This is a genomic window from Actinoallomurus rhizosphaericola (assembly GCF_024055675.1).
Taxonomy (GTDB): Bacteria; Actinomycetota; Actinomycetes; order Streptosporangiales; family Streptosporangiaceae; genus Actinoallomurus; species Actinoallomurus soli.
This window is the reverse complement of sequence record NZ_JAMXMW010000009.1, coordinates 227405-338230: the sequence shown is the minus strand read 5'-3', so window position 1 is coordinate 338230 and position 110826 is coordinate 227405. Positions and strand designations below refer to the sequence as shown.

At 71.9% G+C, this 110826-nt stretch carries 113 protein-coding genes and 2 pseudogenes (1 of these 115 running past the window's edge); 55 read left to right on the top strand and 60 right to left on the bottom strand.

Annotation, left to right across the window (positions count from 1 at the left end; all coding sequences use genetic code 11):
* The 4 genes from NE234_RS22105 to NE234_RS22090 all read left to right on the top strand — a co-directional run.
* Positions 1 to 295 carry the 3' end of an SPFH domain-containing protein gene (locus tag NE234_RS22105; RefSeq protein ID WP_252782407.1) on the top strand. The gene continues 575 nt to the left of window position 1, outside the view, so 295 of the gene's 870 nt are visible here — the last part of the coding sequence; its start codon lies beyond the left edge, outside the window; the stop codon is at positions 293 to 295.
* Positions 292 to 498 carry a hypothetical protein gene (locus NE234_RS22100; protein ID WP_252782381.1) on the top strand — a complete coding sequence of 69 codons (207 nt, stop codon included), beginning with the start codon at positions 292 to 294 and terminating at the stop codon, positions 496 to 498. The genes NE234_RS22105 and NE234_RS22100 overlap by 4 nt, the downstream gene beginning before the upstream one ends.
* The gene (locus NE234_RS22095; protein ID WP_252782380.1) at positions 498 to 1115 is read left to right on the top strand and encodes a GOLPH3/VPS74 family protein; all 618 of its coding nucleotides are present in this window, start codon (positions 498 to 500) and stop codon (positions 1113 to 1115) included. The genes NE234_RS22100 and NE234_RS22095 overlap by 1 nt, the downstream gene beginning before the upstream one ends.
* Positions 1116 to 1415: 300 nt before the next feature.
* Positions 1416 to 2330, top strand: a complete 915-nt coding sequence (locus NE234_RS22090; RefSeq protein ID WP_252782379.1) for a C40 family peptidase — start codon at positions 1416 to 1418, stop codon at positions 2328 to 2330.
* A gap of 29 nt (positions 2331 to 2359) precedes the next feature.
* On the opposite strand, the gene NE234_RS22085 is transcribed toward NE234_RS22090, so the two are convergent.
* On the bottom strand, positions 2360 to 2848 hold the full coding sequence (locus NE234_RS22085) for a GbsR/MarR family transcriptional regulator (RefSeq protein ID WP_252782378.1): 489 nt from the start codon (positions 2846 to 2848) through the stop codon (positions 2360 to 2362).
* Positions 2849 to 2934: 86 nt separating this feature from the next.
* Here NE234_RS22085 and NE234_RS22080 point away from each other — a divergent pair, with 86 nt between their 5' ends.
* Positions 2935 to 3840: an ABC transporter ATP-binding protein gene (locus NE234_RS22080; RefSeq protein ID WP_252782377.1), complete on the top strand. Its 906-nt coding sequence runs from the start codon at positions 2935 to 2937 to the stop codon at positions 3838 to 3840.
* Complete coding sequence (locus tag NE234_RS22075) at positions 3837 to 5429, top strand: ABC transporter permease (protein ID WP_252782376.1); 1593 nt, start codon at positions 3837 to 3839, stop codon at positions 5427 to 5429. The genes NE234_RS22080 and NE234_RS22075 overlap by 4 nt, the downstream gene beginning before the upstream one ends.
* 31 nt (positions 5430 to 5460) lie before the next feature.
* On the opposite strand, the gene NE234_RS22070 is transcribed toward NE234_RS22075, so the two are convergent.
* Both NE234_RS22070 and NE234_RS22065 read right to left on the bottom strand, forming a co-directional pair.
* Positions 5461 to 6171, bottom strand: a complete 711-nt coding sequence (locus NE234_RS22070; protein ID WP_252782375.1) for a Mut7-C ubiquitin/RNAse domain-containing protein — start codon at positions 6169 to 6171, stop codon at positions 5461 to 5463.
* Positions 6172 to 6179: 8 nt separating this feature from the next.
* Entirely contained in the window at positions 6180 to 7310 is a 1131-nt protein-coding gene (locus NE234_RS22065) for an NAD(P)/FAD-dependent oxidoreductase (RefSeq protein WP_252782374.1), read from the bottom strand.
* 155 nt (positions 7311 to 7465) lie between these two features.
* Between NE234_RS22065 and NE234_RS22060 the strand changes: the two genes are divergently transcribed.
* Positions 7466 to 8236, top strand: a complete 771-nt coding sequence (locus NE234_RS22060; RefSeq protein ID WP_252782373.1) for a dioxygenase family protein — start codon at positions 7466 to 7468, stop codon at positions 8234 to 8236.
* Here the strand turns inward: NE234_RS22060 and NE234_RS22055 are convergent.
* The gene (locus NE234_RS22055) at positions 8233 to 9585 is read right to left on the bottom strand and encodes an FAD-binding oxidoreductase (RefSeq protein ID WP_252782372.1); all 1353 of its coding nucleotides are present in this window, start codon (positions 9583 to 9585) and stop codon (positions 8233 to 8235) included. The two genes, NE234_RS22060 and NE234_RS22055, sit on opposite strands and share 4 nt — an antisense overlap.
* A gap of 63 nt (positions 9586 to 9648) precedes the next feature.
* Between NE234_RS22055 and NE234_RS22050 the strand changes: the two genes are divergently transcribed.
* Positions 9649 to 10641 carry a helix-turn-helix transcriptional regulator gene (locus NE234_RS22050; protein ID WP_252782371.1) on the top strand — a complete coding sequence of 331 codons (993 nt, stop codon included), beginning with the start codon at positions 9649 to 9651 and terminating at the stop codon, positions 10639 to 10641.
* Between the two features lie 322 nt (positions 10642 to 10963).
* A complete protein-coding gene (locus NE234_RS22045; protein WP_252782370.1) occupies positions 10964 to 11506 on the top strand; it encodes a hypothetical protein in 543 nt (180 codons plus the stop codon).
* Positions 11507 to 11755: 249 nt separating this feature from the next.
* Here the strand turns inward: NE234_RS22045 and NE234_RS22040 are convergent, their stop codons facing one another.
* Complete coding sequence (locus NE234_RS22040) at positions 11756 to 11926, bottom strand: hypothetical protein (protein WP_252782369.1); 171 nt, start codon at positions 11924 to 11926, stop codon at positions 11756 to 11758.
* A 373-nt stretch (positions 11927 to 12299) separates the two neighbouring features.
* Positions 12300 to 13514: a S53 family peptidase gene (locus NE234_RS22035; RefSeq protein WP_252782368.1), complete on the bottom strand. Its 1215-nt coding sequence runs from the start codon at positions 13512 to 13514 to the stop codon at positions 12300 to 12302.
* A gap of 171 nt (positions 13515 to 13685) precedes the next feature.
* Between NE234_RS22035 and NE234_RS22030 the strand changes: the two genes are divergently transcribed.
* Positions 13686 to 14051, top strand: a complete 366-nt coding sequence (locus NE234_RS22030; protein WP_252782367.1) for a YrdB family protein — start codon at positions 13686 to 13688, stop codon at positions 14049 to 14051.
* A 207-nt stretch (positions 14052 to 14258) separates the two neighbouring features.
* Positions 14259 to 14903 carry an ATP-binding protein gene (locus NE234_RS46030; protein WP_406567045.1) on the top strand — a complete coding sequence of 215 codons (645 nt, stop codon included), beginning with the start codon at positions 14259 to 14261 and terminating at the stop codon, positions 14901 to 14903.
* Between the two features lie 172 nt (positions 14904 to 15075).
* On the opposite strand, the gene NE234_RS22020 is transcribed toward NE234_RS46030, so the two are convergent.
* Together NE234_RS22020 and fabG are read right to left on the bottom strand one after the other, a co-directional pair.
* Complete coding sequence (locus NE234_RS22020) at positions 15076 to 17415, bottom strand: ATP-binding protein (RefSeq protein ID WP_252782365.1); 2340 nt, start codon at positions 17413 to 17415, stop codon at positions 15076 to 15078.
* Between the two features lie 155 nt (positions 17416 to 17570).
* A complete protein-coding gene (fabG, locus tag NE234_RS22015; RefSeq protein WP_252782364.1) occupies positions 17571 to 18299 on the bottom strand; it encodes a 3-oxoacyl-ACP reductase FabG in 729 nt (242 codons plus the stop codon).
* A gap of 76 nt (positions 18300 to 18375) precedes the next feature.
* Here fabG and NE234_RS22010 point away from each other — a divergent pair, with 76 nt between their 5' ends.
* Together NE234_RS22010 and NE234_RS22005 are read left to right on the top strand one after the other, a co-directional pair.
* Positions 18376 to 19530 carry an acyl-CoA dehydrogenase family protein gene (locus tag NE234_RS22010; RefSeq protein ID WP_252782363.1) on the top strand — a complete coding sequence of 385 codons (1155 nt, stop codon included), beginning with the start codon at positions 18376 to 18378 and terminating at the stop codon, positions 19528 to 19530.
* Between the two features lie 191 nt (positions 19531 to 19721).
* On the top strand, positions 19722 to 19928 hold the full coding sequence (locus NE234_RS22005) for a hypothetical protein (protein WP_252782362.1): 207 nt from the start codon (positions 19722 to 19724) through the stop codon (positions 19926 to 19928).
* Positions 19929 to 19937: 9 nt separating this feature from the next.
* Here NE234_RS22005 and NE234_RS45415 read toward each other — a convergent pair.
* Both NE234_RS45415 and NE234_RS22000 read right to left on the bottom strand, forming a co-directional pair.
* A pseudogene (locus NE234_RS45415) lies at positions 19938 to 20081 on the bottom strand (replication initiator); the annotation flags it as partial.
* A gap of 86 nt (positions 20082 to 20167) precedes the next feature.
* The gene (locus tag NE234_RS22000) at positions 20168 to 20353 is read right to left on the bottom strand and encodes a hypothetical protein (protein ID WP_252782361.1); all 186 of its coding nucleotides are present in this window, start codon (positions 20351 to 20353) and stop codon (positions 20168 to 20170) included.
* Between the two features lie 879 nt (positions 20354 to 21232).
* Here NE234_RS22000 and NE234_RS21995 point away from each other — a divergent pair.
* Positions 21233 to 22045, top strand: coding sequence for a hypothetical protein (locus tag NE234_RS21995; RefSeq protein ID WP_252782360.1), 813 nt, complete (start codon positions 21233 to 21235; stop codon positions 22043 to 22045).
* Here the strand turns inward: NE234_RS21995 and NE234_RS21990 are convergent.
* Complete coding sequence (locus NE234_RS21990) at positions 22042 to 22902, bottom strand: helix-turn-helix domain-containing protein (RefSeq protein ID WP_252782359.1); 861 nt, start codon at positions 22900 to 22902, stop codon at positions 22042 to 22044. The genes NE234_RS21995 and NE234_RS21990 overlap by 4 nt on opposite strands.
* 25 nt (positions 22903 to 22927) lie before the next feature.
* The gene (locus NE234_RS21985) at positions 22928 to 23398 is read right to left on the bottom strand and encodes a DNA-protecting protein DprA (RefSeq protein WP_252782358.1); all 471 of its coding nucleotides are present in this window, start codon (positions 23396 to 23398) and stop codon (positions 22928 to 22930) included.
* Between the two features lie 67 nt (positions 23399 to 23465).
* Between NE234_RS21985 and NE234_RS21980 the strand changes: the two genes are divergently transcribed.
* The 3 genes from NE234_RS21980 to NE234_RS21975 all read left to right on the top strand — a co-directional run bounded on the left by NE234_RS21980 (position 23466) and on the right by NE234_RS21975 (position 25350).
* Entirely contained in the window at positions 23466 to 23774 is a 309-nt protein-coding gene (locus NE234_RS21980) for a hypothetical protein (protein WP_252782357.1), read from the top strand.
* 271 nt (positions 23775 to 24045) lie between these two features.
* The gene (locus NE234_RS44460) at positions 24046 to 24174 is read left to right on the top strand and encodes a hypothetical protein (protein ID WP_256511089.1); all 129 of its coding nucleotides are present in this window, start codon (positions 24046 to 24048) and stop codon (positions 24172 to 24174) included.
* A 3-nt stretch (positions 24175 to 24177) separates the two neighbouring features.
* Positions 24178 to 25350: a methyltransferase domain-containing protein gene (locus NE234_RS21975; RefSeq protein ID WP_252782356.1), complete on the top strand. Its 1173-nt coding sequence runs from the start codon at positions 24178 to 24180 to the stop codon at positions 25348 to 25350.
* Between the two features lie 67 nt (positions 25351 to 25417).
* On the opposite strand, the gene NE234_RS21970 is transcribed toward NE234_RS21975, so the two are convergent.
* The 9 genes from NE234_RS21970 to NE234_RS21930 all read right to left on the bottom strand — a co-directional run bounded on the left by NE234_RS21970 (position 25418) and on the right by NE234_RS21930 (position 32159).
* Positions 25418 to 26623 carry an acetyl-CoA C-acetyltransferase gene (locus NE234_RS21970; RefSeq protein WP_252782355.1) on the bottom strand — a complete coding sequence of 402 codons (1206 nt, stop codon included), beginning with the start codon at positions 26621 to 26623 and terminating at the stop codon, positions 25418 to 25420.
* Positions 26624 to 26708: 85 nt separating this feature from the next.
* Entirely contained in the window at positions 26709 to 27101 is a 393-nt protein-coding gene (locus tag NE234_RS21965) for a hydrogenase maturation nickel metallochaperone HypA/HybF (protein ID WP_252782354.1), read from the bottom strand.
* 57 nt (positions 27102 to 27158) lie between these two features.
* On the bottom strand, positions 27159 to 27842 hold the full coding sequence (locus NE234_RS21960; RefSeq protein ID WP_252782353.1) for a D-sedoheptulose-7-phosphate isomerase: 684 nt from the start codon (positions 27840 to 27842) through the stop codon (positions 27159 to 27161).
* On the bottom strand, positions 27829 to 28089 hold the full coding sequence (locus NE234_RS21955) for a HypC/HybG/HupF family hydrogenase formation chaperone (RefSeq protein ID WP_252782352.1): 261 nt from the start codon (positions 28087 to 28089) through the stop codon (positions 27829 to 27831). Before NE234_RS21955 ends, NE234_RS21960 begins: the two co-directional genes overlap by 14 nt.
* A complete protein-coding gene (locus NE234_RS21950; protein ID WP_252782351.1) occupies positions 28086 to 28703 on the bottom strand; it encodes a D-sedoheptulose-7-phosphate isomerase in 618 nt (205 codons plus the stop codon). The genes NE234_RS21955 and NE234_RS21950 overlap by 4 nt, the downstream gene beginning before the upstream one ends.
* 244 nt (positions 28704 to 28947) lie before the next feature.
* A complete protein-coding gene (locus NE234_RS21945; RefSeq protein ID WP_252782350.1) occupies positions 28948 to 29295 on the bottom strand; it encodes a type II toxin-antitoxin system PemK/MazF family toxin in 348 nt (115 codons plus the stop codon).
* Complete coding sequence (locus tag NE234_RS21940) at positions 29282 to 29536, bottom strand: ribbon-helix-helix domain-containing protein (RefSeq protein WP_252782349.1); 255 nt, start codon at positions 29534 to 29536, stop codon at positions 29282 to 29284. The genes NE234_RS21945 and NE234_RS21940 overlap by 14 nt, the downstream gene beginning before the upstream one ends.
* A 23-nt stretch (positions 29537 to 29559) precedes the next feature.
* Positions 29560 to 30534, bottom strand: a complete 975-nt coding sequence (locus NE234_RS21935) for an ATP-binding protein (protein ID WP_252782348.1) — start codon at positions 30532 to 30534, stop codon at positions 29560 to 29562.
* Between the two features lie 152 nt (positions 30535 to 30686).
* Positions 30687 to 32159 (bottom strand): alpha/beta hydrolase, encoded by a 1473-nt coding sequence (locus NE234_RS21930; protein WP_252782347.1) that lies wholly within the window; start codon positions 32157 to 32159, stop codon positions 30687 to 30689.
* Positions 32160 to 32513: 354 nt separating this feature from the next.
* Between NE234_RS21930 and NE234_RS21925 the strand changes: the two genes are divergently transcribed.
* Complete coding sequence (locus tag NE234_RS21925) at positions 32514 to 32900, top strand: STAS domain-containing protein (protein ID WP_252782346.1); 387 nt, start codon at positions 32514 to 32516, stop codon at positions 32898 to 32900.
* A gap of 16 nt (positions 32901 to 32916) precedes the next feature.
* Here NE234_RS21925 and NE234_RS21920 read toward each other — a convergent pair whose 3' ends face one another.
* A complete protein-coding gene (locus tag NE234_RS21920; protein ID WP_252782345.1) occupies positions 32917 to 33165 on the bottom strand; it encodes a hypothetical protein in 249 nt (82 codons plus the stop codon).
* Between the two features lie 175 nt (positions 33166 to 33340).
* On the opposite strand from NE234_RS21920, the gene NE234_RS21915 reads away from it, so the two are divergent.
* Positions 33341 to 33529 carry a hypothetical protein gene (locus NE234_RS21915; protein WP_252782344.1) on the top strand — a complete coding sequence of 63 codons (189 nt, stop codon included), beginning with the start codon at positions 33341 to 33343 and terminating at the stop codon, positions 33527 to 33529.
* Positions 33530 to 33630: 101 nt separating this feature from the next.
* Here NE234_RS21915 and NE234_RS21910 read toward each other — a convergent pair whose 3' ends face one another.
* The 5 genes from NE234_RS21910 to NE234_RS21885 form a co-directional block, all read right to left on the bottom strand.
* On the bottom strand, positions 33631 to 34128 hold the full coding sequence (locus tag NE234_RS21910; protein ID WP_252782343.1) for a phage holin family protein: 498 nt from the start codon (positions 34126 to 34128) through the stop codon (positions 33631 to 33633).
* Between the two features lie 122 nt (positions 34129 to 34250).
* Positions 34251 to 35723 (bottom strand): aminotransferase class I/II-fold pyridoxal phosphate-dependent enzyme, encoded by a 1473-nt coding sequence (locus NE234_RS45090; protein ID WP_305886712.1) that lies wholly within the window; start codon positions 35721 to 35723, stop codon positions 34251 to 34253.
* 77 nt (positions 35724 to 35800) lie between these two features.
* Positions 35801 to 37066 carry a GDSL-type esterase/lipase family protein gene (locus NE234_RS21895; RefSeq protein WP_252782342.1) on the bottom strand — a complete coding sequence of 422 codons (1266 nt, stop codon included), beginning with the start codon at positions 37064 to 37066 and terminating at the stop codon, positions 35801 to 35803.
* Between the two features lie 253 nt (positions 37067 to 37319).
* The gene (locus tag NE234_RS21890) at positions 37320 to 38549 is read right to left on the bottom strand and encodes a CU044_5270 family protein (RefSeq protein ID WP_252782341.1); all 1230 of its coding nucleotides are present in this window, start codon (positions 38547 to 38549) and stop codon (positions 37320 to 37322) included.
* Positions 38542 to 39126: an RNA polymerase sigma factor gene (locus NE234_RS21885; protein ID WP_252782340.1), complete on the bottom strand. Its 585-nt coding sequence runs from the start codon at positions 39124 to 39126 to the stop codon at positions 38542 to 38544. The genes NE234_RS21890 and NE234_RS21885 overlap by 8 nt, the downstream gene beginning before the upstream one ends.
* A gap of 178 nt (positions 39127 to 39304) precedes the next feature.
* Between NE234_RS21885 and NE234_RS21880 the strand changes: the two genes are divergently transcribed.
* Positions 39305 to 40000: a hypothetical protein gene (locus tag NE234_RS21880; RefSeq protein ID WP_252782339.1), complete on the top strand. Its 696-nt coding sequence runs from the start codon at positions 39305 to 39307 to the stop codon at positions 39998 to 40000.
* 176 nt (positions 40001 to 40176) lie between these two features.
* Here NE234_RS21880 and NE234_RS21875 read toward each other — a convergent pair whose 3' ends face one another.
* Positions 40177 to 41865, bottom strand: coding sequence for an MFS transporter (locus NE234_RS21875; protein ID WP_252782338.1), 1689 nt, complete (start codon positions 41863 to 41865; stop codon positions 40177 to 40179).
* 89 nt (positions 41866 to 41954) lie between these two features.
* Here NE234_RS21875 and NE234_RS21870 point away from each other — a divergent pair, with 89 nt between their 5' ends.
* On the top strand, positions 41955 to 42917 hold the full coding sequence (locus NE234_RS21870) for a helix-turn-helix transcriptional regulator (RefSeq protein WP_252782337.1): 963 nt from the start codon (positions 41955 to 41957) through the stop codon (positions 42915 to 42917).
* A 47-nt stretch (positions 42918 to 42964) separates the two neighbouring features.
* On the opposite strand, the gene NE234_RS21865 is transcribed toward NE234_RS21870, so the two are convergent.
* The gene (locus tag NE234_RS21865; protein ID WP_252782336.1) at positions 42965 to 43594 is read right to left on the bottom strand and encodes a TetR/AcrR family transcriptional regulator; all 630 of its coding nucleotides are present in this window, start codon (positions 43592 to 43594) and stop codon (positions 42965 to 42967) included.
* A 74-nt stretch (positions 43595 to 43668) separates the two neighbouring features.
* Here NE234_RS21865 and NE234_RS21860 point away from each other — a divergent pair, with 74 nt between their 5' ends.
* Positions 43669 to 44562: an NAD(P)H-binding protein gene (locus NE234_RS21860; protein ID WP_252782335.1), complete on the top strand. Its 894-nt coding sequence runs from the start codon at positions 43669 to 43671 to the stop codon at positions 44560 to 44562.
* Between the two features lie 56 nt (positions 44563 to 44618).
* The gene (locus NE234_RS21855) at positions 44619 to 45587 is read left to right on the top strand and encodes an alpha/beta hydrolase family protein (protein WP_252782334.1); all 969 of its coding nucleotides are present in this window, start codon (positions 44619 to 44621) and stop codon (positions 45585 to 45587) included.
* A gap of 63 nt (positions 45588 to 45650) precedes the next feature.
* Here the strand turns inward: NE234_RS21855 and NE234_RS21850 are convergent, their stop codons facing one another.
* From NE234_RS21850 to NE234_RS21840, 3 genes are all read right to left on the bottom strand, one after another.
* Positions 45651 to 46769, bottom strand: a complete 1119-nt coding sequence (locus NE234_RS21850) for a hypothetical protein (protein ID WP_252782333.1) — start codon at positions 46767 to 46769, stop codon at positions 45651 to 45653.
* A gap of 10 nt (positions 46770 to 46779) precedes the next feature.
* Complete coding sequence (locus NE234_RS21845) at positions 46780 to 47376, bottom strand: RNA polymerase sigma factor (protein ID WP_252782332.1); 597 nt, start codon at positions 47374 to 47376, stop codon at positions 46780 to 46782.
* 259 nt (positions 47377 to 47635) lie between these two features.
* Entirely contained in the window at positions 47636 to 48043 is a 408-nt protein-coding gene (locus NE234_RS21840) for an ester cyclase (RefSeq protein WP_252782331.1), read from the bottom strand.
* Between the two features lie 65 nt (positions 48044 to 48108).
* Here NE234_RS21840 and NE234_RS21835 point away from each other — a divergent pair, with 65 nt between their 5' ends.
* Positions 48109 to 48981 (top strand): sigma-70 family RNA polymerase sigma factor, encoded by an 873-nt coding sequence (locus tag NE234_RS21835; protein WP_252782330.1) that lies wholly within the window; start codon positions 48109 to 48111, stop codon positions 48979 to 48981.
* A 44-nt stretch (positions 48982 to 49025) separates the two neighbouring features.
* Positions 49026 to 49733 carry a hypothetical protein gene (locus tag NE234_RS21830; RefSeq protein ID WP_252782329.1) on the top strand — a complete coding sequence of 236 codons (708 nt, stop codon included), beginning with the start codon at positions 49026 to 49028 and terminating at the stop codon, positions 49731 to 49733.
* Here NE234_RS21830 and NE234_RS46025 read toward each other — a convergent pair.
* The 3 genes from NE234_RS46025 to NE234_RS21820 all read right to left on the bottom strand — a co-directional run bounded on the left by NE234_RS46025 (position 49717) and on the right by NE234_RS21820 (position 50783).
* Entirely contained in the window at positions 49717 to 49812 is a 96-nt protein-coding gene (locus NE234_RS46025) for a DUF397 domain-containing protein (RefSeq protein ID WP_406567044.1), read from the bottom strand. The genes NE234_RS21830 and NE234_RS46025 overlap by 17 nt on opposite strands.
* Positions 49813 to 49887: 75 nt before the next feature.
* Entirely contained in the window at positions 49888 to 49983 is a 96-nt protein-coding gene (locus tag NE234_RS21825; protein WP_252782328.1) for a DUF397 domain-containing protein, read from the bottom strand.
* A complete protein-coding gene (locus NE234_RS21820) occupies positions 49980 to 50783 on the bottom strand; it encodes a helix-turn-helix domain-containing protein (protein WP_252782327.1) in 804 nt (267 codons plus the stop codon). The genes NE234_RS21825 and NE234_RS21820 overlap by 4 nt, the downstream gene beginning before the upstream one ends.
* 238 nt (positions 50784 to 51021) lie before the next feature.
* Here NE234_RS21820 and NE234_RS21815 point away from each other — a divergent pair, with 238 nt between their 5' ends.
* Positions 51022 to 51411 (top strand): ATP-binding protein, encoded by a 390-nt coding sequence (locus tag NE234_RS21815; RefSeq protein ID WP_252782326.1) that lies wholly within the window; start codon positions 51022 to 51024, stop codon positions 51409 to 51411.
* 232 nt (positions 51412 to 51643) lie between these two features.
* Here the strand turns inward: NE234_RS21815 and NE234_RS21810 are convergent, their stop codons facing one another.
* Together NE234_RS21810 and NE234_RS21805 are read right to left on the bottom strand one after the other, a co-directional pair.
* On the bottom strand, positions 51644 to 52528 hold the full coding sequence (locus tag NE234_RS21810) for a phosphotransferase family protein (protein ID WP_252782325.1): 885 nt from the start codon (positions 52526 to 52528) through the stop codon (positions 51644 to 51646).
* Between the two features lie 22 nt (positions 52529 to 52550).
* Positions 52551 to 52874, bottom strand: a complete 324-nt coding sequence (locus NE234_RS21805; protein ID WP_252782324.1) for a putative quinol monooxygenase — start codon at positions 52872 to 52874, stop codon at positions 52551 to 52553.
* Positions 52875 to 53010: 136 nt separating this feature from the next.
* On the opposite strand from NE234_RS21805, the gene NE234_RS21800 reads away from it, so the two are divergent.
* From NE234_RS21800 to NE234_RS21790, 3 genes and pseudogenes are all read left to right on the top strand, one after another.
* Positions 53011 to 53844 carry a helix-turn-helix transcriptional regulator gene (locus tag NE234_RS21800; RefSeq protein WP_252782323.1) on the top strand — a complete coding sequence of 278 codons (834 nt, stop codon included), beginning with the start codon at positions 53011 to 53013 and terminating at the stop codon, positions 53842 to 53844.
* 151 nt (positions 53845 to 53995) lie between these two features.
* Positions 53996 to 54688, top strand: a complete 693-nt coding sequence (locus NE234_RS21795) for an SDR family NAD(P)-dependent oxidoreductase (RefSeq protein WP_252782322.1) — start codon at positions 53996 to 53998, stop codon at positions 54686 to 54688.
* A gap of 43 nt (positions 54689 to 54731) precedes the next feature.
* Positions 54732 to 55219, top strand: a pseudogene (locus NE234_RS21790) (transposase); the annotation flags it as partial.
* Positions 55220 to 55584: 365 nt separating this feature from the next.
* On the opposite strand, the gene NE234_RS21780 reads toward NE234_RS21790, so the two are convergent.
* On the bottom strand, positions 55585 to 56163 hold the full coding sequence (locus NE234_RS21780) for a TetR/AcrR family transcriptional regulator (protein WP_252782321.1): 579 nt from the start codon (positions 56161 to 56163) through the stop codon (positions 55585 to 55587).
* 188 nt (positions 56164 to 56351) lie between these two features.
* On the opposite strand from NE234_RS21780, the gene NE234_RS21775 reads away from it, so the two are divergent.
* A complete protein-coding gene (locus NE234_RS21775; protein ID WP_252782320.1) occupies positions 56352 to 57848 on the top strand; it encodes an MFS transporter in 1497 nt (498 codons plus the stop codon).
* A 52-nt stretch (positions 57849 to 57900) separates the two neighbouring features.
* Positions 57901 to 59355 (top strand): carboxylesterase/lipase family protein, encoded by a 1455-nt coding sequence (locus NE234_RS21770; protein ID WP_252782319.1) that lies wholly within the window; start codon positions 57901 to 57903, stop codon positions 59353 to 59355.
* A 109-nt stretch (positions 59356 to 59464) separates the two neighbouring features.
* Here NE234_RS21770 and NE234_RS21765 read toward each other — a convergent pair whose 3' ends face one another.
* From NE234_RS21765 to NE234_RS21755, 3 genes are all read right to left on the bottom strand, one after another.
* Complete coding sequence (locus tag NE234_RS21765; protein ID WP_252782318.1) at positions 59465 to 59947, bottom strand: cupin domain-containing protein; 483 nt, start codon at positions 59945 to 59947, stop codon at positions 59465 to 59467.
* A 166-nt stretch (positions 59948 to 60113) separates the two neighbouring features.
* Positions 60114 to 60920, bottom strand: coding sequence for a hypothetical protein (locus NE234_RS21760; protein WP_252782317.1), 807 nt, complete (start codon positions 60918 to 60920; stop codon positions 60114 to 60116).
* 200 nt (positions 60921 to 61120) lie between these two features.
* Complete coding sequence (locus NE234_RS21755) at positions 61121 to 62185, bottom strand: LacI family DNA-binding transcriptional regulator (RefSeq protein ID WP_252782316.1); 1065 nt, start codon at positions 62183 to 62185, stop codon at positions 61121 to 61123.
* Positions 62186 to 62346: 161 nt separating this feature from the next.
* On the opposite strand from NE234_RS21755, the gene NE234_RS21750 reads away from it, so the two are divergent.
* The 8 genes from NE234_RS21750 (at position 62347) to NE234_RS21715 (ending at position 71865) form a co-directional block, all read left to right on the top strand.
* On the top strand, positions 62347 to 63207 hold the full coding sequence (locus NE234_RS21750; RefSeq protein ID WP_252782315.1) for an ABC transporter permease: 861 nt from the start codon (positions 62347 to 62349) through the stop codon (positions 63205 to 63207).
* 83 nt (positions 63208 to 63290) lie between these two features.
* Positions 63291 to 64307: an ABC transporter substrate-binding protein gene (locus NE234_RS21745; RefSeq protein ID WP_252782314.1), complete on the top strand. Its 1017-nt coding sequence runs from the start codon at positions 63291 to 63293 to the stop codon at positions 64305 to 64307.
* 52 nt (positions 64308 to 64359) lie between these two features.
* Positions 64360 to 65154 (top strand): ABC transporter ATP-binding protein, encoded by a 795-nt coding sequence (locus NE234_RS21740; protein ID WP_252782313.1) that lies wholly within the window; start codon positions 64360 to 64362, stop codon positions 65152 to 65154.
* 113 nt (positions 65155 to 65267) lie between these two features.
* Entirely contained in the window at positions 65268 to 66419 is a 1152-nt protein-coding gene (locus tag NE234_RS21735; protein WP_252782312.1) for a Gfo/Idh/MocA family protein, read from the top strand.
* Entirely contained in the window at positions 66416 to 67597 is a 1182-nt protein-coding gene (locus tag NE234_RS21730; RefSeq protein WP_252782311.1) for a dihydrodipicolinate synthase family protein, read from the top strand. Before NE234_RS21735 ends, NE234_RS21730 begins: the two co-directional genes overlap by 4 nt.
* Before the next feature lie 2 nt (positions 67598 to 67599).
* Positions 67600 to 68403: a sugar phosphate isomerase/epimerase family protein gene (locus tag NE234_RS21725; RefSeq protein ID WP_252782310.1), complete on the top strand. Its 804-nt coding sequence runs from the start codon at positions 67600 to 67602 to the stop codon at positions 68401 to 68403.
* A gap of 252 nt (positions 68404 to 68655) precedes the next feature.
* On the top strand, positions 68656 to 70728 hold the full coding sequence (locus NE234_RS21720) for a PQQ-dependent sugar dehydrogenase (RefSeq protein ID WP_252782309.1): 2073 nt from the start codon (positions 68656 to 68658) through the stop codon (positions 70726 to 70728).
* A 117-nt stretch (positions 70729 to 70845) separates the two neighbouring features.
* Positions 70846 to 71865, top strand: a complete 1020-nt coding sequence (locus NE234_RS21715) for a LamG domain-containing protein (RefSeq protein ID WP_252782308.1) — start codon at positions 70846 to 70848, stop codon at positions 71863 to 71865.
* A 75-nt stretch (positions 71866 to 71940) separates the two neighbouring features.
* Here NE234_RS21715 and NE234_RS21710 read toward each other — a convergent pair whose 3' ends face one another.
* The 8 genes from NE234_RS21710 to NE234_RS21675 all read right to left on the bottom strand — a co-directional run bounded on the left by NE234_RS21710 (position 71941) and on the right by NE234_RS21675 (position 80014).
* Complete coding sequence (locus NE234_RS21710; RefSeq protein ID WP_252782307.1) at positions 71941 to 72963, bottom strand: C40 family peptidase; 1023 nt, start codon at positions 72961 to 72963, stop codon at positions 71941 to 71943.
* Between the two features lie 347 nt (positions 72964 to 73310).
* The gene (locus NE234_RS21705; RefSeq protein WP_252782306.1) at positions 73311 to 73955 is read right to left on the bottom strand and encodes a dihydrofolate reductase family protein; all 645 of its coding nucleotides are present in this window, start codon (positions 73953 to 73955) and stop codon (positions 73311 to 73313) included.
* Positions 73956 to 74116: 161 nt separating this feature from the next.
* Complete coding sequence (locus tag NE234_RS21700) at positions 74117 to 75298, bottom strand: permease (protein ID WP_252782305.1); 1182 nt, start codon at positions 75296 to 75298, stop codon at positions 74117 to 74119.
* 93 nt (positions 75299 to 75391) lie between these two features.
* Positions 75392 to 75991 carry a DUF305 domain-containing protein gene (locus NE234_RS21695; RefSeq protein ID WP_252782304.1) on the bottom strand — a complete coding sequence of 200 codons (600 nt, stop codon included), beginning with the start codon at positions 75989 to 75991 and terminating at the stop codon, positions 75392 to 75394.
* 71 nt (positions 75992 to 76062) lie between these two features.
* On the bottom strand, positions 76063 to 76656 hold the full coding sequence (locus tag NE234_RS21690; RefSeq protein ID WP_252782303.1) for a hypothetical protein: 594 nt from the start codon (positions 76654 to 76656) through the stop codon (positions 76063 to 76065).
* Position 76657: 1 nt separating this feature from the next.
* Positions 76658 to 78904: a heavy metal translocating P-type ATPase gene (locus tag NE234_RS21685; protein ID WP_252782302.1), complete on the bottom strand. Its 2247-nt coding sequence runs from the start codon at positions 78902 to 78904 to the stop codon at positions 76658 to 76660.
* Positions 78901 to 79776 (bottom strand): hypothetical protein, encoded by an 876-nt coding sequence (locus NE234_RS21680; protein ID WP_252782301.1) that lies wholly within the window; start codon positions 79774 to 79776, stop codon positions 78901 to 78903. Before NE234_RS21680 ends, NE234_RS21685 begins: the two co-directional genes overlap by 4 nt.
* 28 nt (positions 79777 to 79804) lie before the next feature.
* Positions 79805 to 80014 carry a heavy-metal-associated domain-containing protein gene (locus NE234_RS21675; RefSeq protein ID WP_252782300.1) on the bottom strand — a complete coding sequence of 70 codons (210 nt, stop codon included), beginning with the start codon at positions 80012 to 80014 and terminating at the stop codon, positions 79805 to 79807.
* A 225-nt stretch (positions 80015 to 80239) separates the two neighbouring features.
* On the opposite strand from NE234_RS21675, the gene NE234_RS21670 reads away from it, so the two are divergent.
* Positions 80240 to 80851: a hypothetical protein gene (locus tag NE234_RS21670; protein WP_252782299.1), complete on the top strand. Its 612-nt coding sequence runs from the start codon at positions 80240 to 80242 to the stop codon at positions 80849 to 80851.
* A gap of 13 nt (positions 80852 to 80864) precedes the next feature.
* On the opposite strand, the gene pdxR is transcribed toward NE234_RS21670, so the two are convergent.
* On the bottom strand, positions 80865 to 82295 hold the full coding sequence (gene pdxR / locus NE234_RS21665; protein WP_252782298.1) for a MocR-like pyridoxine biosynthesis transcription factor PdxR: 1431 nt from the start codon (positions 82293 to 82295) through the stop codon (positions 80865 to 80867).
* A gap of 47 nt (positions 82296 to 82342) precedes the next feature.
* Between pdxR and NE234_RS21660 the strand changes: the two genes are divergently transcribed.
* Both NE234_RS21660 and NE234_RS21655 read left to right on the top strand, forming a co-directional pair.
* A complete protein-coding gene (locus NE234_RS21660; protein ID WP_252782297.1) occupies positions 82343 to 83050 on the top strand; it encodes an MFS transporter in 708 nt (235 codons plus the stop codon).
* Positions 83051 to 83073: 23 nt separating this feature from the next.
* A complete protein-coding gene (locus NE234_RS21655; RefSeq protein ID WP_252782296.1) occupies positions 83074 to 84378 on the top strand; it encodes an FAD-binding oxidoreductase in 1305 nt (434 codons plus the stop codon).
* 126 nt (positions 84379 to 84504) lie between these two features.
* Here the strand turns inward: NE234_RS21655 and NE234_RS21650 are convergent, their stop codons facing one another.
* Positions 84505 to 84876, bottom strand: coding sequence for an ArsR/SmtB family transcription factor (locus tag NE234_RS21650; protein ID WP_252782295.1), 372 nt, complete (start codon positions 84874 to 84876; stop codon positions 84505 to 84507).
* A 105-nt stretch (positions 84877 to 84981) separates the two neighbouring features.
* Here NE234_RS21650 and NE234_RS21645 point away from each other — a divergent pair, with 105 nt between their 5' ends.
* The 3 genes from NE234_RS21645 (at position 84982) to NE234_RS21635 (ending at position 87355) form a co-directional block, all read left to right on the top strand.
* Positions 84982 to 85878 (top strand): cation diffusion facilitator family transporter, encoded by an 897-nt coding sequence (locus NE234_RS21645; protein WP_252782294.1) that lies wholly within the window; start codon positions 84982 to 84984, stop codon positions 85876 to 85878.
* A gap of 87 nt (positions 85879 to 85965) precedes the next feature.
* Entirely contained in the window at positions 85966 to 86232 is a 267-nt protein-coding gene (locus NE234_RS21640) for a hypothetical protein (RefSeq protein ID WP_252782293.1), read from the top strand.
* 232 nt (positions 86233 to 86464) lie between these two features.
* Positions 86465 to 87355: an alpha/beta hydrolase gene (locus tag NE234_RS21635; protein WP_252782292.1), complete on the top strand. Its 891-nt coding sequence runs from the start codon at positions 86465 to 86467 to the stop codon at positions 87353 to 87355.
* An 11-nt stretch (positions 87356 to 87366) separates the two neighbouring features.
* Here the strand turns inward: NE234_RS21635 and NE234_RS21630 are convergent, their stop codons facing one another.
* Positions 87367 to 88458, bottom strand: coding sequence for a carboxylate-amine ligase (locus NE234_RS21630; protein WP_252782291.1), 1092 nt, complete (start codon positions 88456 to 88458; stop codon positions 87367 to 87369).
* Between the two features lie 266 nt (positions 88459 to 88724).
* On the opposite strand from NE234_RS21630, the gene NE234_RS21625 reads away from it, so the two are divergent.
* Positions 88725 to 91799: a BTAD domain-containing putative transcriptional regulator gene (locus tag NE234_RS21625; protein WP_252782290.1), complete on the top strand. Its 3075-nt coding sequence runs from the start codon at positions 88725 to 88727 to the stop codon at positions 91797 to 91799.
* 38 nt (positions 91800 to 91837) lie between these two features.
* Positions 91838 to 93028, top strand: a complete 1191-nt coding sequence (locus tag NE234_RS21620; protein WP_252782289.1) for an FAD-dependent monooxygenase — start codon at positions 91838 to 91840, stop codon at positions 93026 to 93028.
* Positions 93029 to 93128: 100 nt separating this feature from the next.
* Here the strand turns inward: NE234_RS21620 and NE234_RS21615 are convergent, their stop codons facing one another.
* Positions 93129 to 93584 (bottom strand): winged helix-turn-helix transcriptional regulator, encoded by a 456-nt coding sequence (locus tag NE234_RS21615; RefSeq protein WP_252782288.1) that lies wholly within the window; start codon positions 93582 to 93584, stop codon positions 93129 to 93131.
* 83 nt (positions 93585 to 93667) lie between these two features.
* On the opposite strand from NE234_RS21615, the gene NE234_RS21610 reads away from it, so the two are divergent.
* Positions 93668 to 94864 (top strand): MFS transporter, encoded by a 1197-nt coding sequence (locus NE234_RS21610; RefSeq protein ID WP_252782287.1) that lies wholly within the window; start codon positions 93668 to 93670, stop codon positions 94862 to 94864.
* On the opposite strand, the gene NE234_RS21605 is transcribed toward NE234_RS21610, so the two are convergent.
* Both NE234_RS21605 and NE234_RS21600 read right to left on the bottom strand, forming a co-directional pair.
* A complete protein-coding gene (locus NE234_RS21605) occupies positions 94822 to 95505 on the bottom strand; it encodes a response regulator transcription factor (protein ID WP_252782286.1) in 684 nt (227 codons plus the stop codon). The genes NE234_RS21610 and NE234_RS21605 overlap by 43 nt on opposite strands.
* Positions 95502 to 96665, bottom strand: coding sequence for a sensor histidine kinase (locus NE234_RS21600; RefSeq protein WP_252782285.1), 1164 nt, complete (start codon positions 96663 to 96665; stop codon positions 95502 to 95504). The genes NE234_RS21605 and NE234_RS21600 overlap by 4 nt, the downstream gene beginning before the upstream one ends.
* Before the next feature lie 208 nt (positions 96666 to 96873).
* Between NE234_RS21600 and NE234_RS21595 the strand changes: the two genes are divergently transcribed.
* From NE234_RS21595 to NE234_RS21585, 3 genes are read left to right on the top strand one after another with little or no spacing between them, the layout of a single operon-like run.
* Complete coding sequence (locus tag NE234_RS21595; protein WP_252782406.1) at positions 96874 to 97836, top strand: ATP-binding cassette domain-containing protein; 963 nt, start codon at positions 96874 to 96876, stop codon at positions 97834 to 97836.
* Entirely contained in the window at positions 97833 to 99374 is a 1542-nt protein-coding gene (locus NE234_RS21590; RefSeq protein WP_252782284.1) for an ABC transporter permease subunit, read from the top strand. Before NE234_RS21595 ends, NE234_RS21590 begins: the two co-directional genes overlap by 4 nt.
* Positions 99371 to 100144, top strand: a complete 774-nt coding sequence (locus tag NE234_RS21585) for an ABC transporter permease (protein ID WP_252782283.1) — start codon at positions 99371 to 99373, stop codon at positions 100142 to 100144. The genes NE234_RS21590 and NE234_RS21585 overlap by 4 nt, the downstream gene beginning before the upstream one ends.
* Positions 100145 to 100184: 40 nt before the next feature.
* Here the strand turns inward: NE234_RS21585 and NE234_RS21580 are convergent, their stop codons facing one another.
* Positions 100185 to 101093: a Rossmann-fold NAD(P)-binding domain-containing protein gene (locus NE234_RS21580; RefSeq protein WP_252782282.1), complete on the bottom strand. Its 909-nt coding sequence runs from the start codon at positions 101091 to 101093 to the stop codon at positions 100185 to 100187.
* A gap of 90 nt (positions 101094 to 101183) precedes the next feature.
* On the bottom strand, positions 101184 to 101915 hold the full coding sequence (locus NE234_RS21575) for a S1 family peptidase (RefSeq protein ID WP_252782281.1): 732 nt from the start codon (positions 101913 to 101915) through the stop codon (positions 101184 to 101186).
* A gap of 266 nt (positions 101916 to 102181) precedes the next feature.
* Between NE234_RS21575 and NE234_RS21570 the strand changes: the two genes are divergently transcribed.
* Together NE234_RS21570 and NE234_RS45410 are read left to right on the top strand one after the other, a co-directional pair.
* Positions 102182 to 103069: a fumarylacetoacetate hydrolase family protein gene (locus NE234_RS21570; RefSeq protein ID WP_252782280.1), complete on the top strand. Its 888-nt coding sequence runs from the start codon at positions 102182 to 102184 to the stop codon at positions 103067 to 103069.
* 45 nt (positions 103070 to 103114) lie between these two features.
* On the top strand, positions 103115 to 105328 hold the full coding sequence (locus NE234_RS45410; protein WP_252782279.1) for a sensor histidine kinase: 2214 nt from the start codon (positions 103115 to 103117) through the stop codon (positions 105326 to 105328).
* Positions 105329 to 105356: 28 nt separating this feature from the next.
* On the opposite strand, the gene NE234_RS21560 is transcribed toward NE234_RS45410, so the two are convergent.
* Together NE234_RS21560 and NE234_RS21555 are read right to left on the bottom strand one after the other, a co-directional pair.
* Entirely contained in the window at positions 105357 to 105962 is a 606-nt protein-coding gene (locus NE234_RS21560) for a response regulator transcription factor (protein ID WP_252782278.1), read from the bottom strand.
* A 106-nt stretch (positions 105963 to 106068) separates the two neighbouring features.
* Positions 106069 to 106452, bottom strand: coding sequence for a DoxX family protein (locus tag NE234_RS21555; RefSeq protein WP_252782277.1), 384 nt, complete (start codon positions 106450 to 106452; stop codon positions 106069 to 106071).
* Between the two features lie 175 nt (positions 106453 to 106627).
* Between NE234_RS21555 and NE234_RS21550 the strand changes: the two genes are divergently transcribed.
* Both NE234_RS21550 and NE234_RS21545 read left to right on the top strand, forming a co-directional pair.
* Entirely contained in the window at positions 106628 to 107362 is a 735-nt protein-coding gene (locus tag NE234_RS21550) for an ABC transporter ATP-binding protein (RefSeq protein WP_252782276.1), read from the top strand.
* Complete coding sequence (locus NE234_RS21545) at positions 107359 to 109848, top strand: ABC transporter permease (RefSeq protein WP_252782275.1); 2490 nt, start codon at positions 107359 to 107361, stop codon at positions 109846 to 109848. The genes NE234_RS21550 and NE234_RS21545 overlap by 4 nt, the downstream gene beginning before the upstream one ends.
* Positions 109849 to 110145: 297 nt before the next feature.
* Here NE234_RS21545 and NE234_RS21540 read toward each other — a convergent pair whose 3' ends face one another.
* Entirely contained in the window at positions 110146 to 110394 is a 249-nt protein-coding gene (locus NE234_RS21540) for a hypothetical protein (RefSeq protein WP_252782274.1), read from the bottom strand.
* Positions 110395 to 110826: the final 432 nt, after the last annotated feature.

Below are 110826 nucleotides of genomic sequence, written 5' to 3'. Positions count from 1 at the left end.
CGAGTCGGCGGGCGTACGGGTCGTCGAGTCGCGCATCACCCGCCTGTCGTATGCCCCGGAGATCGCCCAGGCGATGCTGCGCCGCCAGCAGGCCGGGGCCGTCGTCGCCGCCCGGCAGCGCATCGTCGACGGCGCGGTCGGCATGGTCGAGAGCGCGCTGAACCAGCTCGCCGAGCACGACGTCGTCGACCTGGACGAGGAGCGCAAGGCCACCATGGTCAGCAACCTGCTCGTCGTCCTCTGCGGCGACCGCGACGCCCAGCCCGTCGTCAACACGGGCTCCCTGTACCAGTGACGGAGCGCAAGAAGGTCCTGCTGCGGCTCGACCCGGCCGTCCACGACGCCCTGGCGCGGTGGGCGGCCGACGATCTGCGCAGCACCAACGCGCAGATCGAGTTCCTGCTGCGCCGCGCGCTCACCGACGCCGGCCGCATGCCCCGCGACGCCGGCCGCATGCGGAGACCAGGACGGCCTCCGAAGGAGGAGGAATCCGAGTGATGAACCTGCCCCGATCGCTGCCCGCACGGCTCTACCTGCTCGCCTACGACCCGGACAAGGAGCGGGTGACCGCGCGCAGCCGGCTCGGCCTGGTCCTGCGTGCCGCCGCGCTGGCCGACCTCTACCTCGACCAGCGGCTGGCCGACGACGACGGCAAGGCCAAGGTCACCGCCGCCCGGCCGACGGGCGACCCGGTTCTCGACGCCGTGCTGCGCCGGATCGCCGACGCGAGGCCACGGTCCTGGCGGCGCTGGGTCCGCGCCGACGAGCGCCGCATCGTCCGCGAGGTCCGCGACCAGCTGGAGAAGGAGCGCTGGATCAAGGTCGAGCGGCGCCGGATCCTGCCCGACCGGGTCCGTCTGCGCGAGCGCCGCCCGGTCAAGCGGTACGCGGCGGAGGTCAAGGCCGCCCTGTGGCCCGCCGCGCAGGCCGACGGCCGCACGACGGCCGCCCTCGTCCTGGCCGCCCGCGGCGAGCTGTCGACCGTGCTGAGCCGCCGCGAGCGGCGCGAGCACCGCGGCCGCATCGAGGAGCTCGCCGACCCGCTCTGGCCGATCGCCCGCGCCCTGGAGTACGACGTACGCCAGAAGCGCGCCGCCGTCGCGAGCGGCACCTGACCCCGAGACTCCGGTGCGCGGCAGCCGGGGTGTTCCCCGGTCCGGTTCTGCTCGGGTGGCGCCGGCTTTTTCTGGGGCGTCTACTGCGGGGAGACGAATTCTCCTGTGAGTAGACACCTGCTGTCGAGCACCCTGCCCTCGGCGGTCCGATTCTTCGCTTCATGTCTGGAATGGTGTTCGCGGCGACCGGGGATCCGGGATTCGCAGATCCAACCCGGGGGAATGAGCGCGAACGAAGGATCAGCGAGGAGAAGCGGGGGCGCTCCTATGTCCATTCGGAAATTCGTCGGCCTTGCCGGAATGGCGGGAATCGTTGTCGGGGCCGCGGCCGCGGGCGCAGGACCGGCGGCGGCCACCGGGCCCGCGGCGAGGTCGGCGGCCGGCGCGGTGGGCCGTCCGGCCGTACGGGCGCTGGCCGGGTGCGACGTGCTGCAGCCGGGGGCGTCCGCGGTGGCGCAGCAGGCGGTGCGGGCGGCGTGCTCGCAGCTCGGCGTCTGGTACAGCTGGGGTGGCGGGCACGGTCCCGTTCCCGGCGCGACGTACGGCCATTATGACGGCCAGGATCCGGCCAGCAAGAACGACGGGCAACGGCTCGGATTCGACTGCTCGGGATTGGTGCGATACGCCTATTACCGGGCGACCGGCCGCGACATCCTTAATGGCACAGCCGACAATCAATTCCATACCGGGCGGGCCGTCGCACGATTCTCTCCGGGACAGGGCACCGGTCCGCTTCTCCCCGGCGACCTGCTGTTCTGGGGCCGCGGATGGGTGCACCATGTCGCGATCTACCTCGGGGCCGGCCAGATGGTCGAGGCGTTCCAGTCGGGGACGCACGTCCGGATGACGCCGGTCCGCCTCGGCGGCGACTACGCCGGCGCCGTCCGGGTCGACGGCAGCGGAGGCGGTGGGGGACAGCCCGGCCAGGTGAAGTACTGGGTGAACACCTTCGCCGACGCCGTCGGCTACCGGGAGCCGAACACCGGCGACGCCCAGGGCGTGCTCAACAAGGGGAACAACTACGTCTACTGCAAGGTCTGGGGCGCGCAGGTCGGCAACGGCGGGCAGTTCAACCACTGGTGGCTGCGCACCGACCTGGACCGTACGTATCCCGGTAAGAACGGCCGGGGCGCGTACGTCTCGGCGTACTACCTGTCCCGCTGGGGCAACGACGAGGCCCGCGACGTGAACGGCGGCCCCATCCCCAACTGCTGAGCCCCGACCGCTGACCCCCGAACCGCCGATCAGCCTTCTCGGGCGGCCCGCATCTCGGCCTTGCGCTTCTGCCACTCGGCGAGGAACCTCGGGAGCTCCTCGTGGATGTAGTCGAAGAACGCCAGGGTCTCGGCCAGCCGGAGGCCCGCCGGGGTGTCGGGGCCCAGCGCCTCGACACCCTCGCGGATGCTCTTCTGCCAGCGGGGGATGATCCGGTCACGGTTGAGGATCGCCTCGAACCAGATGTCGGCGTCCGAGACGTAGACGTCCCGGCGGGATCCCGGCTCGCGCTCACGCCGGATCATGTGGACCTGGGACAGGTAGCGCACCGCGCCCGAGATCGCCGCCGGGCTGACCTGGAGTGTCTCGGAGAGCTGGGCGGCGGTGAGGCGACCGGAGTCGGAGCCGAGCAACGCCGCGAAGACGCGCGCGGGCATCCGTGGCACACCCGCCTCCACCAGGTCCGATGCGAACCGCTCGATGAACCGGCGCACGGTTTCGGGGTCCCGCTCGACCACGCGCTCCCACCCCTCTCAGTCCGTAATCAGCTTATCGGAGCTTCACTATGTTCACGATTTTGTGAAACTAGTGTACGTTCAGAACTATGACAGACGCGATCTCCGTGTCCGGCCTGGTGAAGACCTTCGGCCGGACACGTGCGCTGGACGGCCTGGACCTGACCGTCCGCTCCGGCGAGGTCCACGGCTTCCTGGGCCCGAACGGCTCGGGCAAGTCCACGACCATTCGCATCCTGCTCGGCCTGCTGCGGGCCGACGCGGGCACGGCGCGGCTGCTGGGCGGCGACCCGTGGCGCGACGTCACCACGCTGCACCGCCGGCTCGCGTACGTCCCCGGCGACGTCGTCCTCTGGCCGAACCTCACCGGCGGCGAGGTCATCGACCTGCTCGGCCGCCTGCGCGGCGGACACGACCCGGACCGCAAGGCCGAGCTGCTGGAGCGGTTCGAGCTGGACCCGAAGAAGAAGGGCCGGGCCTACTCCAAGGGCAACCGGCAGAAGGTCGCCCTCGTCGCGGCGTTCGCCTCGGACGTCGAGCTGCTGATCCTCGACGAGCCGACCTCCGGCCTCGACCCGCTCATGGAGGAGGTCTTCCAGCGCTGCGTCCAGGAGGAGCGCGAGCGCGGCCGTACGGTGCTGCTGTCCAGCCACATCCTGTCCGAGGTCGAGGCGCTCTGCGACCGGGTGAGCATCATCCGCCGGGGCCGCACCGTCGAGAGCGGCACGCTCGCCGAGCTCCGGCACCTGACCCGCACGTCGATCACGGCCGAGCTGGCGAGCCCGCCCGACGGGCTGACCGCCCTGCCCGGCGTCCACGACCCCGACGTCGAGGGCACCCGCGTCCGGCTCGAGGTCGACACCGACCGGCTCGACGAGGTGCTGCGGCACCTGACCCGGGCGGGTGTCCGCAGCCTCACGAGCACCCCGCCGACATTGGAGCAGCTCTTCCTCCGCCACTACGAGGACGAGGCCCCCGCGGGGATGACCCGATGAGGAATTTCACCGGCACCGGGCGGCTGCTGACGCTCGGGCTGAGGCGCAGCCGGATCATGCTCGTCGTCTGGGTCTACGCCCTCGTCGCGTACGCGGCGAGCACGGCGTACGGCTTCAAGACGTTGTACGACACGCCCGCGTCGCTGCGCGACTTCGTCGCCGGCATCAACGGCAACGGCGCGGCGGTCGCCATGTACGGCCGGATCCACGTCGCCGGGTCGATCGGCGGGATCACCGCCTGGCGGATGGCCGCGATCGGCGGTCTGCTCGTCGGGGTGATGAGCGTCCTGCTCGTCATCCGGCACACGCGGGGCGACGAGGAGGCGGGCCGCCTGGAACTGGTCGGCGCGGGCGTCGTCGGCCGCCGGGCGCCGCTGACCGCGGGCCTGCTCGTCGGGGTCGTCGCCAACGTCGCGCTCGCGGTCGTGACCGCCCTCGCGCTGATCATCATCGGCCTGCCGGCGGCGGGCGCGTTCGCGACCGGGCTGGCCTGGACGATCCCCGGCCTGTGCTTCACGGCCGTCGCGGGCGTCGCGGCGCAGGTCGCCGAGACGGCCCAGGGCGCGCGGGCCATCGCGCTCGCCGCCGTCGGCGTCGCCTACCTGCTGCGCGCGGTCGGGGAGGCCGGCCGCGTCGCGTGGCTGTCCTGGGTGACGCCGATCGGCTGGGCGGAACAGGTACGGGCGTTCGGCGCGGAACGCTGGTGGGTCGTCGCACTCGGGCCGGTCGCCGCGCTGATCCTGGCGGTCGTGGCGTACGCGCTGGTGGAGCGCAGGGACCTGGGGGCGGGCCTGCTCGCGGCGCGGACCGGGCCGGCCGGCGCCGCGCCGTACCTGGGCGGCCCGCTCGGCCTCGCCTGGCGGCTGCAGCGCGGCGCGCTCCTGGCGTGGCTGGCCGGGTTCGCCGTGTACGGGGCGGCGGTCGGCGGCATCCTCAAGGGCATCGGAGACCTGGTCAAGGACAGCTCCAGCATGCGGGACATCCTCGCCAGGATGGGCGGGCGGCAGAGCCTGGAGGACTCCTACGCCGCGGCGATGATGGGGATCATCGGCATGATCGCCGCCGCGTACGCCGTCCAGGTGGTGCTGCGGATGCGCGCCGAGGAGACCGCGCAGCGGCTCGAACCGCTCCTGGCCACGCCGGTCCGCCGGGTTCGGTGGTCGATCGGCCATCTGCTGTTCGCGGTGGCCGGGCCGGTGCTGCTGCTCGCGGTCGCCGGGCTGACGGCGGGGCTGGCCGACGGCCTGCGGGTCCACGACCTCGGCGGACAGGTGCCCCGGCTGCTCGGGGCGGCGCTGGTGCAGGCGCCCGCCGCGTGGGTGGCGGCCGCGATCGCGATGCTGCTGTTCGGCGCGGCGCCCCGGCTGGCGCCGGCTGCCTGGGGCGTGCTCGGCGTCTTCCTGCTCCTCGGCCAGCTCGGTCCGGTCCTGCGGCTGAGCCAGGTGGTCATGGACCTGTCGCCGTTCACGCACGTTCCCAAGCTGCCGGGCGGTGAGGCGTCGGCGACGCCGCTCCTCGCGCTCGCCGTCGTCGCGGCCGCGATCACCGCCGCGGGCCTCACCGGCCTCCGGCGCCGCGACATCGGCTGATCACGGGGTCACGGAGTCACGGGGCACGGAGTCACGAGGAGCTGAGAGCGGCGTCCACGATCGCCTGCAACCGGCGGTGATGGGCGCCCTTCCAGTAGAGCCGGCCGCACGCCTCGCACCGCGCGTACCCGTCGTAGTTGCGCCGGGTGCCGGGCTGGAGCAGGTGCTCGATCGTCTCCTTGGCGACCGGCGTCAGCACGCCGTTGCAGGCGGTGCAGCGGGTCCACGGTGCGAGCGGCGGCGCGAACCGGTCCAGCACGTCGAGGAACTGCTCCTCCGGCCGGGTGCCGCGCACGTACGCGCCGAACCACAGCCGCCGGCGGCGGAGCAGGCCGCGGTCCTGCGTCAGCACGACCCGCTCCTCGCGGTTGGCCAGCTCGACCAGGACGTCGTCGTCGATGTCGTTGTGATAGTCGGTGTCGACCCCGACGAGCCGCAGTCGCCGGGCGAGCTTGCCGAGGTGGACGTCGAGCGTGAAGCGCGGCGGCCCGGCCGGCAGGCGCTGCGGGCGGCGTACGGCGTCCACCCGGACGACGTCGCCGTCCTGCGGGCGGTAGGACGCGGCCACCGGCCGGCCGGCGACGAGCAGGGCACCGACCTCGGGCAGCGGGACGCCGACGGACTCGACCAGGTGCCCGAGGGAGGAGGTCCCGTCGAGCGGGGCGAGCAGCGCACCGCCGCGGGCGGCGGGCGCGAGGAAGAAGCGGAGTTCGGCGGCGAACTCCAGACGGGCGTGCCCCATAGGTGCAGCTATCCCCGGTCCTGCGCCGGGCATTCGGTCTCGGGCGCGGCGGCGGGCGCCGGCACCGCGAACCGCGCCGGGCGGAACGGCCGCAGCAGCGCCGACTCCTTGCCGTACACCTCCCCGGCCACCAGGTCGCCGAGGAGCGGCGCGAGCGTGATCCCGCTGTGCGTCACGACCGTGTAGACGCGCGCGGCGGAGTCGGTGAACCCCGCGACGGTACGGCGGTCGGTGGGCATGGCGCGCTGTCCGACGCGGGTGTGCTCGACCCGCACGCCCTCGGTCGCGGACAGGACCTCGGGCAGCCGGGCGATCATTTCGGCGCCGACGTCGTCCGGCGGCCGGGTCTCGGGGTCGGCGGCCCCGTCCAGGTCGAGCGCCTGGAGCAGCAGGCGGCCGCCGCCGTCGGGGCGGACGTTCAGGCGGTCGCTCGTGAGCACGCGCCCCAGCCGGGCGGGGACGGGCGTGGTCGTGACGAGGAAGCCGTTCGTGACCGCTCCGGACACGCGCGGGTCGAGCACGGGGACGTCGACGAGCCCGCCCGTCCACCGGCCGGCGCAGCAGACCAGGACGTCGGCGGCGCGGACCCCGCCGTCGGCGAGCGTGACGCTCACCCCGCCACGGCCCGACGTGATCTCCCGGACGGCCGCGCCGGTCTCGACGCGGGCGCCGCGGTCGCGCGCCTCGCCGAGGAGGCGGGCGAGGAGCACGGCCGGGATGACGTGGCCCTCCTCGGGGAAGAGGACGTAGTCCGTGGCGTCGGGCTGGGCGGCCAGGTCGGGTTCGAGTTCGGCGGCGCGGCGGGCGGTGATCCGTTCGACCGCGTACCCGCGGTCGCGTAGCCGCTCGACGCGGGCGCTGAGCTCCAGGCGGCGCGTCTCGCCGTTCGCCCACTCCAGATGCCCGGTGGGGACGAAGCCGTCGCCGCCGAGCGCGTGGTAGGCGTGCACGGCCGTGTGGTTAAGCGTGAAGTAGTCCTCGGGGTCCTTGGCGTTCGCGTTGACCCAGGCGAAGGACGTGCCGGTGGTGCCGGCGCCGGGGAAGCGCTGGTCGAGGACGGTCACCCACGCGCCACGGCGGGTCAGCCCGGCGGCGACGGCGGCGCCGATGACGCCGGCACCGATCACCAAGACTCGCACGCGGGATCCCTCCGTCGCTGGTGACGCGTTCGCTCACCGCGACGGTAGCGAAGTCGGCCTCTCAGGTCAGGGAGCGGCTCCGTCCCTGTCGGGTTCTTCACCATCACTTGGACAAGGTATTTGAGAGTTCAACTAAATCGCGTAGTCTCGTAGGCATGTCCGAACGGATGCCGGTGATCTACCTCAGCCACGGCGCACCCCCGCTGGCCGACGACGCGATCTGGCCCGGCCAGCTCGCCGCCTGGTCGGCCGCCCTGCCCCGCCCCAAGGCGGTCCTCGTCGTGTCGGCGCACTGGGAGTCCGCGCCGCTCGCCATCGGCGCCACCCGCCCGGTGCCGCTGACCTACGACTTCTGGGGCTTCCCCGAGCACTACTACCAGGTGACCTATCCCGCGCCGGGCGCGCCGGAACTCGCCGACAAGGTCCGCAAGCTCGTCGGCGGCCCGGTCCACGACGACCCCGAGCGCGGCCTGGACCACGGCGCGTACGTCCCGCTCGTGGAGATGTACCCCGACGCCGACGTCCCGGTCCTGCAGATCTCCATGCCGACCCTGGACCCGGAGCGCCTGCTCGACCTCGGCCGCCGCCTCGCGCCGCTCCGCGACGAGGGCGTCCTGATCGTCGGGAGCGGCTTCTTCACCCACAACTTGCGCGGCCTCACGAGGGACCCCGATCCCGCGAGCGCGCCCGGCTGGTCGAAGGAGTTCGACGCCTGGGGACGGGAGACGCTCGCCGCGGGCGACCTCGACGCGCTGCTCGACTTCGAGCACCGGGCCCCGGCCGGGCGGCTCGCCCATCCGCGTACGGAGCACTTCGCGCCGCTGTTCGTCGCGCTCGGCGCCGGCGAGGCCGAGCTGGACACCCAGCGCAGCGTCATCGACGGCTTCTGGCTCGGCATGGCCAAGCGCTCGATCCAGCTCGGCTAGACCTGGAAGATCCCGTCCGGGTCGCAGGCGGCCCTGAGGCCGGCCAGCCGCCGGTGGGTCTCCGGGCCGAACGCCGCACGTAGTTCGTCCTCCTCCGGCGGCCCGTAACCGAAGTTCAGGGAACGGCCCAGCGCGTCGGCGGCGAACGGCGCGAGGAGCTCCTCGTGCAGGGCGCGCACCTTGTCCTCCTCACCCGGTTCGACGGGGGACAGGACGTTCAGCAGGTAGGCGGCCTCCCGGTGCCCGACGGCGTTCGGGACCTCCGGCGGCCGCGCCAGCGCGCCGCCGAGGTGCCGGAGCCCGATGACGCACATCACCGGCGCCGCCGGACCGGCCGAGGCGATCAGCGAGGCGAGCGCGCCCGGGTCGAGTGCGCGCAGCAGGTGGTTCCGTGACCGGTACGCGTGCGGCCGGTCCGGCTCGGCGAAGATCGTGCCGCCCTCGGTGTAGGGCAGCGCGCGCAGCGAGTCGCGCAGGCGAGGGCCGAGGGCGCGCAGCGGCTCGACCAGCTCCCGCCCCTCCGCCTCGCTCCCCAGGTGGGCGACCTGGACGTGCGCGACGTGCCGGCCGCGCAGCTCCTCCGGCACCATCGGCAGGTCCGGGTAGGACAGCACCGTCATGCCGGACGTCAGCTCCTCCGGTACCGTCGCCGTCCACCGCCGCCATGTCTCCGGCGCGTCCGGCGTCTCCGCGACGTCGAAGTACAGGCCGCCGCCGAACATCCGGGTGATCGGCAGCAGCCCGATCTCCATCCCGGTGACCACCCCGAGGCCGCGGCCGCCGCCGCGCAGCGCCCAGAACAGGTCCGGCTCGGAGGCCGCCGTGACCGTACGGAGCCGCCCGTCCGCGGTGACCAGGTCGATCCGGCGCACGTGGTCGGCGGCGAAGCCGTGGCGGCGCGCCACCAGGCCGATGCCGCCGCCGAGCGTGTAGGAGACCGCCCCGACACCGGGAAAGCTTCCGGACAGCGGGGCCAGACCGTACGGGGCGGCCGCCTCGACCACGTCACGCCAGGCCGCCCCGGCCCCCACCCACGCCGTACGGGACTCCGGGTCCACCCGGACCTCGGACATGCGGCGGGTGGTGATCAGCACGCCGTCCCGCAGCGCCCGGCCCAGCCCGTGCCCGGTCGCCTGGACCGCGACGCGCAGCCCGTGCGCCGCGGCGTACTCGACCGCGGCCCGTACGTCCTCCGCGTCGGCCGCTCCCACGATCACCGCGGGCCGGTGCGGGTCCAGCCGCTGGAACCCGAGGCGTTCGCCGTCGTAGCCGTCGGTCCCCGGCAGGTGGACCGGCCCGCGCGTACGGGCCCGCAGCCGGTCGAGACCGTCCCTCGTCGTCTCACTCATGCCGGCCACCGTAGGGGCCGTTCCGGACACATCCTGTCCGGAAGGGGTGCGAATCTGGGATCCGTGACCGAGACACCCCGCAAGGACCTGCCCGGCCGGCTGCTGCGCCTGCTGTCACTGCTGCAGAGCAGGCGAGAATGGTCCGGAGCCGAACTGGCCGAACGCCTGGGCGTCACCGACCGCACGCTGCGCCGCGACGTCAGCCGGCTGCGCGCGCTCGACTACCCGGTGGAGGGCGTCACCGGTACGGCCGGCGGCTACCGGCTGGTCTCCGGCCGCAACCTCCCGCCGCTGCTGCTGGACGACGACGAGGCGATCGCCGTCGCGCTCGGCCTGGTGACGGCCGCGGACGGCAGCGTGGCCGGGATCGAGGACAGCTCCGCGCGGGCGCTCGCCAAGCTCGAACAGGTGCTGCCCGCCCGGCTGCGGCCCCGCCTGGCCGCGCTGAGCGATGCCGCGGTCGCCGTGCGGCACGGCGACGTGCCACGCGTCGCCCCGGACGTCCTCGCCGTGATCGCGGCGTGCCGCCGCGACCGCCGGCTGCTGTCCTTCGACTACCGGAACCGCGCGGACGAGGCCGGCGCCCGCCGGGTCGAGCCGCACCACCTGGTCACCCTGCGGGGACGGTGGTACCTGATCGCGTGGGACACCGGCCGGGCGGACTGGCGTACGTTCCGCGCCGACCGGATCGAACGCCCGACGCCCGCGCACGCCCGGTTCGAACCGCGCGAGCTGCCGGTGCCGGACCCCGCCGCGTACCTCACCCGCGTCCTCGCGGGCGCGTCCTACCGGTACACCGCGCGGATGACCGTCCGGCTGCCCGCCGGCGCCGTACGGGCGGGCCTGTTCGCCGCGATCCGCGGCGAGATCGAGGACCGCGGGACCGAGGGGTGCGCGATCCGTCTCAGCGCGGACTCCGCAGACCTGGTCGTGCAGTACATCGCCGCGATCGCGGCCCTCGGCGCCGCGTTCACCCTCGACGCTCCGCCGGAGATCGCCGACCGGGTGCGGGAACTCGGGCGCAGGCTGACCGGGCCGCCGACGTCCTTCTCCTGAAGCGAGAGGCCGGGCGTTGACACACCGTCACCGTGCTGCCCGGGACAGCCTGTCAGGGCGGGCCGTTTCGGCGCGTACGGCGGTTCGTCGCCCGAGCGATAGAAAAAACCTATAGGCACCGTGTTTGGGGACATATTACCTATTAGTGATGGTGCGCGCCGATTACCGAGGGATGATGGCAATTGCGGCGCGCCCGGCTTAGTGATTCCAGGGCCGTCGTGTTTCAGGCTCTATGCCATTCCGATTCAAAGGAGGCACGACTGTGGTGAGGAAAGCGTCCGTTAGCGGCCTGGCGGCCGCAGCAGTGGCGAGCGGTCTTCTCATGGCCGCGCCCGCATACGCCCAGACCCGTACCGCACCCTCGACCGGCAGCCAGGTCGTGGCGGCCACGACGGCGGAAGTCGTCTCGGCCCTGCCCGGCGACGACGGCCGGCGGCGCCGCGAGCGCGAGCGCATGCGCGAACGCGAACGCATGCGCGAGCACGGACGCATGCGCGAACGCGAGCGCATGCGCCCAGGGCGCGAGTTCCGCCGGGAGGAGCGCCCCAGAGGCAGGGAGTACGGCCGGTACGGCCGGGAGTACGGCACCGAGAGGACCCGGGGCGGCCTGACGCGCACCGAGCGCGGCAGGGAGGAGCTCCCCCGCGAGCGCGGCGGCATCAGCGAGAGAACGCGCACCGGCGTGTCCGAGCGCGGTCGAGTGCCTCATGAGCGCGGCATGACCGAGCGGACGCGATTCGGACCGCAGGAACGCGGCCGTACGGGCGTGGAGGAGCGCGGTCGAACCGGCATCTCCGAGCGTGGCCGTACGGGCCTGGAGGAGCGCGGGCGAACCGGCCTGGAAGAGGGCATTCCCACCGAGTGAGTGATCGAGTAACGGTCCGGAAACGGTATCCGGATCAATCGATTCGAGGGCACAGGCACCGCCTGTGCCCTCGACCTGTACGGCCCCGCCTCCGTCCGGCCGCTCAGGGCCGCAATAGGCGCGGTCTATCATGGCGGGGATTTGTGGAGCCCTTACTGGCTCATTGTGTTATCTCCAGGTTGCGCAGGAATAATGGTTGATGCGTAGGCCTCCCGCGGGCGCGACCGAGACGGTCATCACGTCAAAACGTCATGCGTTCTTGACGAGAAGGAGGCTGAACGTGTCGAGGAAAAAGTGGGTCGCTTCCGGCCTCGCCACCGCCGCGACCGCGAGCGCGTTGATGCTCGCGGCGCCCGCGATGGCCCAGAGCGGCGCGGTGACGTCCACCAACAGCCGAACGGCGGCCACGGCCCAGGGCAAGGTCGGCAACGTGTCCGCGTCCGACCACCATCGACGCCATCGCCATAGGCACCACCGGCATCACCGGCATCACCGCCACGGTCGTGGCGGCGGTGGCGGCGGGTACGGTCCCGGCCGCGGTGGCGGCGGGTACGGTCCCGGCGGCGGCGGCGGTGGCTTCGGTCCCGGCGGCGGCGGCGGTGGCTTTGGTCCCGGCGGCGGCGGTGGCGGGTTCGGTCCCGGCGGCGGTGGCGGTGGCTTTGGTCCCGGCGGCGGTGGCGGGTTCGGTCCCGGCGGCGGTGGCGGTGGGTTCGGTCCCGGCGGCGGTGGCGGTGGGTTCCGGCACTAGTGAGACGACGGAATGCGGGCCGCCGATTCGTTCGGCGGCCCTCGCTCACCCGGCCTGGAAGGCCGTGACGCCGTTCGGGGTGCCCAGACCCGTGGGACCGTCGTAGCCGGGCCCCGCGTTGCACAGGTACGCCGGAGCGCAGGAGCCGTTGCTCCCGGACGTCACGTCGTGCAGCGCGCCCGCGTGCGCGTACGGGAAGGAGGCCGGATCACTGCCCTCGGGCGGCGGGCCGGCCAGCGCGTACGCCGCGGCGATGATCGGGGCGGAGGCGCTCGTACCGCCGACGACCAGCCAGCCGCCGACGCCGTACGTGTCGTAGACCGCGACGCCCGTGGCCGGATCGGCGACGGCGGACACGTCGGTGATCGTCCGCCGCGCGCAGCCGGCGTCCCGCTGCCGGTCCGGCTTGGCCGTGAACGCGGAGCAGCCGGACCCCGCTCCGCTCCACGCGACCTCCGCCCAGCCGCGCGACCCGCCCGCCGAGCGCAGGGAGGTGCCGCCGACCGCGGTCACCCGTGGTGAGGTCGCCGGGTACATGGTCCCGTACCCGCTGTCCCCCGACGCGGCCGTGATCGCCACGCCCGGGTGGGCGAAGTACGCGGCGTCGTAGCGGGCGGCCGAGGAGTCCTCCCGCCCGCCGTAGCTGTTGGAGATGTAGCGCGCGCCCAGGCGCACGGCCGTGTTGACGCCGGCGCCGAGCGACTCCATGTCCGCCTCGTTCGCCTCGACGAGGAGGATCCGGCAGTTCGGGCAGGCCGCCGAGACCATGTCCAGGTCCAGGGCCGCCTCCTCGCCCCACCCGATGTCCGCCGCCGGCAGCCGGGTCCCGCCGTTCTGGTCGACCTTTCGCAGGCAGCCGTTGGCGCCGGTGCAGGGCGGCAGCCCGTACTGCGCCCGGTAGGTGGCCAGGTCCGCCTCCGCCCGCGGGTTGTCATAGGCGACGACGATCGCGACGGTCTGCCCGCTCCCGCCCGTCGCCGCGGGCAGGCCGTAGGCGCTCTGCAGGGCGGCCGGCCCGATGCCGGGCGGAACCGCCGACTTCAGCATCCCCTGCTGTGGGGCGACGTCGGCGCGCACGAGGGCCAGGCAGGCCATCCGGCCGTTGGCCGGGGCGCCGCAGGCGGGAACGACCGAGAGCCGTGGGTGCGCCCGAGCCGGGTCGGCCTTCGCGGGCGGCGCGGCCAGGACGGCCAGTGAGACGAGCAGGGTGCCGACGGCCGGCGAAAGCCGTCGACCTCGCGGCAGAGTGAGCGATGACACCCTGCTATTGACAGCACAGAGGGTGGTTCGTGATCGATCACCGACGAGCCCCCCTCGTCGATCAGTCGACCACCGTTTACCCACCCTTGCCCAGCCGCCCGCCCACGACCGCGCGTGCCACTTCCGGTGATCGTTAGCCGTAGGCTTCGGGCAGCTGAGAAGGAGAGTGCGATGATCCCCCGTCCGTTGCATGCGGTGAATGAGGGCCTGGCGTTCCTGCTGGAGCTCGCGGCGCTGGCCGTGCTCGCCTGGTGGGGCGCCGAAGCCGGCGACGGGGTGGTCCTGAGCGTCGTCCTGGCGGTGATCCTTCCCCTGGTCGCCGCCGTGGTGTGGGGGCTCTTCGCCGCGCCGAGGGCCAGGATCCGGCTGCCGCTCGCCGGCGTCCTGGTCGTCAAGGTGATCGTGTTCGGCGCGGCCGTCGCCGCTCTGTACGCGCTGCACCATGGGCGTTCGGCCCTCGTCTGCGCGGTGATCGTGATCCTCAATCTGCTGATCGCGACCATGGACCGGAACGCCCTCGTACGGAACCGCGCCTAGCCGCCCTGCCCGCCCTCGTGACGAGGCGACTACGTGGAATACGTAGCGAGAGGGGGATTTGTCCCGTCACGAAGGCGTGGTCTCAGGGGAGATGCTCGTGTCATACGCCGATTCAGGTCGACTCGGCGATGACCGAAAGTACGAGACGATGTGTCAGCAGCAGGCCACGTGCCCGCCCGCGGATGTCCCCCGTGGTGACGCGGGCAGGTGCGCGCCCCTCGCGGGACGAGAACGGCCGCTGCGCCAGGGAAGGCGGACGCCGTGAACCGGCTCAGCCTCGCCGGTACCCCTGTGAGGACCCCCACGAGCACGCAGTGGCGGCGCCCGCCCTCGGCGCCGCAGGGCGCGCTCGTCCCCGGAAGCGGCGGCGTTCATCAGCGGCGTGGGCCGACTGCCACCGTCCCTCGCGGTGAGTTCGCCCGCCCTTCCGTGGAATCGGGGAGCGACCGGGGTACCGCCTCGTGGCCGCTCCCCCCTTCGACCGCCGCGGTGCCGCCGGCCCGCCGCCTCACCGGCGAACAGCTGGAGCACTGGGGCCTCGGCCACCACCGTGACACCGCCGAGCTCCTCGTCAGCGAACTCGTCACCAACGCCGTACGCCACGGCAGGGGAGAGATCCAGCTGACCGTGTGCGCGGAGGAGGACACGCTGCGGTTCGAAGTGCACGACGAGGCCGCCGACTCGGTGCCACAGGTACGACCCGTCGGCGAGATCGACGAAGGCGGGCGCGGACTTCACCTGGTGGGCATGCTGTCCAGCCGCTGGGGAGCCGCGCGTACGGCGACCGGGAAGTTCGTCTGGTTCGAACTACGGACCCACCGGCCGTTTCCGGAGTTGGACGTCGAGCTGTGAGGAGGTACGACCGAGGACAAAACACAGCGATACCCGTTTGATGCCTCGCAAGGATCCGGGGGCCGGAAGGCGGGCCCCCTCGCCAGGACGCTGCCGCCCCCGGATCCGCCGCCCGCGGGACGCACCTCTCCGGTCGCCAGGACGCTGCCGCCCCCGGATCCGCCTCTTCCCCCTACCTAGGTCGTCTCTTTCCCACCCAGGCTCCGATCTGGGCGCGGGAGTTGAAGCCCAGCTTGTTCAGGATGTGCTCGACGTGGCCTTCGGCGGTTCGCTGGGCGATCACCAGCCTGGCCGCGATGTCCCTGTTGCTCATGCCTTCCGCGACGAGATCGGCGATCTCCGTCTCGCGGCGGGTGAGGGGTGAGCCGACGGGGTCGGCGGCCGTGAGCCGCCGCTCGCCCAGCGCGTAGGCGAGGGCGTTGTCGAAGGCCAGCGCCGCGCCCGCCTCGCAGGCCATCGTGAAGGCATGGCCGCCCATGGCCACCCGCGTACGGGACGCGCACTCCTCGTGGCAGCGGACCAGGTGGCCGTATCCGGACGGCGGCGCGCCGATCAGCCGCCAGGTCGTCCGCAGGATCCCCAGGAGCCGGGCGGCCCGCTCGTAGTCCTTCTCCGCGGTGGCGACCCAGGCGAGGATCTCGAAGTCGACCCCCATGCCCAGCGGATCGTCGAGTTCCCGGTGGGAGCGCAGGCTCCGCCTGACCAGCTCCGCCGCGCCTCTCAGGTCGCCCTCTCGCCAGGTCTCCACGCCCAGTGCCATGGTCGCGTACGCCTGGTACCAGCGCTCCCCGGCGGCGTCGCAGAGGGTCAGGCCCTCCTGCCCGTACTCGAGGGCGGGCTTCGAACTCCCCTGGAAGGAACAGGTGAGGCAGAGCCAGATCAGCCCCAGCGCCAGGCCCTCCCGGTCACCGAGCCGGCGGTGAGCCGCGGCGGCCTCTTTGTAGTACCGGATCGCCGAGTCGGCGTCCGCCGCGTACATCGCGACCATCCCGCGGAACAGCGCGACGTACGCGCCCACGGACCGCGATCCGAGGCGGTCCCCGATGCTCCCGGCCTCGTCCAGCATGCGCAGAGCGGCTCCGGAGTCCCCCTGCGTGATGGCCATCCAGGCGTCGGCGCACAGGGCCTTGGCCCGTACGGCGCCCGGTTCCGTTCCGGCGGCGAGCCCGCGGTCCAGCCAGTCGCGACCCTCCGTGAGGTAGTAGTTGACCATCCAGTGATGCAGCAGGCCGGCGGCCATCTCCAGGCCGACGGCGCTCTCGTCCGCCGCGCTGAAGGAGTACTCCAGGGCGGCGCGCAGGTTGGGGTGTTCGGTCCGCAGCAGGTCGAGCCAGGTGACCTGGTCGGGTCCGAACCAGTCGTGTTCGGCTCGGGTGATCAGGTTGCGGTAGTGGTCGCGGTGGCGTCGTTGGACTCGGGTGGTGGTGCCGGAGGCGTTGAGGCGTTCTTGGCCGTATTGGCGGATGGTCTCCAGGAGGCGGTAGCGGACGGTGCCGGAGTGTTCTTCGCGGAGGAGGATGGATTTGTCGACGAGTCCGATGACGAGTTCGAGGATGTCGTCGCGGTCGATGCCGTCGCCGGCGCAGACGGTTTCGGCGGCTTCGAGGTCAAGGCCGCCGGAGAAGACGGAGGTGCGTTCCCAGAGGAGGCGTTCGGGTTCGGTGCACAGGCCGTAGCTCCAGTCGATGAGGGCGCGCAGGGTCTGGTGGCGGGGCAGGACGGCCCGCGAACCGGAGGTCAGGAGGCGGAAGCGGTCGTCGAGGCGGGCGAGGAGCTGGTGGACCGACAGGGCGCGCAGGCGTACGGCGGCCAGTTCGATGGCCAGCGGCAGCGCGTCGAGGCGGTGGCAGATGCGTTCGACGGTGGGGAGGTTGTCCTCGGTGAGGGTGAAGCCGGGCACGACCGCTTCGGCGCGTTCGGCGAACAGCCGCACGGCGTCACCGGCCACCATCCCGCCGTCGGGGGCGGTGTCCGGTCCGGTGACGTTGCGGCCGGTCACCGGCAGGCTGGGAATCGAGAGGGTCTGCTCGCCGGCGACGCCGAGGGCCTGGCGGCTGGTGGCGAGGATCCGCAGGCGCGGGCAGGCGCGCAGCAACGTCTCGGCCAGCAGCGCGGCCTCCGCAAGGAGGTGCTCGCAGTTGTCCAGGATCAACAGCGCGTGGGCATCGCAGATGTGGTCGATCAGCACCTGCAGCGGCGGACCGGCCGAGGCGCCCTCGACCTGCAGGGTCTCGCACACCGCCGGGACCAGCAGGCCGGGATTGGCCAGCGAGGCGAGGTCGATCAGCCACACGCCGTCGGGGAAGGCACGGTGGACGAGGGTGCTCACCCGGGTGGCGAGCCGGGTCTTGCCGACGCCGCCGACCCCGGACAGGGTGACGAGCCGTGACACGGACAGGAGACGTTTGACCTCGGCCACCTCGTGCCGACGCCCCACGAAACTGGTCACCTCGGCCGGCAGGGGTGGCCCGTGCGGTCGAGGCTCGACCTGGTCGGACTGCACAGCCTTCATCGGAGCCCCGTAACGGCTGCCGGCCGACCGGACCGCGGCCAGGAACCGTGACCTCTGCAGACTTGAGTCTAGCCACCCGGGACGGCCGTTGACGCAGAGTAACCGTCAAAACGGCCCACGCTCCCGGTAAGCCGACGGCCCGTCGGTATCGGACGTCACATGAAGCGTCCCCCGGCGATCTCCAGGACGGTGCCGGTCATGTAGCTCGACAGGTCCGAGGCGAGGAACAGCACGACGTTCGCCACCTCCTCCGGCTCGCCCGCGCGCCCCATCGGGATCTCCCGCAGCTTGCCCTCCCAGACGTCCGCGCGCATCGCCTCGGTCATCGCCGTCCTGATCAGTCCGGGCTGCACGGCGTTGACGCGTACACCCAGGTAGGCGAGCTCCTTGGCGGCGGCCTTGGTCATGCCGACGATGCCCGCCTTGGCCGCGCTGTAGTTCGTCTGGCCGGCCATCCCGACCTTGCCGGAGATGGAGGAGACGTTGACGATCGCGCCGCGTCGCTGCTCCCGCATGACCAGCGACGCGGCGCGGGTGCCGTTCCAGGTGCCCTTGAGGTGAACGTCGATCACGGTGTCGAAGTCCTCCTCCGACATCTTGCGCAGGGTGGCGTCCCGGGTGACGCCCGCGTTGTTCACCATGACGTCCAGCCCGCCGTACTCCGCCGTACACCGGTCGACCAGCGCCGACACCTCCGCGGCCGAGGTGACGTCGCAGGCCACGGCGAGGCCGCCCACCTCCTTGGCCGCCTCCCGCGCGGCGTCGAGGTCGCGGTCGCCGATCACCACGCGGGCGCCGTTCTCGGCGAACACCCGCGCCGTGGCCAGCCCGATGCCCTGCGCCGCGCCGGTGATCACGGCGCTCCGTCCCTCCAGCAGCCCCACGGATCCTCCTCAGGTCAGGCGATCTCCGCCGTCATGCTCGCACGCCGATACGGTGGAGAACCGAGGAGGCCTGACCGTGCCCGAGCTGTCCGAGGAAGAACACGCCATCGTCGAGGTCGTCGCCGACTTCGTCGACCGGGAGGTACGCCCGGTCGCCCGCGACCTGGAGCACGCGAACACCTACCCCGAGCACCTCATCGACCGGATGAAGGAGCTGGGCGTCTTCGGGCTCGCCGTTCCCGAGCCGTACGGTGAGGTCGCCGTGTCCAAGCGGTGCTACGTCCTCGTCACCGAGGAGCTGGCCCGTGGCTGGATGAGCCTGGCCGGGGCCTTCGGCGGTCACACGGTCGTCTCGCACCTGATCGGCGTCTTCGGCACCGAGGAGCAGAAGCGCCGCTACCTGCCCCGCATGGCGACCGGCGAGCTGCGGGCGACGATGGCGCTCACCGAGCCGTCCGGTGGCTCCGACCTGCAGGCGATCACGACCACCGCACGGCGGGACGGCGATCACTACGTCGTCGACGGCGCGAAGATCTGGATCACCAACGCGCGTCGCGCCGGGCTCATCGCCCTGCTCTGCAAGACCGACCCCGAGGCGACCCCCCGGCACCGCGGCATCAGCATCCTGCTGGTCGAACCCGGGCCCGGGCTGACCGTCTCACGCGACCTGCCAAAGCTCGGGTACAAGGGCGTCGAGAGCTGCGAGCTGGCCTTCGACGGCCACCGGACGCCCCTCGACGCGCTGCTCGGCGGCGTCGAGGGCCAGGGGTTCGCGCAGATGATGCGGGGCCTGGAGGTCGGCCGCATCCAGGTGGCCGCGCGGGCGCTCGGCGTCGGCCGCGCCGCGCTGGAGGACTCCCTGCGGTACGCCCAGGAGCGCGAGGCGTTCGGGCGGCCGATCTGGCAGCACCAGTCGATCGGCAACTACCTGGCGGACATGGCGACCCGGCTGCAGGCCGCGCGGCTGCTCACGCTCGACGCCGCCGACCGCCTGGACGGCGGCGAACGCTGCGACCTCGAGGCGGGCATGGCCAAGCTGTACGCCTCCGAGGCCGCGATGCGCATCGCCCTCGACGCCGTCCGCATCCATGGCGCGGCCGGCTACTCGACCGAGTTCGACGTCGAGCGCTACTTCCGTGACGCCCCACTGATGATCGTCGGCGAGGGCACCAACGAGATCCAGCGCAACGTCATCGTCAGGCAGCTCATCGACCGCCACCGCCTCCGCTGACCGGCCTCCGCCGACCTGTTCCTCTGCGAGAGTGCCCAGCGGCTTGGGACAGTACGCCGAATCCGGCGGGATCGGTCCCGCAGGGCAGCGTCCGGGAGGTGCTCATGACCGCCGACATGGCGGCTCCCCCGTGGATGCACGAGCAGATCATGGCGGAGCGGTACGACTCCTGGTCCGAGGAGCAGTGAGCGGTGGACTACGTGCCCGGAGAGGCCGAGTTCCTCGTTCAGCAGCATGGGCCGCGCCGCCTGTGGGATGAAGTTTCCGAGGCGTATCTCCGGTGGCTGTCCCTCGGGCGTCCGGGCCGTGATCGGTTCGGGCTGACGGCCTCTTCGGAAGGCGAACGCGTGGTGATACGTGTCGTCGCGGTAGACCTCGGCGCACGCCGGACACCGTGACGCACGGCGGTTCCCGCATGCCGTGAGCAGGTAGCCGGTCGGCTCGTCAGCGGTGGCGTAGGACTCGATGACCTCGCCAGTCTCTGCGTCCAAGGTCACACGCTCGCCCTTAAGGCGGATCGGTTGAGCGCATCCACCGGTCGCGGTGACCATCTGTTGCCAGCGCGGGAAGTCCGGCATGGTCGCCCGCTGCAACGCGACCATGACATCGGGCGAAAGGTCTGGAAGCTGGGAGGTGTTCACGCCGCCTCCCGCCTGTGCTCGGTGGCTTCGTCGTCCTGCTTCAGTTCCGGATCAGCGGGATTGATCGCAACACCGAGAATCGTCGCGATGCGTTCCCATTTTTGATCAGTCCAGCGCGGCGACCGCGCGGCCTGTCGCTTGCCCCATTCCTGCGCTTCCGGACTCGGCTTCAACCTTGACAAACCCCTTCTCCCTCTCGCCGGAAAAGGAGCACGCGTGACAAGGACACGGACAACAACGATCCGGCGCAACGCTTGAAGCGTCGGCCGGACGTCAGGCGAGACTTTTCCGTTGAGAGTTTTTTCAGGGCATTCGCTATCAACATTTTGCGGGCATATACCCGTGGGGGTCGGCCCCGGATGCCGGGACCCTACCCCGGCTCAATGTGTATGTATACGTGTTTTTAGAGGCTGTCGTTTTTTGATGAGACCCCTCGCGGGCGCCTCGGGCGGTCGGGAGCCTACCCCGGCCTGCGTCTCGCCTGTCCGTGGAGTCATGATCGCGGCTCCGGATCAAGGATGCCCCAGTCCGAAGCCCGGTCAAACCTTCGCGAACCCTTGCGGGCACTGGTTCCTGTGGTGTCGGATTGTCCGTGGGCGACCGCTGGCGTCCGGTGACGTCTGCTGGCGTCTGATGGCGTACGACTGCTCATCGGTAGTGAGTGACGGATATCACACATACGGAGACATCCTGGTGGCGTACACGCAGAGATAGCGCTGACTGCAGTCGGCCTTGCGTCTTACAAGTAGTCGCAAGCTCTTACGCTCGGTCATGAAGTAGCTTGCGTGTTACTGGGGGCTTGTGACCCTCATTGCCCTCACTGTCGCCTGGTCGAGGGGAGACGCAACCCGCGGACGTTCACGCCTCCAATGGCTGATACATGAAATGCTATCGTCGCTGCAACTCTAGAACACTGAAAGATGCCAGTGGCTCAAGATAAGAAACGAAGCAAAAATGGCAACTCGAAGAGGAGGCCGAACAGTAGGCGGCCCAGTCGTGGGGGTCGCAAGTCGTGGTGGGAACGCCCTGCCATCAAGTGGGCTGGAGGCGTAACAAGTGCAGTGCTCATCGCCGTCCTCAGTGGAGTCGGGTCGCAAGCTACACAGAAGCTCTCGTCATATTTCTCTGGACAAAAGCATCAGAAACACCTTACAAGTTCCGGCCCGCCCGTCACGGTAGATGAGGCGAAAGATATCTCAGATGTCACTGGTGGTTCCTGGATCTCACAGAAGGAAGTCGAACTGTCGCCAAATCAGCTCGATTGGCTACATGGCATCTACCAGAGTGACCGGGATGCATATGTCAGCTGGTTCAAGGGTCAGGGAGCGATAAGTCGTGGTGGAAACTTGATCGAACTCGACCTGGTCGGCAATCGATCCGATCCAGTGCGGATTATGAACATACAGCCAGTCAGTCAATGCCGGGCTGCATCCACATCGGGAACTCTTTTCTACCTTGCGAGCCAGGGGCAAGAAAATACGATAAGCATCTATTTCGACCTCGGCCAAGTTGGGCAGGGTTACGAAACGTGGAGTGAAGGGGGCGCAGCGCGATCCGGCAACTACTTTGCTGCGCATAAGTACACTCTTGCGCATGGAGAGCATGTAACTTTTCGGCTGTCGATTGGCTCTCAGGAGCCTTTGGCTTGCAACTATCGTCTGAAAATTGATGTGATTGCGGACAAGGGTTCCACTGCGCAGCTAGTGGATGATCAGGGAAAGCCGTTTCAATTTGAGAGTGGGGCGCTCAACTTTCCGAAATATCAAAGGCTTTATGTAGGCACGCCGTATTGTGGCCAATCGGCCGGTGGTCAGTGGAAGCAAGTGAACCCGAAGTCATTCAACGAATCTAAGGCCGCCGGAGGGCGCTGCTAGTCGGTGTTCCCGAGGCGCCCCGCTGGCCGTACGGCCTCTGCAGCGATCGCCTGCGCTTGGTCGAGGTCTCCGGTCGAGTAGAGAACGACCATGGCCTGGCTCGTCCGCACCAGCGCGCGGTGCCACGGGTCCGGTAGACGGTCGGCGGCGGCCAGTGCCTCGGAGTAGAAGCCGGTCGATGAGGGGGCGTCGTAGGTCTCGAAGGCCAGGCGGGCGGCCAGAAGGCATGCGGTGCTCGAAATGTAGAGCAGCTGTTCCCGCAGCTCGCCGGGCACGGGTCCGGCGACAAGCGTGCGGCATGACTCGGTGACCGGCACGAGTCCGATCTGAAGTCGTACGAACGGCACCGCTCCGATACGGCCGTTCAGGCCGGCCACGGCAGCGCGCAATTGTGCGATCAACTCGTCGTCGGTACGGCTCGGATCGGCCAACGCCGGCACGAGGGATGCCGTGAGGGTCGGACTAAGGAAGGCAAGGAGGCCCTTCGCGCCGCTTGTCAAGGCGTCCGCCACCAGACCGCGAAGCTCCGAAATCCGGAGTGGCTCGATCCCGTACATGGCGAATACGGTCATGAGTTGATCGAAGTCCGAACCGGGGCCGAGCGCCGTGGTCCCGCGTTGATCTGCGTAGACGTGGGCCAGCAGGAGTTGGTAGCGCTCGCCAGGGCGTACCCCGTCGTTCTCCCAGCGGGCGATGGTCCGCTGAATGGTACTCAACCGGGCCTGGGCGACAGTGGGCATACGAAGGCGGCGGGCGACCTCCCGTAACGCACGGGCCTGGTCGAGCAGGGACCAGCCCCGGCTCATACGCAAGGTACGGATGCGCTGGGCGGCGCACATCCTCTCTGGTGACTTCACGTGACCAGTACAACACAATCGTTGATCAGATAGGCACGATGAGACGAGGCTTCCCTTGCCCGGCCGCGTAGTCCGCCGTGTACCAGGTGCCGCGGGTTCGATCGGCGCCGCGCGGAAAAGCGATCACGAACTCACTGCGGTCCACCATCCAACGATTTCGATAGTGGTACGCCTCGGCCGAGGGATGTCCCGAGTGTCGTAGCTCGATCAGCTCGCTCAGCCGGCCCTTGTCCTGCGCAGTCGCTATCGCCTGCCGCGCTTCGGAGGGCTGATCAACGGCCGTATCTGGTACTGCCACGGTGATTCTCGACCTTGTTCTGGTCGTGAGCCAGAGGAGGGTGAGCGAGTCGATGCCGATCGCGCCGCCGATGTAGAAGTGCGTCGCCTCATCGGCGAATGGCGCAAGGTACTCGGCGAATATCGCGTCGTACTCTCCGTGCGGTCGATCTTCCGTCGCGCGAGTACCAGTGATCGTGATCGCTGTCGGCATGTCCATGCCTCCCGCTCCATGCCATCGGATGTCATCTGCCGCCCACATCGCCTCAGACGGTTACATCAGCTCCATGACAGTGCAAGGAGCATCGCGAGACGGGATTCCCGCCGGCATCAGCCATGCCGAGAAGGTCGACCGGTTGGTCGATCTCTGCCGGGAACTGGTCAAGCGCGGAATCCGCGTCGAGATGAGCGATGCGCGGCCGGCAGTCTCGGCGCGTTCAAGTCCGACGACGCCCCGGACGGCGGTCGAAGTCGTCAACGGCGCGTTCGTGTGGCGGCGCGACGGCTACGACAGGCACACCGCCGAGGACGTGGCCGGAGCCGCCGACCAAATCGCCGACTACCTCCGGACACGCGATGGGGGCGGCTCGACATGACGGGGTTACGCGTCACCTCGGATCCTGCATGGGTGATCTCGCGGCGGTTCCCGGGCCTGGTGTTCTGGTTCGGGAGGTTCACCCGGTCCTGGTGGGCGCTGGTGCGCGTTCCGGCCGGATGGCGGCTGGTGGAGGCGGCGGATGCGGACGACCTCACGCGTGCGGTGCTTGAGGCGCAGACCGGACTCCGGGGGGCGGCAAAGCGGGGCGTAACAGCCATCGACCTGTACGAACGTCCGATAGGCAGCACGATAGGTGACGGGAGGTGAGCATGGGCAGGCACGGTGGAGGCAACAGCGACGGCAACACGCCGACGGACGGCAGAGACCCGCAGGGCGGCAAGCGCGGCACCGGCGGCAACACCAACGACAACCCGAGTGACGGCAAGAGAGGCAAGTGAGGGATGACGTTCCCTGACCCGCGTGCACGCGCAGAGACCCTCGCCGACCTGCTCGCGGGTCAAGGGGACCTCATCGATGAGCGGTGGCGGCAAGCGCTGGTGGAGGTGCCACGGCACCTGTTCGTGCCAGACGTCGCCTGGGCGAACCCGGACGGTCCTGCCCCTGGATACCCGGTCGACCGGGCCGGTGACGAAGCGGCCTGGTGGGAGGCCGTGTACTCCGATGCGTCATTGGTCACCCAACGCGACGACGGCGGCTCTGACGTACTGGGCGACGGGCTGGCCAGCTCGTCCTGTTCGGCTCCAGGGGCGGTTTTCGCATTCCTGGAATCGCTCATGGTCAAGGACCACGATCGGGTACTGGAGATCGGTACGGGAACCGGTTGGACGGCCGCGCTGTTGTCGCACCGCATCGGCGACCGGAACGTCACCACCATCGAAATCGACCCGGTGCTGGCGGAGCGTGCGGCGGCGAACCTCAAGGCGGCTGGATACGCGCCTCGCTTGGTCATCGGTGACGGTGCCGAGGGATGGCCGGACGGTGCGCCGTTCGATCGCGTCCATTCGACATGCGCGGTCGCGACGATCCCGTACGCCTGGGTGGAGCAGACCCGGCCGGGTGGGCTGATCCTCACTCCTTACAGCCCTGGGTACGGGTACGGCTGGCTGGCCCGCTTGGCCGTCGTCGGCGACGGAACGGCTGTCGGGCGGCTTCCGAGCCCGGCCGGGTACATGCTGATGCGCTCGCAGCGTCCGGCGCGCGGGAGCGCGTTCGATTGGGTGCACGATTCCGACGATCCGGTCGAGTCCACGACCCGTCTCGACCCGCGACACCTGAACGACGACACCGAGGCCGACGTGTTCATCGCCACGAACGTGCCCGGCGTGCACAAACGCCTCTACTACGACGAGGAGACGGATTCCGGAGAGGCGACGTTCTGGATACTCGACAGTGCCGGGCACGACGGGTCCTGGGCGTCGGTGGACTACGTGCCCGGAGAGGCCGAGTTCCTCGTCCAACAGCATGGGCCGCGCCGCCTGTGGGATGAGGTCTCCGAGGCGTATCTCCGGTGGGTGTCCCTCGGGCGTCCAGGCCGTGATCGGTTCGGGCTGACGGTCTCTTCGGAAGGCGAACGCGTGTGGCTCGACGACCCCGCCAATCCGATCGGACCCTAGCGGACTGCGGAACGTCCGGTCGTGGACCTGTCCTCGTGGGATGGTCCACGGCCGTGACGTGAACGCGTCAGGCGACGCGTTCGAAGATCGCGGCGAGGCCCTGGCCGCCGCCGATGCACATGGTCTCCAGGCCGTAGCGGGCGTCGCGGCGGCGCAGTTCGTACAGCAGCGTCGCGAGGATGCGCGCGCCGGTCGCCCCGACCGGGTGGCCCAGCGAGATCCCCGAGCCGTTGACGTTCAGCTTCTCCAGGCCGGTCTCGTCCAGCTCCCACTCGCGCAGCACACCGAGCACCTGCGCGGCGAACGCCTCGTTCAGCTCGATCAGGTCCATGTCGTCGAGGCTGAGCCGCGCCCGGCTGAGGGCCTTCTCGGTCGCGGGTACGGGGCCGAGCCCCATCAGGTGCGGAGGCACGCCCGCCACGGCCCAGGACACCAGCCGGGCCTGAGGGGTCAGGCCGAGCGCGGTCGCCCGCTCCCGCGTCGTCACCAGGCAGACGGCCGCGCCGTCGTTCTGGCCGCTGGAGTTGCCCGCCGTGACCGTCGCGCCGTCGACGCGCATCACCGGCTTGAGGGTGCCGAGCCGTTCCAGGGTCGTGTCCGCGCGCGGGTGCTCGTCCCGGTCGACGACCTGGACGCCCTTGCGGTCGCGGACCTCGACCGGCACGATCTCGTCGTCGAACAGGCCCTTGTCCTGGGCGCGGACCGCCCGCTCGTGGGAGCGCAGGGCCAGCTCGTCCTGCTCCGTACGGCCGATGCCGTAGCGCTCGCGGACGTTCTCGGCGGTCTCCAGCATGCCGCCCGGCACCGGGTGGCGCTCCCCGCCCGCCGTGACGCGGGCGCGGGCCAGGCGGTCCATCAGGTTGATCTGCGGGCCGGGGCGGCCCCAGCGCAGGCCGGTGGCGTAGTACTCGACGCCGCTCATGCTCTCCGTGCCACCGGCGATGACCATGTCGTTCACGCCGGTGGCGACCTGCATCACCGCGTTCACGACCGCCTGCAGCCCCGAGCCGCACCGCCGGTCCACCTGGACGCCGGCGACCTCCACCGGCAGGCCCGCGTCGAGGGCGGCGACCCGGCCGATGGCGGGCGCGTCGCCGTTCGGGTTGCAGTTGCCGAGGATGACGTCGCCGATCTCCTGGGGGTCGACTCCGGTGCGCTCCACCAGCGCGCGGATCACCGTCGCCGCCAGTTCCTGCGCGCTGACGTCCTTCAACGCGCCGCCGAACCGCCCCACCGGCGTACGAACCGGTGAACAGACCACAACCTCGCGCATATCACCACTCCTCTCGCGACAACCCTACGTTTCGGTTCGCGAGAGGGCTCGCCGGGTTTCCGGCAGGTGAGAGCCCGGCCCGTCGTCAGGACGATCCGGCAGGACCCCTAGGATCCCGCCGCGAGTCTCCCGGCACCTCTGCCGTCTCCACCACCTCGATCGACTCGAGGACGAGCTCGTCACCGCCCTCGATCGCCAGGTCGGTCCCGCCGCACACGGGGCACACCGCCATCAGGCCGTCGGACGTCGTGGTCCGGTCACACCGGCCGCAGGTCAGCCGCACGGGGTCCACGACCACCTCCAGGCGCGCGCCCTCCGCCACCGTCCCGTCGGCGGCCAGCTCGAACGCCCGGCCGAGGGCGGCCTCGCCGATCCGCAGCAGGACCCCCGCCCGTACGCGCGTCCGCCGCACGGGGCGGCCGTCCGCGCGCTGCTCCACGGCCGCCAGGATCGCCTCCGCCATCCCGGCTTCATGCATGCGCGGTCCCCGTCGCCCGGGACAGCCGTCCGGAACCTCGGCGATCCGCCGGGGCCGTCACGTCGTCGTCTCCTGCGACGAGAGCGCGCCGAGGGCGATCTGGGTCAGTTCGCACAGGACGTGGTAGACGGTCGTCTGCGCCTCCTGGATGCGGTGCACGGACGACGACGGGATCACGAACAGGTAGTCGAGGGCCGCCAGCTCGGCCAGCTCACCGCCCTGATAACCGGCCAGCGCGATCGTGAGCATGCCGCGCCGGGCGGCCTCCTCGATCGCCCGGACGACGTTGGGCGACCCGCCGCTCGTCGACAGGCCGAGCGCGATGTCGCCCGTACCGCCCAGTGCCGCCAGCTGCCGCGCGAACGTCACCTCGAAGCTCACGTCGTTGGACAACGCGGTCAGCACCGCGACGTCGTTGGTCAGGCACAGCGCGGGCAGGGACCGCCCACGCGGCGGATACGAGAACGCCTCGGCGACCTCCTGCGCATCGGTGCTGCTGCCCCCGTTGCCGAACGTGAACAGCCGGCCGCCCATCGCGAACCGCTTGGCCATCGCCTCGGCGCACTCGGCGAGCAGGACCCCCGACCGTTCCGCGACCTCCTGTCGCAGGGCGACGATCTCGTTCGCCTTCTCCGCGGTCGACCGGCCGACCTCCGCCAGCACCGCCTCTATCTCGGACTCGCCCGAGTACAGGAAGGGATAGAGCTCCCGCATCCCCTCCGGTGGCTCACTCCCGGTCATTGCCGTTCCCCCCTGCGACTCTGCCGGGGTCACCCCGCGTGACCACCGCGATGGCCTCTTTCGCGTGGACCAGGACCGTGTCGCCGACGGCCGCGTCGACCAGCGCGACGCTGACCTCCTCCCGCGCGCCGCCGCCGACGTCGGCGATCGCGAGGTCCCCGTCGAGCAACCGCAGCACCGTGACGGGTACGGCCTCGTCGGAGCAGGTGACGCACACCTCCTCCGAACACCGGCCGCGCTCGGTCACCTGATCACCTCCGGGCCGAGCAGGCCGGGCTGCTCCAGGAACACGTGAACCAGCTCCCACAGGATGTGGTACATCGTCACGTGGACCTCCTTGACGACCGCCGGGTCGTCGCTCTGCGCGGTGAGCAGGTGGTCGATCGCCGGGCTGTCGCCCAGCATGCCGCCGTCCCCACCGGTCAGCGCCACCGTGAGCAGCCCCAGCTCATGGCCTGCCTGCAGGCCGCGGAGCACGTCCACGCACTCACCGTCCGCGGAGATCCCCAGGGCGATGTCCGCCGGCGTGCCCCAGTGGCGCACCTGGTGGGCGAAGACCTGGCACAGGCCCTGCCGACGGGCCACCGCCGTGATGGCCGCCGCGTCGTTGCTGACCGCGATGGCGGGCAGCGCCCGCTTGCCCACGATCACGGGGTGCATGAACTCGACGGCGACGTGCGCCGCGTCCGTACCCGCCCCGCCGTTGCCGAAGGCGATGAGCTTCCCGCCGCGATGGAACCGGATCGCCATGTCCCGGCAGGCGAGCGCCACTCGCCCGGAGTCCTCGGCGAGCATCCGGCCGGCCGTCTCCCGCCTCGCGAACGCCTGACCGACCCGTTCGACGGGTGGTGTCACCGTCATGTGCACGCTCCCTCCCGGATCTGTCCCGTCACGCTATGTCCATGACGTTCTGGGGCAACACCCTCTGCCGGACAACCACCGGTAAAGCCTGCGCGCCCCGGGTAAGGTCCCGGCGACGACAGCGTCAGAGCCCCCTCACGACCCCCGGACGAGGAAAAAGAATGATCCCCTCTCCCGGATCAGCCGGGGGTGAGGGGACCGAGCGTCAGCGGCGGGTGCGGTGCCGCCGCCGCATCCGCGAACATCAGAGATTCAGGTGGCGACGGAGTGCCGCGTCGACCAGGTGCAGCGTCGGCCCGGGGACAGTGCCTATGCGTTGCCGCAATCTGCGGGGGGTTATCGAACGCACCTGTTCGGCCTGGGCCTTCGAGTCGGTCTTCAACCCGCAGTCTGCGGCGTCGAGCAGAACCTGGAAGGGGTAAACGTGATCGGCATTTGAAGTCACCGGTACCACGGTGATGGCCCCACGGCCGGTGCGCTCTGCGGCCCGATTGGCGGCGTCGTTGCTAACGATCACCGCCGGCCGCAGCTTGTTCGCCTCGGATCCTTGTGACGGTTCGAGATCGACGAGGTAGACGTCACCTCGTCGCATCGGCCATACCGTCCGAGGAGGTCGCGTCCCAGAGCTCGGCTTCGCTGCTGTAGTCCGGCTCCTGCCAGGCCGCCGCATAAGCGTCTTCGAGAGCTGTCGACCTCAGTAGCCCGATGGCCTGATGGAGCACGGCCGACCTTGACTTCGCCCCGGTCCGTGCGGCGTACTCATCGATGAACGCCACGTCCTCGTCCGGGATGCTTACACCTACCTTCATGCTCGACATCATACCCCTGGTCATACTTTGAGTGTGAACCACTTCTCCTATCGGGACGTTGCAGTGGTGAGGAGGGCATCGGGGCCGAGGGTGAAGTCGGGGTCGATCTGGGTGGCGAGGTCCTGGCCGGTAGCGGCATTGGCCCAGGCGCGGGCGTTCTTGAGGTGGAACTCGATCGCCTGGCGGGTGAACTTCGGCCAGTCCTTCGGGCGCGCGTCGACCGCGGCCTGGAGCGTCGAAAGCGCGGCGCGGTCGTCGTCGGCCAGGTCGTCCAGGTCGAAGGGGCGGCCCTGCTCCATGGCGCGGACGGCGCCGGACTGGCCGACGCAGCACAGCAGCGCGTCGCCGACGTGCTCGCGCAGGAAGTCGACGTCGCCGGCGGTCTGGACCTTGTTGCCGACGACCTTGAGCGCGACGTCGTAGTCGGCGGCGTACTCGGTCCACTGGCGGTAGACCGCGACTCCCTTCCTCGTCGGCTCGGCGACGAGGAAGGTCAGGTCGAACCGGGTGAACATCCCCGAGGCGAACGACTCGGCCCCGGCCGTGCAGTCGACGACGACGTACTCGCCGGGGCCGTCGACGAGGTGGTTGAGGTACAGCTCCACCGCCCCGGTCTTGGAGTGGTAGCAGGCGACGCCCAGGTCCTCCTCGGTGAAGGGGCCCGTCACCATCAGTCGCGCGCCGGCGGCGGGGACGGCGAGCCGGGAGTGGATCGGGTCGTCGCCGCCTGGCCGGAGCAGCCGGGACCCGGTGCCGGGCGGCGTGGTCTTGACCATCGCCGCCGCCGACGGGATGCGGGGGTTGGCGCCCCGCAGGTAGTCCTTGATCTCGGGGAGGTGCGCGCCCATGGCGGGGATCGCGGCGGCGGCCTGCTCGGGCAGGCCGAGCGCGACGCCGAGGTGCTGGTTGATGTCGGCGTCGACCGCCGTGACCGGTGCCCCTCCTGCCGCCAGATGGCGGATGAACAGGGACGACAGGGTCGTCTTGCCACTGCCGCCCTTACCGACGAACGCGACCTTCATGTCTTCCTCCCGTGATGGCCGACCCATCGCCGGCGACTGCGCAGCGCACCCGGATGGGGACGCTGCGCGACCGGCGTCGTGCAGTCGACTATAGGGGAAACGAAAACGGTTTTCACAACCGTTCCGGAAAGACGACCGAAGCCCGCGGGCGGTCAGGGCCGGCAGACCGTGCCCGCCGCGGGCGCCTGCCCGGTGATCAGGTAGTCGACCTCCCGGCCGCGGGCGCAGGAGGAGTTGTAGAGGGCGGTGTGCCCGTCCCCGTCATAGGTCAGCAGCCGGCTCCCGTCGATCTGCCGGGCCAGCGACCGCGCCCAGACGTACGGGGTCGCCGGGTCGTACGTGTTGCCGACCACGAGGATCGCCGGCGCTCCGGTGATCCGCGCGGGCCGGGGCGGGTTCGCCGCCGGGACCGGCCAGCCGCTGCATCCGGCCGTCATGTCCCACATCTCCGAGTACCGCCACAGGTGCGGTGCCGCCTTCTTGACCTTCGCCAGCCGGGCCCGCAGGTCGGCGAAGCCCCGCAGCTCCGGCGGGAAGTCCTGGCATCCGACGGCGCGGTAGGCCGTGTAGGCCGGGTCGACGCCGGGCACCGCCTGGCCCAGCGCGGTGGGGTCCGAGGGTGCCTTCTCCGCGTCGGCCAGTGCCTGGGCGAGTTGCGGCCACAGGAAGGTCAGGGTCAGGTACGTGTAGGCGCCGCCGGTCACCTCGGCGGCGGTGAGGGGACGTCCGAGGTCACGGTCGATGATCTCGCCCTTGTCCGCCCGCGCCGTCAGCGCGTCGAAGTCGGCGGCGATGTCACGGCCGCGCAGCGGACAGTCGGCCCGACCCTGGCACCACTGCGCGAACCGGTGGAACTCCCGCTCCATCGCCGCGGACTCGTCCACGGCGTCGCGGGCGACCGACCGCGTGTGGTCGATGGCGCCGTCCAGGACCATCGCCCGTACGTGCCCGGGGAACAGCCGGGCGTACGCGGCCCCGAGCTCCGTGCCGTACGAGACGCCGAGCCAGGAGATCCGCCGCTCGCCGAGCGCGGCCCGGATCGCGTCGACGTCGCGGGCGGCGCTCACCGTGTCGACGTGTCCGAGCAGCGGACCGGTCGCCCGGAGACAGTCCAGCCCGTGGCGGCGGTCGCTCTCCCTCAGCCGCCGGTACTCCGCCGGAGTGGCGGGAAGGGTGGGGGCCGCCGGGTCGTACACCGGCGTCGAGCAGCGTACGGGCGTGCTGTCCCCGACCCCGCGCGGGTCGAACCCGACCAGGTCGAACCGCTCGCGCAGCGGCTTGAGGTCCGGCGTGCCGAGCAGCATGCCGCCCTGCGCGACCACCGCGGTGCCCGAGCCGCCCGGTCCACCGGGGTTGAGCAGCAACGAGCCGATCCGGTGTTCCGGGTCGGTGGCGGGCAGCCGGTTCAGCGCCAGGGTGATCCGCTGCCCGCCCGGCCGGGACCAGTCCAGCGGAACGCTGATCGTCGCGCATTCGAGCTGCTGCGGGGTGTTCTCCGTATGGCAGTCGTGCCAGGCCGGCGCCGGGGCCGGCCCGCTCGTGACCGTGGCCGCGGCCGCGGCGGAACCGGAGGCCAGCAGGGCCGTCGCGGCCATGACCACCGTCGTGACGGACGAACGCTTCACCGAGACTCCAGATTCGTGGGGGATGGCGGCGATGCGGGGGAGCATGCCGTCCCGATGATCTCCCGGAAAGGCGGCTTGACGACGGCTTTTCGGAATGTCAGTCGAGAGTGGAATAACCCGGTGAGCGGCATTGTTGAGAGAGCGCAGAGAGTTGAGCGGCTTCCGCAGAGTTGCCAGGCGGTGACATCGTGATGTCCCGCCTCGTGAGGTGTTTGCCTATCCGCAAAACGGGCATGGTGCTCGATTAACGCGCCGCGCCGTGCCTGGTATCCGTCACCCTCTTGGAAACGATCAGTAATCGCGCGATGCTGTGATGGTCACGGGTGCCCCACGGTGTTCCGGACTGGAGGTCCCATGGACGTTGCCCTGGACATGTTCGCGATGGAGTGCGAGGACTACACCCTCGCCATGCCGCGTGGTGAGGTCGACGCCTTTACCGGGCGTACGTTCCGGGGGTGTCTGATGGAGCTCGTCGCGGCGGCCGACCGGCCGCTGCTGGTGGACATGAGCGGGGTGCCGTTCTTCTCCGCGGCCGGCCTGAACGCCGTGGTCGCGGCCGAGAAGCTCGCCCGCGAGCGGGGCGTCCCGGTCGCGTACTTCGACCTCATGCCCTGCGTCGAGCGTCCGTTCCGCATCACCGGCGTGGACAAGGTCGCGCTGATCTGCCCGACCCTTCAGGACGCCCTCTGGTGCGTCATCCCGCTCAGCGACGCCGAGATCGAGAGCTGGCAGCTGTCCTAGTCCCACGGACGGCGTCTCACTTCGGACGGCCCGGCCGCGCGGTCGGGCCGGTGTCGCCGGTGTCGCCGGTGTCGTCGGTACGGTCCGCCTCGCGGACTCCCTCCTCGGTCGGCGGCAGCGCGTCCGGATGCGCGGTCGGCGTGCCGGGCACGCCCGTGCCCGAGACCTCCCGGCCTTCGGCCCGGTCCTCGTCGGTGGCGAGGTTCTCGTCCTCGTCCCGCAGGATCGGGGCGAACCGGTGGTCGTCCCGCTCGTCCGCCGGCATGTGGGGTCTCCTCTCGACGCGTCCGTACGGTTCGTTCCCGGCTTGGTACCCGCTGTCGGCGGCGAAAACAGCCGAAATCCGAAATTCGGCCGTCACAGCGAATAACCGGCACCTCAGGGGGAGGAAGGGCGGGTACGGCGTTTCGCCGTAGCAACCTCGAGGAGGGAGACCGGCGATGTCGAAACCACAGGAGCCCGAACTGCGCCGTTCGGAGCGCACGGCCCCGACGGACACGAATCCGGAGAAGGAACGCAACGTCTCCGGGCAGCCGCACGGCACCGACAAGGGCGGCAAGGGCGGAGGACGCGGGTCCGGTAAGGGCGATCCCCGTCCGCCCGAGCAGCGCCCCCCGCACCCGTCATGACCATCCCGTCCCGGACCCGGCGGACACGGCGCTGACGTCGTGGCCGCCGGAACCGGCCGATGCCCCGTGCCCTGCCGCGGCAGGCACCGGGGCGCGGCGGCTTACCGGTGGCTGTGCTCGGTGTGCGGTACGAGCAGTTCGGCCGGCTCGGAGGAGATCGGCTCGGCGGCGATCGCCTTGGCGTGGCTCGCGCTGCGCCGCATCAGCTGGGCGTCTTCCTTGAGCGTCTCGACGGTCCGGTGCGGCGGCGACACCCGCCGCATCCGCTGGCGGCCCAGGGCGGCCATGATGGCGCCCAGGATCGCCCAGATGCCCGCGATGATCAGAGCGGCCCAGGCGATGTCCACCACGTGGGCGAGGCCGAACATCGCGGCCAGCGATCCGATCACCACCGCCATGTATCCCGCGAATCCGGCCCCGCCGAACAGCCCGGCGGCCTCCCCGGCCTTCTTCGCCTCCTGGCGGATCTCCGCCTTCGCCAGCGCGACCTCCTGACGCATCAACTTCTGCAGGTCGGCGGTCGTGTCGCTGACGAGCCGGCCCAACGAGGAGTTCCCGGTGGTCCGCCGGGTGCCGGGGCCGTGCAGAGTGGTCGACATGTCAGCTCACCTCCGTTCGGTTCGCTGGGGATCGACTCGGCGTCTCCTTGTCGAGGTTCGCCGTCTTCGTCCTGTGAAGCGATCCCATACCCGTTGTAGTGCGTTCGACCCCTCCCGACCGGTCACTCGGCCACGACCCGGAGGCTCTTCAGCTCGCTGTCGGCGACGTCGGGCACGACCATGCCGGCGGCGACCCCCGTCCGCAGGTAGTCGATGACGGCCTCGTTCATGCGCTCGCCGGGCAGGACGGCCGGGATGCCCGGCGGGTACGGCGTCATCATCTCGGCGGCGATCCGGCCCGCGGCCCGGTCGATCGGGACCTGCTCGACGCGGCCGAAGAACGCGTCGCGGGGCAGGATCACCTGTTCGAGCTGGAGATCCTCCGGGTCGGGGACCGCCACGGTCGCCGAGGTGAGCAGCGCCTCGTCCCCGCGTTCGAGGTGGGCGACGAGATCGCGGATCGCCGTGACGAGCGTCCGCGCGGTCTCCTGATCGTCGGAGTAGGTGAACTGGGCGCTGATCCGCCGGTGGTCGGACAGGTGCAGGTTGACGCGGTGGTGCTCCCGCAGCCAGTCGGCCGCGCGGTACCCGGTCGTGCCGAGCCCGGCGATGTCGATGATCACCTGCAGCGGGTCGCGCTCGGCGGCGCGGTTCGGGCCGAGGAACTCGTCGGCGTGCACGTGCAGGCCGTCGATCTCCTCGAGCTCCGCCCGGACGCCCGTGACCAGGTCGATGGCCCCCTGCAGCAGCTCCCGGCCCTGCTCGACCATCTGCCGCCGCCAGCCGTCGAGGGCGGCGTAGATGAGGACGTTGGGGCTGGTGGTGCCGAGCAGGTCCTCACGGGCCGACAGGACGTTCGGGTCTACCAGGTCGCCCTGGTGATGGAACACCGAGCTCTGCTCCAGGCCGCTGCCCATCTTGTGCACGCTGACCACGCAGACGTCGGCGCCCGCGTTCATCGCCCAGGTCGGCAGGTCGGGATGGAAGGGCAGGTGCGCGCCCCACGCCTCGTCGACGACGAGCGGCCGGCCGTGCCGGTGGCACACCTCCGTGATGGCCCGCAGGTCGCTGGACGTGCCGTACGGGGTCGGGCTGGTGACGAGGGCGCCGCGCGCGTCCGGGTGCTCGGCGAAGCGCCGGTCGAAGCCCTCCGCCGACGGCGGGTGGGCCAGGTGCAGCTCCGGGTCCCACTGCGGCCAGACCCAGATCGGCCGGATCCCGGCCAGGATCAGGCCGGAGACCACGGCCTTGTGGGCGTCGCGGCCGACGAGGAGCTTCTCGTGCGGCCCGGCCACCGACAGCATGGCGCTCTTGACCGACAGGGAGCTGCCGCAGGTGGAGAAGAACGCGTTCTCGGCCCCGACCGCGTCCGCCATGAGCTCCTGGGCCCGCTGGATCACGCCGTTGGAGGACATCCGGTCGTCGAGCCCGGCGGTCGCCAGCACGTCCGAGCGGAAGACCGCGTCGCCGACGACCGCGCTCACCCTCGGGTCGGTCCCCCGTCCCTGTTTGTGGCCGGGCGGGGTGAAGGGGACGTAGCCGTTTCGGTGATAGGCGGCGAGGGCGTCGAGTACGGGAGCCTCAGCATGGTTCATGACGCCGGGCTTCCCGCTGCGGGCGGCCGGAAACACGGGATCTCTCCAGGTGAGGGGGCTGTTCCAGGGACAGGGCTTCAGCGGCGTTTCGGAATCGAGGCGGCGAGCATGGGCAGCGAGAGGTAGTCGGCGAGGGCCTGCTGCCCGGCCATGTTCGCGTGGATGCCGTCACCGTTGTCGTACGCGAGGTTGATGCTGTTGGGCTTCAGCGGATCCTTGAGCACCTGGTCGAAGTCGACCACTCCGTCGCACGTGCCCGCGCAGTTCCCCCATTGCTTGACGAACGTGCCGACGGTGTAACGATCGCGGTTGTTCTGGTCGCCGTACCCCGGACGCGGGGTGATCGGAGTGACGTACACCTTGATCCCGGCGGCGCGCAGGCGCTCGAAGACCTTGCGGTAGCTGTCCAGGATCGGTGCGGATGCGCACCCGTCGGCGAGGTCGTTCGTCCCGTAGTAGTAGATGACGCCGGTCACCCCGTGCAGGGCGAGCACGTCGCGGTCCAGGCGGGCGAGTGCGTCCAGGCCGACGTCCGCTGCGGGGATGTTCGGGCACGCCGCCGAACTCGTGGTGCCGCTGATGCCCGCGTTCGCGACCGCGAGCTGCCGATTCGGCGGAAGCTCGTGGGTGATGCGCCGCGCCAGGTCGTCCGTCCAGCGGCGGTTGTCGCCGGGTCGGCTGCAGCCCGGCCCGCAATTGTCGCTGCCGATGCCATCGACGACCGAACTCCCGAACGGCACGATCGTCCCCTTCACCGCCGGGTTACGGACGTCGACCGCGCTGACGAGGTACGTGGAGGTCACGGTCTGCGTGTACGCGTCGCCGGAAAGGTCGGCGGTATGGTCGGCCGCGCCCGCGGGGGTCAGGTAGTTCTCGCGCATCCCGGTGACATGCTCCCCGGGCACGGCCGTGCCGGCGACGAACATGCTGACGGCGACGTCGTCCTGCGGCCCGGTCTTCAGACCGGCGGCGTCGCTCCACACCTCTCCGCCCGCCGGGATGGTGACCGTTCGTCGCCCCTGGAAGGTGACCGGCACGGTGGCACCGGTGATCGCCGCCCCGTTCCCGCTCCGCCCCACAGTCGTGGCGTCGATCGTGAGAGGGTCCTTGCCGAAGGTGTTCTGTACGCGAATGCGCAGGGCGTTCCCGCCCTGACTCACGTGAGTGATCATCCGTACGGACTGGTCGGCCAGCGTCTTCGCGGCGAGGTCCTGCTGGGACTGTGCCCAGGACGTGAACCACGGTGATGCGGTCGGCCGCCCGGCGGCGGACGCGGAACCGGCGACGGACGCGAAATCGGCGGCACCGGCCGCTGCGACGGTGAGGGTCACGGCAGCGGCCACGTGACGCATCCTGATCCTGCGACCTCTCGTCATCGGCGGACTCCCTTCCAACGGAACCGTCAGGACGGGCGATGTCGCCGGCGGAGGCGAGCGCGGCGATCAGAATGCGATGATCACCCGGCTATGGTCCCCTGACGCAAGAGGGAGGCCATTTGTGGCCTCCGAAAAGCTCGTCGCGGTCGGTCCCATGGGGCACCCGTGGGGCGGAGCGACCCGGCCGAGGGGACCCGCCGCCGGGTCCCCTCGGGAGCGCTCACCGGGGAGTGGGCGTGCCCGGCTTCGCGTTCGTCCACTCGGTGACCGCGTACACCGTGTACGAGGAGACCTCGCCGGGCCGGTGGAACCGGTCGGGCATGTCCTGGACGCGCAGGGTGCGGGGCCTGCCGTCGTCGCCCGGCGGAAGTCTCCGGCTGCCGTGCGGCGGCGTGGCCACGAGATCGCGTACGGCCAGGAGGGTGCCGGTGCCGGGATCGATGATCCACTGACGCCGGTACGTGCCGAGCTGTTTGGGCGCGGTGTAGATGCCGAGGGGGACCGTCGTCTCCAGCGGCAGGGAGATCACCGTTCCCGTGCGGCCCAGGGGATCGGCCGCGGTGCCGCCGGCCCGTACACCGGGCAGCGTGGCGAGCATCCGGAACGCCGCCGCCCGTACCTTCGGCGGGGTGGGGGCGTCGGCCAGCAGGTCCCCGGCCACGTCGCTCAGCGCACGGACGCGCTCCTCGCCCCGCAGGGCGCCGAGCCGTTCCGTGACCGCGGTCGAGGAGTACGCGTGCCAGTTGCCGCGCAGGGCGAGCAGCCTCTTCTCCAGCGCCTTCGGCTCGGTGGGCAGCTCGGCGATCTGCGCGGACGTCATGCCGTAGAACCGCCGAACCTGGCCCTTCACGGGACGCGGATGCGGCGCCCCCACGGGGGACTTCGGGTTCAGGAACAGCGTCCCCACCACTCCGGGATCGCCGCTCGGAACGTCGACCGTCATCGGGGAGCCCGCCTTCCGCCATTTCGCCGCGTCCTGGGCGGTCCACGGGCGGGCGGGCAGGTCGGTGTAGTTCCTGGTCTCCCTGCCGTCGCGTCCGACCCAGCTGTCGTACTGCTGCCGCGACTCGACCATGTAGTGGTCCGCCCTGGTCTTGCCGACCCCGTAGATCGTTCCGTCGATGCGCCTGGTGTGCCAGTACGCGCCGGTCTGTGCCGCCTTCTCCGCGCTGGTCGCGGCGGTGAGCAGGACGTTCCCGTCGCCGCCCGTGCGGAGCGGGACCGAACGGCCCGGAGGGCGCGGATCCGAGTGGCCGGACAGGACGGCCACGGATCCCGCGGCCACCGTCCCGGCCGCGACCACGCCCATCAGCGGCACCGCGAGCCGGCGACGGGCGCGCGGGCGGGGCGCGGGCGCGGAGCGCCAGTTGGTGCGCAGGGCGAGCCGGTCGGGGTTCTCCTCCCGGGCCAGCGTCGTCCGCATCCGCCGCAGTGCGTCGAGTTCATCCATCGTTCTTCGCCTCCGGGAGGGCCTTGCGCAGCTTCTTCCGAGCTCGGTGGATCTTGGCCTTGACGGTGCCGAGGGGCAGGTCCAGCGTCGCCGCGATCTCGGCGTACGACAGCTCGCCCCAGGCGAGCAGCAGGAGGGCGTTACGGTCCTGGGCGCTCAGCGTGGCGAGCGCCTTGGCCAGGTGCGGGCCGAGCGCCGCGGCCGCCATGCGGTCGTCGGCCGAGTCGGCCGCGCCGTCCTCGGCGGGGTCCACCCCGGTCCGGGCGAACGCCCGGTACATGCGGGTCTCCTGCCGATGGTGACGGGCGATCAGCTTGCTGGCGATGCCCCACAGCCACGCGCCGACCTCCGAGCGCCCGTCGAATCTCTCCCGGCGCCGGAACGCGACGGCGAACGTCTCCGACACCACGTCGTCGGCCAGGGTGGGCCCGAGACGCCGTTTGACGTAGGCGTGGAGTCGCGGCGCGTGGCGGCGGAACAGCTCGCCGAACGACTCGGGGTCTTCCAGGGAGGCCGCGACGAGCGCCGGATCGCCGGCCGCCTCCTGCGCCCGGCTCACCGGTCTCGGCGTGGCCATGGGCCGCCGTGTCCCTTCATGCTCACTTCCCGTCTTCGATTCCGCTTGACGTCCCTTCTCTCCCGAAGGGCGGGCCCGGGTTGCGGCCGGAAGCGCCGGATCATGATCTCCGCCATCGCGACCGGATCGTCATCTCTTCGCCCCGCCGGTGCCGTACCGCTCGGGTACGGTGCGCGGCATGGTCGATGCGTTCGAGGTACGTACGGAGCTGGCCGGAGCCGTGGACCGCGCCGGCGCCTGGCGGTTCATCCGGGGGTTCGCGGCGGCGTGGGCGACCCCGCTCACGGACGCGGACGGCTGGGACGACGCCGCCCTGGACGCGGTCGAGACCCGGCTCGGGATCACGCTGCCGGTCGCGGTGCGCGAGGCGTACGCGCTGTTCGGCCGGCGCACGGACCTGACCGCCAACCAGGACGAACTGCTCGAGCCGAAGCAGCTGTACGTCCACGACGGCCTGCTGGTGTTCCGTGAGGAGGACCAGGGCGCGGCGCGCTGGGGCGTCCGGCTCGACGGCCCGGACCCCGCCGTGTGCATCCGGCCCGACCTGGAGGACGAGGACACCGAGCGCTGGGAGCCGTGGCTCGACTCGTTCTCGCTGGCCTGCGCCGAGATCGTGTTGTCGGAGTCGCTGCACGCCGCCGAGGAGCTCGCCGACTACCGCGAGGCCGACGAGGACGACCTGGAGGTGCTGGAGCGCTACACCCGCCTCCCGCTGCCGGAGTACCCGTCGGGACAGCTGCCCGGTACGCGCTGGTTCGCGGGCCTGGACGTGCTCCTGCGGGAGGACGCGCGCTCCTGGATCACGATCCGCGCCCGTACGGAGGAGGCCCTGGTGAACGCCTGCGAGGACTTCGGCGACGGCTGGCTCGCCTGAGAGCCCCGGCTCGTCTGAGGCGGCTGCCTCGCCTGAGAGGGCTGCCTCGCTTGAGATGCCCGTGCCCCCGGCCGGTCGGCCGGGGGCACGGGCGTTCGTGGCGTCAGGCCGGTACGGCCGGGGACGCCGTGGCGTCGGGCCGGGGCCGGACGGCCAGGGGTGCGGAGTTCTGACCGTCAGGCCGGGGCGGTCTCCGGGCGGGCCGTCCTCGGGAGCAGGAAGCCGAGCCCGAACGCCAGCACGATCAGCCCGATCGTGACGAGCGCCGTGGTCTTCGCGGCGTCGAGCGAGTCCCGCCGGTGGGTGTCCAGACCGGCCGTCGTGACGGCCTTGACCACCGCAGGTGAGGAAGAGCCGGTGGCGCGGCAGCTCGCCGGCACGACGTCCGGGTCCTTCTCGCCCTCCCGGTCGTGCACGCACGTCCGGACACCGGCGACGATCCCGGCCCGGGCCGGGGCGGGCACTCCGGCCCGGGTCAGCTCCGCGCGCAGCCGGGGCGCGGCCGTCGCGTCGAAGTTGTGGTGCGCCTGCGCACCGAGGAGCCCGAAGAACACCGTGCCGATCACCGCGACGCCGAGCGACATGCCGAGCTGCTGGATCGCCTGGAGGGTGCTGGACGCCGAGCCGACCTCGTGGTCGGCGACCTCGCCGAGGATGATGTCGAACATGGGCACGAAGATCATGCCCATCCCGGTCCCGCCGATGAGCAGCGGGGCGACGAAGTCGAGGCTGGTGAGACCGGGCCCGGCGTACTCGAACACGGCGTAGAGGACGGCCAGGCCGGTGCCCATGCCGGCCAGCCCGAGGTGCAGGAGCCGGCGGCCGAGCTTGATCATGAGCATGCCGCTGACCGCGGACCCGATCATCGCGCCGAACGCCCAGGGCGCCGTCGTGAGCCCGGCGCGCAGCGGGCTGTACCCGAGGCCGACCTGCATGAAGACGCCGAGCGTGAGCAGAGTGCCGCCCATCGCGCAGGTGAAGGCGATCGCGAACAGGACGCCGGAGGCGTACGAGCGCCGGGCGAACACACCGGTCTCGACCAGCGGCGTCGTTCCGGCCCGCTTGCGGCGGACCTGGGAGGCCGCGAACAGCGCGAGCACGGGAACGGAGGCGACGAGGAGCGCGACCGCCCAGGACGGCCAGCCCAGCTCACGCCCCTGGACCAGCGGGAAGATCAGCATGAAGATGCCGGACGCGGCGAGCGCGACACCGGGCAGGTCGAGGCGGGCCGAGCGCACGGCGGGCGGCGTCGCGGGAAGGAACCGCGCCGCGACGGTCAGCGCGAACGCGCCGATCGGCACGTTGACCAGGAAGATCATCCGCCAGCCGGTGCCGAACAGGTCGGCGTGGATGAGCGTGCCGCCGATGATCGGGCCGAGCACCGCCGACAGCCCCATCACCGGGCCGAACGCGGTCCACGCCTTCTTCATCTCCGCGGGCGGGAACAGGTCCCGGATCAGCCCGAATCCCTGCGGCAGCATCACCGCCCCGAACGCGCCCTGCAGCACCCGCGAGACGATCAGCATGGTCGGCGTGATCGCGGTGGCGCAGGCCACCGACGCGACCGTGAAGCCCGCGACGCCGACCAGCAGCATCCGCTTGCGCCCGAACATGTCGCCGAGCCGCCCGCCGATGAGCAGGATCACCGCGAGCGCCATGGTGTACCCGGCCGCCATCCACTGCAGCGTCGCGTACGAGCCGCCGAGGCTCGCACGGATCGCCGGCGCGGCCGTGTTGATCACCGTGCTGTCCAGCAGGTCCATCACGCTCGAGGCCAGGACGGCGGAGAAGGCGAGCCACCGCAGGCGGTACGGCGCGGCGGTCCGCTCACCGGCCGCGATGGGGGATTCGAGGATTTCGGTCAACACCATCTCCCGTGGAACGAGGTCGTTGGAACCGACGTTAGGCTCCATAGCGGCCACTTCCTGACCTCAATGACCGGGACCCTGGAGACATGGCGAACACGAGCTCACGCACCCTCCGGCTGCTGTCCCTCCTGCAGACCCACCGCTACTGGCCCGGCCGCGAGCTCTCCGATCGCCTCGGCGTCTCTCCCCGGACGCTCCGCCGCGACGTCGACCGGCTGAGGGAGCTGGGCTATCCGGTGGTCGCGCACCGCGGCGTGGACGGCGGCTACCAGCTGGCGCCCGGCGCCGCGCTGCCCCCGCTCGTGGTCGACGACGAGGAGGCCGTCGCCCTCGCCATCGGCCTGCGGATGGCCGCGCAGGGCGCCGTCGCCGGAATCGAGGAGTCGGCCGTACGGGCGCTGACCAAGGTGATCCAGGTGATGCCGCCCCGTCTGCGCCGCCGCATCGACGCGCTCCGCACGGTCACCGTCCCCGCCGCCTGGGGCGCCGGCCCGACCATCGACGCCGACGTGCTGACCGCCGTCGCCCAGGCCTGCCGCGACGAGGAGCGGCTGCGGTTCTCCTACCGGGCGCGGGACGGCGAGCTGACCGCCCGCCACGTCGAGCCGCACCGGCTCGTCTCCCTCGGCCGCCGCTGGTACCTCGTCGCGTACGACCTGACCCGCCACGACTGGCGCAGCTTCCGCCTCGACCGCCTGGCCGACCCGGGCAGCACGGGCGAGCGCTTCCGCCCCCGCGACCTGCCCGCCGAGGACGCCGCCGCGTTCGTGCGGGCGGGCTTCAGCACCATGCCCGCGGCGTACGACGTGGAGGTGCTCGTCCACGCCCCGGCGGCGGACGTCCGCACCGCCGTCTCGCGCTGGGGCACGGTCGAGGAGGTCGACGACGAGCGGTGCCGGCTGCTGATGACCGTCGACGGCCTGAAGTGGCCGACGATGCTGCTCGGCGCGATCGGCGCCGACTTCGAGATCGTCGGTCCGCCCGAGCTGACCGCGTTCGTCCGCGAGTGGGGCACGCGCTTCCTCCGCGTCGTCGACGACCGGCGATGAGCGCCGAGGGTCTCGTCCGTCGGGACCGCCGAGATCCTCGGCGGTGTTCAGGCGGGCAGCGCGGTGGCGACCAGGCGGCGGATGGCGGTCAGGTCGACGTCGTCGGCGAGGTTCGCCTCCTCGGGCATGTCCTTGATCACGTCGTCGACGTTGAGCAGGGTGCGGAACAGCCGCGGTAGCACGGTGCGGCCGATCAGGTCCTCCGCGAGCGCGGCGCCGTCCGCGTCATCCATTCCGAACCGCTCGACCAGGTACGCGGTCAGCCGCTCGTGGGTGCTGGCGAAGATGGCGTCGTAGTAGGCGTTCGAACTGCCCGGCAGCCGCTCGGCCTCGGTGATGCTCAGCCGGCAGGTCCGCACCTGCGCCTCCCAGACCATCAGCTGCAGGAACCGGCCGCAGAACAGCGCCACCGCCTCGGCGGGGTCCTCGGCGTACGCGTCCGGGGTCTTCAGCCGGCCCAGGTACAGCTCGCGGATCAGTTCCAGGACCGCGAGGAACAGCTTGTCCTTGCTCTCGAAGTGCGCGTACAGCGACCGCTTCGACGTGCCGGCGCGTGCCGCGACGGCGTCCATCGACGCCCGTTCGTAGCCGGTCTCGAGGAACACGTCCTTGGCCACCAGCAGGATGTGGCGGCGCAGGGCCTCCCCGCGCCGCTGCGGTTCATTTGCTCGGCTCATCCGCCCTCAAAAAGTAAACGGTACGGTACAGTTTATTTAGCTCGTCACTCACCCCAGTGTGCTGGAGAGAAGCAATGATCGTCGTTACCGCCCCCACCGGCCAGATCGGCAGCCAGGTCCTCGCGAACGTCCTCGCCGGCGACCAGCCGGTCCGGGTCATCGTGCGGGACCCCGCCAAGCTGCCCGCCGACGTCCGCGACCGGGTCGAGGTCGTCCAGGGCTCGCACGGCGATCCCGAGGTCCTCGCCCGCGCGTTCGACGGCGCCGACGCGGTGTTCTGGCTGCTGCCGACCGACCCCCGCGCCGCGAGCCCCGAGGACGCCTACGTCGGCTTCACCCGCCCGGCGGCCGAGGCTCTGCGTGACCGGGGCGTCAAGCGCGTCGTCGACGTCAGTTCCGTGGGCCGCGGCACCCCGTACGCCGGCCGGGCCGGGCACGTGACCGCGTCCCTGGCCATGGACGACCTGATCGCCGGCACCGGCGTGGCGTTCCGTGCCCTGGCCGCGGCTCCGTTCATGGACAACGTGCTCCGGCAGGTCCGGGTGATCAAGGGGCAGGGCATGCTCTTCGACGCCGTCTCGCCCGGCCGCAGGATGCCGACCGTCGCCACCCGCGACATCGCCGCCGTCGCCGCCCGGCTGCTGCTCGACACCTCGTGGACCGGCAGCGAGGAGGTCCCGCTGCTCGGTCCCGAGGACCTGTCGTACGACGACATGACCGCCGTCATCTCCGAGGTGCTCGGAACCTCGGTGAAATACCAGCAGGTCCCCGCCCAGTCGTTCAAGGACCAGCTCACCGGCTTCGGCATGTCCGACGCGATGGCCCAGAGCGCCACGGACATGGCGATCGCCGTGGACGACGGCCTGGTGAACGGGGTCACCCGCACGCCGCAGCACGCGATCGACACCCCGACGACGTTCCGGCAGTGGTGCGAGGACGTCCTCAAGCCCGCCGTGCAGGCCGCCTGACCCCGAGACGACCCGACGGGCCGGCGGCGTCCGGCCCGTCACCGGAGGTGTTCCGCATGACCGAACGGCCCGAGACCGCGCACGCCGTCGCCGATCGTCCCGACGAACGGCTCGACGCGTTGTTCACCAGAATGGCCGCCGGCTTCAGCACGTCACAACGGTCGCCCGTCCTGGGGAGCCCGGCCGAGCACGGGCTGCGGTTCGAGGACGTCACCTTCCCCTCCGAGGACGGCACGCCGCTGGAGGGATGGTTCGTCCCGGCCGAGGGCTCGGACACCGTCGTGATCGTCAACCACCCTCGATGGTTCAGCCGCTCCGGGCTTCCGTCCCACCGCGAACCCTGGCGCTCGATGTTCGCCGACACCGGCAACGACATCGAGGTCGACCTTGTCCCGGACATCGCGCTCCTGCACGCCGCCGGCCACCACGTCCTCGCCTACGACCTGCGCAACTTCGGCCGCAGCGGCGCCGCCGACGGCGGACTGACGACGGGCGGCATCTTCGAGTCCAGCGACGTCATCGGCTCCCTGCGGTACGTGCGCTCCCGCCCGGAGCTGCGGGACGCGAGGATCGCGCTGTTCAGCCGGTGCCTCGGGGCCAACGCCACCCTGTTCGCGATGGAGCGGGCGCCACGGGAGTTCGAGGACGTGCGGTGCCTCGTCGCCTGCCAGCCGCTGTCCGCCCGCGCGGTCCTCGAACGCGGACTGGAGCGGCAGGGCGTCCCCGTCGAGTGGATCGACGAGCTCGACCGGCGGATCAGGCTGCGCACCGGCTTCGCCATCGACGCCATGTCCCCCGCGAACGCCGCGCGCAGCGTCCGTACGCCGACACTCGTCTACCAGGTCCACGACGACCCGAGGACCCGGCCGGACGACGTGCAAGCGATCTTCGACGCCCTCCCCGACCGGGAGGACCTGCCGAAGGAGCTGTTCTGGATCTACGGGACCACCCGGCGCTGGGACGGCTACCTGCACTTCCAGCGCGATCCGGACCGGATCCTCGACTGGATCGCGCGGCACACGTGATGAGCCGCGCCTGGCGGGGGACGGCGCCGGTACCGCCCGTACGGGGGGTACCGGCGCCGGGGGTCAGTTGACGGGGGTCGGGGTCCAGTGCGACGGGTCGGCGCCGAGGACCTTCAGCCGGTGGAACAGGCCGGTGACTCCGCCGGTCTTGTTGAGCTTCGCGAGGATCGACCCGGACGCGTGAATCTGTACGTTGAAGCCGTTGACCCCGTAGGCGTACAGGATCGTCGGTGCCACGTAGGCGGGATACCCGTCCAGCTTCGTGTTGGGACGAGGCAGCCCCCGCCCGGGCTTGCCGGGCCCGCCGGGGACGCCGGTACCGACCGTGCCGTCCGACTTGGTGACGCCGATCTCCAGATCCGATGACGGCCCGTCGACGATGAAGCCCAAGGATGCGCTGACCTGGTCGAACGCGCCGTTGTTCAGCACCGTGCGCTTCGGCGTCAGCCCGGCGGGCACGCCCCCGACGTGCAGGGGCATCGCGATCGGCCGGGTGCCGCCGAACTTCGCGGACGCGGCGATCCGGTTGGCCGTCCGGGCCAGCTCGGCGGCGTTCCCGGGCAGGGCGTCGCCCTCCAGCTGGGCCCAGCGGTTCGGGGCCGGCTGCCAGCGCAGCGAGAACTGCGACTGCCCGGACGGGTCCGGCTTGAAGATCCAGTAGGCGGAGTGGCCGTTGACGGATGGGGCGGGGATCCGTTTGGCCGGGACACCTCCCGGCAGGTACCCCAGGAAGGGCTCCTTGCCGGCCGCGTACGCGGTGAGGGTCACGATGCCCCCGCTCTTTCCGGTCTTCTGCGCGACGACCTGGAAGAAGTTGTCCGTCTGACGGTCGGCGACGTAACCGTTGGCGTGCATGCCGGAGGGCAGCCAGCCGAAGGCCGCGCGTTCCACCAGCGGGTTGTCGTACCTGGCCGACACGGCGGCGGGGGAGCCGTGCACCGTCACGGGGGAGCCGCCCGTCTGCGAGACCACCGTCACCCCGGCGGCGACGGCGGCCACTCCACCGGCGGCGAGGACCATGGTCCGTACACCCCTGGAACGCCGGCCCGCCCGTACGGGACGCCGGGCGCCGGGCGAGCCGTCGATGGCCTGGAGGAGCCGCTCCCGGCCGGCGTCCAGTCGCCGCTGGGAGGGGATCGGAGCGTCGGTGCGCATCGTGCGCATCAGATCGAGCTCGTTCACGGTCGGTACCTCAGCCTTCATCCGAGACGAACATGGGGTTCCCGTCGCCGAGAGCGGCGCGGATCTTCTTTCGAGCCCGATGCAGCCGCGACCGCACCGTCCCCACGGAGACGCCCAGCGCCTGGGCGGTCTCCTCGTAGGACAGGTCGGCCCAGGCGATCAGCAGCAGGACCTCCCGGTGGGCCCGGCTGAGACCGGCCAGGGCCGCCGCGAGCGACTGGTGCATTCCGGTCGCCATGACCCGGTCGTCGGCGCCGTCCAGCTGGCCGCCGTAGGTCTGCGCCACGGGATCCGCGCCGCTGCGCGCGAACGCCCGCAGCATCCGCGTCTCCTTGCGGTGGTACTGCGCCATCACGTTCGCGGCGATCCCGTACAACCAGGGTCTGGCGTCCGGCCGTCCGAGGTCGTAATGTCGGCGTTTCTCGAACGCCCGGTAGAACGTCTCGGCGGTGACGTCGTCCGCCATACCGTCCCCCAGCCTGCGGGCGACGTACCGGCTGATGTGAGGGGCGTGCCGCTCGTAGAGCGCGGCGAACACCCCGGGCTCTTGCCAGGACTGCTCGATCACAGCGGCGTCGTTCACGCCCTGTCGGGTCGTCACAGTCATACGGCTCCTGTCTCTTGTGGCCGGTGTTCCGGCCTTGCGCAGAGTGCGCTGTCACCCGCTTTTCCCCGAACCCGTGAACCGGGTTCCGCCGGGAATCGACAGGCGCGCCGCGCGGAGCCGCCGACCACCCGAAGGCCGCTCCGGGAGGGCCGAAGCGGGCGCGTACGGAACGCTCGACGACCGCAGGACCGATCCGCCGCACCCGGCGGATCGGTCCTTCACCGAGCCTTCCGTACGGCGCCGGTCCCCCCGGCCGAGCTCAGGAGGACGGGGCCGCCCCGATCTGCCGCTGCAGGCGGTTCACGTCGACCACGGCCCAGATCTCGCCGACCCGGTCACCCTCGAAGCCGAAGATCACGTTGCCGCTGATCTCGATCTTCCGGCCGGTCGGCGGGTTGCCGAAGAAGTCGCCGTCGTGCGTGCCGGTCATCGTCCAGCGCACGGCCGCCTTGTTCCCTTCGCTGATCACGTCCTCGATCTGGTAGTGCAGGTCCGAGAACCCCGCGCGCATGAACTCATCCACCCGCCGTACGGCCGCGGGCCCGCGAGGCGCGTCCGGATCGTGAGTGGTCATGTCCGGCGTGATGAGCTCCTCGGCCAGTTCCGGCCGCTGCTGGTTGAGCATGTCCTCGTAGAATCGGTGAACGATCTCTGCCTTCGATGTCATCGCGCTCCCTCTGGTCGGTCCGCTGGGCCGTGGACGCCAGTGGAGACAAGACAGAGGGGCGTTCTGTGACAACGATCGGGGATTTCTTCGGCGGCGAGCGGGGCCGGCTGTTCGGGCTCGCGTACCGGCTCCTGGGATCGGCGGCCGACGCGGAGGACATCGTCCAGGAGACGTTCCTGCGCTGGCACGCCGCCGACCAGCGGGCGATCGAGACTCCCGGCACCTGGCTGACCAAGGTCGTCACCAACCTCTGCCTGAATCACCTGGCCTCGGCCCGCGTCCGGCACGAACGAACCGGAGCATGGCTGCCGGAACCCGTGCTCACCGGACACGGCGCCCTCGGCCCCCTGGAAACCGCCGAACAGCGCGAATCCGTATCCCTCGCGCTGCTCGTCCTCCTCGAACGCCTGACCGCGGTCGAACGCGCCGTCTTCGTCCTGCGCGAGGCGTTCGGTTACCCGTACGAGGACATCGCCGCCCTCGTTTCGACGTCCGCGGGCAACTGCCGCCAGGTCCACAGCCGTGCCCGCCGCCGGATCGGCGACGGGCGCCCCCGCTTCGCCGCCCCGGACGACCAGGCCCGCCGCCTCGCCGATCGGTTCATCGCCGCGGCCCGGTCCGGTGACCTGGTGGCGCTGGAGGACCTCCTGACCGCCGACGTCACCGCGTGGGTGGACGCCGGCCCGTCCGCCCGGCGGCGGGTACGCGGCCGGGACGAGGTCGGCCGGCTGGCCGGAACGGCACTCGCCCGCTTCGCGCCACGGACACTCGTCACCGAGGCCAACGCCGCCCCCGCCCTGCTCTTCGTACGGGCCGACGCGCTGCTCGGCGTCACCGTCCTGGACATCGACCAGACCCGCGTCCGCACCCTCCATACGGTGACCGATCCCCGCAAGCTCACGGCAACGCGACGCCACCTCCTCGCCACGGCCCGCTGACCGGGCGGCCGTCCACAACGGAGGCGCGGTGCGATGATCCACTCATGGGAGTCGCGACCAAGCAGGCGGTGGCCGCCGCGGTCACCGCCGCCGTCGGGACGGCGCTGGCCTTCGCCGCGTACGGTGAGGGCGCGTTCAACACGCTGCTCCTGGTCGGTGCGCCGAGCCTGCTGGTCACGCTGTTCGCCGTGCAGGTGCGGTCGACGGCCCGCGCCGGTGCGCTGCGCCGGGCCGGATGGTGGGCGGCCGCCGTACTGGGTGGTGGGCTGCTGCTCCTGGCCGTGACCGCGCCGAAGTTCGTGCTGCTACCGGCCCTCATCGCCGCGTTCTCCCTGGCCCTCGGATGGCCTCTGGCCACCTCCGCCGCCTGCCTGATGGCGGTCGCGGCCGTCAGATCGGGCCTGTCATCGGCACCGAGGGCGGCGCTGACGTGGGGCCGGTCGTCGTGGGCCGTGCTCCTGGCCGTGGTGGCGACCTACGGGTACGGGCTGAGCCACCTGGACGAGGGGATGGCCGACGTCAAGGACCGAGTGTGCCGCTTCGACCCGTCAGGCGGAGCGATGAGGCACGGCGGCGGACGGAGCCTGCTGCCCCTGCACGACACCTCCTGCGGCACCGACACGGTTCCCGCCTTCGTCAATCCATTCCTGGCCACCCTCACCGTGCTCCTGGCGGCCTCCGTGGCCGCCCACCTCACGGCACGCTTCAAGGCCAGGCGAACGCGCGGCCTCGCGGTCAGGATCGGGAGGTGACGACGGCGACTTCGACGCATTGACCACCGTTGGCGCCGGAGTGGCTGGACTTTCGCCAGTCGGAGGCGTTCAAGTTCATATTCTCCCCCGGACCTGCCGGATGAGGTCCAATGACGCAGGGATCGGCAAGGGGACGACGCGGAGTGTCGCGCAGTCAGGCGCGTACGGTAACGGTGGCGACTTCGACACACTCACCACCGTTGGCGCCGGAGTGGCTGGACTTGCGCCAGCTTGAGGCTTGGGGCTTCATAGTTCCTCCCGAATCTGCCGGATCAGGTCCAACGACGCGGACACCGGCAATGCGACAGCGCGCAAGGCGTCGTATGTCTGCGACATCGCCTTCACGAGGTCTGGCCTCTCGTGGAAATTTCCGGTGGCTGGATCTTCACTGTAGGCGATGTCCGCGGAGTCGTCGAAGCTCAGAATTCTGAAGCTGGACGTCAGTCCAGCGTGTGCGCCGGTCCCGAAAGGGATGACTTGGACGGTGGCACCAGGCCGCGCGGCCATCTCGAGCAGGTGATCGAGTTGGGCACGGTGCTCCTCCTTCGTTCCGATTGGACGTCTTAGGACCATCTCGTCGAGGACCGTCCAGAGGACAGGGGGCGTGTCCCGGCTGAGGATCTCCTGGCGTTCGATCCGCGCGGCGACGAGGTCGTCGATGATCTCCGTTCTGGCGGTCGGGCGACCCGCCGAAAGAAGCGCCCGAGCGTATTCAGGTGTCTGGAAGATTCCGGGGATGACGACGAGTTCCCACATGCGGATGCAGGAGGCTTCGCGCTCGGCTTCGGCGTAGCGGGCGAACGACTCGACGGGGTGGGTCTCGTGTTTGAGGAGGCCGTGGAGGACCAGGAGGGCGCCGCCGGTCTTGAGGGCCTTGTCACAGCGTTCGACGAAGTCGCGGCGCGGGACCTTCTGGGCGGTCTCGACGTTGCTGATCATCCCCTCCGAGTAGTTGATCAGCTTGGCGAGGTGGCCCTGGGTCATGTTGTCGGCGGCGAGTCGGTAGCGGCGTAGTTCGGAACCGAGTGCGATCAGCGTTGGACTGCGCATCTATGTCCCTTTCTGTACTGCTTTCCGGGGGGTTCACGGGCCCTCACCTCAGTGCGGGGTGAATTCACGAAGTGAAAGGTATTCCGTGCTGGGTATCCACGCCTGTACCCAGCGTAGTTGTTCATGGCCAGGATGGTGGCGAATCGGCGGAATCAAATGACCGAGAGGGGCGGTGCCGGTCATGCATCGCATAGCAGAAGAACGTCGTATCGCTTGGGAACGCGGGGAGATTCACGGCGTGCTGCTCGGGGAGATGCGGCTTCCGATACGACCTGAGTCGGCGACGCCGGCACGCCGTTTCCTGACGGCGGTCCCTCTCGCGTGGGGGATTCCGGACGCCGCGGAAACGGCCGAGCTGCTCGGCTGCGAACTCGTCACCAACGCGGTCCGCTACGCCACGGCGATGCCGGGCTCGACGCTGCGGCTCGTTCTGATCCGGGACGAGGAACGGCTGCGGGTCGAGGTCCACGACCCGTCCAGCGAGCCGCCGGCCACCAGGGATCCCGGGCTCGACGCCACGACCGGGCGCGGCCTCCTCATCGTCGGCGCGCTCTCCACCGACGCCGGCTGGCATCCCACCGCCCACGGAAAGGCGGTCTGGTTCGAACTCCTCCCAAGGTGGCCGTGACCGCCGTCGAGCCTGGCCGCTCCGCGCGAACGGGTCCGGGTTTCAGCCAGGCGTGGATGAGCGCCGAGGATTTCGTAGGTCAGAGCCAACAAAATCCTCGGCACAAGTCGCAGGCCGACCGCCGCCGACCGGCGGCCCCGGCGATCGGCCGCCTTCACCGGCCGGTCTTCACCGGCGGACCATGGCGGGTGGCTGCGCGAGGACGACTCGTAGCAGTCGGGCCCGCGTAGCCTCACATCCGGGATCTCAGCACGTCGACTTCACAGCCCGGCGCGAACGGGTCAAAGCCATGCTCGACCAGCCAGCGAACCCCCAGCAGGCTTCGCAATGACCACCACGCGCGGATCACGTCGAGGTCGACGTCGGCGCCATAGCCAGCGACGACGTCGCCGAGGTGCTCCTCGTGTCCGAGCGTCAACGTGGCCAGGTCGAACAGGGCATTACCCCGGCCGGCCTCGGACCAGTCGATGATGCCCGTGATCTCGTCGTCGTCGACGAACATGTGAGTGATCTGCAGGTCGCCGTGCGTGAACACCGGAGTCCACGGCCGGAGCGCGGCCTCGGCGACCTGACGGTTGCGGGTGACCAGGTCGGCGGGCAGGACGCCGTTCGTCACGAGCCACTCGCATTCGCCGTCGAGATCCGCCGCCAACTCGTCGATGCCCTGGTCCGCCCGGCCGGGCCAGTGCGGCAATGGCGCGTCGTGCAACGTCCGGATGGCGGCACCCGCCGCGGCCCACGCCGCCGGGGACGAGGGCGACGGCTCGCCGAGGCGCCCGAGCGCCGTCCCCGGGACCGCGGCGATCGCGAGCACGGGCGGCGCGCGCCACAGGACCTTCGGGGTCGGGACCGGCGCCAGGGTCATCGCCTCGACCTCGACGTCGATGCGCGCCTGATCGGCATCCACCTTCAGGAACACGTCGCCGACGCGCAGGGTCGCGCGCTCGGAATGGGCGACGACGACTTCGACCTCATCCACGGCGACCAGTCTCCCGGGGTGATCGGCGACGTGGCCGGATTCATCGCGTGCGATGGCGCTGCCGGTCGCGGCCCGCTCCCCGGTGGCCTCGTGCGCGACACCGATCGCCGACCAGGCCAAGGTCACGACGACGACCACGACCGCCGTGCTCCGGGTCGGCCTACCGTGCCGGGCGGAACGGCTGCAGGATGCGGATCCCGTCCTCGATGCTGCCGTCCATCAGTTCCAGCAGCTGGGGCACCAGGTCCTGCATGCGGGGTGCCTGCAGGTGGCCTTCGAGGGCCTCGCGGCTCTCCCAGCGCTCGAAGATGACGAACGTGCCCGGTTCTCCCTCGACCTGGTGAGCCTCGTAGTCGATGTTGCCCGCGTCGTGGCGCGATGCGGTGACGGCTGCCGTCATGAACGCCTTCATCGCGGCTTCCTTCCCCGGCTTGGCCCGGGCTTCCCACAGCACGGTGACGTAGTGGTTCGACATGGTGGTCATGCTCGCTCCTCCTGACTCCGAACAGCATCGTTCACGACTCGACACTGAGCCCTGGGGAGCGTCGGCGGGAGCTACGGGACTTCGTGGTACGGCGCGTACCACCCAGCGGGGCGGGGGGTGCGGGAGGATGGTGTTCATGGATCAACTCGGTGCCGCGCTGCGGGCGTGGCGGGACCGGCTGGACCCCGCGACGGTGGGCTTCGCACACGGCTCACCCCGTCGGGTCCCCGGTCTGCGACGCGCGGAGCTGGCGACGCTGGCCGGCATCTCGGTCGAGTACGTGGTCCGGCTGGAGCAGGGACGGGTGGCGACACCCTCGGCGCAGGTCTGCTCGGCCCTGGCTCGCGCCCTGCAGCTGTCCGACGACGAGCATGCGCACCTTTTGCGCATGGCCGGTCACGCATCGGACCTGCGTCGGGTTCCACGAATGATCCCAGGGAGCCTGTACCGGATCGTGGACCAGCTCGCCGGCAACCCGCTGGCGATCTACGACGCCACCTGGCAGCTGCTGCACTGGAATCCGCTGTTCGCGGCCACGTTCGGCGATCCCACACTCCAGGGTGTGGGAGACCGCAACGTCCTGGTCTGGCAGTTCCTGGGGGAACTGCCGCGGGTCCGGCAGACGGCGGCCGAGCGGGCGGCGTTCGAGGAGTCCCTCGTCGCCGACCTGCGCGCGACGACGAGCCGGTACCCCGACGATCCCGACCTCGCGGCGTTGGTATCGAGGCTGAACCTCAGCCCACGGTTCTGCGAGTTGTGGAGCCGCCGAGCGGTGGGCGGTCACCAGAGTGCGCACAAGATCGCCCAGCATCCGGATGTCGGAGACATCGCCCTGAACTCCGACATCCTCAACACCCAGGACACGAACCTCCGCCTCGTGGTGTACACGCCGCAGCCAGGCACCGACGCCCGCAGCAAACTCGACCTGCTTGCGGCCATTGGGGTCCAGAGGATGTCCCCGCAGGGATGAAGGCCCGCGTTATGCCCCGTCCGGTGGACCGGGCTGCTGGGTGGTACGCGCGATACCACTAAGTCCTGTAGCTCCCGCCGACCCTCCCGCAGGCCCAGCATGGAGTGCGTGAACAGCCACGACCGTGCTGTTCGGATCAGGAGGAGCCGGCATGACCACCACATTCATCACCGGGGCCAACAAGTCCCTCGGTTTTGAAACCGCTCGTCGCCTCGTCGAGGCGGGGCACACCGTCATCCTCGGTGCCCGCGACCGTGAGCGCGGTCGGGCCGCGGCCGAGTCGCTCGGCGCCCGGTTCGTTCAGATCGACGTGACCGACGACGCCTCGGTCCAGGCCGCGGCCGCGGATGTCGCCGCGCATGAGGGAACGATCGACGTCCTGATCAACAACGCCGGCGTCCTCGGCAAGGTCGGCCCCGTCGAGGAGTACACCGCGGCCGACATGAGCGCCGTGCTCGACGTGAACGTCGTCGGGATCGTGCGCGTCACGCACGCCTTCCTCCCGCTGCTGCGCACATCGCCGAACCCCGTCATCGTCAACGTGTCCAGCGGGATGGGCTCCTTCGGTATGACCCAGGACCCTGCGCGGGTCGAGTCGCAGTACGCGCTGCCCCTCTACAGCGCCTCGAAGGCCGCGGTCACGATGCTCACGACGCAGTACGCCAAGGAACTGAAGGACGTGAAGGTCAACGCCGCGGACCCCGGGCAGACCGCGACCGACTTCACCGGTGGCCTCGGACACAGCGTCGCCGACGGCGCAGAGTCCATCGTGACCCTCGCGACGATCGGCCCGGACGGGCCGACGGGACAGTTCATCGACCGATCCGGGAACCTCCCGTGGTGAACCTGCCCTGAGCTCAGGGAAAGAGCGGTCCCGGCAAGGGTTCTCCGGCCGCTCGCCAGCAGACCGGGGCACGCAGGGGCTCAAGCGCTTCGCCGCCTGCGACGCCCGCGGCGTCCCGCTGGGGATCGTCTCCGACAGGGGAAAAGGCACGACTCACCGCTGCTCGGACTGACCTGGACGCCGCGCAGGAGCAGGTCGGCATGCTGCAGCACACCGTGAGCTTCGACCTCGATCGGGGCTACGACAGCATCAAGTCCCGTGAGTCGATAGCCGAGTCGGGGTTCAGTGCCGAGATCGCCCACAAGGGTGTGCCCGCCCCAATCCAGGCCGGCAGGCGCCGGCCCGTCGAGCGCACGCATTCGTGGATGAACGGCTACGGCATGCTTCGCGATGGACCGAGAGAAACGGCAGGGTCGTGGACTTCTACCTCTGCCTCGCCGCTACCCTCGTCACACTTCGTGGATGCTGATCTGGCAGGCACGCAACCGCTACCGCCGGGATGGCCGACCCACCAGCCGCCGCCTCAGGTGATCCATTTGCCGGTCGGTCTCAGGCGTGGACGAGCGCCGAGGATTTTGTGAGTCAGAGCCCACGAAATCCTCGGCGTAAGTAGCGGCGATGACCGCTGCGCGCGGGGGCGGCGCGTGGTCAGGTCGGAGATCAGCCGCCGGGTCACCGTCGGAGCCAGGAGCCACTCGGCCGCCGCCACGACGCGTACGGCGTAGGCGAGGTCGTCACGGCGTACGTCCTTGAGCGGGAAGCCGCTCGCGCCCGCGTACGACCCATCCGTCCCGTCTGCGCGAGGGGGCGACGTCCCGGCTCTCCTCAGCCACACACGTCTGACGTGAAGCCGAGCGGCGTTCACCAGCGGGCGAGAACCGTGCGTTGACGGACGGCTATCGGCGGGCGGCCTTGTCGGCCGGGAGGCGGAGGCCGTCGAGCATGGTCTGGATCATCGGTTCGAGGTAGTCCGGGGAGCCGGGGATCTTGGCGATGGCGACGATCAGGTCGAAGATCTGCTCGAGCGTGAGGTCGTCGCGGATCTCGCGGGCGTCCTGCGCCGCGGTCAGCAGCGGCCGCCCGGCATCGAGTGCCTGCCCGCGCCGGCTCGGGAGGCCGTCCTGGTCGGCGTGCTCCAGCAGTTCGGAAACGATGAGGCGCTTGTTGGGGATGAAGTCGAACTGCAGCCGCAGCCAGGCGGTGAGCGCCTCGCCCGGCGTCTGGCCGTCCTCGATGACGGCGGCCTCGCAGATGGCGTCGACCTCGTCGGCGTAGAGGGCTTCGAGGAGCTCCCGGCGTCCGGGGAAGTTGCGGTAGAGGGTGGCCATGCCGACGCCGGCGCGCCGAGCGACCTCGGCCATCGAGATGCCGGTGTCGCCGTCCGCGAAGGCGGCTCGGGCGGACGCCAGGATCTTCTCGCGGTTCCGTTCGGCGGCTGCCCGCCTGGTGGGGAACGACGTCTTGCCCGTGGTCATTCATCTCCTCCCATCCCGTACCGCCTCGAACACGGCCTCCCCGGCCGGCGCTCGACCGTCCGTGAGGCGTCCCGGCCCGCAAGTGGACAGCCTATCCGACATTGACCTATCGTTGCCGGACAGCCTATCCGGCATCGGCTGCGCACTTGTCGGACAGGCTATCCGGTAACTTGCAGAGGAGCTCTCCCATGCCTCACGAACGTCCCAGCGGGGCGACGGTCACGCTGTCCGCCGAACACACCGCGCAGGAGGTCGCCAAGCCGGGTGTGGGCCTGGCCGCCGTCGCCGTCATCGCCTGCCTCGCGCAGTTCATGGTGGTGCTCGACTCCAGCATCGTGAACGTCGCTCTGCCCTCGATGAAGACCGGGCTCGGCCTGTCGGCCACGGCGCAGCAGTGGGTGGTCAACGGCTACCTGATCACTTTCGGCGGCCTGCTGCTGCTCGCCTCGCGTGCGAGCGACCTGTTCGGCCGCCGCCGCGTCTTCCAGATCGGGCTGGTGGTCTTCACTGCGGCCAGTCTCTTCGGCGGACTCGCCCAGGACGGCTGGATGCTGCTGGCGGCACGCCTCGTCCAAGGCGCCGGCGCGGCCGCGCTCGCCCCATCGAGCCTCAGCCTGATCACCGCAAGCCACACCGAGCCCCGCCGCCGCACGCTCGCGATGACATGGTGGGGCGTCGCCGCCTCCAGCGCCGGTGCCGCCGGGATCGTGCTCGGCGGGCTGCTGACCGCCTCGCTGAGCTGGCGCTGGGTGATGCTCGTCAACGTACCGATCGGCACCGGCCTGCTCGCCGGGAGCCTGATCTGCCTGCGGCCCTCCACGCCCTCCGAGGGGCGTGCCCGCATGGATGTTCCCGGCGCCGTCACCATCACCCTGGCCGCTGCCGCGATCGTCTACGGCGTCTCGATCGCCCCGGACCACGGCTGGGGTTCGGGCGAGGTCCTCGCGGTGCTGATCGGCGGAGTCGTTCTGCTCACCGCGTTCGTGGCGATCGAGCGTCGTGCCGACGAGCCGCTGATCCCGTCGGCGGTGTTCGCGGTCCACAACGTGCGCATCGGCAACATCCTGACCCTGTGCATGGGCGGGGTGCTCACGGCACCGCTGTTCTTCCTCTCGCTGTACCTGCAGCAGGTGCTCGGTGAGAGCGCGCTGCGCACCGGGATGTCGCTGCTGCCGATGGTCTCGGTGATCAGCGTCGGCGTCCTCGTCTCCCAGAGGCTGATCCCCACGTTCGGCCCGCGCCGGCTCGTGGTGGGCGGCGGCTTGATCACCGCCGTGGGTCTGGCATGGCTGGCCCAGCTGCCCGCCCACGCCGCGTACGTCGGTCACGTCCTGATTCCCACGCTCGTCGTGGGCGCGGGAACGAGCGTGATGATGATGCCGGCGATCGTCGCGGCCACCACCGGCGTGGCCCCGCGCAACGCCGGGGTCGCGTCCGGCCTGCTCAACATGTGTCGCCAGCTCGGCGCGGCGCTCGGCCTGGCCGCGCTGGTCACCATTGCCTCCAGTGTCACCCATGGCAGCCGGGCGACCGGCTCCGCGGCCGTCGTCGACGGCTACCACGTCGCCTTCTACGTCATCGCCGCGATCAGCGTCGTCAGCGCGCTCCTCTCACTTCTGCTGAAGGGCGCCGCAACGGCCTCCCGCCCCCGGCAGCACGATGAGGAAGCCGCCCATGCCGCCTGAAATCCAGCGACGGCGCTCGACACCGTCCGGCTCGACGCGAAGGAGGCAGACCATGATGGTGCACGCACCGTGCGGTCGGATCGAAGGACAGGTCCGTGACGGATGCGCGGAGTTCCTCGGGATCCCGTATGCGGCCGCCCCCTACCCCGACCACGCGTTCGCTCCGCCACGCCCCCTCCGGCCGTTCGACGGTGTGCTCCAGGCCGTGGCCTACGGAGCCACGGCGGCGCACCCGAACGTTGCCCAGGATCTCTTCCCGGACCCTGTCGTCGCGGGCCCGAACCCGTTGAACCTCAACGTGTACGCGCCCGCGGACACCGGCGGTCACCACCCCGTCGTGGTGTGGCTGCACGGCGGCGGATTCTTCAGCGGAGGCAACGCCAGCCCCTGGTACACCGGCGAGTCCTTCGCCCGGGACGGCATCGTGCTCGTCGTTCCCAACTACCGCCTCGCCGCGGAGGGCTTCATGATCCTCGACGATGGCGTCGCGAACCGTGCCCTGCTCGACATCACCATGGCGCTGCGCTGGGTGCACGACAACATCGAAGCCTTCGGCGGTGACCCTTCCAACGTCACGGTGGCCGGGCAGTCCGCAGGAGCCACGGCCACCCTGACCCTCTCCGGCTGTCCGGCTGCGCGGGGACTGTTCCGCCGTCTGGCCGTGATGAGCGCCGGAACGCCCCTGCTCGCCTCCCTCCCCCGTACGGAGACGCTCTCGGAGGATTTCGCCGCGCTGCTCGGCACCCCGCGCACGCGCGCCGCCCTCACCAGCGTGCCGGTGCGAAAGCGCCTGGAGTTGGAGACCGCCTGGCTGCCCAAGGAGGTGCTGCCACCTGCGGCCGAGGTGGACGAGCGGGCCCGGCGGGTCAGGCGCGATTCCCTGCGCTGGCAGCCCACCCTGGACGGCGACGTCGTCACCGCTTCGCCCTACGACGCTCTCGCCGAGCCGGGGGCCATCGACTCGCTCATGATCGGCACCACCGTCGAGGAGTGGAATTTCATTCTCGGTACGGTGGAACCCGCCCCCTCGGTGCAGGCGTCCAGGCAGGGATTCGCCAACCTCGGCCTCACCGGCGAGGACCTGGAGGACTACATGCGCGCCCTGGAGACGGACAATCCCGGTCACGCGCTCGCGCAAGCCCTATCGGACCGCACCTTCCGCACGCCCGCACGCGGTGTCGCCGACGGTGCCGCGGCTGCGGGCATCTCCACCTACGCCTACCAGTTCGCATGGCCGACGCCTCTGTTCGGCGCCGCTCACTGTACGGACCTCCCCTTCGTCTTCGATCACCTCGACGCCCCCGGCGCAGCCGACCTGCTGGGCCCCGACGCACCACGGCATCTGGCAACCGCCCTGCACGGCGCACTCGTGCGCTTCGCGCGGGACGGCGATCCCGGCTGGACCGCCTACGGCACCGAAACCCGTCAGGTCATGGTGTTCGACGACGAGATGCGCGAGGTGCCCGACGCTCTGAGTCGTACCCCCAGGGAGCTGCGGCGGGCGTAGCCGCGCCACGGCCCGATGCCGCTGCGACACCCCGTGCCCCGCCCGGGGAACTCGGTACTCCCAAGGCCGCCGGGCCGGAACGGCGGGCTCGATCACATCGGCGTCTGTGTCAGACCCAGTGGTTGTCGTGGCGGAGGAAGAACTCGATGCGCTCCTCGTCGGTCAGCTTGTCCAGGCCCTCCGCGAGGCCCTCGAAGTAGCCCTCGCGCGGGGCGCCCGGGGAGAAGTGCAGCAGCATCGAGGCCGGCTCTCCGGACTCGTTGCGGAAGGCGTGGATGCCGCCGGCCGGGACGTGGACGAAGTCGCCGGGGACCGTGTCGATCCAGCGTTCGCCGTTGTAGATGCGGACCGTTCCACTGAGGATGTAGAACGACTCGGCGATCGACCGGTGGAAGTGCGGGTCGGGGCCGCTGGGCTTGGGGCCCATCACCCAGCGGTACAGGCCGAACAGCCCGCCCGTCGCCTCGCCGGTCGCGAGGTAGTGGACCGTGTTGCCGGACGAGTAGGTCAGCTCCGGCTCGTGGCCGGTCGGGCGGTAGGTGGCGCTGATCTCGCCGTTCTCGCCCTCGTAACGTGCCGGTGGGTAGCTCACGTCGTCTCCCTCGTGTACGAAAACCCCGTTCTCACCGTAGAGCCGGTGAGCGGCTCTTCCGGTGCCCGCCGGGAACGGCCGGCGGCAGAGTGGCATTATCGCGCCGCCCGCCGCCGGAGATCCGTTCCGGCGGTCTTCAGGGGATCCCCACCGCCCGGCCGGGAGGTCAGCGCTGGGCCCGCCGGACCTTGGGCCGGGCGGACGACGGCAGGTGCTTCGCGGCGGCCGCCTGCGGGTACAGGCCGACCACGTGGTAGCCGAAGTCCACCGACGCCGGCGCGGGCGCGGAGAGGCTCAGCGTGAAGCCGGAGGCCGAGGCGTTCTGCACCCAGTAGGCGCCGCCGGGGTTGCCCTGCGGGGTCACCACGACGACGGGCCTGGCCGCCGTGTCGACGAAGGGGATGGTGAACGTGCAGTCGGCGGTCGTCGCGCCGGAGGCGACGGTGCAGATCCCGCTCAGGCCGCCGTCGTCGTAGAGGTTGCCGCCGGTGAGCAGCCCGTCTCCCGCGGAGACGACGCCGTACGCGGTGCCCTGACCGACGACGCCGGCCACGCCCTGCCCGGCCACGCCGGTGTCCTGTGCCGACTGCCCGTACACGCCCGCGCCCTGGGAGGAGGTCACGCCCTGGACGCCGAAGTGCACGCCGTCCGTCGGGTACGCCTTGGCGTACAGCGCGTTGGAGTCCTCGCCGGTCGAGTACTGACGGAGGAACATCGCGGACCCGTTGCCGGTGCCCTGGGACGTGGAGCGGATCGCGGTCGTCTTGGAGGAGGTCGCGTCGAGCGCGTAACCGCCGCCGGTGTTCGTGGCCGTCACCGCGGACGTGGTCGTGCTGCTGGAGAAGGACCCGGTCGCGGCGTACGCGGCCACCGGCGTGATGACGACCCCTACGGCGAACGCGGCGACCGGGACGACGAACCTGCGGGTGCGAGTGAGCCGGCGGACGGAGGAGGGCAGCCCGAGACGACGCATGATGACTCCTGAAGACGCGGGGGGTTGACGGGGATCTTCGAAGATCGCGGAGGAATTCGAACACCGCGTGACCCGCGTCTCCAGAGGAGTGGCGGGGAGTTCCCCGAATCGTCCTGCTCGGCTCCCTGCGGGTTGCCGGGCAATTCATCCGCCTTCGGTGATCCTGATGCCCGCTCCGGACGTCCGGCACGGACCGGTGTTCAGGACGGCTTGCGCGGGGCGGCGGTGGTGGCGCGGAGGACGACCTCGCCGGGGATGCGCTCGACGCGGCTGCGGCGGGCCGGGTCGCGGAGGGCGAGGTTCATGACCCGCTCGCCCATCTCCTCCAGGGGGAGGGCGACCGTCGTCAGGGGCGGGACGAGGTCGCGGACGATCGGGATGTCGTCGAAGCCGGCCAGGGACACGCGTCCCGGGACGTCCACCCCGTGGTAGCGGAAGGCGGACAGCGCGCCGATCGCCATGACGTCGGTGAGGGCGAACACGCAGGTCGCCCGCAGGCCCCGGCGGATCAGCTCGGTCGCGGCGGCGTATCCGCCGTCGCGGGTGAACGACTCCTCGACGATCTGGTCGTCGGAGAGTGACACGCCGGCCTCGGCGAGGGCGTCGCGGAAGCCGCCGAGCCGGTCGACGACCGTGGTCAGCGTGCGCGGCCCGGTGAGCACCGCGAAGTCGCGGTGGCCGAGCGCGAGGAGCGTACGGGCGAGCGCGGCCGCGCCCTCGCGGTTCTCCGGCTGCACGGTGTCGACGCGCAGGCTGCGGTGGCGGCTGAGGACGGCGACCCGGCCCCCGGCCCGTACGTAGGGGTCGAGTTCGGCGCCCATCGAGCGCTCCCACGCGCGGTCCTCGAACCCGGATCCGATCAGCAGGATGGCGCGGGCCCGCTGGGCGCGGAGCATCGCGACGTAGTCGACCTCCCGCGCCGGGTCGCGGAACGTGCTGGCCAGCATGACGAGCAGCCCGTGCTCGGCGGCCGCGCGGGTCACGCCGCGCGCGATGGCCGCGAAGTACGGGTCGCTGACGTCGTGGCAGATCAGACCGATGGACTGGCTGGAGGCGCGGGCGAGCGCCTGGGCGTGCGCGTTCGGCGCGTAGGCCAGCTCGGACGCGGCGGCCAGGACGCGCTCCTTCAGGTCGGCGCGGACCTGGGTGGTGCCGTTGAGGACGCGGGAGGCGGTGGCGAGGGAGACCTCCGCCCGCCGGGCGACGTCCTGCAGCGTGACGTGCCCGCCGGTCGTGCCGCTCCCGCCGGTCTGCTTTTCCCCCACTTTGCGCCCTCCTGGCTCCAGCATGCCGCGTCCATGCGATCCAGGTCGGTGGAAAACGCCTCTTGACCGCACCGTACGCCGTCCCTACGGTAGCAGAAAGCGCTTTCAGAGAACGCTTTCTGACAGCCGTACGACCTCGGGGTCCGAGCACGGAGGAGCTCATGGTGAGTCAGAGCACCACGCCCAGTGTTCCGGTGGCCGGAGTCGCCGAGCGCGACAGACCCGGGGCGGGCGAGCGGGTGCGCGAGGCGGTCGTGCGGTCCTGGCGGCCCGTCGCGCTGCTCGTCGCCTGCCTTCTCGCCTGGTGGGCGATCACCGCGGCGAAGCTGATCAAGGCGTACCTGGTGCCGTCGCCGGCCAAGACCCTGCAGGTCATGGGCGACAAGACGGGTTACCTCTGGCACCACACCTGGGTCACGACGTACGAGACACTGTTGGGCTTCGTCATCGCGACGGTCGTCGGCGTCCTCGCCGCCGTGATCATGGTGTACTCCTCGGCGGTCGAGCGGACCCTCTACCCGGTGCTGCTGTTCGCCCAGGTCATCCCGAAGGTCGCGATCGCGCCGCTGCTCGTCGTCTGGCTCGGCTTCGGCCTCGCGCCCAAGGTCGTCGTGGCCGTGCTCATCGCGTTCTTCCCCGTCGTCATCTCGATGGTCACCGGCCTGAAGGCGGTGGACCCCGAGATGATCCAGCTGTCGGCGACGATGGGCGCCGGACCGCTGCAGACCTTCGCCAAGATCCGATTCCCGGCGTCGCTGCCGCACCTGTTCTCCGGCCTGAAGGTCGCCGTGACGCTCGCCGTCACGGGCGCCGTCGTCGGCGAGTTCGTCGGGGCGAACGAGGGCCTCGGATACGTCATCCAGCAGGCCAACGGGAACCTCGACACCCCGATGCTCTTCGCCGGCCTCCTCGTGATGTCCCTGATCGGCGTCGTCCTGTTCGTGCTCGTGGAGTTCGCCGAGAAGCTGCTGCTGCCCTGGCACGCGAGCCGTCGCGGCACCGCCGTGACCACCACCTACTGACGCACGGCCCACACTCCCCGGCCGTACGCCGGCCCCCGTCCCGCCGACCTGACGCGTCCCCCCGACCTACCGACGGAGACGACATGAAACTGCGCAGCCTCGTCCTGGCCCTGGTCCCCATCGTGGCGGTCGCCGCCGCGTGCGGGGGAGGGGGCGACAAGACCACCGGCGCCTCGGGCAAGAAGCTGGACAAGGTCACGCTGACCCTCAACTGGTACCCCTACGGCGAGCACGCGCCGTTCTACTACGGCAAGAAGCAGGGCATCTTCGAGAAGCACGGCATCGACCTGCAGATCAAGGCGGGGCAGGGCTCACAGAAGACGGTGCAGGCGACCGGCGCGGGCCAGACCGACTTCGGCTGGGCGGACACGCCGGCCCTGCTGGCCGGCGTGAGCCAGGGCCTGCCGGTCAAGAGCATCGGCGTCTACCTGCAGACGACCCCGGCGGCCGTCCAGTTCTTCTCCGACAAGGCGATCAAGACACCGGCCGACCTGAAGGGCAAGCGCATCGCGGCCACCGCGGGCGACGCGCCGTCCCGTACGTTCCCGGCGTTCCTCAAGAAGAACGGCCTCACCGACTCCGACGTCCACCTGCAGAACACCGACCCGGCGGGCAAGATGGCCGCGGTCATCTCCGGCCGGACCGACGGCCTCATCGGCTACGCGAACGACCAGGGCCCCACGATGGCCGCCAAGGCCGGCAAGCAGGTGGCGTACCTCAAGTTCGCCGACTTCGGGCTGAACTTCTACTCCAACGGCCTGCTCGTCGGCGACCGCAAGCTGAAGAGCGACACGGACCTGGTCAAGCGCATGTCCGCGGCCACGAGCGAGGCGTGGGCGGAGGCCGAAAAGGATTCGGCGAACGCCGTCGCCGCCATGCGCGGCGCGTCCCAGCAGCTCCCGTCGGAGACGGTGCTGGCCGACCAGTTCAAGACCACGCTGAGCCTCCTGCACACCGCGGCCACGCAGGGCAAGGCCCCCGGCGTCAACACGGACGCCGACTGGCGGCAGACCATCGCCGTCTTCACACAGAGCGGCCTGATCAGCAAGGCACAGGCACCATCGGCGTACTGGGACCCCTCCGCCGCGCCGCAGGGCTGACCGACCGAGAGGAGCGCCGACGATGCCCGGCAGCACACGGGAACGAGGACGAGTGGCGAAACAGGAAGCGAGCCGCGGGGGGAGCGTTCGGCTGGAGGACGTGGCCGTGCGGTTCCGTACGAAGAAGAAGGACGTCACGGCGCTGCGGGACGTGTCGCTCGACGTGGCCGAGGGGGAGTTCGTCGCGATCGTCGGCCCGTCGGGCTGCGGCAAGTCGACGCTGCTCAAGCTGGTCGCCGGGCTGCTCAAGCCGTCCTCCGGCACCGTACGGCTCCGCGGCGAGCCGGTCACGGGGCCGCGCCACGACATCGGGTACGTCTTCCAGCGGGCCGCGCTGCTGGAGTGGCGCAGCGCCCGGCGCAACATCCTGTTGCAGGCGGAGATGCGCCGGATGCCCGCCGACCGGGCCCGCGAGCGCACCGCGGAGCTGATCGCGATGACCGGGCTGACCGGCTTCGAGGACGCGTACCCGCACGAGCTGTCCGGCGGCATGCAGCAGCGGGTGGCGCTGTGCCGGGCGCTGCTGCACGAGCCGCCGGTCCTGCTGATGGACGAGCCGTTCGGCGCGCTCGACGCGCTCACCCGCGAGCAGCTGAACATCGAGCTGAACCGCATCTGGCGGGAGACCCATACGACCGTCCTGCTGGTCACGCACTCGATCGCGGAGGCGGCCTACCTCGCCAACCGGATCATCGTGATGACCGACCGGCCCGGCACGATCGCCGAGGTCATCGACGTCGGCCTGCCGGACGAGCGGGACTACGCCACGACCATGGCCCGCCCGGAGTTCGCCCGTGCCACCGGCCGGATCCGCGACCTGCTCGGCGCGGCCTCGGCCGCCGACTGAACCGCGCCGACCGAACCCCGCCGACCGAGCCCTCACCGACCGAACTCCTTCCGAACAGCCGACGCCCACCCGTCGAGCCGCCGACCGGAACCCGCAGAGAGGAACACACAGGGATGGCACGCAGGTCCATCGGGATCGTCATGAACGGCGTGACCGGCCGGATGGGGTACCGCCAGCACCTCGTCCGCTCCATTCTGGCGATCCGCGACCAGGGTGGGCTCACCACCGCCGACGGCACCGTGCTCTGGCCGGAGCCGATCCTGCTCGGCCGCAGCGAGGCCAAGCTACGCGCCATCGCCGAGCGGCACGGGCTCACGGAGTGGTCGACCGACCTCGGCGAGGCCCTCGCCCGGCCCGGCGTCGAGATCTACTTCGACACCCAGATCACCGGCGCCCGCGCGCCGGCGGTACGGACGGCGATCGAGGCGGGCCGGCACGTCTACACCGAGAAGCCGCTCGCCGAGGACGTCGAGGAGGCGCTCGAACTCGCCCGGCTCGCCGACGAGGCGGGCGTACGGCACGGCGTCGTGCAGGACAAGCTGTTCCTGCCGGGCCTGCTGAAGCTCAAGCGTCTCGTGGACGGCGGCTTCTTCGGGCGCATCCTGTCGGTGCGCGGGGAGTTCGGCTACTGGGTGTTCGAGGGCGACTGGCAGGAGGCGCAGCGCCCGAGCTGGAACTACCGGGTGGAGGACGGCGGCGGGATCATCGCCGACATGTTCTGCCACTGGCGGTACGTCCTCGACAACGTCATCGCGCCGGTCCGTTCGGTGCAGGCGCTCGGCGCGATCCACATCCCCGAGCGGGTCGACGAGGCCGGCAAGCCGTACGCCGCGACGGCGGACGACGCCGCGTACGGCATCTTCGAGCTCGAGGGCGGCGTGATCGCGCAGATCAACTCCTCCTGGGCGACGCGGGTGTTCCGCGACGAGCTGGTGGAGTTCCAGGTGGACGGTACGGAGGGCAGCGCGGTCGCCGGTCTGCGCCGCTGCCGGGTCCAGCACCGGTCGATGACGCCGAAACCCGTCTGGAACCCCGACCTGCCCGCCACCGAGGACTTCCGCGCCCAGTGGCAGGAGGTGCCGGACAACGCCGAGTTCGACAACGGGTTCAAGACGCAGTGGGAGCTGTTCCTGCGGCACGTCGCCGACGGGGGCGAGTTCCCGTGGGACTTCTACGCGGGCGCGCGGGGCGTCCAGCTCGCCGAGCTGGGCCTGCGCTCCTGGAAGGAGGGCCGCCGCATCGAGGTCCCGGAGATCACCAAGTGAAGATCGATCTGCCGAGGGCGGACGGCTCGATCGTCCCGTACACGCTCGGCGAGCCGCGCGCCTACCCGCCGCCGGCGGTGCCCGCCACGTCGCGCGTCGCGTACGCCGCCGCGCACGTCGTCGTCGACCCGTTCGCCGACCCGGAGGCCGTCGACTGGGAGACGACCCTGGCCTTCCGCCGCCACCTGTGGTCGTACGGGCTGGGCGTCGCGGAGGCGATGGACACCGCGCAGCGCGGCATGGGCCTGGACTGGCCGGCGACGCGCGAGCTCATCCGGCGCAGCGGCGCGGAGGCGCGGGCCTGCGGCGGGCGCATCGTCTGCGGCGCGGGCACCGACCAGCTCCCGCCCGGGCCCACGCCCCTGAAGTGGATCGCCGCGGCGTACGAGGAGCAGCTCGCCGTGATCGAGGCGGCCGGGGGGACGCCCGTCATCATGGCGAGCCGCCAGCTCGCCGCCTCGGCGACCGGTCCCGGCGACTACGCGGAGGTGTACGGGCGGCTGCTCGGCCAGGTCGCGCGGCCCGCGGTGCTGCACTGGCTGGGCCCGATGTTCGACCCGGCCCTGGAGGGCTACTGGGGGTCGGCCGACCTGGACGCGGCCGCCGAGAGCGTCCTGGCGATCATCGCGGCGAACGCCGCGAACGTCGACGGGATCAAGGTGTCGCTGCTGGACGCCGAACGGGAGGTCGCGCTGCGCCGCCGCCTGCCCGCGGGCGTACGGCTCTACACGGGCGACGACTTCAACTACCCGGAGCTGATCCGCGGCGACGAGCACGGCCACAGCGACGCGCTGCTGGGCGTCTTCGACCCGATCGCGCCCGCCGCGGCGGCGGCCCTCGGCGCGCTCGACGCCGGGGACACGGAGGCGTACGAGCGGATCCTCGCGCCGACCGTGCCGCTGGCGCGGCACCTCTTCGCCGCCCCGACGTACTACTACAAGACGGGCGTGGTGTTCCTCGCCTGGCTGGCCGGGCACCAGGCGCACTTCCGCATGGTCGGCGGCCTGGAGAGCGCCCGGCCCGTCCCGCACCTGGTCCGGCTGTTCGAGCTGGCCGACCGGGCGGGACTGCTGCCCGACCCGGAGCTCGCGGTGGCACGCATGCGCGCGTGGCTCACGGTCCAGGGCGTGAGCGAGCGGCCCGGGAGCACGGCCTCCCCGGTGAAGGAGGGCTCCTGACCATGGAACGCTTCAGCCTGAACCAGTGGACGACGCGGTACTGGCTGCTTCCGGACCTGGTCGCGGGGTGCGTCGCGGCCGGCGTCACCGGGGTCGGGCTCTGGCGCGAACCGGTCGCCGAGTACGGCCTGGCCCGTACGGCCAAGCTGGTCCGCGACGCCGGGCTGACCGTCACGTCGCTGTGCCGGGGCGGGTTCTTCCAGCTCCCCGACGCGATCGCGGAGAACCGGCGGGCCATCGAGGAGGCCGCCGAGCTGGGCGCGCCGGCCCTGGCGCTGGTCAGCGGCGGGCTGCCCGAGGGCTCCCGCGACCTCGACGGTGCGCGGCGGCGGGTCGCCGACGCGCTCGCCGAACTGGCCCCGTACGCGGGGGAGTGCGGCGTGCGCCTCGCCCTCGAACCGCTGCACCCGATGTACTGCTCCGACCGCTGCGTGGTCTCGACGCTCGACCAGGCACTCGACCTGGCCGCGCCGCATCCCGCCGCGCGGGTCGGCGTCATGGTCGACACCTACCACCTGTGGTGGGACCCGAACGCGTACGCCGCCATCGCGCGCGCCGGGGCGGAGGACCGGATCGCGCTGTTCCAGGTGGCCGACTGGACGACTCCGCTGCCCGAGGGCGTCCTGACCGGGCGCGGCATGCTCGGCGACGGCTGCGTGGAGCTGCGCCGGTTCCGTACGGCCGTGGACGAGGCGGGCTACACGGGACCGATCGAAGTCGAGATCTTCAACGACGACCTGTGGGCGATGCCGGGCGCCGAGGCGCTGTCGTTGTGCCTGGCCCGCTTCGCCGAGCACGTCACCTGACCCGACCGCACCCGACCCGACCTGGCCGGATCAGGCCCGGCCCGGCCGGACCCGACCTGGCCGGATCAGGACCGGCCCGGACCGGTCCGGGCCGCCCCGATCCGGACCGCCCCGACCTGCACCGATCCGATTTCATCTGGACCGACCGGGAGGCCGCCGAATCTCTCTCTTGACGCTGTGATCCCCCTCACCTACGTTCGGGAAAGCGTTTGCAGAAAGCGCTTTCCGCCTATCGACCCCATGGGTGGCAGAATGACGAAGCTCAGATGGTGCCTTCTGACGACCGTCGCTCTCCTGGCGGCCCTCTTCACGGTGCCGCAGACGGCCGCGCTGGCCGACGACCAGCCCGTCAAGGACCCGATCCCCGAACGACCGATCACCTCCGACCTGGGGCTCGTCCTCCAGGAGTACGCGCAGTTCCCCCAGTCGGAGCCCACTCCCGCGCCCGTCGACCCCCGCCTCATGCGCTGGGCGCGCATCAACTTCATCGGTGAGGTGCCGGACGGCTCCGGCCGGATGTACGTGCCGGACCTGAACGGCAACATGTACATCGTCCGGAACGGCCGGCCGCACGTCTACCTGGACGTTAAGGCGCAGTTCGACCCGTACTTCTTCTCCGGGCGCGGCCTCGGCCAGGGCTTCGGCATCGTCGCCTTCGACCCGGACTTCCGGACGAACGGGAAGTTCTACACCGTCCACACCGAGCTGGCCTCCAGCACCACGAAGGTCCCCGACCTGACTCCGCAGGCCGGCACCATCTACCACGGCGTCATCGACGAGTGGACCGCCGACGACCCGAAGGCGGACACCTTCCACGGCACGCACCGGGAGATCCTCCGGCTCGGCTTCGGCGGGCAGATCCACGGCATCCAGGAGATCGGGTTCAACCCGAACGCCAAGCGGGGCGACAAGGACTACGGCAAGCTCTACATCGCCGCCGGTGACGGCGGGCAGGGCCAGGCCGCCGGCAACACCGACCCGCAGAACCTCGGGGTCCCGCAGGGCAAGCTCCTGCGCATCGACCCGCACGGGAACAACAGCGCCAACGGCAAGTACGGCATCCCCGCCGACAACCCGTTCGTCGGCAGGCCCGGCGCGCTCGGTGAGATCTACGCCCTCGGCTTCCGCGACCCGCACCGCTTCAGCTGGGACACCGGCGGCAGCCACCGGCTGTTCCTCGGCCACATCGGCGAGCACGCCATCGAGGGCGTCTGGGACATCCGCGCGGGCGACAACGCCGGCTGGCCGAACCGCGAGGGCCCGTTCACCTTCGTCAAGAACGACCGCTGCGACCTGTACCCGCTGCCCGCGGACGACGCGAAGTACGGCTACGACTACCCGGTGGCCGCCTACGACCACGACCCGCCCGCCGGCTGGAACTGCACCAGCGACATCGGCAAGGCGATCTCCGGCGGCTACGTCTACCGCGGCCACAAGCTGCCCGAGCTGTACGGCAAGTACATCTTCGGCGACCTCGTCGACGGCTCCGTCTACTACACCGAGGAGAGCCAGATGCGCCGCGGCGGGCCGCGCGCGCCGATCCACCAGCTGCAGACGTTCGACACGAACGGCAACCGGCTGACGATGCAGCAGTTCGCCGGGGACAAGCGCGTCGACCTGCGCTTCGGCCGCGACAGCCACGGCGAGCTGTACATGCTGTCCAAGGCCAACGGCAAGATCTGGAAGGTCGTCGGCACCCGGCACTTCGCGGGCGGGCCGGTCGGGCACACCCACGTGGACGGTACGGCGGGCGCGAAGAACTGGGCGCCGGTCACCCCGTCGAAGTGGGAGTTCAAGGGCAACCAGGTGATCCTGGCCGAGGCCGGCACCGAGCGGCCCGGCCCGCGCCGCCCGTTCGAGTACGCGGTGCTCACCAAGGGCCCGAAGTTCGGCACCGAGCGGATCGACGCGGACGTACGGATCGACACCCCGACGGACGTCACGAACCGCGACGTGATCATCGTGTTCGGCTACCAGTCGGACACGCAGTTCTACTACGCGCATCTGTCGCAGGACAATTCGATCTACCCGCACAACGGGATCTTCCTGGTGAACAACGCCGACCGGCTGCGGATCGAGGACCAGTGGGACGCACTGCGGTCGCGCGGCGCGCCACCGTCGATCACCGACATGAAGTGGCACCACGTCACGGTGATCCGGCACGTCGACACCGGTGAGATCGCGGTCTACCTCGACCACTCCAAGGACCCGCGCATGACGGCGGTCGACAAGACCCTCGCGTCCGGCCGGGTCGGGTTCGGCTCGTTCGACAACACCGGCCGGGTCCGCAACCTCAAGGTCACCGGCACGGCGGTCGGCGACTGATCGTGGGCCCGGGCCGCGACCCGGCCGGTCCGGCGGCGGACGCGGCCCGGGCCCCTCGACCCCGGCGGTCACCGTCCCCGACGGTGACCGCCGGGATCCCAGACGCGTGGAGGGAACATGACGGAAACCAGCGCCAAAGGTGCGGGCCGCCGCCGGTCCGTACGGTCCCGGCGCCTCGCGGCGGCCGCCGTGGCCGCCCTGCTCTGCGGGCCGCTCGCGGGCGTGAGCGCGGCCCAGGCGGGCACCGGCGGGGACCGGGGGCAGGGCCACGCCCTGTCGGCGGTGCTGCCGAGCCTGCGGCCGAACCTCGTCTCGTACTACGACTTCGAGCACCCCGTCGCGGGCGACCCCGCGCGGGAACGCGACCGCGGGCTCTCCGGCACGACCATCAACCTGATCAACGGCGGGGCCGCCATGCGCGTACGGGACAGCGCGTTCCCGGGCGGCGGCCACGCGATCCAGACCCGGCAGGTGAACCCGGACACCAAGGGCAACGACGACTGGAAGGCCGGGGTCTACTCGACCACCGGCGTGCCGACCCTGCGCGCCTTCAGCGGTGCGAAGGAGGCCTCGATCATGGGCTGGTTCAAGATGACCGGCCCGAACCCGGCACCCAACTCCGAGACGGCCGACCCGTCGGACGTCTACAACGCGGTCGGGCTGGCGGGCCTGCTCAGCGGCGACTCGAACGGCCACGACGTGCGCGCGCTGCTCGAGGTGATCGACGTGTCGGGGACGCTGCGCGTCGTCGCCCTCGGCCGCCGCATCGACGGGGGAAAGTCGCAGACGTTCGCCGCGAACGAGGACTGGCAGAGCATCCTGCCGATCGGCAAATGGGTGTTCCTCGCCGCGTCGTTCGACTACGACCACGGCACGATGCGGCTGTACAAGGACGGCAGGCCGCTGGACGGCTTCTACACGACGGCCGGCGACCCGTGGCAGGTCGGGACGCCGGGAACCCACGTCACCTCGGCGACCGACCCGCGCGGCATCAAGATCGGCGGGAGCTTCCCCCAGAACACCGCCGAGAAGAACGCGTGCGACTGCCGGCTCGACGGCCTGATGTTCCTGAACCGAGCCGTGACCGACAAGGAGGTCTGGCAGCAGTACCACCGGGCCGTGTCCGGCCGGCACTGATCACTTCGAGGATGCGAACCGCGCGGTGAGCCGCCCCCAGGGGCCCACCGCGCGGTGACATCTCAGGGAACGCCGTCAGGGACGGCCGAAGCCGACGATCTGCCCCTGCCAGTAGCCGGCGATCGGGCTGATCATCACGTTCTCACCGGTGCGGGGCGCGTGGATGAAGTGGCCGCTGTCGACCACGATCCCGACGTGGCCCAGGCCGCTGAAGAAGATCAGGTCGCCGGGCTGGGCGTCGCTCTGCGCGACGCGGCGGGTCGCGTTGTACTGGTCGGGGACGACGCGCGGGAGGCTGACCCCGGCCGCCCGCCAGGACATCATCGTCAGCCCGGAGCAGTCATAGCCCTTCGGGCCGGTGCCGCCGTAGATGTACGGCTTGCCGAGCTGGGCGTAGGCGTAGCTCAGCGCGGCGCGTGCCGAGCCGGAGGCCGGGCCGGTGTACGTGCCGCCGATCTTTCCGCTGCCCGACGGAGTCGTCTCGCCGGCCTCGCGCTCCAGCTTCCGCTGTTCGGCGATCTGCTTCTCGAGCGACGCCTTCTGCGACTTGAGGGCCGCGGCCTTCTGAGAGACGTCCTGCACCGTGCTCTGGACCGCGGCCAGGTCACGCTGGAGCCGCTGCGTCGAGGCGAGGAACGCGGTCAGCTCCTGACCACGGTTGCTCGCCAGGTGCATGAACGTGGACATCTGGTCGAGGGCCTGGTCGGGGTTGTGCGAGGCCAGCACGGCGGTGGCCGGGTCGGACTGGCCGGTCTTGTACTCGTTCGCGACGAGCTGCACGACTCGCGCGTGCAGCTGGTCGTACGTGGCCTGTTCGCTCTTCTTCTGCGCCTGCAGGACCTTGAGGCGCTTCTTGGCCGCGTCGAGCTCGGTCTTGGTCTTGTTGTACTGATCGACCTTTTTGTCGAGCTGGGGGCTGAGCGTGGCCAGCTTCTTCTTCGCGGCGGCCGCCGACGGCTTCGGAGCGGCGTCGGCGATGCCGGCCGTCGTCAGCGAGACGGTGACCGCGAGCGAGGCCGCGGCGCAGATCCGGAGCGAGCGCCGGAACCGCGAGCGGCCGGTGGCGCGCGTGGGAGTCATCGGGTTGGAGGGCGCCACAGAGTCCTACTCCTCTCCTCGCCGCCTACCGGGGCAGGGGTCGGGCTCGGGCCGGAGTCGCCCGGTCGGAGCCTCATCGGCTCCGGACGCGCCTCGACAACTGATGGTCTCCCGGGTCCCAGGGGGGATTCGGCGGACGGCTGTGCTTCCTGTGAAGGCGGGGGCAGCCGGGGCTTTCCGTAGTTTAGGGGTGTTCAGGCCTGGTCTGCCAATCAACGTTTCGTTAACGTTTTACGGCACTGGGCCTTACTTTCCGCGTTGTGCCGCCGTACATCACAAAACGGACATATCAGCGCCGGAATCGCTCACGGCTCTGATTCCGGAATCGGTGTGCCTGGGTGACGACCTCAGGGGCGGGTGAAGGTCACGTGCGTCACCCCGCTCGGCGTGGTGACCGACTCGACCTGGAACCGCTCCTCCAGCCCTTCGAGGCCGTCCCACAGCCGCTCGCCCCGGCCCAGCACGATCGGGACGATTGCGACGTGCAGGTGGTCGATCAGGTCGGCGGCCAGGAAGTCCCGCACCGTGCGCGGCCCGCCGCCGACGCGCACGTCGAGCCCGCCCGCCGCCTTTCGCGCCTCCTGCAGTGCCTCCTCGGGGCTCGCGTCGATGAAGTGGAACGTCGTGCCGCCCTCCATCTCGATCGACGGACGAGGGTGGTGGGTCAGGACGAACACCGGCGTGTGGAACGGCGGGTTCGGTCCCCACCAGCCGGTCCACTCGTGGTCCTCCCACGGCCCGCGCTGCGGGCCGAACTTGTTCCGTCCCATGATCTCCGCGCCGATCCCCGGCTCCCACGTACGGGCCAGGGCGTCGTCGACGCCCGTGTCACCGCCGGATTCGCCGTGCATCGCGCGGAACGACCTGGTCTGGAAGAACCAGCCGTGGAGCCGCGTGCCGGCGTGGCCGAACGCCGCGTCCATGCTCTGTCCCTCGCCGGTGCCGAAACCGTCGAGAGAGATCGAGAAGTTGTGGACTCGTACCTTGGACATGAGAGCGGCTCCGGCCTCTGGGCAAGTGATTGCGATCTGCAATCACTCGCCCGACCCTAGACGCCGCCACTTCCGCTGGGCGTCCCCTGCCTGCACCCGGACCGCCCCCGCGCCACCGACCTGCTGCGCGCCGCGTACGAACGCGCCGTCGCCGAGTCGTCCTAGTGGTGGTGCTGATGCGCGTCGTGGCCGGCGTGGTCCGTGTGCTCGGCGTCGGGGGAGCCGCCCATCATCTTCAGCATCGGGATCCCGCCCGTACGGACGAACCGGACCAGCAGGACGGCGGCGAGGGCGAGGAAGCCGAGGTTCAGCCAGGTGGTGTAGTTCCAGGAGATCCCGCGCTCCATCACCACCGCCCGCCGCTCGCCGGGGATCAGACCGGTGACCCCGAAGAGCAGCTCGACGAGGTAGCCCGCGAGGACCATCGCCGCGTAGAACGTCCCGGTGACGAACAGCGCCATCCGGGTGCCGTAGTACTTCCGGTAGATCAGGATGATCGGCAGGATGATCAGGTCGGCGAAGATGAAGGCGACGACCCCGCCGAAGCTGATCCCGCCCTTCCACAGCACCGCGGCCAGCGGCACGTTGCCGATCGAGCAGACGAAGCTGATCACCGCGACGAGCGGGCCGACCAGCGGCCCCCACAGCTTCGCCGCGAGCGGGTGGCCGACGAGGAAGAAGTGCCGCCAGAAGGAGTCGGGCACCCACGCCGCGATCCCCCCGGCGATCAGCAGGCCGATGACCAGGTCCCGCAGGATCGCCGCCCACTCCATGACGAACACGTGCGCGACCGACGTGAAACCCTCCCCGGACAGCAGCCGGCGCCAGAACGACCCCTGCCGCCGGACGGACATGTCCATCGCCGCGTGGCCCTCCATCGAGCCCGCGACGCCGCGCTCGGCCTGCTCACGGGCGTCGCGCAGCAGCCGCTCCCGCAGGACCAGCCGGAACAGCACCGCCAGGATCACGATCATGATCGGGCCGCCGACGAACTCCGCGGCGGTGAACCGCCAGCCCATCAGCAGCGCCAGGATGATGCCCAGCTCGATCACCAGGTTGGTCGAGGCGATCTCGAACGTCATCGCCGCGATGAAGCTCGCGCCCTTGACGAACAGCGAGCGCGCCAGCGCGACCGCCGCGTACGAGCACGATGACGACGCGACGCCCAGGCCGGTCGCGGTCGCGAGGGTACGAGGCCGCCCGTCGCCGAGCAGCCGTACGATCGTCGATCGCCGGACCACCGCCTGGACGATCGCGGACAGCAGGAATCCCAGGATCAGCGCCCAGAGGATCTCCCAGGTCATCGACCCGGTGATCGCCAGCGCGTGACCGATCGCGCCCATGTCATTCCCTTCATCACCGAACGGTGGTGCCCCAGGGGGAGCACCCGGAACCTGGACCGGGGGCGGCCGACCGAGGCCGGCCGCCCCGGGCGGTCACCTCTGCTTCAGCAGGTTCCGCATGGTGGCGATCTCGGCGCTCTGGGAGCGGATGATCGAGGCGGCGAGGGCCTTGGCGTCGGCGTTCGAGCCCTTGGCCTGCTCGGTCCCGGCCATGGCGACGGCGCCCTGGTGATGCTGGATCATCAGCTCCAGGAACGCCTTGTCGAAGGCGCTGCCGGACAGCGAGTCGAGCTTCTTCATGTCCTGGTCGGACATCATCCCCTCGCCCATGTGCATGCCGCCGGGCGAGGGCGTGGACGCCCCCCAGTCCTTCAGCCAGCCGGTCATCTCGTCGATCTCCGGCTGCTGGGCGTTCTCGATCTGGGCGGCGAGCCTCTTGACCTCGGGCGAGGACGCCTTGGTGGCGGCCTGCCTCGCCATGGTGATCGCCTGCCGGTGGTGCGGGATCATCATCTGGGCGAACATCACGTCCTGGGCGTTGTGACCGGCGGTCGCCGGGGCCGAGCCCATGCTCATGCCCGGGCTCATGGAGTGACCGTTCATCGGGTGAGCCGAGTCGTCCGTCCCACCGCCGCAGGCGGCGAGGGTGAGGGCGGCGACCGGGACGACGACCAGGGAGAGAGCACGCTTCATCGTTTTTCGACCTTCCGTGTTCGGACGTGCGGGATCAGGCGCGGACGGGTCATCGGTGGACCCGGGGCCTGTCACCGTCGGAGCACGCAGAGCCGGAAGATGGACGGCCGGGGCGGCGCCCGGCCTAGGGAGTCCCGTCCTCGGCCGACCGGACGGATCGCTCCGCCGGCGATGTCACGGCGGCCGGCGAAGGCGGCGGCCAGGAACAACAGCGCGGCCATCACGAGCAGGCCGAGGCACATCTGGCCGCCGGGATGCCGGTGACCGGCCGGGACGTGCGACGGCGGCGAGACCCGATGACGACCGGCCCCCGCGTCCGTGTGGCGCATCTCCGCACCCGCGTGACCGGCCCCGGCCTCGGCCCGGGCCGCCCCGGCGTCCGCGCGGTGCGTCCCGGCGTCCGCGTGGCCCGCCTCGGGCATGGCCACGACGGCGTCCGCGTGGCCTGCTCCGGAGTCCGGGTGGTGCATTCCGGCGTCCGTCTCCGCCATCCCGGACATGGCCACGATGGCGGACGCATGGGTGTCGGTCGGGCCGACCGTGGCCTGCAGCCCGTGCATCGCGAACAGGCCGAGCAGCGTCAGAGCCAGGAGCAGCAGCCCACCCGGCGACGGCACCGGAGCGCCCGCCCGGTGGTATCCGCTGCTCGGACCGTTCGGCGACATCTCAGCGCGCCGCCTCGAAGCGGCGCAGCCGCAGGCTGTTGCTGACCACGAACACGCTGGAGAACGCCATCGCGGCACCGGCCAGCATCGGGTTGAGCAGGCCGGCGGCGGCCAGCGGCAGGGCGGCCACGTTGTAGGCGAACGCCCAGAACAGGTTGCCCTTGATCGTGCCGAGCGTCCGGCGCGACAGCCGGATGGCGTCCGCAGCGGCGCGCAGGTCGCCGCGTACGAGGGTGAGGTCGGCGGCCTCGATCGCCACGTCCGTACCGGTGCCCATGGCCAGCCCCAGGTCCGCCTGGGCCAGGGCCGCCGCGTCGTTGACGCCGTCCCCGACCATCGCCACGACCTTGCCCTCACCCTGCAGCCGCTTGACGACGTCGACCTTATCGGCGGGCAGCACCTCCGCGATGACCTCCTCGATGCCGGCCTCGGCGGCGATCGCGCGGGCCGCCGCCTCGTTGTCGCCGGTCAGTAGCACCGGCGTCAGGCCGAGCGAGCGGAACCGCGCGACGGCCTCGGCGCTGGTGTCCTTGATCGCGTCCGCGACGACCAGGATCGCGCGGGCCTCGCCGTCCCAGCCGACCGCGACGGCCGTCCTGCCCTGGGCCTCCGCCGCCTCCTTGGCGCGTTCGAGCCCGGCGGGCAGGTGCTGGGACCACTCCGCCAGCAGCCGCGTACGGCCGACCAGGACCGCGTGGCCGTCCACGATGCCCTGCACGCCGAGGCCCTCGACGTTCGCAAAGTCCTCGGTGCAGGGGAGCGCGCCGACCCGCTGTACGGCGCCCTTGGCGATCGCCTGGGCGATCGGGTGCTCGGAGGCGTCCTCCAGCGCGCCCGCCAGCCGCAGCACCTCGGCGGCGTCCTGCCCCTCGGCGGTCACCACGTCGACGAGCGTCATCCGGCCGGTCGTGACCGTGCCGGTCTTGTCCAGCACGATCGTGTCGATCCGCCGGGTGGACTCCAGGACCTCGGGCCCCTTGATGAGGATGCCGAGTTGCGCGCCACGGCCCGTACCCACGAGGAGGGCGGTCGGCGTCGCCAGGCCCAGGGCGCACGGGCAGGCGATGATGAGGACCGCGACCGCGGCGGTGAAGGCGGCCGCGACGCTGCCTCCGGTGCCGAGCCAGAACCCCAGAGTCGCCACGGCGAGGGTGATAACGATCGGTACGAAGATCCCGGCGATCCGGTCGGCGAGGCGCTGGACCTGCGCCTTGCCGTTCTGCGCCTCCTCGACCAGCCGGGCCATCTGCGCCAGCTGCGTGTCGGCGCCGACCTTGGTCGCCTCGACGACCAGGCGGCCGCCCGCGTTCACGGTGGCGCCGACGACGGTGTCGCCGACCCCGACCTCGACGGGCACGGACTCGCCGGTGAGCATGCTCATGTCCACCGCCGAACCGCCCTCGACGACGACGCCGTCCGTGGCGATCTTCTCGCCGGGCCGTACGACGAACCGGTCGCCGGCCGTCAGCCGGTCGATCGGGACCCGCTCCTCGCGGCCGTCCCGGAGCACCGCGACGTCCTTGGCGCCCATCTCCAGCAGAGCCCGCAGCGCGGCCCCGGCGCGCCGCTTGGACCGCGCCTCGAAGTAGCGTCCGGCCAGGATGAACACCGTCACCCCGGCGGCCACCTCCAGGTACAGCTCGCCGGTCCCGGAGACGCGCTCGATGGTGAGGGCGAACGGGTGCCGCATGCCCGGCTCCCCGGCGGTGCCGAAGAACAGCGCGTACAGCGACCAGCCGAACGCCGCGATCGTGCCCAGCGACACGAGCGTGTCCATCGTCGCCGCGCCGAGCCGCAGGTTCTTGTACGCGGCGCGGTGGAACGGCAGCGCCCCCCACACCACGACCGGCGCGGCGAGGGTCAGCGAGGCCCACTGCCAGTACCGGAACTGCAGCGCCGGGACCATCGCCAGCAGGATCACCGGAACGGCCAGCACGGCGCTGACGATCAGCCGGTCGCGCAGCGCCCGTACGGGGGCGTCCTCCGCGGGCTCCTCGGTCTCGGCCGGCTCGGGCGGGGCCGGGAGGCTCGCGGTGTACCCGGCCTTCTCGACCTGGGCGATCAGATCGTCGGTGCTGATCCCGGGCTCGAAGCTGACGCTCGCCTTCTCGGTGGCGTAGTTGACCGTCGCGGTCACACCGTCGAGCTTGTTGAGCCGCTTCTCGACGCGATTGGCGCACGAGGCACAGGTCATCCCGCCGATCGTCAGCTCGACGCGTTCAGGGGCCGCGCTCGTGGTGCTGGTCATCGTCCCTCCTTGGCCACGGCCGTGAACTCGGCGGTGTGCACCGTGCCGTGGTGCTGGAAATCGAGGTAGAGGCGGTAGGCGCCCGCGGACGGCGCCTCGGCGTGGAAGGTCACCGTCGGCCCCGGCCTGGTCGTCCCGTCGCCCGGCTCGCCGTCCGGGTGGACGTGGAGGTAGGCCAGGTCGCCCTGCCGCAGCGCGACGAGGTGCCCGTACGCCCCGAGGTAGGGCTGCAGGTCGGTGACCGGCCTGCCGTCCCGGCTGATCGCCAGGTCGAGCCGGCTCGAACGGCCCGCGACCAGTGTCCCCGTGAGCGTGACGGTGTAACCGTCGACGGTGGCGGTGGTGGCCGGCGCGGGCAGGGCCCGTGGCTCGGCGTCGCCCGCGACGGCGGTGTCGATGCCGAGGGTGAGGGGCTCGGCGCCCGCGGGCTTGAAGTCGGCGAACGCGCGGTAGGTGCCCGGCCCGCTCAGCGGCGAGGCGACCCGCCAGGTGCCGTCGGCGTCCATCGCCGGATGCACGTGCCGGAACCCGGACAGGTCCCGGCGCACGACGATCAGGTGCATCCGCTTGTCGTGCTGCGTGTCGAACGCCGTCACCGGCCGCCCGTCCGGCCCGGTGATCCGGAACGCGAACGTGCCCGTCGCGGTGGGGACGGTGGTGAGGGTGTAACCCCGGTCGGACACCAGCAGACCGCCCGACAGCATGCTCTCGTGGCCGCCGTGGCTCGCGCCCTGGTGCTCCATGCCGCCGTGCGCGGCACTCGGCTTCGTCTCGGCCCCGACGGGGCCGGTCAGGCGACCGACCCCCATCGCCGCGCCGAACACCACCGCCAGCCCGAGCCCGAAGACCCCGAGCCTGGCCGGTGCGTTCATGCTGGTCTCCTTCGCTGGTCGTTCTGGGTCAGGACGTCACGAGTTCGTAGCCGGCCTCGTCGACCGCGTCCCGCACCGCCTGCTCCTCGACCGGGGCGGTGCTGGAGACGGTGACGACACCGGAGGCCAGGTCCACCTTGACGTCGGTGACGCCCTCGATGGCGCTGACCTCCTCCGTCACGGCCGACACGCAGTGCCCGCAGGTCATGCCCTTGACCTTGTACTCGCTCGTCGTCATCTCGTTCTCCTCACACGCTGTACGTCATTCGTGACCGGATTTCCGGCCGGTCCTCAACTTATACCCACCCCCGGTAGGGCATGCGAGCGACCATAACATACCCCCCGGGGGTAGCTGCAAGAGGCGATCGACCCCGGAACGCCGAGGGTTTCGGTGGCCGGGACGACGAAGACCCTCGGCGCAACGACGTCCCCGCCTGTCGGCGCGGCCCACCAGAATTCGGTCATGTCCAAGAGCGCTACGCCCGTGACGCCGCCGTCCGCGGCCTCTCCCGCCGGAGAGACGAACCACCACCTCGCCAAGGTCAAGACGTCGCTGGCCCGGCGGTGGTCGCACACCCGGATGAAGGAGCTGTACGACGAGGCCGACCTGGCGAGGTACCTCTGGGCGCTGGAGCGGGAGGCCGAGGCGCTGGACATCCTGCGGTCGGTGACCTCGGCGGTGCCGGTGCCGGGCGCGTCGCCGAACTACAACATCTGGTCCCCGGTCGTCACGATGAACGCGCTGGAGGCCCGGATCCACCGGCTGGCCGGCGACGGTGCGGCGGCCGCGGCACCGGCCGCGCGGCTCCTCGCCGACCCCGGCCTCGCGCCGAACCGCGCCGCCATCACGGAGCAGATCGCCGACGCTCCGGCCGCGCTGGCGGCGGCGAACGCGGAGACGTCGGTGAAGTGGGCGTGCCACCGGCTGTCCCGGAGGGTGGGCTCGCTCATCCACCTCCACGAGCTGGCCGTCGCCGGGCACCCGTACGGCGCGTGGTACGAAGCCGAGGAGGTCGACCGGCTGATCGTCGAGGGACGCGCCCTCCTGGCCGCCCGCCTGTCAGCGGCCGCCTGAGCCCGCCTCAGGGTCAGCTCTCGCGGGGCACCGGGGGGAGGATCCGGCACAGTGCCTCGACGGCCGGGCCGTATCCGTGGTCCGGCGGGGTGGCGTAGCCGACGACCAGGCCGTCCCGTGCGGGCATGGTGGCGGCCGGGTGGCGGAAGCCGGCGAGGCCGTCCAGGGCGATCGACCGCCGGGCGGCGGCCTCGACGGCGGCGCGCTCGGTGCCGGGCGGCAGGTGCAGGACCGCGTGCAGCCCGGCGGCGATGCCGGTGAGGGCGACGTGCGGGGCCCGGGCCGCGAGGGTGGCGACGAGGCGGTCACGGCGGGCCCGGTAACGCTGGCGCATGCGGCGGATGTGCCGGTCGTAGTGGCCGGAGGCGATGAACTCGGCGAGGGTCAGCTGGTCCGCGACACTCGCCCACGCCTCCCGCTCGCCCTTGGCCGTCAGCACCGGGCCGACGAGATGCTCCGGCAGCACCATCCAGCCGAGCCGCAACGCAGGCGAGAGGCTCTTGCTGACCGAGCCGAGGTAGACGACCCGCTCGGGGTCGAGGCCCTGGATCGCGCCGACCGGTTCCCGGTCGTAGCGGAACTCACCGTCGTAGTCGTCCTCCAGGATGACGCCTCCGCAGGTCCGGGCCCAGTCCACCGCGGCCACGCGCCGCTCGGGGTGCAGGGGCCCTCCCGTCGGGAACTGGTGCGCCGGCGTCAGCAGAACCGCCCGCACCCCCTTCAGGGACCGCAGTTCGCCGGTACGGGCGCCGGACTCGTCGAGCGAGAGCGGGACGGTGCGCACGGAGGCGGCCTCCAGGAGAGAACGATGGAAGGCCAGCCCGTACGACTCCACCGCCAGCGGGCCGCGCAGGACCCGGCCGCCGAACAGCAGCCGCAGCGCGTGCGCGAAGCCGGAGCACACCACGATCCGGTCGGGCGTCGTACGGACGCCGCGGGCGCGCGTCAGGTACTCCGCCAGCGCTCGGCGCAGCTCCGTACGGCCCCGCGAGTCGGCAGGGCCGAACGCCTCGTTCGGCGCGGCGTTCAGTGCGCGGCGGGCGGCCGCCAGCCAGGCCGAGCGCGGGAACGAGGCGGCGTCCGGCTGCCCCTGCCGCAGGTCGTGCGCGGGAGGGGCCGGGTGCGTGGGCGCCTTCTTCGGCGCGCGTGGGGACCGGACGGGCTCGGCCCGCGGCGCCACGCGGGTGCCGGACCCCTGGCGGGCGATCAGCCAGCCTTCGGCGACCAGCTCGGCGTAGGCGTCGGCGACGGTGTTGCGGGCCAGCCCGAGGTCGGCGGCGAGGGAACGGTACGGGGGCAGCCGGGTGCCCGGAGCGAGCCTCCCGTCCCGTACGGCCTCCCGGAGCGCGCGGATGAGGACCGCGCGGCGACTGCCGGGACCGGTCAGGTCCAGATGCAGGTCACTGCCGACCCGCTTCGCCGAATTGACCCATGAATCCGCCACGGGAATGCACCTTATCCAAGGTCTTTCCCGCTCCTAGCGTAGTGATCATGACGAACGAGACCACGGTCACCGCGAGTCCCCGGGCGGACCTCCCGCCGACGACCGACGGCGACCGGACGGTACGGTTCCGGCGCCCGGCTGCGGCGCTGGCGCTGTCACTGGCGGGCGGACTGGCCGGCGCGCCGGTGTTGCTGGTGTCGGCCCGTGCCGCGCAGGGGCTCGGCGGGGCGCTGCTGTTCCCCGCGACCCTGACCCTGGTGTCCACAGGGTTCGCCGAAGGCCGCGAACGCAACCGCGCCTTCGCCGTCTGGGGCACCGCCGGCGGGAGCGGCATGATCCTCGGATCGCTGCTGGGCGGAGTGCTGACCGACGCGTTCGGCTGGGCCGTGGTCTTCTTCGTCAACGTGCCGCTGGCCGGCGTCGCCGCTCTCCTCGCCCTGCCGCTGGTTCCGCGCGGCACCGTGCGCCGGACCGGCCGCCGGTTCGACCTGGCCGGGGCGCTCACCGCGACCGGGGGGATCACGCTGGTGGTGTTCGCCCTCGTCCAGGGCCGGGAGTCCGGCTGGGGCGCGCCGGCCGTGGTGGCTGCGGCCCTGCTCGGCGCGGCACTGCTGGCCCTGTTCGGCGTGATCGAGGTCCGCAGCGCCGACCCGCTGCTGCCGCCGGCGCTGCTGCCCGGCGTGGTCGCCCTCGGCTTCACCCCCGCCCACCGGCGCACCGCACCCGCCGACGCACGCCGCCACGCCGCCGCCTGAGCCGGAACGAGAGAAGGAAGACCATGACCGCTCTGACCACCCTGAGATCCGTCGTCCGCGGCCGGGTCGTGCTGCCCGGCGACCCCGGCTTCGACGCCGCCCGCCGTCCCTGGAACCTGGCCGTCGAACAACCGGTGGCCGCCGTGGTGGAGGCCGCCGACGCCGACGACGTCGCCGCGCTCGTCCGTCACGCCCGTTCGGCCGGGCTGAGCATCGCCACCCAGCCGAACGGGCACGGGGCCACCGGCCGTACCGAGGGCACGATCCTGCTGCGCACCGGCCGGCTGGACGCATTGGAAATCGATCCGGCCGCCCGCCGCGCCCGGCTGGGGGCGGGCGTGTCGTCGGGCCGGCTGCAGGCCGCCGTCGCCCCGTACGGCCTGACCGGCCTGCCCGGCAGTTCCCCGGTCGTCAGCGTCACCGGAGTGGCCCTCGGCGGCGGGCTGAGCTGGTTCGGCCGTGCGCACGGCTGGGTCGCCGACAGTGTCGCCGCCTTCGACGTCGTCGACACCGAGGGACATCAGAGGCACGTCACCGCACGGACCGATCCCGACCTGTTCTGGGCCCTGCGCGGCGGAGGCGGGGACTTCGCGATCGTCACCGCCCTCGAACTGGCCCTGTACCCGGCCCCGCGCCTGTTCGGCGGCCGGGTGCTGTGGCCGGCCGAGCACGCCCCGGACGTCCTGGAGGCCTACCGGCGGATCACCGCGACCGTGCCGGAGGAGCTGACCGCCTGGCTGGACCTGCTGCACTTCCCCGGCTCGGTCCCCATGGTCGCCGTGGACGTCACCCACCTCGGTGCGGAGGAGGAGGCCCGCGAGTTCCTGCGCCCGCTCGACCGCCTGCCCGCGCCGGTGTCCGACGGCAGGAGAGTGATGCCGGTCAGCGAACTCGGGGCCATCACCGCAGAACCCACCGATCCGGGCGCCGGCCTCTCGCGCGGCGAACTGCTCACCGACCTGGACGACGTCGCGGCCAAGACGCTGCTCGCCGACCCCATCGCCCCGTTGCTCAGCGCGCAGATCCGCCACCTCGGCGGTGCGTTCACCCGCCCGTCCGACACCCCGCACGGCTCCCTCACTGAGCCTTACGCCCTCTACCTCTTCGGCCTCCCGACCGACCCGGCGACCGCCCGGGCGGTCACGACCCGGCAGCGGGCGTACGCCGAGAGCCTCCCGGTCAGCGGCCGCAAACCGCTCACCTTCCTCAATCCCGGCGAGACCGCGGCCGACGCCTTCGCTCCCGCAGCGCTGACCCGGCTGCGCGACATCAAGCGCCGCCGCGACCCGCACGACGTCTTCCGCAGCAACGTCCCCGTACGGCTCTGACCGCGTCTCACCGCCCGGCGACTCCCGCCGGGCGGTGGCGTGTCCGATCGGCCGGTGGCGGCTTCCGGCGGGTGGTGGCGGGTTCCGCCGGTCGGGGACGGTCCGACCGGTCGGGGGCGGCTGCGGTCAGGCGGTGGCGGCGTCGGGGCGGGGGCGGTCGGGGACGCCGAGGCGGCGGTGCTCGATGTGGCTGACCGCCTCGTCGAGCAGCGTGGCGACGTGGTTGTCGTACAGCTGGTAGACGATGCTGCGGCCGTGGCGGTCGCCGGTGACCAGGCCGAGGTGGCGCAGGTAGCGCAGTTGGTGGGAGACGGCCGAGCGCTCCATGGCGATCGAGTCGGCGAGCTCGCCGACGGAGCACGGGCCCTGCCGGAGGCGGCTGAGGATGCGCAGCCGGCTGGGGGTGGCGAGCGCCTGCATCGTCTCGGCGACGCTCTTGGCCAGGTCGGCGTCGATCGGCCCGGTGGGGGTCCTTCGTCCGTCAACGCCGTGTCCCATGCCGCCATGGTAACCACGGTGAACGCGTGAACACCTCTTCACACGATCACGTATCATGAGGGGCACGCCACCGACCACACCCCGTGAGAAGGAGAGTGCGCCGCCGTGACATCCGCCGTCGCCGTCGAGCGTGACGAGACCGCCGACCGGAGGGCGGCGCACCGTGCCATGGCCGTGTCGGCCGCCGGCCTGTCGGTGACCGCCCTGATCGAGATCGCCCTGGCCCTGGTCACCGGCTCGGTCGCGCTGCTCGGCGACGGCCTGCACAACCTGTCGGACGTCTCGACGTCGGCGGTGGTGTTCCTCGGGTTCTGGATCTCGCGGCGGCCGGCGACGGCCCGCTATCCGTACGGCTACGAGCGGGCGGAGGACCTGGCCGGGCTCGGAGTGGCGCTGGTCATCTGGGCCAGCGCGCTGTTCGCCGGATACGAGAGCTACCACAAGCTCGTCGGCGGCGCGCGGACGACGGACGCCGCGGTGGGCATGGTCGGCGCGGCGCTCGGCATCGTCGGCAACCAGCTCGTCGCACGCTACAAGCTGCGGGTCGGCCGCCGGATCCGCTCGGCCACGATGATCGCCGACGCCAAGCACTCGTGGCTCGACGCCATCTCCTCGCTGGGCGCACTGATCGGCCTCGCGCTCGTGGCCGCCGGGTACCGCTGGGGCGACCCGGTGGCCGGATTGGCCGTCACGCTGTTCATCTGTCACGTCGGCGTGGAGGTCACACGCGACCTCGTACACCGTCTGATGGACGGTGTCGACCCCGACCATGTGGAGGCCGCGCGGACGGCCGCCGCCGGGGTGCCGGGCGTCGGCGCGGCGGAGGTCCGGGCGCGCTGGATGGGCCGCACCCTCGCCGTCGAGGTCGAGACGCGCCTCGACGACGGCCTCAGCCTCCTGGACGCCGACGGGATCAACGCCGAGGTGGAGCGCGCGGTACGCGCCGCCGTGCCCGACGCCGGTGACGTGCACGCCCACGCCCATGCCGCCCGGACGGCCTGACCGTCACCCGGTGTTTCCACCCGGTTCTCACGGGTACACGCAGCGCCGCGAAGGGCCGCAGGTAAAGACCCAAGGAGGCGAGTGACCATGAGCGACACCGGCAGAGACCATCCGCCGGAGCGCGACCGTGGCGTGGGCGCCCACTCCGGCCACGAGATCCAGCCCCAGGAGCGCGTGGTCCCCGGCACGATGAGTGCGGGGGAGGGGTACGAGACCGAGGCGGAGGGCACCCGGCAGGGCGACCCGCTGTCCGGCGTCGAGACCCGCCCCGGAACGGCCTCCCGCGAGGCCGGACTCACCGACGAACACGCACCGGACACCAACCCCGACGGCACCCCGCGCCCGCGGGACTGAGAGGACCGGCCCTCCGGCTCCGGAACGCGAGCCCCGAGGGGATCGGCCTTCCCAGGTGCCGGAACGGAGGCGCCGGGAGAGCCGCCTTCCGTCCCCGGCACCGGAGCGAGAGCCTCGGGGCGAGCCTTCCGGTCCAGGTGCCGGAACGGAAACCCCCGGGGCGCCCTCCGGGTGAACTTCGGGACGGCGGCGGACGTCTCTATCGCAGAGGCGTCGGCGAGAGGCGGTTCCGATGGTGTCCAGGCGTGCCTTCCTGCTCGGCGGGGCGGGGGTCGGTGCGGTCGCCGTCGCGGGAGGGCTCGGCGCCGCCCTCGTCGAGGAGGACGTGCTGCCGGGGAAGGTGGGGTTCGATCGCGCCCTCGGACGCTGCGGTTCCCTGCCGGACCCGCCCCGTACACCGGGCGTCGTCCAGGCGCAGACCTTCACCTCGCGCCGGCGCGGGACCGACGTCACGGCCGTCGCCGTGCTTCCCGCCGGCGTCCGGTCGCTCTGGCACCTCCCCGTCGTGATCGCGCTGCACGGCAACGGCGGCTCGGCGGTGTCGGCCGCGAACGGCCTCCGGCTCGACCGGTACCTCACCGACGTCGTGCGTACGCGCGGGGTCGCGCCGTTCGCGGTCGTCACGGTGGACGGCGGCCCCGACACGTACTGGCACCGGCGGGCGAGCGGCGAGGATCCGCTCGGCATGATCACCGAGGAGTTGCTGCCCCGGCTGCGCCGTCAGGGCGCGGCGACGGACCGGTTCGGCGTGTTCGGCTGGTCGATGGGCGGGTACGGTGCGCTCCTGCTGGCCGAGACGGCCGGCGCTCCGCGCGTGGCCGCCGCCGTCGCCTCCTCACCGGCGCTGTTCCCGTCTTATGACAACGCCCGCCGGACCAACCATCGGGCCTTCGACGACGCGGCCGACTTCGCGCGGAACGACGTGTTCGCCGGGCTGGACCGCCTGAAGGGCGTGCCGGTCCGGGTGGACTGCGGCACCAGCGACCCGTTCGCGCCGATGGCGCGCCGGCTCCGGAAGCGGCTGCGGCCCGAGGGGGCGATGAGCGGCGGATGCCACGACGGGGCGTTCTGGCAGCGGCATCTGCCGGGCCAGCTCACCTTCCTCGGCCGCCACCTCCGCTGACCGGCCGGCCCTCAGGACTCCAGGGTGCGGGCGACGGCGTAGGCCACCACCTCGGACAGGTCGCCGGTCCGCTGGTGGACCTCCCATTGCTGCTCGGCGCCGTTGCCCCGTTTGAACACGCCGAGCAGGAGCCCCTCCACCGTGATCAGGTCGCCGGTCTCCGCCAGGACCGGCGCGGTGTGCTCGACCAGCGCCCGTACGACGGTCTCGGCGGGCGCCGGGCGGCCGGTGAGCGGGTGCACCAGGTCGTGCCGGAGCCCGGACCGGGCCGCCCGCCAGGTGGCGAGCCTCAGCTGGGACGCACGCACCGGCGACGCCGGCTCACCGGCCCGCCAGGCGCGCGCGGCGGTCTCCACCAGCGCGCCGACCAGGGCGGCCACCAGCAGGGCGTCGTCCATCAGCAGGCAGACGTCGGCGATCCGGATCTCGACCGTGGGGTACCGGCGGGACAGCCGTGCGTCGAAGTAGACCATCCCCGCGTCGATGATCGCGCCGGTGTCCAGCATCTCCTGGACGGCGGCGCGGTAGGACGCCGCCGTGCCGAACAGTTCGGTCGGGCCGGACGACGGCCAGCGTCCCATGACCTGGCGGCGGTAACTGGCGTAGCCGCTGTCCGTTCCCTGCCAGAACGGGGAGTTCGCGCTGAGCGCCAGCAGAGGCGGAAGCCAGGGGCGGATGCGGTCGAGCACGGCGACGCCCTCCTCGGCGGACTCGACCGCGACGTGGACGTGGCACCCGCAGATCAGGTGCTCGGCGGCGGTGAGGGCGTACTCCCCGGCCATCCGTACGTAGCGTTCCTCGGGCGTGATCGTCGGCCGTACCGGCAGGGGCGAGGTGCCGAGCGCGGCGATCGCGACGCCCTGTCTCCGGGCCGCCGCCGCCGCGAGGTGACGCTGGGCCCGGATCTGGTCGGCGAGTTCGGTCATGGATGAGCACGGGCGGGTGCCCGTCTCGAGTTGTTCGCTCTGCAGTTCGCTCTGGAGCAGCACGTCACCCCCGCGCCGCCCGAGCCGGAGCACGGCGTCGGCGGCGGCCCGAGGCCGTCCGCTGGTCGGGTCGATGAGGATGAATTCCTCTTCCACTCCCACTGTTCGCGTATCCACTAGAACCTACTGTGCCGTTTTGTGGCGGCAGAAAAGTAAAGCCATGACATCTCCGTTTCCCGTGGTGCCAAAAGACGGCCCCCGTGATCGTTGACCAGCGCCTCCCGCTCACGTCAGCGTAAATCGTGGAACGCTTTCATTTACCGGATACAGATGGATTCGTGAGTTCGGTGTGTGGATCAGGCAAAGCTCGGTGAGCTCCGGGCCGACCCGGTTCACGATCACGGCGTACGCGGCACGCCCGGCGGACCGGGACAATCGGCGGCATGTGGTTCGGCATCCTGGGCCCCCTGGAAGTGCGGTCGGCCGACGGCGCGCCGATCGCCGTCGGCGGGCCCCGGCCCCGCGCGCTGCTGGTGATGCTCCTCCTGCACGCGGGACGGACGGTCGGCGTGGACCGGCTGGTCGACGGCCAGTACGGCGACGAGCCGCCGGCCGGTGCCGTCAACGCGGTCCAGGCGCAGGTGTCCCGGCTGCGCCGTCACCTGCCGCCGGGGGCGCTCGAGTTCGACGGGACCGGCTACCGGCTGGCGGTCGACCCCGACGACGTGGACGCGCACCGTTTCGAGCGGCTGGCCCGCGAGGGACGCCGGCTCCTGCGCGGGGACGCGCACGCGGACGCCGCCGCGGTCCTCCGCCGCGCGCTCGACCTGTGGCGCGGCCCGGCACTGGCCGACCTGCCCCACGCGGACGCGGACCGGGCCCGCCTGGAGGAGCTGCGGCTCGCCACGGCCGAGGACCTCATCGAGGCCCAGCTGGCGCTGCCCGAACGCGCGCCGGTCGCCGAGCTGCGGCGGCTGGTCGCCGAGCACCCGCTGCGGGAACGGCTCCGCGGGCAGCTCATGCGCGCCCTGCACGCGGCGGGCCGGCCCGCCGAGGCCCTGGCGGTGTTCGAGGAGACCCGGCACCTGCTCGCCGAACAGCTCGGCGTCGATCCCTCCCCGGAACTGTCGGCGATCCAGCTCGCCGTCCTGCGCGCGCAGCGGCCGGACCGCGTGCCGCGCCGGCGGCCGACGGCGCAGCTGACGAGCTTCGTCGGCCGCGACCCCGAGCTCGCGCGGCTGACGGCGCTGCGCGACGCGCGGCTGGTCACGATCGTCGGGCCCGGTGGCGCCGGCAAGACCCGGCTGGCGATCGAGGCGGCGGCCCGCGACGGGGCCGAGACCGCGTTCGCCGACCTGTCCCCGCTGGACGACGACGACCAGGTGCCGCACGCGGTCCTCGGCGCGCTCGGCCTGCGCGAGACGGGACTGCAGTCCCTGGAGACGCCGGACCCGGTCGGGCGCCTGGCCGCGGCGGTCGCGGACCGGGAGCTGCTGCTCGTGCTCGACAACTGCGAGCACACCGTCACCGGCGCCGCCGCGCTGGCCCGCCGGGCCCTCGGCGAGTGCCCGGGCCTGCGGATCCTGGCCACGAGCCGGGAGCCTCTCGGCATCACCGGTGAGACGCTCGTGCCGCTCGCGCCGCTGGACGTCCCGCCGCCGGCCTGCGCGCCCGCCGACGTGGCGGGCTACCCGGCCGCGCGGCTGTTCGCCGACCGTGCGGCGGCCGTACGGCCCGGGTTCGCGATCGGACCGGACAACGCGGACGCGGTCGCCCGGATCTGCGCCGCGCTCGACGGCCTGCCGCTCGCCGTCGAGCTGGCGGCGGCCCGGCTGCGCACGTTCCCCGTGGAGGAGATCGCCCGCCGTCTCGCCGAGGACGACCGGTTCCGGCTGCTGTCGCGCGGCGACCGCACCGCGGCGGCCCGCCACCAGACCCTGCGCGCCGTCGTCGAGTGGAGCTGGGACCTGCTCACGCCGGACGAACGGGCGGTGGCCCGGCGCTTCTCGGTGTTCGCGGGCGGCGCGTCGCCGGACGCCGTCGAGGCCGTCTGCGGCGGCGACGCCGAGGACACGCTGGCCGACCTGGTGGACAAGTCGTTCGTCGAGGCGGACGGCGCCCGGTACCGGATGTTCGAGACGATCGGCCTGTTCTGCGCCGAGCGTCTGGCCGAGACCGACGAGCGGCGGCGGACGCAGGCGGCCCACGCCCGCCACTTCCTGGCCCTGGCGCAGCGGGCCGACCCCTCCCTGCGCCGCGCCGAGCAACTGGACTGGCTGGCCCGGCTCTCCGCCGACCACGAGAACCTGATGGCGGCCCTCCGCTGGTCCGTACGCCACGACCGGGAGACGGCCTTCCGGCTGGTCGCCGCCCTCGGGGCGTACGGCTGGCTGAGCGGACGGCGCGGTGAGACCCGCAAGGCGGCCGCCGAGCTCCTCGAGACGCCCGTCGAGGGACTCGACGAGGAGTACGTCGCCTGCGTCGTGCAGGCCGTGCCGCGGATCGACCCGGAGCACTGGAAACGCGCCGAGTCCATCCTGCGGTCCTGGGACCGGCCGCTGCGGCACCCGTTCACCGCGGTCATGTGGGGCATGACCGCCGGACCGCCCGGACCGTCCGGCGCGAACGAGCGCATGCTCGGCGGCGACGATCCCTGGAACCGGGCGCTGGGCGGGTTCAGCCTCGCCCTGATCACGCTGCTCGGCGGCGACCCGGCCGAGGGCGAACGCGGGCTCGGGGACGCGCTGGCGCGCTTCCGTTCGCTCGGCGAGCGGTGGGGGACCGCGCAGGCGCTGGACTGGCTCGCCGTGGCCGCGGCCCGCCGCGGCGAGTGGGCCCGCGCCCGTGACCTCTGGCACGAGGCGATCGCGCTGTTCCACGAACTGGGCGCCGACGAAGAGGTCGTCGACGTTCTCGTCCACCGCGCCGAGGGCCTCACCCGGGAGGGCGACCTGCCCGCCGCCGACGCCGACCTCGACCGCGCGGAGGAGCTCTCCCGCCGGGCCGGCCGGGCCGAGGCGCCCGCGTCGGTGCACCTCGGCCGGGCGGAGATCGCGCGGTTCCGCGGTGACCTCGCCACGGCCCGCGGCCGTCTCGACGAGGCCGTCCGCGTCGCCGGGAGCGCCGGGTTCGGCATCGAGGCGACCCAGCCGTGGGCGTACACCGCGCTGGGCCGGCTCGCCGAGGCGGAGGGCGACGACGACGCGGCGCGGACCTGGCACCGGCGCGCCGTCGCCGCCGCGCGCGAGTCCCCGATCGCCGTCGACATCGCCGGCGCCGTGGACGGCCTGGCCGGCCTCGCCGTACGGGACGGCGCGGGCGAACGCGCCGCGGTCCTGCTCGGCGCGGCGGTCGTGCTGCGCGGGACGACCGTCGCCCGTGACCGGGACGTCGACCTGGCCGCCGCCCGCGCCCGCGACCTCATCGGCGCCGAGGCGTTCGCCGCGGCGTTCGCGCGCGGCGCCGCGATGTCCCGCGCGGAGGCGCTGACAGTCGTCGACGAGGCTGTCAGCGGATAGCGGACGGGCCGTCAACGGTCCCCGCGAGAGTCGGGGACATGAAGAACACGACAGTCCTCATCTCCGGCGCGAGCATCGCGGGCCCCGCCCTCGCCTACTGGCTCGAACGCCACGGCTGCACCGTCACGATCGTCGAGAAGGCGCCCGCGCTGCGCCCCGGTGGGCAGGCCGTCGACTTCAAGGGCGAGACCCACCTGACGGTCCTGGCGCGGATGGGCATCCTCGACGAGGTGCGCCGCCGGCAGACGGGCGGCCACGACACCGCCTTCATCGACGCGGAGGGCCGGACGCAGGCCGTCATGCCCGGCGAGTTCTCCGGCGGCGAGATCGAGATCGGCCGCGGCGACCTCGCCGCGCTCCTGTACGAGCGGACGGCGGCGCGGTGCGAGTACGTCTTCGGCGACTCGATCACCTCGCTGACCGAGACGGCGTCCGGCGTCCACGTGACCTTCGAGCGCGGCGCGCCGCGCACGTTCGACCTCGTCGTCGGCGCGGACGGCATCCACTCCAACGTCCGCCGCCTGGCCTTCGGCCCCGAGGAGGACTATGTGCGCTTCCTCGGCCACTACTACGCCCTCGCCGACGTCTCCGCCACGGTCCCCGCGACGGAGAGCGTGATGTACAACGAGCCGGGCCGCATGGTGTCGCTCTGGGGCAACAAGGCGTCGGCGTTCTTCGTCTTCGCCTCCGAGCGGCTGGAGTACGACCGCTGGGACACCGGTCGGCAGAGACGGCTCCTCGCCCGCGCCTACGAGGGCGCGAAATGGAGGACGCCCGAGATCGTCGCCGCGGCGTCCCGCGCTCCGGAGTTCTACCTCGACTCGATCAGCAGGGTCGAGATCGATCACTACGCCAAGGGCCGGGTCGTGCTGCTCGGCGACGCCGCGTACGGCAACACCCTGGGCGGTTTCGGCACCGGCCTGGCCATCGTCGGCGCGTACGTCCTGGCCGGGGAGCTGGCTGCGGCCGGCGGCGACCACCGGGTGGCGTTCCGCCGGTACGAGGAGGAGTTCCGCGGCTACGCCAAGATCGCGCGGAAGGGGAACGCCGGGCCGTTCCTCGCCCCGCCGACCCAGGGCCGGATCACGATGCGGAACCAGATGTTCAAGCGCAGGTTCCTGCTCACATCGCTGCTGTGGATGACCGACCGGTTCGCCACGCGCATCGACCTCAAGGACTACCCGGCGCCCGCCGACCGGCCGTACGGCCCGGCGACCGTGCACCGATGACCACCCGGCCTCCGCGCCGAGGGCACCGGCTCCCGGGGGCCCTCGGATCGGGCCCGGTGCCGGACGTGGTGACAGGGGGACCGCCGTGCCGGCACGGAGATCAGGCGTGCCGCCGCACCGAGGTCGTGTCGCTCGTCAGCGACGATCCGTTCGCCGCCACCGGCAGGAGGACGGGTACGGGGACGCCGTCGCCGTCGACCAGGACCGAGTGCGTCTCGCCCGCCTCGAAGGCGTGGCGTTCGCCCCACTGCCGCAGCGTGACGATCACAGGGAAGAGGTCCTTGCCCGCCTCGGTGAGCGCGTACAGCCTGCGTCTGCCCGAAGCGGCCTCGACCTGGGCGAGCACGCCATGGGCGGTGAGCCTGCGGAGCCGTTCGGTGAGGATGTTGCGCGCGATGCCGGTGCGCTGCTGGAAGTCGGTGAACGAGCGGGCGCCGTCCATCGCGTCGCGGATGATGAGCAGGCTCCACCGGTCGCCGACCAGATCGACCGTGCGGGCGACCGGGCAGCTCGGGTCCGTCCACGCGGGGCTCCGCCCGTCGGTGTCGCGTGCCATCACCCCTCCAAAGAGTTGCGTATTGAAACCATTCTGGCCTAGTCTCCGAACAGTTGCAAAATGAAACTGATTGGAGCGTGCCCGTGAACCGGAGGACCAGGCTGCTGCTCGCGGTCGTGTGCGGGGTCGCGGTGGCGAGCGTCTACGCCGGGCAGCCGGTGCTGGCCCCGATGGGACGCGACCTGGGAGTTCCGGTCGACTCGGTCGGCTGGTTCGTGGCCGCCGGCCAGCTCGGCTACCTGGCGGGACTGGTGCTGCTGGTGCCGTTGGGCGATGTCTTCGACCGCAGGCGCTTGATCGCCGTGCACCTCGCCCTGGTGGCCGCGGGAACGGCCGTCACCGCGGCCGCCCCGACGGCCTGGGCGGCGTTCTCCGGACTGGCCGCGGCGGGCGTGTTCGCGGTCGTGGTGCAGACCACCGTCGCGTACACCGCATCGACCTCCCCGCCCGCCGAGCGCGGACGCAACCTCGGCATCGTGACCTCGGGCGTGGTGATCGGCATCCTCGGCGCGCGCGTCATCGCGGGAGTCCTCGCTGATCTGTGGGGATGGCGGAGCATCTACCTCACCCTGGCGATCCTCGCCGCCGCCCTCGCGGTGCTCACCCTCACCCTGCTGCCCGCGGACGCTCGCCCGGACCGGGCACGGTACGGGCAGGTCCTCCGGTCTTTCGGCGGGCTGTTCACCCGGCCGGTGTTCCTCCGCCGCGGGCTGATCGCGTTCTTCCTGTTCGCCTCGTTCGGCACGCTGTGGAGCGGCATGGCCCTGCCGCTGGCCGGGGCGCCGTGGCACCTCAGTGAAGCGCGGATCGGGCTCTTCGGCATCGCCGGGCTCGCCGGAGCCCTCGGCGCCGCCCGCTCCGGACGCTGGGGCGATGCCGGGCACGCGCGCCGGGTCACCGGCATCGCCCTCGCGCTCCTGCTCGCCTCCTGGGCCGCGATCGGACAGCTCCCGTGGTCGCTGCCGCTGCTGATCCTCGGCGTGATCCTGCTCGACTTCGCCGTGCAGGCCGTGCACGTGAGCAACCAGCACACGCTCACCACGGCGTACCCCGACCGCACCAGCACCGTCATCGGCGCCTACATGGTCTTCTACTCCCTCGGTTCCGCCCTGGGAGCGGCCGCGACCACGGCCCTGTTCGACGCCGCCGGCTGGATCGGCCCCACCGTCCTCGGCGCGGCGCTCGCGCTCTGCGCCCTCGCCACCTGGGCGGTCCCGGACCGCGCCGGCGGTCTCGATCAGCCGGGCCGGGTGGTCGGGGCCTCGTCGACGACGCGGTAGCCCACGCCCGGGGTGGTGACGATGACGGGCGGGTCGCCGAGCTTCCGGCGCAGCCGGCCGACGGTCACCGCGACCGTGTTGGTGAACGGGTCGGCGTGCTCGTCCCACACCTGTTCGAGCAGGTCCTCGGCGCTGAGGAAGGCGGGCGCCGCGCGCAGAAGCGCTTCGAGGACCCCGAACTCCTTGACGGACAGAACGAGGTGGCGGCCGTCGCGGGTGACGGTGCGCCGCGTCGGGTCCAGTTCGATCCCCGCCGCGCGGAGGGTCCGGGCCCGCGCCGAGGGCCGACGGCGCGCCAGGGCACGTACGCGCAGGACGAGCTCGGGGAAGTGGAACGGCTTGGCCAGGTAGTCGTCGGCCCCCAGGCTCAGCCCGCTGACGCGGTCGCCGGGCGCCCCGGCCGCGGTCAGCATCAGCACCAGGGGACGGTCGTCGTCCTCGGTGATCATCTGGCAGAGCGTGTCGCCGTGAACGCCGGGCAGGTCACGGTCGAGGACGACGACGTCGTAGGCGTTGCGGTCGAGCTTGGCGGCGGCCTCGAGCCCGTCGTGGGCGGCGTCCACGGCCATGCCCTGGTCGCGCAGCCCCTCGACCAGGACCTCGGCGAGGGACCGGGCGTCCTCGACCACCAGGACCCTCACGCCGGAACCGCGGCGGCCAACGGCAGCGAGACGGCGACGCGCAGGCCGCCCTCCGGGAGGGCACGCAGGTCCAACCGGCCACCGTGCGCGGTGGCGACGGCCGCGACGATCGACAGGCCGAGCCCGGTGCCGTCGCCCGTACCGGTCCGGTCGGCGCCGAGCCGGCGGAACGGCCGGGCCAGCCCCGCGACCTGCCGCGGGTCGAGGACCTCACCGCCCGTCTCGACGACCAGCCGGCCCGTCCCGCCGTCGTCCGCGGTGGCGACGCGGATCCAGCCGCGATCGTGGTTGTGACGGATCGCGTTGTCGATGACGTTGTCGACCATGCGGCCCAGCAGCGCCCTGCTGCCCCGTACGGGCAGGTCGCCGCCGAGGGCCTCGTGCACGGTCAGCCCCCTGGCGGCGATGTCGGGCGCACGGGCGGCCACCGACTCGGACACCAGACCGGCGAGCGACACCGTCGTGCGGTCGGGAAGCTCACCGTGCTGCGCCCGGGCGAGCGCGAGAAGACCCTCCAGCAGCCGGTCGATCTCGTCGAGTTCGGTCCGCAGCCGGTCGGCGAGGGCGACGGTCTGCGGCGGCGCGGGCTCCGGCTTGGCCATCGCCACGTCCAGGGACGCGCGCATCGTCGTCAGCGGGGTGCGCAGCTCGTGGGACGCGTCCGCGACGAAGCGCCGCTGGGCCGCGAAGGCGTCCTCCAGGCGTTCCAGCAGCTCGTCGATGGTGTCGGCGAGATCCTTGACCTCGTCGGCGGGGCCGGGGACGGCCAGCCGCTCGTGCAGGCTGTCGGCGGTGATCCGCTGGGTCGCCGCGGTGATGGTCCGCAGCGGGCGCAGCACGCGCCCCGCGATGACACGCCCCAGCACGACCGACGCGACCACCATGACGGCCAGCGCGACGGCCGCCCCCGCCAGCAGTTGCCGGGTGTGGACCCCCTGCTGCTCGGCCAGCTGCCGCCGCAACCAGGCGATCTGCGTCTGAGCCTGGGTGAGTGCGTTCCCGGGAGGGGCCGGCTCCGGGCCGGGCCCCACGCTGGAGACTCGCGTCGGGCTCAGGGCCACGCCCCCGGCGATCGCCAGGAGCACCACGCCGGACAGGAAGAAGACGACGCCGTAGAGGGCGGTGAACCGCGCCCGTACGGTGCGGATCCGCAGCCTCATGGTCCCTCCCGACGTCCGTTCCCGCGCCGGGACCAGCATGCCGGGCCGCGCCTAACAGCGGAATAACGGCGTCCGTTCGGCCCCCGTTACGGCGTCCGGTCCAGGGTCTGTCCCGACCGACGGAAAGGACGGGACGGTGCGCGGAGAAGCGACCATCGAGGTGAACGGGCTGCGCAAACGGTTCGGGCCGACTCTGGCGCTGGACGGGATGTCGTTCACGGTACGGCCGGGACGGGTCACCGGCTTCGTCGGGCCCAACGGCGCGGGGAAGTCGACCACCATGCGGGTGGTCCTGGGCCTGGACGCGGCGGACGAGGGGACCGCGCTGGTCGGCGGCCGGCCGTACCGGAGCCTGCGCGAGCCCCTGCGCCACGTCGGGGCGCTGCTGGACGCCGCCGCGCTGCAACCGAGCCGGTCCGCCCGCGGCCACCTGCTGTGGCTGGCCCACTCCCAGGGCCTGGGCACCCGGCGCGTCGACGAGGTGATGGAGCAGGTGGGCCTGCGGTCCGCGGCCCGGCGGAAGGCGGGCGGCTTCTCCCTGGGCATGCGCCAGCGGCTGGGGATCGCGGCCGCGCTGCTCGGCGACCCGCCGGTGCTCATGCTCGACGAGCCGGTCAACGGCCTCGACCCCGAGGGCGTGATCTGGATCCGCGGCCTCCTGCGGTCGCTGGCCGCCCAGGGCCGCGCCGTCCTGGTGTCCAGCCACCTGATGGGCGAGTTGCAGGGCACCGCCGACCACCTGATCGTGGTGGGCCGGGGCCGGGTCATCGCGGACACCGGCGTCACGGAACTCCTCGCCGCCGCCTCGCGCGGCCGCGTCGCCGTGCGCACCCCGGAGCCGGAGCGGGCGATGCGGACGCTGGCGCACGCGGGCGCCGCCGTGACCGTCTCCGACGGCGAGACGCCCGCCGTCTCCGGAGGCGACGCGCTCGCCGTCGCCGGGCACGACCCGCTCGCCGTCTCCAGTGGCGGGACGTTCGCCGTGTCCGGGGGCGGCATGCTCACCGTCTCCGGGCTGCCGGGCGAGCGGATCGTCGCGCTGCTCACCGCGGACTCGGTGCCGTTCTCCGAGGTCGTGGCCCAGCGCGCGACGCTCGAAGAGGCGTACCTGGAGCTCACCCGCGACGCGGTGGAGTTCCACGCCGGCACGGGCCGGGAGGCGGTCCGATGACCCTCGCGTACGGCTGGCGGAGTCTCGCGCGGCTGTCGCGCGCGGAGTGGACCAAGTTCCGTACGGTCCGGGGCTGGGTGCTCGGCATGGCGGTCGCCGTGCTCGTCACCGTGGGCCTCGGGCTCTTCTCCGCGTCCGGCAGCCACTCCTCGTGCGGCGGTCCGAGCGACGTCTGCCCCGCCGTGCCGCTCGGCCCGGGCGGCGAGGCGGTCGACGACAAGTTCTACTTCGTGCACCGGACGCTGGACGGAGACGGCTCCATCACCGTCCGCGTGACCTCCATGACCGGCCAGATCCGGCTGCCGGACGCCACCCCCGGCGTCCGGCGGGTCGTCCCCGGGGTGGAGCCGTGGGCGAAGGCCGGCGTGATGATCAAGGATGGCACTCGTCAGGGCGCGGCCTACGCGGCCCTGATGGTGACCGGCCGGCACGGGGTGCGGATGCAGCACGACTTCGTCCACGACACGGCCGGCGGCCGGAGCGGTGTCTCGCAGGCGGCCCCGCGCTGGTTGCGGCTCACCCGCGCGGGCGGCGAACTGACGGGCTACGAGTCGGCCGACGGCACGCGGTGGGCGAAGGTCGGCACGGCCCGCCTGGCCGGGCTGCCGGCCGCCGTACAGGTCGGGCTGTTCGCCGCCTGCCCCGGGGACCTGACGGTGCGGCAGGCCGATCTCGGCGGGGCCGTCGCGGCGTTGCGCTTCGCCGAGGCCACGGCGGTCTTCGACAACGTCGCGCTCCGAGGCGGGACGTCCGGCGGTTCGTGGCGCAACGACGACATCGGGGCCGAGAGGGAACCCGACGGGGCGATCCACCATCCGGGCGGAGCCACCCGGGCCGGCGGCGTCTTCACCGTGACCGGGAACGGCGACATCGCGCCCCGCGCGGACGGCCAGATGGTGGAGAAGACCCTCTCCGGGCTGGTCGCCGGCCTGATCGTCGTGATCGTGGTCGCGGTGGTGTTCGTCACCGCGGAGTACCGGCGGGGGCTGATCCGCACGACCCTGCTCGCCGGTCCCCGGCGTGGCCGCACGCTGACGGCGAAGGCCGCGGTGATCGCCGCGGTGACGTTCGCGGCCGGGCTGGCCGCCGCCGGCGTCACGGTGCCGCTCGGCGCGCACATCCTGCGCGCCAACGGCAACTACCTCCTGCCGGTCGGCCCGCTCACCGACCTGCGCGTCGTGGCGGGCACCGCCGCGCTGCTCGCGGTCACCGCCGCCCTCGCCCTCGCGCTCGGTACCGTGTTCCGGCGCAGCGCCGTGGCGATCACCGGCACGATCGCCCTGGTCATCGTGCCCCGCATCCTCGCGACCACCTCGGTCCTGCCCGTCGAGGCGTCGCGGTGGCTGCTGCGGGTGACGCCTGCCGCCGGGTTCGCAATCCAGCAGAGCATCCCGGCGTATCCGCAGGTGACCGCGTTCTACTCACCACAGGCGGGCTACTATCCGCTGGCACCGTGGGCCGGCTTCGCCGTCTCCTGCGGATACGCCGCCCTCGCCCTCGGCCTGGCCGCCCTCGTGCTGCGCCGGAGGGACGCGTGAGGGAACTGCGCGCGGAGTGGACCAAACTGCGGACCCTGCCGAGCACCTTCTGGCTGCTGCTCGCCACCGTCGCGCTGACCGTCGCGGTGAGCGCCGCCGCGGCCGCGACCGTGTCCTGCCCGGCGGCGGGGTGCCGGTACGACGCGCCGAAGATCGGCCTGTCCGGCGTGCAGGCGGGCCAGGCGATCGTCGTCATCCTGGCCGTGCTCTCGGCCGGCGGGGAGTACGGCACGGGCATGATCCGCACCACGCTGACCGCGATGCCGCGCCGCACCGCCGTCCTGGCGGCCAAGGCGACGTTGCTCACCGCACTCACCTCGGCCGCGGGAACGGTCGCCGTACTCGGGTCCGTCCTGGCGGCGCGGCTCATCCTGCCCGGGAACGGCTTCGTCCCCGCGCACGGGTACCCGCTCCTGTCCCTGGCCGACGGGCCGACGCTCCGGGCGGCGGCCGGTTCCGTCCTGTACCTCGCGCTGATCGCCCTGCTCGGCCTCGGCGTCGCCACCGCCGTGCGCGACTCGGCGACGGGCATCGGTCTGGTGTTCGGCCTGCTGTACGTCCTGTCGGTGCTGCCTTACCTGGTCACCGACCCGTACTGGGGCAGGTTCCTCTGGCGGATCTCGCCGATGAACGCCGGGCTCGCCGTCCAGTCGACCACCCACCTGTCGAGCCTTCCCATCGGACCATGGGCGGGTCTGTGCGTGCTCGCAGCCTGGGCCGGAGCCGGACTCCTCACCGGCGGCCTGCTGTTCCGGCTGCGCGACGCGTGAGGCGGTGGCGGTGCCGACCGGCCGTCGCGACCGAGAGGCCTCAGCCGTCCGACGGGTCCGCGCGGAAGACGACGGCGGCGATCGGCATGGCCGGGTTCTGCAGGCCGAGCAGGGACAGGGAGAAGCCGTGCTCGGGCACGCGGCCGCCGAGGACCTCCTGCTCCACCCGGACGCCGCGCGCCGCCAGGTCCGCGGTCACCTCCGCGTAGCCGCGGCCGAGGAGCTGCACGTCCTCGAACCAGGCGGTGCCCGACACGCCGACGTAACCGATCACGAGGGTGGTGAGCCGGGAGTCCTCGTCGAAGGTGAGGATCAGTCCGTGGTCGAAGTACCAGTCCTGCGCCGTGCCGCCGTAGGGCGGGACGCTCTGCAGGGCGGGGCCGAGCAGGGCGCGGAGCTCCTGACGCGACTGCCCGAGCCGTACCGTCTCGGTGCCCTGGCCGGGGACCAGCCGGTGCTTCGTGATGGGCGCGACCTCGGGTTCGTCGGACATGCCGGGCTCGTCCCCGGGGTCGCCGGCGAACACGCCCACCGAGCCGACCTCGCCGTCTCCGTTCCGCGTGAGGGCGAAGCCGGCCTCGGGCACCCGGTGCCCGTCGTCGTCGCCCGGCACCTCGAGGCCGTGGGCGGTCAGCTCCGCGATGACGTCGTCGTACGGGCGGCCCGTGAGCGCGATCCCGTCGAAGCCGACCGGCGCGCGGGAGCCCGGCTCGAGGTAGTACAGCCGGTCGTGGTCGTCGAAGAAGGCGATGAGGTCGCCCGCGACGTAGTGGTCGCAGATCCCGACGTCCCAGGCGGCCTTGCGGAAGGGCCGGACCTCACCGAGGTCGTCGCCGAACCGCTTCGCCAAGTCGGCGGAGACCTCGTCGCGCCGTGCGCCGAACCGCACGTCCACCCCGAACCCGCTGATGCCCGCGAAGGGCCTGATCTCCCATTCCAGAGCGTCCATCCGGCCAGTAGTACCAGCGCCGTACGACTCTCACCCGCGCCTGAGGCCGATCCCCGCGTGGGGATCGGCCTCAGGGAGTCGCGTTCCGCCCTATCGCTTGGTGACCTTGTGGATCCAGGCGAGCTGCTGGGCGATCTCCCCGGCCCCGGCCATCTTCTCCCGGTCGGAGCCGTAGAAGACGCCGAGCAGGGTCTCCTTGCCGTGGGCGCCGATGGTCATCACCGGGGCTCCGGAGTCGCCGCCGGCGGGGATTCCGGACACCTTCTCCATGCAGAAGTCCGTGCCGCCCGGTACGGCGAAGCCCTCACAACGGCGGGCGTCCGAGCGGACGACCCGCAGCGTCGACTGCTTGAGCACCGGCGACTGGCAGGCGTTCTCATCCGTGGTGCAGGTGGCGCCCCATCCGTACTGCCGCACGATCTCACCGGGCCGGGCATGGGCCGTGGCCAGGCGTGCCGGGCGGACCTTCATCGGCGAGACCTTGATGAGCATCATGTCGGCGTGCGCGTTCCCCGCCCGCTTGCCCACCGGGCGGACCGTGGTGCCCTTGCGCATGTCGAGGTCGCCGACCCGGAACGAGATCCGCTTGTCGGCGATCTCCTGTCCCTGCTCGAAGAAGCAGTGCGAAGCGGTGATGATCCACTGCTTGGTGACCGCCGTGCCGGTGCACGCCGGTTTGCCGTCGATGAGCATGCGCACCGCCCAGGGGCCGTAGGTGCTCTTCGACCCGCCGATGACGGCCGAGGCCGGACCGGCCGCCAGCACCAAGCCCGTCACCATCAACAACGCGGCCACCAACAGCAGACGAACGCGACGCACCATCCGGAACAGCTCCTCATCCTGGGGGCGGGGCCTTACCGGTGGTGTAGATACGCCGTCAGATCAGAAAGTTCTCGATCCCGCGTAATTCACCTCCCATCGGCCGACGCCGCCGCACCGTTGACGGCACGTAGTCCCTCGTGATCACCCCGGGACGCGCGGGCCGCGGCGGCCCGCGCGTCCGGGCCCGGGGCGGCGGTACGGGCTGGACCGCGCCGCCCGCGCCCGCCTACCTTGCTGGCGTACGCCGACGTGAAGCGAGGGATGTCGTGCACATTGTCCGTTTCGTGCCGACCGGCGGGAACCGCCCGCTGGCGGGGGTCTCCGACGGGTCGACCGTCACCGAGCTGGGCGGAAGCCTCGGCGAACTGCTCCGGCTCCCCCTGACGGAGCTGCGGGACCGTTGCCTCGCGGCGGACGGCCCCCGGCACGACGCCGCCGTCGTACGGACGCTGCCGCCGGCGGACGGGCGGATGGAGGTCTGGGCGGCCGGCGTCACCTACCGGCGCTCCCGCGAGGCCCGGATGACCGAGAGCGAGCGGTCCGCCGACGTGTACGAGCAGGTGTACGACGCCGAGCGCCCGGAGCTGTTCTTCAAGTCCGCGGCCTGGCGGGTGACCGGCGACGGCGAGACCGTCGCGATCCGGGCCGACTCCGCGGTCGACGTGCCCGAACCCGAGCTCGGGCTGGTGCTCAACCGCCACGCCGAGATCGTCGGCTACACCGTCGTCAACGACATGAGCTCCCGCACCATCGAGGGCGAGAACCCGCTGTACCTGCCCCAGGCCAAGATCTACCTGGGCGGCTGCGCGGCCGGTCCGGCCGTACGGCCGGCCTGGGAGGTCCCCGACCCGTACGCCCTGGGCATCGAGCTGACGATCCGGCGCGACGGCGGCGTGGCCTGGACCGGGACGGCGAGCACCGGGCAACTGAACCGCAGGCTCGACGACCTGGCCGAATACCTGTTCCGCGCGGACGCGTTCCCGGACGGCGCCGTCCTCGCCACCGGCACCTGCCTGGTCCCTGAGCTGCCGTTCACCCTCGCGGACGGCGACGAGATCACGATCACGATCGCCGAGGTCGGCACGCTCACGAGCACGGTCGTCATGGGCAAGGACCCGATGGCGTGGCTCGCCGGGGACACCGGACCGCGCTGAACCGGCGGCCCCCGCGTTCCGCGAAGGTGGGAGACTACGCCTCTCGTGATCTCGCAGCATCCGCACGCCGGACCGGCGATCGGTCCGCGCCCGGCCCGGCTGATCGTCGCGGTCGTCCTCGCCGCGTTCGCCGGGGTGTACGTCCTCGCCGTGCCGTTCCGGACGGGCGGCGCGACGCGCGCCGTCGGCGCGGTGACCGTCACCGTCCTGCTGTTCGCGTCACTGCTCGCCTGGGTGCTGCCGCGTACGGCGAGGTTCCGGGGCGTCGCGCTGGCGACCGCCCAGACGCTCCTGGCCTGCGTCGACGTCCTGGTGTTCGGCACGTCCGTCGGAGTCCTCGCGTTCGCCGCCGGACCGCTGCTGCTGGCCTCGTACGCGCTGCCCGCGCTCGCGGTGCTCGCCGGCGCGGTGGTCGTCGCGGCCCTGCGCTTCCCGGACGCGGCCGCCGCGACCGACGCCGCGATCACGCCGGTCCTCGGCGCGCTCGTCGTGTACGGCCTCGTACGGCTGGCCGACCGGGTGACCGACCTGGCCGCGGCCCGGCCGGCGCTGACGATGGCGGCCGTCGCGCGCGAACGCCTCCGCATCGCCACCGAGCTGAACACCGGCATCGGGCGCGGCCTGGACGCGATCACCGCCGGGAGCCGCCGGGCCCTCGACGACCCCGGCGAGCTCGACGACGTTCTCCGCGTCGCCCGTCGTTCGCTGGCCGACGCGCGGGCGGCGGCGGCCGGCTTCCGCGCCATGTCGCTGACGCCCGAGGCCACGGCGGCGCGGGCGCTGCTGTCGGCGGCCGGGATCGAGGCGGAGGTCCGCACCGGCCACGACGAGCCGCTCGGCTCGGCGGGCGCGCTGCTGGCCACCGTGCTGCGCGAGGCCGTGACCGATGTCGTACGCCAGGGCACGGCGACCCGGTGCGTCATCGAGACCTCCGAACAGGACGGGAAGGTCCGGCTCCGGGTGAGCAACGACGGCGCGCCCACCGCGGCGCGCGGCGAGGAGGGTCTCACCACGGCCGCCGAACGGGTCGAGGCAGCCGGCGGCACCCTCACCACCGGACTCGGGGCAGACGGCCGGTTCACCGTGGAGGCGACGATCGCGGCCACGCCGCGTCCCGTGACCGTCCCCGACCCCACGGCGTACGCCCTGTCGGTCACCCTCCTCGCAGTGGTGGTGGCGGGCTTCTGCGTCAAGGCACTCCTGCACGTCCCCTGGGGCGCGACCCTGCCCGTGGCCGTCGCCGGGATGGCGCTCCTCGCGGTCCTGCAACTGCGCTGGACCGCCGACGCCCCGCCGCGGCACCCGTACGCGCTCCTGGCCGCGCAGACGCTCCTCAGCCTCGTACCGGTGCTCTGGTTCGGCACCGCCTGGCTCGGCACCGAGGGCTTCCTCGCGGGAACGTTCCTCGTGGCCCTGCCGATCCGGGCCGGCGCGCCCCTCGTGGTGGCGGTGGTGGCGGGCAGCGGAGCGATGGCGGCGGCGCTGTCGCAGAGCCCGGCGCGGATCGTCAACTACACGGTGAGCGCGCTCGTCACGGGCCTCCTGGTGTACGGGCTGGTGCGCCTGGCCCGCCTGATCCACGACCTGCGGGACGCCGGGGCGGAACTGGCCCGGGCCGCGACCGTGCAGGAACGCCTCCGCGCCGCGCGCGACCTGCACGACCTGCTCGGTCACAGCCTCGCGGCGATGCTCCTCAAGTGCGAACTGGCCCGCAGGCTCGCCCAGGCCGATCCGGAACGGGCCCGGGCCGAGCTCACCGAGGTGGTCGCGATGGCCGAACGGGCACGGGCGGACCTGCGCACCGCCTCCGGCGCCGGCGAGCCGGAGATGTCGCTGGAGATCGAGGCCGAGTCGGCCCGGTCCGTGCTGACCGCCGCGGGGGTCGAGACCCGTGTCGACCTCGGCCACGGCCCGCTGCCCGGCCCGTCGGCGACGGTGCTGAGCACGGTCCTGCGGGAGGCGGTGACCAACATCCTGCGGCACAGCGCCGCCCGGCACTGCGCCATCGTCACGACGAGCGAGGACGGCTTCGTCACCCTCACCGTGGACAACGACGGGCTCGACCCGCGCGCCCGGCGCACCCCGCCCGGGTCCGGCATCGGCAACCTCACGACCCGGCTGGCCGCCGTCGGCGGCACCCTGACCGCGCGCGCCGACGGCGACGGCGGCTTCCGCCTCCAGGCCCGGCTGCGACCGGACACCCCGGCTCCCGAGCCTGCGGGTTCCGAGCCCGCGGGCGCGGCCGGACCTCGGTCGTGAGCCCGTACTCCGTGAGTCTCCGGCGGGGTCAGATCCAGCCCGTCTCCCGGGCGATCCGGACGGCGTCGGTGCGGTTGCGGGCGTTCAGCTTGTCGACGACGGCGGTCAGGTAGTTGCGCACGGTCCCGGCCGACAGGTGGAGCCGCGCGGCGATCTCGGGCGCCTCGGCGCCCTCGGCGGCCAGCCGCAGGACGTCCGTCTCGCGCGGAGTGAGCGGGTTGTCGGCGAGGTCCCACGCGGTCAGCGCCAGGTTCGGGTCCAGGACGCGCCGGCCGGCGGCCACCGCCCGGATCCCCGCGACCAGGTCATCGGGCGGCGCGGTCTTCAGCAGGAACCCGCCGGCGTGCGCGGTGAGGGCCCGCCGCAGGTGACCGGGCTTGCCGTGCCCCGTGAGGATCAGCGTCCGGCACTCCGGCAGCCGCTCGTGCACCGCCGCGGCGGCGGTCAGCCCGTCGGCGCCGGGCATGTCGATGTCGAGCACCGCGACGTCCGGCCGGTGGCGCAGCGCGGCGGGCACCACCTGGTCGCCCGCGTCGACCTCGGCGACCACCTCCAGGTCCGGCTCCAGCGACAGCAGCGCGGCCAGGGCACCGCGCACCACGTGGTGGTCGTCGGCCAGCAACACCTTGATCACGGGCCATGTCTACCAGGGGCGGCGCACCGGATGCGTCCGCGCGTCCCTGTCCCGGCCGTGCACGGGTGCCCTGGGAGCGGGGCGGTCACGTGACGCACGGCCGGCGTCAGCCGGTGAAGTGCCCGGGCCCGAAGCGGCCCCACGCGATGAAGACCGCGACCGCGAGGTAGGCCAGGTTGAGCAGCACGAGCCTGTACTGACCGAGACGGCCATGGGTGGTCATCGCGCCGATCATCAACAGGATCCAGCAGACGGCGGTCACCGGCACCATGACCGGCGCGACGCCGACGACGGCGGGCAGGACCAGGCCGGCCGCGGCGAGGAGCTCGAGGACCCCGAGGGTCCTGACGAAGCCGGCGCTCGCGTGCCGGGTCCACTCCCCGCCGTGCTGCGCGGCCAGTCTCTCCTTGGGCACGAACGACTTCGTGACGCCACCGAGCAGGGCGACCGCGGCGAGCAGTCCGGCGGCGATCCACAGAGCGAGGTTCATGGGGGGACTCTCCGTTCTCGTTGTTCCGGCCTCAAGACACCGCGTCATCGGCTCTTGTGACGGCCTGTGAGGCGGATCACCGGGGCCCCGTCATGGCGCGGACCATGACGAGGTCATGGTCGGCTGGTGATCAGGTCTCTGGCCCGGGAAACCGCAGGTCAGCAGACTCTTCCCCATGGATGACGTCGTGGTGATGAACGCCGTGAGCAAGGTGTACGGCAAGGGCAGGAGCGCGGTCGCGGCGCTGCGCGAGGTGACGACCGGCATCCCGCGCGGCCGGTTCACGGCCGTGATGGGGCCCTCCGGGTCGGGCAAGAGCACGTTCCTGCACTGCGCCGCCGGGCTGGACACCCCGACGTCCGGCAGCGTGCGGCTCGGCGACACCGAACTGTCGGGGATGAACGAGACCCGGCTGACGGAGCTGCGCCGCCGGCGGGTCGGGTTCGTGTTCCAGGCGTTCAACCTCGTGCCGTCGCTGACGGTCGAGCAGAACATCACCCTGCCGCTGCGGCTGTCCCGTACCCGGGTGGACCGCGCGTGGCTGGCGGAGATCGTCGCCCGTGTCGGGCTGGCCGAGCGCATCGGCCACCGGCCCGCCCAGTTGTCCGGCGGCCAGCAGCAGCGTGTCGCGATCGCCCGCGCCCTCGTGACCCGGCCGGAGGTCGTCTTCGGCGACGAGCCGACCGGCGCGCTCGACACCATGACGGCGGGGGAGGTGCTCGGCCTGCTGCGCGAGACGGTCGACGGGATGGGCCAGACCGTCGTCATGGTCACCCACGACCCGGTGGCCGCGTCGTACGCCGACACGGTGCTGTTCCTCGCCGACGGCCGCATCGCCGACGCGATGGACGCCCCGACGAGCGAGAAGGTCGCCGCCCGCATGACCCGGCTGGGAGCGTGGAACCGATGATCGGACTGGTCCTCAACACCCTGCGGCACCGCAAGGCCGGGTTCGCCGGGGCGTTCCTCGCGCTGTTCTGCGCCGCGGCCCTCGTCTGCGCCTGCGGCATCCTCCTGGAGACGGGGCTGCGCGGCACCATCGCGCCCGAGCGGTACGCCGGCGCGCCCGTCCTCGTCACCGGCGACCAGTACGTCCACCAGGACAAGGTGAAGAAGGGCAAGGTCAAGCACAAGGCGAAGGCGCTGGCCGAGCGCGTCTGGCTGCCCGCCTCGACGGCGGACCGGCTGCGCGGGCTTCCGGGCGTACGGGCGGTGGTCACCGAGGTGACCTTCCCGGCCGAGGTGCCGGGCGCCGCGCCGGGGAGCACGTGGGGGCACGCCTGGGAGTCGGCGGCGCTGACCCCGTTCACGCTCGCGGCGGGCCGGGCGCCGTCGGCGCCGGGCGAGGTGGTCGTCGATGCCGCCACCGCCCGTACCGGTCATCTGCGCGTGGGCTCGCGCGTCCCCGTCTCCTCGGCCGTCGCGACCGGCGCGTACCGGGTCGTGGGCGTGACCCGCGAGGCGCTCCCGCACCAGGCCGCGATCTTCTTCTCGACCGGCGAGGCGCGGCGGCTCGCCGGGCGGTCCGGCGCGGTCAGCGCGATCGGCGTGTTCCCCGCTTCGGGCGCGTCCGGGACGTCCGCGGTCGCGGAGCGGGTCGCCGCGGCCGTCCGGGGCACGCCCGCGACGGTGCACACCGGCGCGGACCGCGGGCGGAGCGAGTTCTGGGACGCGGAGAAGGCGCGGATCAAGCTGATCAGCATGGGCGGCGCGCTCGGCGGGACGGCGCTGCTCGTCGCGATCCTCGTGGTCGCCGGCACCTTCGCGCTGTCCATCCAGCAGCGGCAGCGGGAGATCGCGCTGCTGCGCGCCGTGGCCGCCACCCCGCGCCAGATCCGCCGGATGATCGGCCGGGAGGCCCTCATCGTCAGCCTCGGCGCCGGTGCCCTCGGCGCGGCCGCCGGGCCGCTCCTGGGCCTGTGGCTGTGCGACCGGTTCCGCGCGCTCGGCGCCCTGCCGCCGACCCTGGGCCTGGTGATCAGCCCGTTCCCGCTGTTCGCCGCCGTGCTCGCCGCCGTCGTGGCCGCCTGGGCCGCGGCGCGCCTGTCCGCCCGGCGCTCGGCGCGGATCCGGCCCGTCGAGGCGCTCGGCGAGGCCGCGCTGAGCGGGCCGCGCACCGGAGTGCTCCGGATCGTGGCCGGGCCGGCCTTCCTCGCGGGAGGCGTGGTGCTGACCCTCGTGCTGTCGTCGCTGGACACCGAGGCGGCCTCCAGCCCGGTCACCATGCTCACCGCGATCGTCTGGACCGTCGCCGTCGCCCTGCTCGCCCCGGTCATCGCCCGCGCGGCCGCCGCCCTGTGGGGACCGCCGCTGCGCATCTCACCGATCGGCGGCCACCTCGCCGCCGCGAACCTGCGGACCCGCTCCCGCATCGTCGGCTCGGTCCTCGCCCCGCTCACGCTGATGATCGGACTGACCGGCACGATCCTGTTCGCGCAGACGACGATGGGCCACGCCGCCACCGCCCAGGCCGACGCCGGCACCATCGCCGGCCACGTGCTCGGCCCGAAGGTGCCCGCCGCGGCCGCCGACGCGCTCCGGCACGCCCAGGGCGTCACCACGGTCACCGAGATCGTGCACAGCACCGTACGCGTCGGACTGGAGAACTACGGCGTCCAGGGCGTCACGCCCGCCGGTCTGTCCCGCACCATGGACCTGGACGTACGCTCCGGCTCCCTCGACGGGCTGAACGCGGGAACCATCGCCGTCAGCCGGACCGCCGCCGACCGGCTCGGCGTACGCGTCGGCGACACGGTCCGCATGACGCTCGGCGACGGCACGCCGTACGCACCCCGTGTCGTCGCGGTGTACGGCCGCGGCCTCGGCTTCGGCGACCTCACCGTCGCCCACGACCTGCTCGCCGCGCACGTCGACGACCCCCGCGCCGACACGGTGCTGGTCGCCGGACCGGCCGGCGCGGACGCCCTGCGGTCGGCCGTCCGGCACTACCCGGGCGTCACCGTCCTCGACCAGACCACGCTGTCGGAGGACAGGGCCGCCGCCGGCGCCGAGGTCAACTACGTCGCGATGGGCCTGATCATCGCCTTCACCGCCATCGCGGTCGTGAACACCCTCACCATGGCCACCGCCGACCGCGCCCGCGAACTCGCCCTGCTCCGCCTGGTCGGCACCACCCGCCGGCAGGTCATGCGGATGCTCCGCTGGGAGACCCTCGTGATCGTGGTGACGGCCGTCGTCCTCGGTACGGCCGTCACGCTCCTCACCCTGACGGCCTTCGCCACCGGGATGATCGGATCCGCCGCGCCGTACGTCCCGCCGGTCACGTACCTGGCCGTCATCGGGACGGCCGCGGTGCTCGCGCTGGTCGCGACGGTCCTGCCCGCCCGCCTCGCGCTGGCCACCCGCCCCGCCGACCTCATCGGCTCCCGCGCGTAGCCGCGAGCGCGCCCCGCCGACGCGCCGGACACGGACCTTAGGTCCCCCGGCGCGTCGGCGCGCCCGAAGTTCAGTTAGACACCCACCCAGGTGCCCGATTCGACACGATGGTCTACGACGCCGCCGGGTAGGGGATCGGTGTCCCGTACCCGGCGGTGCCGCCACCCTGCCGGTCAGAGCATCACGAGGGCGTCGCGGCGCATCCAGGCGATACCGCCCCCCAGACCGCCGCGCAGACGCGAGATGACCCAGCCCGCGTGATCGCGGACCAGGCCGTCTCAGTTCGGCGGTGGGCCGTCAGAAGTCGAACTCGGTCCATGTGTTGTCGGTGTCGCTGAAGTAATTCGTGGCGACGGCCAGCCATTGGCCGTTGACCTGCCGGTAGCCAACGGCCTCATCGTTGGCCACGCCGGTGACCGGGTGGAACCAGCACTGGCCCGATGACTTGACCTCCGACGTGGCCGGATAATCGTGGTAGGGGAACGCCACGTACTCAGTGACCGGGTTGGGGATGTTCCCCTGGGTATTACAGAAGGCGAATGTCATAACTTCGGCGTGCGCCGCCGGAGAGATCAGAGTCGACGCGGCCAGCCCTGCTACGTGAGGCCCACCAGTGCCTTGATGCGGACACCCATGAGGCATGCTCCTTACATAGGGTTTCTCGACTACTGAAGAACTGCCGAGCGGCCGGCGCTACGACATGTAATACCTCGTGCCCTGTTGGCCGGTCGGGAACGGGCGACCCTGCCGTACGCCAGATACTGATCAGCGTGTCAGCCCGCGCGGGAGCGACGAGCAGGCCGACGCCTGGGAGGGCGACGGATGCGACGACTGCGTTGCGCTCTTTGAGGTCTACGGCTCGGCTCCCATCAATCGGGTTGTTGACCGCGAATCGACCCGCGTCGGGACAAGTGGATGGTCACACCTTCGCACACGATCTGCTTCCAGCGGTCTCCGCCACTGTGCCGATATTTACAG

What these genes read in the sequence shown, in the direction of transcription:
- NE234_RS21870 (WP_252782337.1), top strand. Translation starts at nt 41,955, where the DNA reads ATGGCGAACACGAGCTCACGCACCCTCCGGCTGCTGTCCCTCCTGCAG.
- NE234_RS22030 (WP_252782367.1), top strand. Translation starts at nt 13,686, where the DNA reads ATGATCCCCCGTCCGTTGCATGCGGTGAATGAGGGCCTGGCGTTCCTG.
- NE234_RS21915 (WP_252782344.1), top strand. Translation starts at nt 33,341, where the DNA reads ATGTCGAAACCACAGGAGCCCGAACTGCGCCGTTCGGAGCGCACGGCC.
- NE234_RS21635 (WP_252782292.1), top strand. Translation starts at nt 86,465, where the DNA reads ATGGTGTCCAGGCGTGCCTTCCTGCTCGGCGGGGCGGGGGTCGGTGCG.
- NE234_RS21885 (WP_252782340.1), bottom strand. Translation starts at nt 39,126, where the DNA reads ATGGCCACGCCGAGACCGGTGAGCCGGGCGCAGGAGGCGGCCGGCGAT.
- NE234_RS21650 (WP_252782295.1), bottom strand. Translation starts at nt 84,876, where the DNA reads ATGGGACACGGCGTTGACGGACGAAGGACCCCCACCGGGCCGATCGAC.
- NE234_RS21670 (WP_252782299.1), top strand. Translation starts at nt 80,240, where the DNA reads ATGTCCAAGAGCGCTACGCCCGTGACGCCGCCGTCCGCGGCCTCTCCC.
- NE234_RS21550 (WP_252782276.1), top strand. Translation starts at nt 106,628, where the DNA reads ATGGATGACGTCGTGGTGATGAACGCCGTGAGCAAGGTGTACGGCAAG.
- NE234_RS21685 (WP_252782302.1), bottom strand. Translation starts at nt 78,904, where the DNA reads ATGACCAGCACCACGAGCGCGGCCCCTGAACGCGTCGAGCTGACGATC.
- NE234_RS21760 (WP_252782317.1), bottom strand. Translation starts at nt 60,920, where the DNA reads ATGCGTCGTCTCGGGCTGCCCTCCTCCGTCCGCCGGCTCACTCGCACC.
- NE234_RS21700 (WP_252782305.1), bottom strand. Translation starts at nt 75,298, where the DNA reads ATGGGCGCGATCGGTCACGCGCTGGCGATCACCGGGTCGATGACCTGG.
- NE234_RS21600 (WP_252782285.1), bottom strand. Translation starts at nt 96,665, where the DNA reads ATGAGGCTGCGGATCCGCACCGTACGGGCGCGGTTCACCGCCCTCTAC.
- NE234_RS22045 (WP_252782370.1), top strand. Translation starts at nt 10,964, where the DNA reads ATGGCCGCGCCCGCATACGCCCAGACCCGTACCGCACCCTCGACCGGC.
- NE234_RS21720 (WP_252782309.1), top strand. Translation starts at nt 68,656, where the DNA reads ATGACGAAGCTCAGATGGTGCCTTCTGACGACCGTCGCTCTCCTGGCG.
- NE234_RS21655 (WP_252782296.1), top strand. Translation starts at nt 83,074, where the DNA reads ATGACCGCTCTGACCACCCTGAGATCCGTCGTCCGCGGCCGGGTCGTG.
- NE234_RS21545 (WP_252782275.1), top strand. Translation starts at nt 107,359, where the DNA reads ATGATCGGACTGGTCCTCAACACCCTGCGGCACCGCAAGGCCGGGTTC.
- NE234_RS21935 (WP_252782348.1), bottom strand. Translation starts at nt 30,534, where the DNA reads ATGAAGGTCGCGTTCGTCGGTAAGGGCGGCAGTGGCAAGACGACCCTG.
- NE234_RS21775 (WP_252782320.1), top strand. Translation starts at nt 56,352, where the DNA reads ATGCCTCACGAACGTCCCAGCGGGGCGACGGTCACGCTGTCCGCCGAA.
- NE234_RS21575 (WP_252782281.1), bottom strand. Translation starts at nt 101,915, where the DNA reads ATGGTGCGTCGCGTTCGTCTGCTGTTGGTGGCCGCGTTGTTGATGGTG.
- NE234_RS21745 (WP_252782314.1), top strand. Translation starts at nt 63,291, where the DNA reads ATGAAACTGCGCAGCCTCGTCCTGGCCCTGGTCCCCATCGTGGCGGTC.
- NE234_RS21825 (WP_252782328.1), bottom strand. Translation starts at nt 49,983, where the DNA reads ATGAAGCCCCAAGCCTCAAGCTGGCGCAAGTCCAGCCACTCCGGCGCC.
- NE234_RS21695 (WP_252782304.1), bottom strand. Translation starts at nt 75,991, where the DNA reads ATGAAGCGTGCTCTCTCCCTGGTCGTCGTCCCGGTCGCCGCCCTCACC.
- NE234_RS21845 (WP_252782332.1), bottom strand. Translation starts at nt 47,376, where the DNA reads ATGACTGTGACGACCCGACAGGGCGTGAACGACGCCGCTGTGATCGAG.
- NE234_RS21540 (WP_252782274.1), bottom strand. Translation starts at nt 110,394, where the DNA reads ATGACATTCGCCTTCTGTAATACCCAGGGGAACATCCCCAACCCGGTC.
- NE234_RS21940 (WP_252782349.1), bottom strand. Translation starts at nt 29,536, where the DNA reads ATGACCAGGGGTATGATGTCGAGCATGAAGGTAGGTGTAAGCATCCCG.
- NE234_RS21890 (WP_252782341.1), bottom strand. Translation starts at nt 38,549, where the DNA reads ATGGATGAACTCGACGCACTGCGGCGGATGCGGACGACGCTGGCCCGG.
- NE234_RS21690 (WP_252782303.1), bottom strand. Translation starts at nt 76,656, where the DNA reads ATGTCGCCGAACGGTCCGAGCAGCGGATACCACCGGGCGGGCGCTCCG.
- NE234_RS22090 (WP_252782379.1), top strand. Translation starts at nt 1,416, where the DNA reads ATGGCGGGAATCGTTGTCGGGGCCGCGGCCGCGGGCGCAGGACCGGCG.
- NE234_RS21675 (WP_252782300.1), bottom strand. Translation starts at nt 80,014, where the DNA reads ATGACGACGAGCGAGTACAAGGTCAAGGGCATGACCTGCGGGCACTGC.
- NE234_RS21555 (WP_252782277.1), bottom strand. Translation starts at nt 106,452, where the DNA reads ATGAACCTCGCTCTGTGGATCGCCGCCGGACTGCTCGCCGCGGTCGCC.
- NE234_RS22095 (WP_252782380.1), top strand. Translation starts at nt 498, where the DNA reads ATGAACCTGCCCCGATCGCTGCCCGCACGGCTCTACCTGCTCGCCTAC.
- NE234_RS21595 (WP_252782406.1), top strand. Translation starts at nt 96,874, where the DNA reads ATGTCGTTCACGGTACGGCCGGGACGGGTCACCGGCTTCGTCGGGCCC.
- NE234_RS21865 (WP_252782336.1), bottom strand. Translation starts at nt 43,594, where the DNA reads ATGAGCCGAGCAAATGAACCGCAGCGGCGCGGGGAGGCCCTGCGCCGC.
- NE234_RS21925 (WP_252782346.1), top strand. Translation starts at nt 32,514, where the DNA reads ATGGACGTTGCCCTGGACATGTTCGCGATGGAGTGCGAGGACTACACC.
- NE234_RS21735 (WP_252782312.1), top strand. Translation starts at nt 65,268, where the DNA reads ATGGCACGCAGGTCCATCGGGATCGTCATGAACGGCGTGACCGGCCGG.
- NE234_RS21985 (WP_252782358.1), bottom strand. Translation starts at nt 23,398, where the DNA reads ATGGACATGCCGACAGCGATCACGATCACTGGTACTCGCGCGACGGAA.
- NE234_RS21910 (WP_252782343.1), bottom strand. Translation starts at nt 34,128, where the DNA reads ATGTCGACCACTCTGCACGGCCCCGGCACCCGGCGGACCACCGGGAAC.
- NE234_RS44460 (WP_256511089.1), top strand. Translation starts at nt 24,046, where the DNA reads ATGGGCAGGCACGGTGGAGGCAACAGCGACGGCAACACGCCGACGGAC.
- NE234_RS21855 (WP_252782334.1), top strand. Translation starts at nt 44,619, where the DNA reads ATGACCGAACGGCCCGAGACCGCGCACGCCGTCGCCGATCGTCCCGAC.
- NE234_RS21945 (WP_252782350.1), bottom strand. Translation starts at nt 29,295, where the DNA reads ATGCGACGAGGTGACGTCTACCTCGTCGATCTCGAACCGTCACAAGGA.
- NE234_RS21640 (WP_252782293.1), top strand. Translation starts at nt 85,966, where the DNA reads ATGAGCGACACCGGCAGAGACCATCCGCCGGAGCGCGACCGTGGCGTG.
- NE234_RS22055 (WP_252782372.1), bottom strand. Translation starts at nt 9,585, where the DNA reads ATGAGTGAGACGACGAGGGACGGTCTCGACCGGCTGCGGGCCCGTACG.
- NE234_RS21980 (WP_252782357.1), top strand. Translation starts at nt 23,466, where the DNA reads ATGACAGTGCAAGGAGCATCGCGAGACGGGATTCCCGCCGGCATCAGC.
- NE234_RS21830 (WP_252782329.1), top strand. Translation starts at nt 49,026, where the DNA reads ATGGGAGTCGCGACCAAGCAGGCGGTGGCCGCCGCGGTCACCGCCGCC.
- NE234_RS21820 (WP_252782327.1), bottom strand. Translation starts at nt 50,783, where the DNA reads ATGCGCAGTCCAACGCTGATCGCACTCGGTTCCGAACTACGCCGCTAC.
- NE234_RS21750 (WP_252782315.1), top strand. Translation starts at nt 62,347, where the DNA reads ATGGTGAGTCAGAGCACCACGCCCAGTGTTCCGGTGGCCGGAGTCGCC.
- NE234_RS21705 (WP_252782306.1), bottom strand. Translation starts at nt 73,955, where the DNA reads ATGTCCAAGGTACGAGTCCACAACTTCTCGATCTCTCTCGACGGTTTC.
- NE234_RS22075 (WP_252782376.1), top strand. Translation starts at nt 3,837, where the DNA reads ATGAGGAATTTCACCGGCACCGGGCGGCTGCTGACGCTCGGGCTGAGG.
- NE234_RS22020 (WP_252782365.1), bottom strand. Translation starts at nt 17,415, where the DNA reads ATGAAGGCTGTGCAGTCCGACCAGGTCGAGCCTCGACCGCACGGGCCA.
- NE234_RS45090 (WP_305886712.1), bottom strand. Translation starts at nt 35,723, where the DNA reads ATGAACCATGCTGAGGCTCCCGTACTCGACGCCCTCGCCGCCTATCAC.
- NE234_RS21625 (WP_252782290.1), top strand. Translation starts at nt 88,725, where the DNA reads ATGTGGTTCGGCATCCTGGGCCCCCTGGAAGTGCGGTCGGCCGACGGC.
- NE234_RS21965 (WP_252782354.1), bottom strand. Translation starts at nt 27,101, where the DNA reads ATGCATGAAGCCGGGATGGCGGAGGCGATCCTGGCGGCCGTGGAGCAG.
- NE234_RS21590 (WP_252782284.1), top strand. Translation starts at nt 97,833, where the DNA reads ATGACCCTCGCGTACGGCTGGCGGAGTCTCGCGCGGCTGTCGCGCGCG.
- NE234_RS21615 (WP_252782288.1), bottom strand. Translation starts at nt 93,584, where the DNA reads ATGGCACGCGACACCGACGGGCGGAGCCCCGCGTGGACGGACCCGAGC.
- NE234_RS46025 (WP_406567044.1), bottom strand. Translation starts at nt 49,812, where the DNA reads ATGAACTTGAACGCCTCCGACTGGCGAAAGTCCAGCCACTCCGGCGCC.
- NE234_RS21805 (WP_252782324.1), bottom strand. Translation starts at nt 52,874, where the DNA reads ATGACCACCATGTCGAACCACTACGTCACCGTGCTGTGGGAAGCCCGG.
- NE234_RS21920 (WP_252782345.1), bottom strand. Translation starts at nt 33,165, where the DNA reads ATGCCGGCGGACGAGCGGGACGACCACCGGTTCGCCCCGATCCTGCGG.
- NE234_RS21725 (WP_252782310.1), top strand. Translation starts at nt 67,600, where the DNA reads ATGGAACGCTTCAGCCTGAACCAGTGGACGACGCGGTACTGGCTGCTT.
- NE234_RS21960 (WP_252782353.1), bottom strand. Translation starts at nt 27,842, where the DNA reads ATGACCGGGAGTGAGCCACCGGAGGGGATGCGGGAGCTCTATCCCTTC.
- NE234_RS21880 (WP_252782339.1), top strand. Translation starts at nt 39,305, where the DNA reads ATGGTCGATGCGTTCGAGGTACGTACGGAGCTGGCCGGAGCCGTGGAC.
- NE234_RS21780 (WP_252782321.1), bottom strand. Translation starts at nt 56,163, where the DNA reads ATGACCACGGGCAAGACGTCGTTCCCCACCAGGCGGGCAGCCGCCGAA.
- NE234_RS21860 (WP_252782335.1), top strand. Translation starts at nt 43,669, where the DNA reads ATGATCGTCGTTACCGCCCCCACCGGCCAGATCGGCAGCCAGGTCCTC.
- NE234_RS21800 (WP_252782323.1), top strand. Translation starts at nt 53,011, where the DNA reads ATGGATCAACTCGGTGCCGCGCTGCGGGCGTGGCGGGACCGGCTGGAC.
- NE234_RS21680 (WP_252782301.1), bottom strand. Translation starts at nt 79,776, where the DNA reads ATGAACGCACCGGCCAGGCTCGGGGTCTTCGGGCTCGGGCTGGCGGTG.
- NE234_RS21580 (WP_252782282.1), bottom strand. Translation starts at nt 101,093, where the DNA reads ATGGACGCTCTGGAATGGGAGATCAGGCCCTTCGCGGGCATCAGCGGG.
- NE234_RS21660 (WP_252782297.1), top strand. Translation starts at nt 82,343, where the DNA reads ATGACGAACGAGACCACGGTCACCGCGAGTCCCCGGGCGGACCTCCCG.
- NE234_RS22060 (WP_252782373.1), top strand. Translation starts at nt 7,466, where the DNA reads ATGTCCGAACGGATGCCGGTGATCTACCTCAGCCACGGCGCACCCCCG.
- NE234_RS21715 (WP_252782308.1), top strand. Translation starts at nt 70,846, where the DNA reads ATGACGGAAACCAGCGCCAAAGGTGCGGGCCGCCGCCGGTCCGTACGG.
- NE234_RS21970 (WP_252782355.1), bottom strand. Translation starts at nt 26,623, where the DNA reads ATGCGCGAGGTTGTGGTCTGTTCACCGGTTCGTACGCCGGTGGGGCGG.
- NE234_RS21795 (WP_252782322.1), top strand. Translation starts at nt 53,996, where the DNA reads ATGACCACCACATTCATCACCGGGGCCAACAAGTCCCTCGGTTTTGAA.
- NE234_RS22080 (WP_252782377.1), top strand. Translation starts at nt 2,935, where the DNA reads ATGACAGACGCGATCTCCGTGTCCGGCCTGGTGAAGACCTTCGGCCGG.
- NE234_RS21975 (WP_252782356.1), top strand. Translation starts at nt 24,178, where the DNA reads ATGACGTTCCCTGACCCGCGTGCACGCGCAGAGACCCTCGCCGACCTG.
- NE234_RS21840 (WP_252782331.1), bottom strand. Translation starts at nt 48,043, where the DNA reads ATGACATCGAAGGCAGAGATCGTTCACCGATTCTACGAGGACATGCTC.
- NE234_RS21950 (WP_252782351.1), bottom strand. Translation starts at nt 28,703, where the DNA reads ATGACGGTGACACCACCCGTCGAACGGGTCGGTCAGGCGTTCGCGAGG.
- NE234_RS21620 (WP_252782289.1), top strand. Translation starts at nt 91,838, where the DNA reads ATGAAGAACACGACAGTCCTCATCTCCGGCGCGAGCATCGCGGGCCCC.
- NE234_RS21770 (WP_252782319.1), top strand. Translation starts at nt 57,901, where the DNA reads ATGATGGTGCACGCACCGTGCGGTCGGATCGAAGGACAGGTCCGTGAC.
- NE234_RS22070 (WP_252782375.1), bottom strand. Translation starts at nt 6,171, where the DNA reads ATGGGGCACGCCCGTCTGGAGTTCGCCGCCGAACTCCGCTTCTTCCTC.